This window comes from Bartonella vinsonii subsp. berkhoffii ATCC 51672 (assembly GCF_902825225.1).
GTDB lineage: Bacteria > Pseudomonadota > Alphaproteobacteria > Rhizobiales > Rhizobiaceae > Bartonella > Bartonella berkhoffii.
The window spans coordinates 1-115343 of record NZ_CADEAK010000001.1; the positions used below are offsets into that span (position 1 = coordinate 1).

Here is a 115343-nt window from a genome sequence, read left to right on the forward strand (position 1 = left end):
GATCCTTTTCGCTCCACAACAAGGCATCACCTTGAACAGTGGTAATTTCTTTTTCAATCTCTTTGGTAATTTCATTCTTAATATTCGCAAATGAATCTTTAACTTTCTCAAATGAATCTCCAACACCAGCAAAGGCAGCTGCAACAGTCTCATAACTCTGCTCTTCAACCGCACTACCATCTTCATTGACCGTCTTAACCGTAAACTTGGGAGCGGTCCATTTGCCACCTTCATATCCAGCGCCACCACCAAAAGTCTTTGCAACCTCACTGCCCAGTGAATAAAGTTGACTACCATTTACGGCATCCGTGGAGTTTTCAGAAATCCCCCCATTCTCAACTGCCTGGATCTTTTTACCACCAGCATCTATACCAGAAGTGGTTATTGTCGGACCATTGGCAATCACTAAGCCAGTTACGTCTAAGATATTGTCCCCTACTTGTATTTTATCGACTACAATGGACTGAGCTAGATCAAATTTTAACTTATTGTCTTTATCACCTTTTGTAATGCTGAAATTTTCACTTCCAGCAGAAAAATCTAATTTATCGCCTGAACTAATAGTTGTATTATCTGCACCATCAACAGAAAGCTCCCAACCCCCTCCTTGTTTTATCATTCCTCTTAATTCTTTTAACTGTGCAACATTCACCGCATCAGTATCCCCAGTCCCTGCTGCAACCCCTACAATCTGCCGTGTTCTCTGGAACTCATCATTACCAATACTAACTGCACCACTTGTAGATTGCCATGCTATACTTCTTGATGACGAGGCTTTTCCAGTCTTAGGATCATAGCCCGCAATGCCACCTTTAACGTTAGCAATAGACATACTACCCAAAGCGACACCTTCAGAAACCTTAACCTTTGCAGAATGACCTAAAGCGACACTGTCCTCTCTTTTCGCCTCTGCATAGTTACCAATAGCAACCGCAAACCGACCTTCCGCAGGAATAAAAATATAATGACCTATAGCAATTGAGTTCTCAGCACGTGTCTGTGGTGCTTCATATACTACACCTCCGCTCGATCCGGGACGACCATGCTGACCTATCGCTATGGCTCCATTAGCGCCTGCAAACGCACCGCCACCCACCGCCAAATTACCGTATAGTGCAGCACGGGTCAAACCTGCACTTCTCTGAAAAGCCACAGGTAATCTGTTTATTGCCTGTTCAACTTCAGATGCTAAAACATTAAAATTTCCTTCTTTCGCACGAAAATTATTGGCTTGTAAACCTTCAGCGCTTGCTGTCATATCATTCATCACGCCGGCACGCGATATCGTTAGATCATTATCCGATGTAGTTGCTTGCTCACTTACTGGTACAAATAATCCACTAAATTGAACTCTCTCATCAATATTATTGGCTTGTAAACCTTCAGCGCTTGCTGTCACATCCACATTCATCACACCAGCATCCATTGGATCAGATGCCGTTACTTGCTCATTTACAGATGTAGATGCAGAAACTTCAACAGACTGATCTCCCTCATTTGCAGTAACATTCTTGGGTTGCACATCTCCAGCATTTACAGAAAAAACATTCGATAAGAATGCAATCATTATAGCCAACAACAGCATCACTTTAACGAAAGAAAAACGAGAATTCTTTAAATTCCTCATTGTTGTTTGTATGGCATATAATTTTTTCATGAAAATTCTCCAACGAAAAAAATTAAGACATGAAAAAGACACATTTCTACGTTATTTTTTGAGAGAGAGTGAGATATTCGGTTTTTGTTCTTGTGGTAGGGTGTCATTTTAAGTCTCGAGTTGTGTATGTTTAAGAAGATCTAAGTAGAAAAATTGAGTTTAAATAAATATGCAATTGATCCGTTTAGAGTCTAATGCTAGTTTGGATGATAGGTTGTTTCTTTATCTTTCAAATACTGGAAACATTTCATTTTAGAATGATTAAGCTTTTAACAATATAAAAAGTGATTTTTACTCGTTAATGAATTAATTTTTTGTTAAAAAAGAGTATTTCTTTGTGATATTAAAGTAAGATACTCTGAAATCTAAGTAGAATTTGATTTCTTTAGCTCTAACTTCTTTCTACTAAAATGAATATTAAAGCTGCAGTGAAGCTTAGTGTTATTTTTTTCTTTAAATTCATTACCCCTGCCCCCCTTTTGATATCACTCACCCCATCAAGAGGTCTTTTAAACAAAATGAGTCTTACTAATATACTATTTGCGTAGTTATGAAATCTCAAATGAAATAGCAAGAAAAAAATGGCTTTGTTGTATAAATTCTATCATTATGGATTCTAGTGTGTTATTTTTTCAACAAAATCACATAAATATTTCTCTGAGACCTCAGAATTTCCATCCTCGTTAAATGTTGTACTTGTTTATGTGTAACTTAAATATTTTTTAACAAAAGTGATGCTGTGTAAGATTTTCTTAAAACCTTTGGCTTTTTAGCATCATCTCAATGCTATATGAAATCCATGCACATAAATCCCCAAAATTTCCTGACTTCCATAAATTAATTCTACCAAGAAAAATGCTCTTTTAGATGTATCATCCGCACCTAAAGAGTATGAGACTGGCAAAATATATTTGAACGCTCTTATCAGATATAAGGTTTATAATTTGTAAAGTTTAGAAGATTCATTTTGTGTATTTGAGAGATAAAAGATACTGATTTTGAAAAATGACTTGTTTTCTAAAAAGTTTTAAAGCGAAAAACGCGTGTATTAGTCGCTTTCTTATTTTGTAAAATTAATTGTAATCTTTTTGTAAAAATGGTTAATATTGTTTTAATTTAGCTTCTCATTTATAAGAATAAAATGACCTTAAATGGTTGTATGATCTCTTGGAAGATATTTGCTCCGTTTTTACAACGAATCTTATAAAGTGATAGACTCGCTACAGCACAATAGAAAAATAACTAGAAAATAAACTTCCCTAACTCTGCTCATAAAAAGCACACTCCAACAGATCTTGGAGTGTGCTTTTTATCAGTAAAATTATGAAATATTCTTCTGGGAAATTTTAACTTTAAGTACAATTGTCATTTATAAAATTTTCGCCCTTGCTTTATCAGACAAGAGCGAAAATTCTGTTATGCTCCTGTTTTCTTATTATTTTATTTTCAGAGTTATTGCACCACCTACTCCCCAATGACCGCCAGCACTTGTTGCAGAGAGATTAGAGCGGATTTTTCCATTTTCAGATGTGTAACCAGCACCAAAAGCAAAGGCAGATTGTCCACGCCATGCGCCGCTACCAAATGAAACACTCAAAGATCCTGGATCGTCGAAGTAACGTAAGTTAGATACTGCTAAACCAACCGCTGCTGCCTGCCGTGCCTCCTTGCGTACACTCTTAATGTCGTAACTCAAAATATTAAACTTCATATCTGTATATTGCTTAGCTTGGTCAACGGCATCATCAATGGCATCGACAACGATATTATTCACCCGTTGATCTGTGTAATGCTTCGATTCATCAAGAACAATTTTCATCTTCTGCTCAGTATAATCATGCAGTTGCCCACCATTAATTGCCTCTTTCGAGCCTTTCTCAATACGACCATCAGCAAGATTATCAATCAGAACAGGTTCACTGGCATCACCACCTTTTAGAGTGATCTTATTGGTTTTCTTTCCGTCTGCAGTTTTGTCATAGTTAACAGCCCCATCAGAAAGATTATTAACCGTGTTCTCAATATTATCAACTCTGTTTTCAATATTATCAACGTTTTTACCAAGATCGGTAATCGTATTGGAAATATTGTCAACCCTGTTTGTGATATGCTGAATATTTTTTTCAACGCCTGCGATACGTTCATTGGTCTTCCAAAGTTGTCCACCATTGACCGCATCTTTTGAACCTTCTAAAATTTTACCATCAGATACATTGATAATTTTACTTGGCTTACCATCATGTTTAGCATCATAAGCTTTCTGCAAATCATTCCACTTTAAGGCATCGGAATCTACCTTGTTGATGACATGATCAATACGATCATTTATGCTTACCATATTGCTATTAACACCACCAAGCGCATCCGCAACATTATTATAGCTTTTCTCAACAGTTGTACCATCAGCATTGAGTTGTGCAACTCTAAAATTAGGAGCCGTCCATTCCCCATTATTATAGCCAGCACCACCACCAAAATAGGCTGCAAGCTGGTTGCTCATGCGATAGAGTTGATTACCCGTAATGGCATCTGTTGAACCATCAGCAATTCTGCCATCTTTTACATTAAGCAAAGCTACTGGTCCAATGCTGTTCTTACCTCCTAAGGTCACACGATTATAATCAACAATACCATCTTCATTTTTATCGTAAAGAACCGCCGCTGCACTTGCTGTCTCAATATTTTTAGAAATCTTCTCTATGCTTTTATCAAGTTGAGCTTTGTTAACAGCTTCATCGCCTTTTTCTGCTTCTTTCACACCAGAAATCGTCCGCTGCGCGTTACCAACACCTGCAACACTGATTTCAGTCCCAGCTGTTGCCTTACCAATAGTGATAATCCCTGATGCCCCTCCTTCTTGTTGCACAAGATTGTCCTTTTTCATTTCAGAAATCTTACCATCAAGATTTGCAATAGAAATATTCACACCAGTGAAAGCATCCATAACATTATGATATATTTGATCCTTAATAAGGAAGGTTGGTTCGATACCAGCCACTACATCTGTACTGCCACCAAAATAATTCGATATATTTTTAGCAATTTTGAAAAGCTGTGAACCATTCACGGCATCGGTTGAATCGCTAGAAATGTCTCCATCCGCAAGAAACTTAATTTTGCTGTTTGTCTTTTCTCCATTTGGTCCATGAAGTGCAACAAATGCTTTTTCCTGTTCGCTCCACAATAAAGAATTTTTAGAGAAATTATTAAATTTCTGATCAAATTCATTGGTGACATATGTTACACGGCTGTTCACATTGTTGACATTCGCATCAACCTCTCTCAAAGCATCACCAACGTTTTCAGCGATTTTCTGTTTTACGGTACCATCCGCAGAAACAGTAGATAAATTATATCTTGGTCCTACAAATTGACCGTTCTCAAATGCAGCATCTCCACCAAAAGATTTTGCTATCTCTCCGGATATTTTATTAATTTGGCTCCCATTGATCGCATCAAGCGATTCTTCGGTAATTTCGCCATCTTTAACATTATGGAGAGCAACTGGTTCTTTGGTCTTATCGCCCCCTAAAGTGATACTATTATAATTAACAGATTCATCACCATTTTTATCGTAGAGAACCGCAAAGTTATTTGCTTCTTTAATGACCTCAATCCTGTCTGTTATATCCGCAATTTCACCATCGAGTTGTTGTTTATTAACAGCGTCATTCGCGTTTACTGCAGCCTTCACACCGGAAACTCTACGATCATCTCCATTCTTATTTGCAACATCGATTAAATCACCACCTGTTTGCTTCCCAATGGTGATAGTGCCTTCATTTTCTTCCTGTTTCACAAGGCTATTTTTTGTTGCATTGGTAATTTGATTAGTGATCTCCGTGATAGAATTACTCACACCCGTGAAAGCTTCATCCACACTATTATATTCATTATCCTGAATAATAAAAGTTGGTGGAATACCATTAATTACATCTGCGCCACCACCAAAAAAATCCGATATATTTTCAGTAAGATGGAAAAGCTGATGACCATTTATTGCTTCTGTTGAATCAATGCTAACTTTCCCAGGTTGAATGCCGGAAATAACGCGCACTCTGCCTTTATCGTTCGCAACATTGACTTCGACACCACCCTTTTCAGCACCAATAGTGATCCGCTCTTGCTTTTCATCCCATTTCACAAGAATATTTTCTGCTACTTGGCTTTTTATTTCTTTCAGCTGTGCAAAATTGACCGCATCAGTATCTTCAGTCCCCTCTGCAACTCCTGTAATCTTTTTATTGCCAGCATCAATACCATCAAAAGTTACTGCTGGACCTCCATTTGTAAATAGAAAGCCATCATCACTCAAAACGCTTCTTCCTGCAGTGACACTTGTCACTGTAATATTTTCGGCTAAATCAAATTTTACATTATTGTCTTCAGCACCTTTTATAACTTTATCACTTGCAGCCGACAAATCTATTACACTCGTTGCACCAACTGTCGTGGCATTTTTACCTCCAAGAGACAACTGCCAATCTTGGCTTATGTATGATTGTAATTCTTTTAGCTGCGCAACATTAACGGCATCAGTATCATTACTACCAGCTGCCACCCCTGTAATCTGACGCGTTAGTCCTTCTTTAGGATTACCAACACTCACTGCTGCTAGTGTACTTTTCCACCCGTAGTCCTCATTCTCTGATGGGCCGTGCTTCAAAGGACTATAACCGATAAGACCAGCAGACGCATCAGCTACAGATTTTCTCCCAAGAGCAACCCCCTCTTGCACAAACACTCTTGCATCAGAACCAATCGCGACAAACTGCTTTCCTTGAGCTTGAGCACCATACCCCATAGCAATCGCATTTTGTTCATCTGCACGTGATTTGTTACCAAATGCAATACTATCAGTGCCTGTTGCTTTTGCAAGCCCACCAACAGCAACCGCACCTCCTGCTACTGTTTTTGACCCAACTCCTATAGCAAGACTTGCTGATCCTCCCGCAAGTGCAAAAAGACCTAAAGCTTGTGCACCACCCGCCTTTGTGGTCGCACCCGCTCCAAATACTGTTGAATAATTCCCCTTTGCGGAAGATCCACACCCAGTTGCAAAAGAATAAATGCCAAAAGCTTCAGGCATAACATTTGTAAAACCACCGGTTGCTCCTCCCATATACCCCCCATTCTCGGCGCTATTGGTTAGACCATCACCAGTCCAAACAATTTGATGATCTGCCCAGTTAAAAGGACGATGGCCAGAAATATGTTTGTTCAGAGAAACGCTTTCATATAGTTCTTCTGCAATAATTTGATTATTAGCGCCTTGATTCTTGCCACCATGGCCAATAACATTAAACACACCATAGTAATTATCATCGCCAGCTAATACAACACTACCATGACTACCCTTTGAATAAGATACGCTGGTACCATTTGTGCTTTGAACAGATTGTCCTGTTATCGCAAGATTAGAAGCAACCACAGGAGAAACACTCGCCCAAAGTGTGGCTATAACAGTCCCCAATGAAACAGCTTTAATCAAATTTGGTGTTGAATATTTTTTCATAATTCCCCTCTTTATAATAACATATTTAAGACACAAAAAAGATGCCCCCTCGTGTTGTAAGGCCTTCTTATTTTTTATGTCCCCGTGCTTTTGCACTAAAAATAAAACAAGATATAAGCTGTTATTGCTACAGCACCTTTAAAAGGGAAGTAGAGGGCAGCTTGTGAAAGTCAAGCTGGGCAACATCAAAAAACATATCTCATGGCGAAAATAACGTTGGCTTTTTTCTCTTAAAAAGAGTGCATAGCTTTTCGCTTTAAGCTCTTTGGAATTGGTATAATTTTTGCGTCTCTTGATTTTAGGAGAGCGCTTATTTCCTTCAGGTAAGACTTACTTAAAGCTTTAAAAAAAATGCCCCTGCTTCATCAAAGCAAGGGCAAAAACGTATTTAGGAAAACTGTTCCCATATCAATTCAGTGTCATGTTAAGTCCTGCACTGACACCCCAATGCCCACAGGAACTCGTAACCGATAAATTAGAACGAATGTTTCCTTTTTCAGATGTATAACCAGCACCAAAAGCAAAAGCAGATTGGCTACGCCATAAACCGCTTCCAAATGCAATACTTAATTTTCCAGGTGTATCATTGTATCGTAAGTTAGAGACTGCCAACCCAATAGCTGCTGCTCGTCTTGCCTCTTTACGCACATTTTCAATGTCATAATTTAAAGCTTCAAACCTCATATCGGTGTAGTGGTTTGCCTGATTTACAGCATCATCAATCACATCGACAACAATATTGTTCACCCGTTGATCCGTGTAGTGCTTCGATTCATCAAGAATGATCTTCATCTGCTGCTTAGTATAATCATGGAGCTGCCCACCATTTACAGCTTCTTTCGAGCCTTTTTCAATTTTACCATCAGCTACATTATCAATCAGAATAGGTTCACTGGCATCACCACCTTTTAGAGTGACTTTATTGGCTTTCTTACCATTTTCATTTTTGTCATAAAAAACAACCCCATCTGCAATTTCACCAACCGTATTTTCAATATTATCAACTTTGTTTTCGATATGTTGAATATTTTTTTCAACACCCGTGATACGTTCATTAGCCTGCAAAAGTTGTTCACCATTGACTGCATCTTTTGAACTTTTTCAACTTACCATCAGCTACATTGATAATTTTACTTGGCTTACCATCATGACTAGCGTCATAAACTCCCTTATTTTTATTCCACTTTAAAGCATCGGAATCTACCTTATTGATAACATCATCAATACGATTGTTTATATTGACCATACCGCTATTAACACCACCAAGTGCTTCAGCAACATTATTGTAGCTTTTCTTTTCACCTACACTTCCATCAGCATTGAATTGTGAAATTAGGAGCGGTCCACTTTCCATCCTTATAGCCCCGCACCACCGCCGAAATATGCAGCCAACTGGGTACTCATGAGATAGAGTTGATTACCTGTGATAGCATCCGTTGAGTTAGCGGCAATCTCTCCATCCAAAAGGAATTTAAGCTTGCTGTTTGTCTTCTCTCCGTCTTGTTCGTGACGTGGCAACAAATGCTTTATCCTCTTCACTCCAAAGTAAAACATTTTTAGAGAGACCATCTATTTTCTGACTAAAGTCATTAGCTACATTTGTTATGCGCGTATTCACACTGTTGAAATTTGCATCAAGTCCATTCAAAGCTGTGCCAACATCATAACAGTTAATCTTTCCTACCGTCCCATCTTCAAACACAACAGATAAACTATATTTTGGTCCTACAAAAGCGCCATTTTCAAATTTAGCTCCTTCACCAAAGTATTTTGCTATATTCCTAGATATTGTATTAATTTGACTACCATTAATGGCTTCAGTTGAATTGGCAGAAATTGTACCAGCTTCGACACCAGCGATAGTCCGATCTCCTTCACTACCTTTAATATCAATTTTCGTACCACCTTTTTCCTTACCAATAGTAATAAGTTTTTTCCCTTCGTCCCATTTAACAAGACTATTTTCTTTTATATGAGAAATTTGATTGTGAATGTTGGTGAAAGAAGTGTTCACACCTTCAAAAGCTTCAGCAACATTATAATAAGACTGCTTCGAAGAAGTTCCATTAGCATCAATTTGATAAACCTTGAAAGTAGGAGCATGCCATTCTTTATTTTCATCATATCCCGCGCCACCACCAAAATAGGTAGCAATATCCTTCATTGCATGGACTAAATGTTGATTAACATCCCTGATATTCATATCAAGCCCACTCAAAGCTCAACCAACATCATTATATTCCTGCTGAGAAACTACACCATCTTCATCAATAGTAGTTAAATTATATTTTGGTCCTGTAAAAACACCAACATCGAACGAAACTTTACCACCAAAAATTTTTGCAATTTCGTTGCCAATAGAATGAATTTGCTCACCATTTATGACATCTGTTGAGACATTAGAAATATTTCCCTTCGCAACGCCGGTAATTGCACGAGCAACATCCAATTTGTTTGCAACATCAATTATAGTACCATCTTTTTCAGCACCAATAGTGATAAGCTTTCCCCCTTCGTCCCATTTAACAAGGCCACCGCCTGCTATTTTATTTCCTATTTCTTTCAACTGGGCATAATTCACTGCATCGGTATCATCAGTTCCTTCTGCTACTCCTTTGATCGTTTTATCACCAGCATGAATGCCATTAACAGTTATGCTCGGCCCATCATCACCAATAAACCTAAAGCCAGAAGCATCCATAATGCTTTCTCCTGTAGTGACACTCGTCAAATTAAGTTCATCACTCAAAGTAAATTTGATATTGTTTCCATTGTCTTTGGTAATCTTTAAGTTGTCTTTTACTGCTTGATTGTCATTTTTCACTGAAAAATCTACAATATTGCCTGCATTGATAGCTGTAGAATCGCCATCGTTAACAGAAAGTTTCCAAACTCCTGCTATGACATCTCTCATGGCTTTGAGCTGGGCAACATTGACAGCATCAGTATCTTGAGTACCAGCTGCAACATTTGTAATCTGCCGTGTTAAATTCTGGTTAGTATTACCGATGCTAAAATCACCTCCAGTGCTTTTCCATGCAAGATCGCCCTTTTTTGTTGTAGCATTTGTTGCAGGATCATAACCAAAAGTATCTTTATTAACACGAGAAACAGATCCTCCACCCACAGCAACACCATCTGTAACAAGTACTTGTGCATTTATACCAACAGCAACTGAATGAGCCTCATTAGCATAAGTATGGGAACCTATAGCAATTGAATTTTTGCCTTTCGCTATTACTTTTCTTTCTTGCCCGTTGTCTGCAGGTTCCCCACCACCTATTGCAATAGAACCAAGAGCTTGCGCTTCAGCTTTCGAACCAATAGCAACCATATACTCCTTACTTGCCTTGGTTTTGAGCCCTATTGCAACACTATTGTAACCAGATGCAGATGCTATATTACCAATAGCAACACTATTTGCTTCGTTCCCTTCTGTATGTGAACCAATCGCAATCGCATCATTCTGCGTAGCTTTAGAACTCTCACCTATGGCAATGCTCTTTTTACCAGAGGCTTTTGCATTTTTACCAATAGCAATTGCTGATTCTCCCGATGCTACCGATCCCTCGCCCATAGTAACACCTGCTGCTCTAGTGGAAAGTGCGGAAACCCTAAGGGCTTGTGCTATACCAGCCTTTGTGGTTGCTCCTGCACTCAATGCTGCCGAATAATTCCCTGTTGCAGAAGCTCCACAACCCGTCGCAAAAGAATACACACCATAAGCTTCAGGCATAACATTAGAGTTACCATCAGTCAGCTCCCCCATATAACCATCGCTTGAGAAAGCTTGATCATTGATCAATCTACTATACTGCGCCTCTACAGTGATTTGCTTATCAGTACCTTGAGCACTACCATCACGTCCAACAGCATTATCCACACCACAGGAATCATCATCACCAGCGAAGACCATACTACCATGGCTTCCCTTTAAATAAGATACGCCAGTTTCATTTGTGCTTTCAACTTTACTCCCTGTTATTGCAAAATTTGCAGCTAAAATAGGAGAAACACTTGATAAAAGTGTCGCGATAACAGCTCCCAACGAAACCGCTTTAACCAAATTTTGTGTTGAATATTTTTTCATGATAAATCCCTCAATATAGAAAATACTGGAAGCCAAAACGCAGTTCAGCTTCGCCACAACAGGCAATAAAAGACAAAATAAAACCCCTTCGACGCTCCAGAGTTTTCTCAGCATCGTCCTAAAATTTCTGAAAAGACATTGGATGTTAAAAAATCCCCCGTTAATAAAGGGAATTAAATAAAAAATAAGCAATCTACTTGCAAATTATGTTGCAAATTATGCTATAATCTCCATTACGAACAGTATAATCCGCTTCTTATAAAATGATCTCTCATTCTCAGATAAAGCGCACAAACAAAATGGCAAGAGTACAGGTAAATAATTTTTCATTGATTTGCGAAAATACACCGCTATAAATTGTAAAATATATTTTGATATAAATGATATTTTATAGTATAGTTACATGAAATATATGGATACTATAGAGAAGTTTGTATTGTTCAATCTTCTTTAGCAGATAAAATGCGTGATAGTGTTTTCAAAAACTCAAAAACATGTAAAATACTGCTCTTTTTAAAATTGGGTTTTTATAGCAAAAAATCAAAAAAATCATGTCAGAGAACTGTTAATCTTTTGTAGTTTCCGGTTGTGTTTTCTCAGCTTCGATTTGACGTTTTAAATGCAATTTCAAAAGTGGTACAGTTGCTTCAATTTCTTCCTTATCATTGATATTCTGAACAAGCTCTTGCAACTTTCCATAAAGCTCCGCCGCTAATTCTGCTATATCTTCAGCAGGAAGTGTTATCTTTGCATCATGATAGGTTGTATAAACCAAACGCCCAAGCTTTTTCATCAATCCAGCAGGAATAGCCTGCGGTTTAAAACCCGCCGCTTTCGCCTTTGCCATGTCTGTAAACATTTCACCTTCACCTGTAATTAGCCAAGCTAAGTTAACCTTTAGTTTCTGTGATAAAGCAGCCAAGAATTCCACATTGGGAAAGGTAGTACCTCTTTCAGCGTGATCATAAATTGCTTTATTAATACCTAAACGGGCCGCTATCTGATCCCGATGAAGCTGTAAACTTTTTCGTATCAAATGTAACCGTTTCGCTTGTTCTGTTTTTGGTTCGATTTCTTTTTTTGCTAAATTACACAATAATGCAAATATTGATTTGACATACTATAATATTTGCATTATACCTCTTATTACCGCCCGTTAAGATGAGCGGTTATTACACACATAACCCCACAAAATGGATGTTGCCGCATCCATTTAAGTAGGAGCGAAAATTATGACAACCACACAAAGATGGTAGCGCCATAGCATTATTTCGAGTTACGCCGCAAAACATGATCCGTGGCAAAACTCACGAAAGCTTACCAAATACTGTTATCCAATGTCAAAAACATTTGGATAGAGTTTTAAAATTACATAAGGAAAAAGGTTTCTCAATGTCTCAAAATTAATACGAAATGGGTAAAATAAATTGGTGTTTTACAAAAAATGAAAGCGGATCGGAAATGATAGACACCTCATTGTTGATGAAGTTCAAAATCTAATCGATAAAGCAATTTATCAATTACGCCAAGTTATGGATATCAATAACTCTGATTTGAATTTCGTTGGCAATGATGAGATTTCAGAGCATTTTTATCAAAATGATACATCTTCTGCGTAAATGAAAAGCTACTTGCCAATCATGTCTTCTCAATACTATAAGTCCTATAATAAAGATATTGCAATATGCATGCACAAGTGGGAAACTGAAATTCTTGGAACAAGAAAATTTCTGACAGATAGTGACTTAAAAGTTGATGTTTTGCGCCAAATGGGCAAAACTATGATATCTATATGCATGAAAGCTTTTGGCGATCATAATGAAATGACGTTTAAAATATATTAAAACTGCACTGAAAAAACCGTGATGTGGAGACATGAATATGACCTCTTTACGCGATAAAGAATTATCCGATACGCTTGTTGGTCTTTATGACGATTATCAACGCGGTTTTGATATTGGAGAACAGCTTAAATCATGTGTGGATTTGGCTTTATCTCTTGAATTAGAATTAAGTATTTGTCGTTTAAGCGAAGCAGATATGGTTTTTAAAAAAGAAATTGTAGAAACCCTGCGCCGTCGTAGAATGCCTCTTGCCAATGAAGAAGAAACTGTTACTCATATGGATTTTGAAGAACACAAATAACGCAACACAATCCATATATGGTGAGATTGTCTGATTGCTTTCCATCCCTCTTTACTTAAATAGAAATGAAAAATTTTTAAGAAATTGCAAAATGTTGTATACTGTGTCCCTCGCCTCTCACGAAAGTGAGATTAAGCAAAAAGGCATCTCAAGATTTTTTAGTGATTCATCAAAAAACCAATGAGCATTTTATAGCATCCATAAGGTTTATACTTTATTCATTAAAAACACCAACCTTAGCATTCACTCTTCTACCCTTAAAATAACATCTTCAATGTAAGGCATCAATCTCATAGAAGGAAAAAGAGAAGGAAACAAACAGCCATTCCTCTTTAGCTCTCCTTAGGAATTTATGCTTAACATACCGGAACAAAGGAGAGCATCTTAATTATTTATGTCAGCAATTGTAAGGTGGAATCCGATGACACAAAATATTCAATCATAAAGCAAAAAGTTTGATGGATTGGCTGATGATTATGATCGCTATCGTCCACGCTACCCTCTCACCTTATTGAAAACCATGCTACTGCCTTTGAAGGACAAAAAACATTTATCCATCGTGGATGTAGGAGCTGGAACCGGCATCGCATTAGAGGGAATTGTAGAGCTTCTGAGGAACAAACACCAATATCATGCCATCGATATATCGTCAGACATGATTAAGCAGGGGCGGAGAAAATTTCCTACTGTGCAGTGGTATCAAGGACAAGCCGAAAGTCTATCGCCCAAAATTGGCAAGCTTGATCTTGTCATTATGGCGCAGGCGTTTCAGTGGGTGGATCGCCCCTCGATTGCTTTGCACTGTCTCGAAACAACTTCAAACCAATGGTGTCATGGCGGTTATTCAAAACAATCGCAATTTTAAGCAGAGCGAATTTCTAGCCGCTTATGAGACATTATTAGAAGAAATGAGCCCTAACTATTCGCGTTATTATTGTCATTTTGATTTTTTACAGGAAATGAGCGATGGCTTTAGGGTCAATCCAGAAAAGATTGCTTTATATACACAGGATTGGTCGATGACGATCTCATCTGAAGCCTTTATTGGAATGAGCCGCTCCTCAACGCAAGTACAACGCGCCATTGCTATCTATCAAGAAAAATATTTGCAGAAATTGAGTACATTGATAAAGCAATATGAAGTACAAGGAAATTTGGAGATTTTATATCGAAGTGAACTCTAACTCTACATGTATACAAGATAATCTCACATCTATGGCTGTCACTGCTGCCTCTCAACGCACAAAAGTAAGCGATGTGCGGGAAATCCACGCATCATATTAAGATGAAAATTTGAGAGACATTTGTACCGCCTTTCTCCTTTGGCGCCCAATTCACGCCTTATTGCATCAATCTTTATTGTCCGTGTCCATGAACCTTGTGCAAGTAAAGAGAAGGCGCGTCTTTTGTCTCTCAATGATGCGCTAGAGATACGAAAAAACTTCCGTTAATTTACACTTTGGGTGGACCACAGATAAAATGGCATCCCTTTATATCAAAACAGCAGATAAAAAACAGCTAGCAATAGACACAATAAAAAAAGCTTCAAAAAGATACGGGATAGACAGGAAAATAAGTTAAAAGAATCAAAGAACACAAGATTCCCGAACTTTTATAGAACCCATTGATTCTTAAAATGGCGGAGAGAGAGGGATTCGAACCCTCGATATGGTTTCCCATATACACGCGTTCCAGGCGTGCGCCTTCAACCACTCGGCCACCTCTCCAGAGGTTCGCACTATACCCAGAAAGAAATAACGTGCAAGCTTAAACTCATATTCAAAACTCAAAAAATAACTTTAGTTATCAAAATAAGAGGAGATCCTTATTAAGGATAAATACATTTTCTCTTTTTCAACAAGCAACTTTTTTCCCTGGATAGACAGTACTCCTCCTATTATCACTACCTATATCCAGAAAACAGCAAAATAAGCATCTTCATGAATCGTTACCAACATGAAAACGTGCTTCGTGAGAATAATAAAATTTATTCTAATAACAACGCTTGATGATGTGCTTTTGCTTTACCGAATTGCAAGATTAATGAATTCTCCGTCCCCTTAACTTCCCTGTATCACTTTATATCATTGCTAAGAGCACATACATCCCGCACAGTTTCACATTGTAATGCTTTTCTTGCTAAAATTTTCATGTCTTCAAAACTATGGGTCTGCAAACATGCTTTTACTGAAGAAATATCATTGGATATCATAGACAGTTCATTAATCCCCAATCCAGTCAAAATCATCGCTGCAAAAGGATTTCCTGCCATACCACCACACACACTAACCCAACAATTATGTTTTTCTGCACCTTGTACAGTTTGATGTATCATACGCAAAACCGCTGGATCAAGACTATCAGCTTCAGACACAAGGTAAGGATTCTGTCTATCAACCGCCATTGTGTACTGCGTTAAATCATTCGTTCCAATGGAGAAAAAATCTACATAGGCACTCAAAACATCTGCCATAATGGCTGCCGCTGGAACTTCGATCATAATACCAATCTTTACTTTTGGTGCACCAATATCATGACGTATTTCTTCTGTGATCTTTTTTATAGCAAAAACCTCTGAAACGGACATAACCATCGGAAATAGAAGCCATAAATCTCCCCCCTCTTTTGCCACTCGATACAAAGCACGCAACTGAGGAACTAAAAGATCACGTCGACGCAATAAAAGCCGCGTCCCCCGAATTCCTAAAAAAGGATTGTCCTCTTTAGATAAATGTAAATGTGCAACCTGTTTATCCCCACCAATATCGAGTGCACGAATAATCAATGGCTTATCCCCCACCGCTGTCATCATCGCTCGGTACACATCAAATTGCGCTTCTTCATCTGGAACATAGGGACTTTCTAAAAACAAAAATTCTGTACGCATAAGGCCAATACCTTCAGCCCCTAAGTCCAACGCAACAGAAACCTGATTTGTATAGCTGACATTAGCCATGATACGAATCTTTTGACCATCCGTCGTTTGCACCGGTAATCTACATACGCGTATCTCACTCTCATGCTTTTGCGCAAAAATGCTGATCTGCCTTTCAGCATCTTCAACATCTTCAGGAGAAGGATTAAAATAAATGAACCCATTATCACCATCAATAATAGCTTGAACATCACTCTCTATTGCCAAAACATCAGCACCTGCAGCAACAACCATTGGGATATCCAGAGTACGTGCTAAAATTGCCGTATGAGACAGTGGACCTCCCCATGCCGTTACTAAACCTTGCACTTTTGTACAATCAAGCTGAGCTATATCAGAAGGAGATAGATCATCTGTAACAAGAATAATACCGCGCGGGAAGTCATTTAAAAAGAATGGTCTATATGATGGATTTATTTCGCCTAAAACACGACGACCAACATCAACTAAATTAACAGCACGCGCCGCTAACAAAGGATTATCTACCTGAGAAAACATATCCACAAATTGCTGAATCGCTCTATCCCAAGACCAAGCGATACCATGACCTTCTGCTATAAAACGACAAGCTTGAGCTATCAGATTTTCATCTTCAAGCAAAACCATTTGTGCAGAAAAAATCGCAGCAGAATCTGCTCCCATACGCGCTGTGATATCAGAAATAACTGATGCCATTTTATATTTTGTTTTTGTAAGAGCATTTTCAAGATATGCCGTCCCAATTGCAAAATCAACGGGCTGATCCGTTATGGAAATATTATTTTGCTTTAACACAAAAATCTTTCCCAGAGCTAACCCTGAACTTGCACCAACACCAGAAATACCTTTTTGTCCAGAACGTGGAGACCAACCATGAAAAGTCTTGGTTTGAGACTCTATTTCTCTCATCATGCATTTTTCACTTATGCCCACTTTCTTCGCAACAGAAATTGCATCTTTAAGCAGTTGCACACCTTCTACAGCATCCGTCGAAAAAATAAGAACATCACCGTTTTTTGCTCCTAACTGCAATAAACCAACCAAATTTTTCATTTCAACAGCATACTGACCATGACGGATTCTGATAGAGCTCTGAGCCTTTTTTGCAAAATCAACCCAAAGAGAAGCTGGGCGCGCATGAAGACCACTTGGATAATCTAAAGTCCATTCTTGGCAAACGGAAAGATCACCAATAGAAGTCTTTCCCATCTTCATATCCTGACCAAATAAAGTTGTAACAATCTGTTGTTTATCCCTAGTCGTTGAGAGTTCTTCAAGCCGTTCCTTATCATATAAAAGAGGCGCCAATTGTCTGCAAATCTCTCTATAACGATCTGGACAAGCCGCAATGGCAATAACCAACGCACTTTCTTTCCATCCCTCCACTCAATACCTGCGGGAATCTGTATAACGGTAACAGCATCTCTGATAATCAAATTATGGCTTTCAACCATTCCCTGGGGAATGGCTATACCATTCCCAAGCCAAGTATTTGTGATTGCTTCACGTTGAAGCATACTTGCTAGATAACATTTATCAACTGCACCGACCTGCACAAGCAATTCACTAGCAGCACGAATCACATCATTTTTATGATCAAAAGCAGCTGCAAGTTGTACAGATCTTATAGATAAGATTTCACTCTCGTTAAACTCTGTATTCATTGCTTCTACTTCTTCACATCTCATGATGAATTTAAGCTCCCTCACGTTTGAGCATGAATATTTCTGATAGATTTTATTTCAAAGCCGCATTTTCCAACATACAACGTATCAATAACATCGCAACTTCCCTTTTTGTTGTATGGAATATAATGAACTAAGACATTTCCCCCAACGGGATCCATCAAACGATTGGATATCATCGTCTACTAAATTACGAAAAGTTATCATAGATAAATCAGACTCCCACTCTTTATTTTACAAAGATCAATGCCCCGATCCTTGCACCCTCAACAAATTGAAAAGCTCTTTTAAAAACGCTCTCACTTCCTCAAGTTATTTGGCATAACCTGTCATGACTCCTCATAAAAGAAAGCAGCCCCCATTACCTGCAATTTCTGCTAATTTTTAATTCCCCAAAAACTGAGCAACCTGCCCTTCCCTCTCTAACACATTACATAATCACAAATTGCTAAATATAGCCTTCCCCTTAAGATTCCATATAACTAAATATTTCACAACATAGAATCCTCACGAAACAACTTTGACTACATTATTAAATGTCCTGTCTCGAATAAACATCGCAACCGCAAAACATTTTCTGTGCGCTTACACACCTCAATATATACAATTAAAAACAATATTATTCTCGATTACTAAAATCAAACAAATCCCCATATATAACTTTAATTTCTCAATATTTATTCCGAAAAATAAGATTCATAAAACTATAAAATGAAAAGTGTTTTTAACTTAAATAAATCTCGCTCTTATCCTGACAAGGCTTATGTTCATAATCCCCCAATAACAGATAGGTCAAAAAATACTCTTGATATCGCTGATTGCATGGCTGTCATTTTTATTTCTTCAAAATGAGTTCCCTAAACAACATCATTTTACTCTCGACATTGAAACTCTCTCACCACTTACCACTTGCAAAGTGGCTGTGATCAATACTTTTATAATTCCTCTTACATATTCCTGCTCTTTTTAACGGATCACCTTCCTATAACAGTTTAAAGAACATCAATAGCCTCATCATCCCCCTCAAATTTCTCTTAAAATTCTATGAAAATAAATTGCCTTTTTAAAAGAAATGGTTTGGTATTTTTTCGTGCGTAAAAAAACCTTCTGCATTATTATCATACACTGATTATTGGTAAGCTCCCTCCTCATATCAATCTCTTCAGTACAAGCGAAACATAACAGCAATCTTTCAGCTCTTTAAGAAAAACATTTTCCTAGATTCTGTCTTTTAGTTTTTTGCATCCCCTCGATTTTATATTATAACATAGAGCAAAAAAGGAAAGATAGCATCCTACCCTTCCTTTTTTGTGCTCAAATTTAAAATTGAACTCTAATGAAGTTCTAAGCTTATTACAACCTACTTTGTCGCCTCTGTCACGGGAATAACCGAAACATACGAACGGTTACTCGCTTTCTTACAAAAAGAAACCGTTCCATTTGATAGCGCAAAAAGAGTATGGTCTTTTCCAATACCAACATTGTCACCAGGATGCCAACGCGTACCACGTTGGCGAACAATAATATTCCCAGGAATGACGGCTTCACCACCAAATTTTTTAACGCCAAGTCGTTTCGATTCTGAATCGCGACCATTCCGCGAGGAACCACCAGCTTTTTTATGTGCCATGGACGTTCTCCTTTAATCTTCTTTACTCTCTGATGCTACAGCCGCTTTTTTTTGCGCTGTGGTCTTCTTTTCAGCAGGCTTCTTAGCTGCCTTCTTGACAGAAGCAGGTGCTTTTGTCTCCTTCGTTGTTTCTTTTAATGCCGTGGCTTCTTCTTTACTTGGTTTTGCAACTGCTTTTTTAGGTTTTGAACCACCCATTAAAATTTCTAAAATACGAAGTGTTGTCAGTTCTTGACGATGCCCACGCGTACGTTTCGAATTTTGACGACGACGCTTCTTAAATGCAATAACCTTACGCCCACGTACTTGCTCTACAATCTCAGCAGTAACCAAAGCACCAGCAACAACAGGTACACCAACAACCGTATTACCCTCTTGCTCAACCATCAATATATCATTGAATTCAACAACATCACCCGCATTGCCAATAATTTTTTCAACTTTTACCACTTGGTTAGCAACAACGCGGTATTGCTTGCCACCAGTTTTAATGACTGCGAACATTTTTTATCCTTCCGTTCATTCCAGCTCTTATTTGATTTCTGCCTTGTTAATAAGGGAAAATAAGCTGCTTTTTATCAGTCGCAATAGATCTTCCAAGAAGGATAAATATCCTCCTCTATAAAATACACGCAGACTTCTCTGCGCTTGTCTCTCGCGTATATGACGGAATTTCTATTTTTTGTCAATAAAGTCCCATAAAAAAGGGTTGTACTAAAAGCAATTGAAGGTTATCTACCCGCCATACACTCAAATAATGTGAAATTCCATCACACTTTTATATGGAGAGATGGCTGAGTGGTTGAAAGCACCGCACTCGAAATGCGGCATAGGGGCAACTCTATCGGGGGTTCAAATCCCTCTCTCTCCGCCAGAGTATTCGTCGCTCAATGATATTTGTGAAAACAATTGTAACTTGCCACTAAATTTTGCCTCAATTTATTTTTTCAGAGGCTTTTAAAAAGATCTTCAAAGCATTTTTCCTTTTTTGCCCTTAGCGTTGCGATTTAAGTAGTTTTTCTCACTTTTTTCAATTTCTTTTGATATCAGAAGGCTCCTTTAATTGCATAAAAACAATGAATTATCACGTATTTTTTTCCTCATACTCTCTTTTGCTACCTAAGTACAAAAGCTTCTGTCAAACTACAACAGTTTATTCTACACGCTTGGCTCTCATATGTGCTAATAAACCTAATGTCGAACTATCGTGGTTATCCGCTTTTTTTTCTCCACGAAGTATCGGTAACAATTCATTGGCTAATTCTTTGCCAAGCTCAACGCCCCATTGATCAAATGAATTAATATTCATCAAAACACCTTCAACAAAAACACGATGTTCATAAAGTGCAATAAGACGACCAAGTGAAAAGGGAGTCAATAAATCCTGAACTAACATTATACTGGGACGGTTTCCTGCAAAACTTTTATGACGTGCCAAATGATCTGCTTCACGCTCATCCATTCCATTTTTTACAAGAATGCGCCAAGCATCTTCGACATGACGTCCCTCCATTAAGGCCTTTGATTGCGCTAAGCAATTTGCTACCAACATATCATGCATATGACGTAAATTATGTTCATGCCCTTTTGCAAATAAAATAAATTCCACGGGAACAACATCTGTTCCTTGGTGCAAAAGCTGGAAAAAGGCATGTTGCCCATTCGTCCCAGCATCTCCCCAAACAACTGGACCGCTTGAAAAAGTCATCGGTTTTCCATCCAAAGAAACCTGCTTACCATTTGACTCCATATCAAGTTGTTGCAGATAAGCTGGAAAACGTACCAAACGCTGTTCATAAGGAATAACAGCACGCGATAAATAACCACAAATGACGCGATGCCAAAACCCTAAAAGCGCAAATCGAATAGGAATATTTTTATGTAAAGGTGCCGTCTTAAAATGTTGGTCCATTTGTTGCGCACCTTTAAGAAACTGGCGAAAATTCTGCCCCCCGATTGCCAACATAACAACAAGACCAATAGAAGACCAAATCGAATAACGCCCTCCAACCCAATTCCAAAATCCAAAAACTCTTGAAAAATCGATGCCAAATTCTGCTACTTTATCAAGCGTACTGGAAACAGCAACAAAATGGGTGCAAACAGCCTCTTCCCCTAAATGCGAACAAATCCATTGATGTGCAACTTGCGCATTCATCATCGTTTCCGTGGTCGTAAAAGTTTTAGAGGCAACAATAAACAGCGTTGTTGCAGGATTCAAAACAGAGAGAGTATCAAAAATATGTGCACTGTCAGCATTAGAAACAAAATGACAACGCGGACCATCATGATAAGGTTTTAAAGCATGTGTGACCATTGCAGGTCCAAGATCAGACCCACCAATACCAATATTCACAATATCGGTTATCCTCTCGCCATTTTTACCTTTATAGCTACCATCACGCACTCTTTCAGAAAATCTTTCCATAACATGAAGAACAGCCTGAATATCTCCAATAACATCATGGCCATCCAACATAAAAACTTCGTCGGCAGGCAAACGTAATGCAATATGAAGAACTGAGCGCTTTTCCGTTGTATTAATAGCCTGACCTAAAAACATTGCCTCACGCCTGCCCAACACATTTGCAGCAAGAGCCAAATTATCCAGAAGTTGCAACGTTTTAAATGTTACGCCACATTTTGAAAAATCAAAAAGAAGATCATCAAGCTTTAAAGAAAAATGGGAAAACCGCTTTTCATCCTCTTCGAAATGCCGACGAATATCATGGACTCTCTCTTTTGTGGCATGCTTTCTTAAAGCTTTCAAAGCTTCTTCAAAATCTTTTTTTCGAAGCAAAAAGCTATCTTCCATAGACTTATCTCGCACAGTTATTGACAATGAAATTTATGCACAAAAATAATAAAACAGAGAGCTTCCTTTTTTGTTCGGCATTTTTACTGTTCACTTACAAAATAAAGGAATACAAAAGTGGAAAGGTAGGACCTGAAAATGGCATTTTTAAAACGAAAGTAAGAAACTTCCAAATCTTTCTTACCAAGTACATCATTCAACTTGGCTGAGTTCTTTTGTTAAACGTAAAGCTTCTTCTGCTTTTGGCTTTACAAAATGTCCGAAAAAAAGATAAACAACCGGTGTAACATAAAGTGTAAAAACAGTTGCTAAACCCAAACCACCAACAATAACCCAACCTAAAGATACACGTGCTTCTGCACCAGCACCTTTGGCTAAAACCAAAGGAATACCCCCTAAAATAGCACAAATCATCGTCATACAAACTGGACGAAGACGAATATTTGCCGCTTCTTCTACAGCTTCACGCACGCTTTTACCTTGATCACGCAATTGATCTGCAAACTCAACAATCAGAATCCCATTTTTGGCCATAACCCCAACTAACAAAATCAAACCAATTTGACTGTAAATATTAAGACTAACACCACTTAAAAGCATAGCAATTACAGCACAACCAATCCCTAATGGCACAGTAGCCATAATAATAAATCCTGAAACAAAACTTTCAAACTGTGCAGCTAAAACCAATAAAATAATGACAAAGGCGATTCCAAAAACAATCATAAAATTGGAAGATGTTTCATCAAGTGTAGCAGCTTCCCCCAATGGAACAATATAATTTCCCTCTACCAACAAAGGAGCTGCGATTTTTTGTACTGTCTGATAAGCATCCCCTAAAACAACACCTGGTGCAAGATTTGCGCTTAAGATAACAGCACTCATGCGTTTCTCTCGTTTTAATTGAGGTGCTATGGCTTTTTCATGCAAGCGCGCAACAACCGATAGAGGAACATATTTATTGCCTTTGGTTTTCAAAAAAATATTTTCTAAATCACGAGGATTATTAAGTGGATTCTTACGCGAAGTGAGTTTCACATCATAAGAATGGTCATCAACATAAACGGAACCTATTTTTTTCCCATCCAGCATTGCTTGTAGTGTATTCCCCAAATTGGTGATATCAATCCCTAATTCAGAGGCTTTTTCTCGATTAATTTCAATAAAAAATTGTGCTTGCGTTGCGTCAACAGTAAGTCTTGGACGAATAAAATGTGGATCAGCTTGCAAAGCACTCACAAGCTTATCAGCAATTGGCTGTAATTTTGTATAATCATTGCCAAGAATTGCAAATTGTAATCCTTGCCCCGTTCCTCTAATACCTAGAGAATTTCCCTGTGCAGCAAACACAAAAACTGCGGGAAACTGTCTAACCTTTACATTAACATCTTCTACGATCTCTTGTTGAGAGCGCAAACGTTTGTCCCAAGAAGAAAGCAACAAAATTAAAAAAGCAGTATTTGATGAACCCCCAATGCCAGCGATAGAATAACTGTTAGCAATCTCTCCAGCATCACGTAACGGTTGTAAACTTGTTTCAATCTTCTCTACCTGTTCATTGAGATATTGTGTTGAAATACCTTGTGGTCCATTAATAACCAAAAAGATCAAAGCCCTATCTTCTGCTGGTGTTAATTCCTGTTGTAATTTCGTATAGCCTCCAACACAAAGACCCACAAAAATAAGTGAAGCAAAAATAACAGTCCAAGGTCTTCCCAAACATTTATGCAGAGTATAAGCATATCCTTTGCTAAAAAAAGAACCCAATTTATATAAAAAAGCAAGATAATGCGTCTCATTCCTCTCGCTTTCAACATGTCCCTTGAGAAGACGTGAAGCCAACATAGGGCAAAGTGTTAAAGCAACAATCGAAGAAAGTAGAATAGAAATTGCCAACACAAAACCAAATTCTCTAAAAAGTCCTCCTACTTGACCAGGAAGAAAAGAAATAGGTACAAATACGGCGACTAAAGTCAATGTTGTTGCTAAAACAGCAAAAAATACTTCCCGTGTCCCTATTACCGCTGCTGCTCGAGGACCGAACCCCATATTGCGCCACCGAACAATATTCTCCAAAACGACAATTGCATCATCAACCACAAGCCCCGTTGCCAAAACAAGTCCTAAAAATGTGAGAATATTTAAGGAAAATCCTACAAGATAAATGGCAGAAATTGTACCAATCAAAGCAACAGGAATAGACAAGGCGGGAATAAGCGTTACACGAATATCTCTAAGAAAGAGAAAAATAACCAAGATAACGCTGAGAACAGCAATGACCAATGCAACCTCAACCTCATGAAGTGCGCTCTTAATAAAAAGAGCATCATCACTAATCACGTCCATGTGCACAGAAGACGGAACAACATTTTTAAGATGCTTGAGAACCGCTCGAACCCCTTGAGAAATATTAAGGGTATTGGATTGTGCTTCACGCACAATCCCCAACCCAATTCCTGTCTTTCCGTTGACACGAAGAATAACCGTTTCTACATCAGGTGACAAAGTCACATGTGCAACATCTCCAAGATGCACACGCGGTTTTAAGACAACTTGTTCAAAAGCTTCTGATGTTGTTAAACGCGCAGTAGCACGTACAATTAAAGTTTGCTTAGAATTGCGTAATGATCCCACCGGTACATCCGTTGTCATATCAGCAAGAACACGTGAAATATCTGCTACGGTCAATCCATAGCTCGCAAGCTTTGCTTGATCGACATCAATCTGAAAAATCTTCGTGCGTGCGCTATCAACTTGCACATCACCAACACCATCAACAGCAGAAAGCGCATCAACGATTTGATCATTTACGACTGCTGTTAAATCATCAATACTCATTGTTGGTGAAGTTACAACCAAATACATCATCGCAGCAGCGTTTGAATCTGCCTTAATAATCAAAGGTGTGTCAGCATTTTTGGGTAAAGAATAAGCAATGCGAGAGAGCGCATCGCGAATATCAGATGCTGCAACATTCAAATCAACACCGACATTAAAGTTAATCTCTACACGGGAACGGCCAAAAGAAGAGCTTGAAGAAATCGTTTTAACACCTGAAACACGAGAAACAGCATCTTCTATAATTCTTGTAACTTCACGATCAATGGTTTCTGCTGATGCTCCAGCAAAAGCTGTCATAATCGTCGTTACGGGAGTATCAACATCAGGAAGTTCACGTACATCCACATTCAACCATGCAGCAATCCCTGCAATGACAATCAGAGCATTCAAAACAAAAGTGAAAACCGGTCTGCGAATAAATAATGCAATCAAACCGCCTTGTTCAGCCTGTGCTATAGGCTGTTTCGCGCTAAATTCCTGTTTCATTGTACACTCTGCCCATGAAGCGCTGATAATTGCTGTTGATCGGACTTTCGATTATCAAGAGTAACTCTGCTTCCTGGATGAAGAGCCTGTACTCCCTGAATAACAACTTGATCACCATTTGTGAGGGGAGCTTTCACAAATACTTGATCTGCTTTATGCTGTATAATCGATAATGGAATAGGCTCTACTTTTCCCTTTCTCACACGCCAAACGAATGATCCCTTACTGTTCCATTGAACGGCAAGAGGATTAACAACAGGAAAAGCACCACCATAAAATTGCAATGCAATAGAAAAAGACATACCAGACATAAGCGTATCTTTTTCATTCTTGATTTCAACCTGAACATGAAGTGTACGACTTTCTGGATCAACAACATTATCAATTGCATAAATATGACCAACAAAAGCTTTATCCGGCTGTGCCGTTAATGTTGCTGTTACCTCATCTCCTTTATGAATATATGATGTGTACCGCTCAGGAATCCATATATCGACTAAAATACGCTCTCTATCCTCAATACGTCCTATTATAGTATTAGGAGTAACAGCATTGCCCACATCAATGGGGAAAATACCAACAATACCGCTAATAGGCGCACGAATTGTTCGCCGTTCAAGCGCTAAATCAGCATCACGTAAAACCAAATTTGCATTATCCAACTCTAAGCGTGCAGTAATTTCCTGAACCTCTGTTGCTGTATTGCTGGCACGTAATTTAAGAATACGCGATAGCGTTAATGCACTGTTATCACGTTGTACTTTTGCTTTTGTAGCCGCTATTTCTTCCTTTTTAGAATCAAGCTTTGCAAGCGCATCACCCTCTTGCACTTTTGCACCAGCTGACACAAAAAACTTATCAACAACACCTGATGACCAAGGGGTTAACTCCACTGTAGCAAATGCTCGTCCACTCCCAAGCACATTCAACTGTTCATAAAAATCTTGAACTTTGACAACATCAACAACAACATGTGTCAGAGGGCTTCCCATGGGCGCCCTTAACATTTCATCTGATGCATTTTTTGTATTATCTGTTATAGGAATAAGCCGTTCTGAGCTTTGTTTCCCCTCCCAATAAGCAACCATCAGAACAACAATGAAAAACACCAGTGGAAAGATCTTTTTTAACAACCCCATACATCTATCCTTGCTTCGCTATTTAATATGAAAATTTGTTCGAAACAGTTTTCAACAGGAACATCCAAGCTTCACACAAAAACCGAACTGCAGGCAATGTATCTTACCCCCACCGAAAAAAACATATCTCATTTGTCACTTGATTATCTTGCACGGCTTAAAGGGTCAAGTTAACTATCGTTCATATTACACTTACCTTTCAAACAATAGAAAAGAAGACACCACACAAAAATCCAACTTAAACCGAAAATATTGTCGTCTTTTTAAAATGTATTAAAGAACGAAAAGACAAAATTTTCATTTTTACCAAGTTTCACTTGCAATTCTTCAATGAAACGATTAGGAAACGCTTGTTTCAATGATGTAAACTTGAAAACGTGTGCACCCGTAGCTCAGCTGGATAGAGCACCAGACTACGAATCTGGGGGTCAGGAGTTCGAATCTCTTCGGGTGCGCCATCATATAAGATTTCATTCCCCTTCGGCGCATACTTGAGATGAGTAAACCGTCCCTTATATGATCCCCTTTCATCAGGCATTTATAACCTTATCAGATCGCACACACCTACTTTTTTGAGTGTGAATCAAGTTTTCTTGTTAAGATGTCTTTAAACACCCCCATCATCTAACATATTTTGCTACTCAAAAATGAAATTTTTTGAAAATCTCTTTTATCTCTTAAAATTCAAAATAAAATGTTTTGTTCTTGTTTAAAGAATCTTCACTATTTTAACAAAATTCTCCTTCACAAAATTTTTAAGGTGGTAGCATTCTCTTTTAATAAGATAAAAATTCTGAAGAACATGAACTGTTGCGAAAATCGGAAAGTGCAACAAAGTGTTCTTATGAAAAATTTAAGAGATTGATATCAATGGGCTGTTTCTGAATCCCGCATTTCTTCTAAAAACTTATCAAAATTAAAAACATAGCGATTTTTTAAAAATTCTTTCTGTTGCCCTTTAGTTTTCTCTCTTGCGCAGTATATCATCTATCTCATCGACCTTTATTATGTTTATCTTAATCTCTCTATGCTATCGATTCCCTTGTCCGATTGTAGTATCCGCTCTCACTGTCAACAAAAACCAAATTTAAAGAATTTTTCCATGCCTAAAATAGATATTGAAATTGCTCGCACTGCTCAAAAGCAGCCCATCATTGAAATTGCACAAAAAATTGGTATTGCGCATGAAAATCTTATTCCTTATGGACATGATAAAGCTAAAATTTCTTCTGAATACATAAAATCGCTCAATAAAAATCCAGATGGTAAACTTATCCTGGTCACGGCTATCAATCCAACCCCTGCTGGAGAAGGAAAAACAACAACAACGGTTGGCCTCAATGATGCTCTCAATCTCATTGGAAAAAAAACTATAGCCGCCTTAAGAGAACCATCTTTAGGTCCGTGTTTTGGTATAAAAGGTGGTGCTGCTGGAGGTGGTTATGCTCAAGTCGTTCCGATGGATGACCTTAATTTGCATTTTACCGGTGATTTTCATGCCATTACAGCTGCCCATAATCTTCTTTCCGCAATGATAGATAATCATATCTACTGGGGAAACAGTCTGAACATTGATCCACGCCGCATTTTTTGGAAGCGAGTCCTTGATATGAATGACCGTGCATTGCGTGATATTGTTATTTCATTGGGTGGAATAACCAATGGCTTTCCACGTCAAACAGGTTTTGATATTACTGTTGCATCCGAAATTATGGCTGTTTTTTGTCTTGCTGAAAATTTGGAAGATCTTTCACAAAGACTCAAAAGAATTATTATTGCTTATCGTTATGATAAAACACCCGTGACAGTTGCTGATCTCAATGCGGAAGGTGCAATGATAGTTCTTCTCAAAGATGCCATGCAGCCTAATCTCGTACAAACACTTGAAAATAATCCTGTGTTTGTTCACGGAGGACCTTTCGCCAACATTGCTCATGGCTGTAATTCAGTTATAGCTACAAAAACCGCTTTAAAACTCGCGGATTATGTTGTCACCGAAGCAGGATTTGGAGCCGATCTCGGAGCAGAAAAATTCTTCAACATTAAATGTCGACAAGCAGGTATTGTTCCCGATGCTACAGTGATTGTCGCAACAATTCGCGCATTAAAAATGAATGGTGGTGTGGAGAAAAATCATCTGTCAGAAGAGAATATCCCTGCTTTACAAAAGGGAGCCGCTAATCTTTTACGGCATATCAAAAATATGCAACATTACGGAATCCCTTGTGTTGTCGCTCTTAATCATTTTGATAGCGATAGCGATGCTGAAATAAATACATTACAAAAAATCGTTGCAACAACCGGACATAAAGCTGTTGTCTGCACACATTGGAAACAGGGAGGAAAAGGTGCCCTAGAACTTGCACAGGAACTTGTTACTTTGATCGAAGAAAAAAATACCCATTTTAAAGTCCTGTATCAAGATGACCTTCCACTCGTTCAGAAAATTAATTGTATTATAACAAACTTATATGGTGGGCGTGGAGCCATCATCCCCGCCCCTATTCTCAAGCAACTTGAATGTTGGGAAAAAGAGGGTTTTGGCACATACCCTATTTGTATGGCAAAAACGCCCTATTCTTTTTCTTCTGATCCTACCCAATACGGTGCCCCTGTTGATTTTGAAATTCCTGTACGAGAAGTTCGCCTCTTGGCGGGTGCGGGCTTTATTGTCGTTATTTGCGGAGATATCATGACCATGCCCGGCTTACCACATTATCCCGCTGCTGAAAAAATTCATCTTGACAGAAATGATCAGATACAGGGACTTTCGTAAACGCAAAGCCCATAAACTCAACCATTCATGATAAAAAGCATCTTATAACGAAAGAATAGAATTTTAAAAAGCAATATAGACAAATACCTTATTTATGTGATATGTGTTGCGTAGTATATGCCCTTTCAAATATAATTTAAAGAGGGCTAGGTTTTTACCTAATATTTATGAAACTTGAAACAAAGCAGGATAGATTGTGCAAGTACTCGTTCGTGATAACAATGTTGATCAAGCGCTACGTGCGCTAAAGAAAAAGATGCAGCGTGAAGGCATTTTTCGGGAGATGAAGATGCGTGGATACTATGAGAAGCCATCTGAAAAGCGTGCCCGTGAAAAGGCTGAAGCTGTTCGTCGTACACGTAAGCTTGCCCGTAAACGTGCGCAAAGAGAAGGTCTTGTTACGAACGGCCGAGCTGCTGCAGTAAGATAATGCGCTTTTGTTGATGTATTCTTAGAATCGCAGTGACAATGATATCCAAAAATATTTGGTATATCGTGTGGGTCTTTTTTTCACTTGTGGTTTGTTGTGTCTCTCTGTCTGCTGTGTCTGTTCTCCAAGTGGTTAGCTCTAAGAGTCTCTATAAGTGTTTTTTTGTAATCTTTTTGTGGACTTTACATAGCACTTACTTATTTGAGATAAGGAAATAATAAACCATCACTTGGATTATTGAAGGGATCTGTTGTTACACAAGATGTGCATCAGTGGGGAGTGTTGTCTCAATGTAATCCTTATCTGCATATAAATCTCACGATGATCTTCTCATCTGGATTGTACATTGAGAATGCTTGCACATCTTTTAAATCAAGTTAAACAGCAAAATACAAATTACTATCACAGTGTATCATTGCGTGTGTAAAGAATAAATACAAGTAATTTTCCCCCCTCACTTTATTCAATGAGGTGGTAAAACTCTATAACTTTTGAGCTTTTTATTTCCTTTTCATTCTCAAAGACAAATATTCTGGACCACTCTCAATCTGTAATCAGATTGGTGTCTCTCGAGATACATTCTACTTTCTCACAGCTTATATAATTCACTTCATCGATTCTACGTGCAAGCTCTGCTCTCAATTTTCTGTTCAATTTTATACTGCTCTTCTTGGTTGGTAAAAAAACTGAAATCAAGCATAAACAACTCTTGTATTTTAATACATGAACATATCCTCTATGTCCTGCAAAATAATATTTTCCAGCACTCCTAAGACCTGAAATTGATATATTCTCACCTCGCTCTCTCTATTTGTCTAGCATAGTACAGCATGACCAATTAAGTAGATTGTAATTTAATATCCTATAACCAAGCCGTAAAATTTGTAAGATTTGTTAACCACTGACAAACGCTATCTTTACGATCTACAAAATAACAAGCCAACTTATCATAGCTTGTTCTGCCCTCAATATTGCTTATCTTGCATTAAAGAAAATTCATGCACGGCATATTTCATTTTATGCTAGAATCGCTTTTCAAATTGTATAGCTATCCTGTTATTGAACATTTTTTTGATCGTAATTCGCATAGAGTGGTATTCCTTTTCAGAAATAAACCACACAGATAGATACACTATTTTTATAATCCTATCTGTTGTAAAAAACTGACACAGCTTTTAAGATATTCAATCATCTCAACACCCAACTATTTATCTTAAACCTACAAAATGTATGAGAATCGAACATTAATTTAAGGCACACTTTAACGAACAAAATAAGCATTAGAAAACTCAAACCTTTGTTCTGCTTATTTCACTATTCTTATAAACAATTTCCTCATTGTTTAGATCTCTTTAACTAGAGTGTGCCATAGCTTTAATCCAACTCTCAATCCTATCTTCCAGATCTTAGATTGCCAATATATAACAACGAAGAGATAAAAGGTTTAAGTGTGCAAAATTCTAGTTGGTTTCAGTTCTTGGTATGCGTATCATGTATCCTCATAGCAGGAGTCTTTTTATTGAGTTTCCCTCGTTTTTTGCACGCACAAACATTCAATAAAAATTTAGGACCAAGTGGTTTGCCACTTCCGCGCTTTGCTTCGATTAAACCTACCCGTGTAAATATGCGCATCGGACCAGGAAGCAATTATTCTATTCTTTTTACCTACAAAAAACAGGGATTGCCTATTGAAATCATTCAAGAATATGATCAATGGCGCAAAATCCGTGATGCCGAAGGTGATGAGGGGTGGGTCTATCAATCTCTTTTATCAGGAAAACGAACTGCTATAACTATCCCATGGCAAAAAGATAAAACAAAAAGACTCATGCTCCGCAAAACCCCAGCAGACAACGCAGAACTCGTAGCAGAAGTGGAGCCTAATGTCATTGGTAATATTCGCCAATGCGATGGACACTGGTGCGAACTAAGTATTAATAATAATATCCGAGGATGGCTCCATCAATCCCAGTTATGGGGAATCTATCCTGATGAAAAAATTAAAAGTTGGTGACTTTTAAATCAAAACACGTTTAAATTTTACCACTTGTTGAACTTTCTCTGTTCTATAATCAAATCAGCTTTTTGGCTTTAACCGAATTATTAAATCAACATGCGAAATTTCCATACCTTCTGGCGGTTGAGGCAAATTTCCAATGATGGGAGTTTCTTTCAAGTCATAAGGAATATCAAGAATACGATTTTCGCCTTCTATATAAAAATGATAGTGGTCAGATGTATTGGTATCAAACCAAGTTTTCGAACCTTCTACAGCAATAATCCGTAATAATCCCGCTTCCGTAAATTGATGAAGCGTATTATAAACCGTTGCTAAAGACACAGGCACACCCGATGCAATTGCCTCTTCATAGAGCTCTTCAGCAGCAATATGACGATTTCCTTGAGAAAAAATCATATGAGCAAGTTCTAATCTTTGGCGTGTTGGCCGCAAACCATTTTGACGTAAACGTTTTTCTAACATAGGGACGGAATAATAATGCAAAACCCTCCCACAGTCTTTCGTGGACTGTTGCTTTTCATTTAAACCTAAATTGTCTGCGTTCATTGACATATCAAAACCATAATGCATTCTTGCTCAAAGAAGGTTAAAATAGAAACAATATGTATAATCTATATTCCAATTTTAAATAACCCACCATCCAGGATACATAAAAAAAGGCCTTTGTCATTAAAAATGATATAAAATCATTTCCCTCTCCTTAAAATTTGCTCTAAAAGTAGGTTTGGGAAAAGCGCAGAAGTAAAAATATATGCAAATAAATGGAGTAACAATGGCTGAACAAAAGTCTCGCTACACTTATGAAGAGCTTCTAAGCTGCGCTCGCGGCGAAATGTTTGGTAAGGGCAATGCGCAATTACCTGCCCCCCCTATGTTGATGATTCATCGAATCACCCAAATTAGTGAAACTGGCGGTGAATACAATAAAGGTATGGTCCGTGCTGAATTTGACATTACTTCAGACCTATGGTTCTTTGACTGTCACTTTATGGGTGATCCGGTCATGCCAGGATGCCTCGGTTTAGATGGTATGTGGCAATTAACAGGTTTTTTTCTTGGTTGGTTAGGTGAACCAGGAAAAGGAAGGGCTATCTCAACCGGTGAAGTAAAGTTATCAGGTATGGTCACTCCACAAACCAAACTGCTTGAATATGGAATAGATTTTAAACGTATCCGGCGTGGGAATTTGGTCTTAGGAATAGCAGATGGATGGGTAAAAGCAGACGGCGAAGCCATCTATAAAGCGAATGATTTACGTGTTGCTTTATTTAAAGAAGACTGAAATTATTTGCATAAACAAGGAGGTATGAATGCGTCGAGTTGTTGTAACCGGAATGGGAATTGTCTCCGCGATTGGAAATAACCCTGGAGATGTTTTAACCAGTTTGTATGAAGCAAAATCTGGGATTTCCTATGCCCCCCAATATGCCGAATTAGGCTTTCGTAGCAGAGTTTATGGAAAACCTGATATTGATATAGAAGAATTGGTGGACCGACGTGCTTTGCGTTTTCATGGAGGCGGAACTGCTTGGAATCATATCGCCATGGATCAAGCAATTGTTGATGCGGGTTTAGAGCTTCATGAAATATCAAATGAACGCACAGGTATCATTATGGGCTCGGGGGGCCCTTCAACGCAATCAATCGTTGAAGCTGCTGACATTACACGCCAAAAAGGTCCAAAGCGCGTTGGTCCTTTTGTTGTACCTAAAGCAATGAGTTCTACAGCATCCGCAACGCTTGCGACTTTTTTTAAAATTAAAGGTGTGAACTATTCGATCTCTTCGGCTTGTGCTACTTCTAATCATTGTATTGGCAATGCTTATGAATTGATACAGTACGGCAGACAAGATCGTATCTTTGCTGGTGGTTGCGAAGATTTGGACTGGACATTATCTGTTTTATTCGACGCTATGGGCGCTATGTCTAGCAAATATAATGACGTACCAGAAAAAGCTTCACGTGCCTATGATATCAATCGTGATGGATTTGTTATTGCTGGTGGAGCGGGTGTTCTAGTTCTTGAAGAGCTGGAGCTTGCCAAAGCACGTGGTGCAAAAATCTACGGAGAAATTGTCGGATATGGCGCCACATCCGATGGACATGACATGGTTGCTCCATCTGGTGAAGGAGCAGAACGATGCATGCGCATGGCACTTGCAACGGTCAATAATAAAATTGATTATATCAACCCCCATGCAACAGCAACACCTGTTGGAGACCCCCCCGAAATAGAAGCAATCCGCCGTGTCTTTGGAGAAGGTGATCAATGTCCACCAATTTCTGCCACAAAATCTCTGACTGGTCATTCCTTAGGAGCCGCAGGTGTTCAAGAAGCGATCTATACACTGTTAATGATGAATCACAATTTTATTTGTGAGAGCGCCCATATTGAAGAGCTTGATCCAGCTTTTATCAATATGCCAATTGTTCGTGAACGTCTTGATCATCAACAACTTAATACTGTATTATCAAATACATTTGGCTTTGGTGGTACCAATGCAACGCTCGTTTTCCAACGCTATGTGTAAATTAAGAGTTTTTAGCGGATTGAAAAAAAGCATAGTTTTATGGAGAATAGTATGAAAGGTTTGATGGAGGGCAAACGTGGCCTTATTATGGGGGTTGCAAATGATCACTCAATTGCTTGGGGCATTGCCTGTCAACTTGCAAAAGCAGGAGCTGAATTAGCATTTACCTATCAAGGAGAGGCCTTCGGAAAACGGGTGCAACCACTTGCAGAAAAACTTGGTTGCAAATTGTTGCTTGAATGTGATGTTGAAAAAATTGAAAATCTTGATCATGTCTTTGAACATCTTGAAAAAGAATGGAAAACAATTGATTTTATTGTTCATGCCATTGGCTTTTCAGATAAAAATCAGCTCAAAGAACGTTACGTTGATGTTACAACACGCGAAAATTTTAAGCGTACGATGGTTATTTCAGCTTACTCCTTTACTGAAATTGCCCAGCGTGCCGGTAAGCTTATGCCCAATGGAGGTGCTCTCTTAACGCTCACTTATGGAGCTTCACAGCAAGTTGTCCCTAATTACAACATCATGGGTGTTGCTAAAGCTGCTTTAGAAGCTATGGTACGCTATTTAGCAGCAGATTTTGGCCCGCAAAATATTCGTGTCAACGCAATTTCAGCGGGACCTGTTAGGACATTAGCAGGGAATGGTATTGCATCTGCGCGTGCAATCTTCTCATATCAACGCCGTAATGCTCCACTACGTCGCACTGTAAACATTCATGAAATCGGAAAATCTGCTCTTTACCTACTTTCTGATTTATCATCAGGCGTCACCGGAGAAATTCATTATGTTGATTCAGGCTATAACATTATGTCTATGCCAACACTCGAAGAGCTAAAACAGAGTGAAGAAACTCAAGGAGAATGATTTTTCATAAAACTTTTAAAAGTGGAAAAGTTATCATATGTGTCATATTTTAAAAATATTGCCTAATTTTTCTAACGTAAATGCTATGGATCATGAGAAGAGACTTCTTATTTTAGAAGATATAACTTCAATAACAGCTCCAGTTAGATTGTGCAAAAATCTAATTCATAGAAATCTGCAATCCATTAAAGGATTGCTGTTTTGTTAATAATCAGCGCAATCCGTTGTCAGATTCCTGTCGTAACTACATCATATCTCTTATTTCCTTGAATCATTTAAAAGCCTACTGTGTCATCCACCTCATTTTTGAGTGACCGGCTTAATAATGTATTAGCTGCTTCGACTACGCTTTTGCCACAAAAGAGCACCTGATAAATTTGCTCTGTAATTGGCATTTCTACCCCGACGCGTTGTGCTAATGTACGCACTTCTTTCGTGTTTAAGTAACCTTCAACAACTTGACCAATCTGTTTTTCCGCTTTTTCTCTCTCCATTCCTTGGCCAAGCAGCATTCCAAAACGGCGATTGCGCGATTGGTTGTCAGTACATGTCAAAACGAGATCACCTAAGCCTGTCATACCCATGAATGTAGAAAGCTCAGCACCCATTGCAACGCCTAAACGACTCATTTCAGCTATCCCTCGTGTGATAAGAGCTATTCGGGCGTTTGCTCCAAATCCCATACCATCTGATATTCCTGCACCAATAGCAATGACATTTTTGGTTGCACCACCCAATTGAACACCAATCATATCTGGATTTTTATATACTCTAAAGTTTTTGCTACAATGAAAAAGTTGCTGTAGCTGTTCACCAAATTCAGCATCAGAAGCTGCTAGCGTAATTGCTGTCGGCAAGCCGATAGCAAGTTCTTTAGCAAAAGTTGGTCCAGACAAGACAGCTAAAGGGATTTTATCACCTAAAACCTCACGAGCAACTTCTTGTAAGAGGCGTCCCGTACCTTGTTCTAAGCCCTTCGTTGCCCAAATAACACGTGAATTTTGATGCAAATAAGGCTGAATATTACACAATACCTGACGAAATACATGGCTTGGAACGACAATCAATATATTAGAGCTTGTCGTTATCGCCGTTTCAAGAGAAGTTTCAAGCAATAGATTTTTAGGAAATTGAATATCGGGTAAAAATGCCGGATTACAGCGATGTTTTTGTAATTTTCTGATATGTTGAGGATCATATCCCCAAAGTAAAACATGATGGCCGTTACGGGCAAGAGTAACCGCTAATGCAGTGCCAAAGGAACCGGCACCGATAACTGTTGTCGAAATGGCTTTCATTAAGCTTTCTGATTATTTTCCAAATTTCCTGTTTGCATTATACACTATATTATATTTATTAAAGAATACTTTCATATAAATTCACTGAATTTGAAAATATTCTTTCTTCTTAGCTTTACCTCAGACATCATGAAATCTTTTAAAATTTCTTATGTTCTATACTGAATTATATAAACACAACTTCTTGTACATTCTATAAAGAGCGCTTTGTCTCAAATAAAATTAAGGTTACGCTAAACTATCCGTATTTTTTTGTTTTAGAATAAAAGTACATTCCAAATTGTAATGATCCCTTAAACAATTACTCGACTGATACTCTATACTTAATATCCTATCTTATGTCCCACAAGATTTTCGCGACTCGTGCATACAAAAAGAGCCAATGCACTTGGCATTGGCTTCATGGATATTTGATATTTTGATTCTCAGTAACTACTTTACGGAATTTTGTGTATTTGGCGCTTGCCCTACAGGCATCTCCACACCTGATGCTTGCTCTCCAGAAGCCTGCGTTGACTGTCCTACAGGCATTTCCACACCTGGTGCTTGCTCTATAGGAGCCTGCGTTGACTGTCCTACAGGCATTTCCACACCTGGTGCTTGCTCTATAGGAGCCTGCGTTGACTGTCCTACAGGCATTTCCACACCTGGTGCTTGCTCTATAGGAGCCTGCGTTGACTGCCCTACAGGCATTTCCACACCTGGTGCTTGCTCTATAGGAGCCTGCGTTGACTGTCCTACAGGCATTTCCATACCTGGTGTTTGCTCTACAGGAGCCTGTATTGACTGCCCTACAGGCATTTCCACATTTGGTGCCTGCTCTACAGGAGCCTGTGTTGACTGTCCTACAGGTATTTCCACACCTGGTGCTTGCTCTACAGGAGCCTGTGTTGACAACTGCTCCACTGATTTTTCTGTATTCGGTAATTGCTTAGGTGCCGATACAGAACTCCCTAATACTTCTGGCTCAATAACACGTCCTGAACCACCCATCATATTGTAATTCAAATGAGAAATAGCCCACCACGTACCCCCAATAATAATAAAAACGCAGATAGCTGCAAACCATAATGCGCTTAAATTCCACTTAGCATCTGGACCAGAATTCAAGTGCAAGAAGAAAACAATTTGCACTATAATTTGAATAATTGCCATTCCAATGAGATATGCAACCTTTGTGCTAATTGCCCAACTGTCCATCATTCCATACATCACAGGAATAAAAGACCCCATCGTGAAAAATACGGCCAAAATAAAACCAATTAAATAGGAACCCGTACTGGAACCATGTGCTTCGTTATGCCTGCTCATTATAATGCTCCTAATAGATAAACCATCGTGAAAACACCAACCCATACGATATCAAGCAAATGCCAGAAAATTGAAAGGCATGTCAAACGTGTTTTATTATCCTGATCCAAACCATTACGACGAAGATGAAAAAACATTACGATCATCCAGAGAAGACCAACACTTACATGAAGACCATGGGTACCCACCAAAGTAAAAAATGCTGACCAATAAGCTGATAGAACCTCTCGTCCAAAAAGCTGTAAACCTGTTGCAGGATCAATACCAGCATAAGCATTAGGATCGTAATAAAATACCTCGCCCAGAAGCTCATGAAACTCATAAACTTCCATTCCGATAAAGCAACATCCAAGGACAAAGGTAACTGCCATCCATAACCGCACACCACTAAGATTACTTTTATGCGCTTGTACCATTGCAAACCCATAAGTAATGGATGACAGTAATAAAATAGCAGTTTCAACCAAAACAAATTTTAAATCAATGAATTCATTGCCTGCTTTTCCTCCACCATAAGAAGCAGAAAAAACAGCAAAACTTGAAAAAAGTGTCGAGAACAGAATCAAATCCGAAAGAATGTAAACCCAAAAACCAAATGTCATTATCGAGCTACTATCGTGATGATGTTCATCGCCGTGAGCATTATTCATTGTCATCGCATTCATACTGTTGCTCCTTGTTTTTTAAGAACAGCTGTAAAAACATCCTCAGTTTTTTGCACTTCTTCAGCTGGAATATAGTAACCATGGTGGTCACCTGTTAATGAATGACGCACAATCGTTGCAATAAAACCAATCAATCCAATCGCAACAAGCCACCAAATATGCCAAACAAGTGCAAAACCAACAACTAACGAGAAGAATCCTGCAATAATCCCTGCCGATGTATTTGAAGGCATGTGAATTTTTGAAAATCCACTTGTTGGACGCTGATAACCATTCTTCTTCATATGCCAATAAGCATCATCATTCTGCACTTCTGGAATTATTGCAAAATTATAAGCAGGAGGAGGAGAAGAAATAGACCATTCAAGCGTCCGACCATCACCCCAAGAATCATTTAATGTTACGGGCAAGCGCCCTTTATGTTTGATACCGTACCAAATTGCTAAAATAACTTGTAGAACAAAACAAAGGATACCAAGCAAAATAATAAAAGCTCCCAGTGCAGCAATGATAAACATTGGCTGCCAACTAGGCTCCATATAATGTTGAAGACGACGCGTTGCCCCCATCAAACCAAGCGCATAAACTGGGAAAAAAGCGAGATAAAAACCTACGAACCAGCACCAGAACGATGCAATCCCCAGAAACCGATTGGGTTTATAACCAAAAACTTTTGGAAACCAAAAAGAAAGCCCAGCTAGATAAGCAAAAACAACACCACCAATAATTGTATGATGGAAATGTGCCACCAAAAAGAGCGAATTATGAAACTGCCAATCTGCAGGCACGATAGACATCAAAACGCCTGTTAATCCGCCACCAACGAATGTAAAGATCATTCCCATACACCAAAGCATTGGAGGCTCGAAACGAATGCGACCTTTATACATAGTTAGTAACCAATTAAAGACTTTCACACCTGTAGGAACCGCAATGATCATCGTTGCAATACCAAAGAAAGTATTTACAGCCTCACCTCCACCCATCGTAAAGAAATGGTGTCCCCAAACAACAAGCGAAAGAATTAAAATAACCAACATTGCCCATACCATTGAAGTATAACCAAAAAGGCGTTTTGAAGAAAAAGTCGACACAACCTCAGAAACAATCCCAAAAGCAGGAACAACCAAAACATAAACTTCAGGATGACCAAAAATCCAGACATAGTTAATCCATACCATCGGATTTCCACCACCAACATTGGTAAAGAAATTCATGCCCAAATAACGATCACATGCCAAGAGTGCGAATGCTACAGTTAAAACAGGATAAATCACCAAAATAAGTACATTGCTAACGAAGGCACTCCAACAAAAAACTGGCATTTTCATCATTGTCATCCCAGGAGCACGCATTTTAATAATGGTCGCAACAAAATTGATTGCCCCCATTGTCGTCGCGATACCGGAAAGCTGAAGCGACCATAAATAATAATCTACCCCTGTATCTGGACTCCCTTGCAATTCAGAAAAAGGGGGATACATCAACCAACCACCACGACCAAAATTACCAACACCTAGCGATATGTTAATCAGTATTGCCGCTGCAGCTGTAATCCAAAACCCTAAATTATTTGCAAAGGGGAAGGCAACATCACGCGCACCAATTTGTAGCGGTATGAGATAATTAAAAAGACCAAATAAAATCGGTGTAGCCATGAAGAAAATCATAATGGTACCATGCGCCGAAAAAATCTGATCAAAATGCTCAGGCGGCAAATACCCTGCCGTTTCACTGCCAAGCGCCATAGCCTGATGTGTTCGCATCATAATTGCATCAGCAAAACCACGAACAAGCATGATAATACCGAGAACAATGTACATAATACCGATGCGTTTATGATCAACTGTTGTGATCCAATTTCGCCATAAAACTCCCCACCATCCAAGTACTGTTAAAGCAATAACAGCAATTAAACCTCCCAAAACAATCGCAATACATGTGTATAAAACGATTGGCTCATGTGCAAGTGCATGAAAAGCACCAGCTGTAGGATCTGTAAGTCTTCCAAACATTTCTCAACCCATATCAAATGAATTTCAGTTAAAAGAAACCTTCTTTTAAAAAGGTCCTTTCTCGATTGATGCCCTAAATAACACCAGGATCAAAAACAGAACAAAGGGCACCCCAAAGTGACTGAGCCGCAGCACGCTTCATTAAGTCTTCATTACATACGGTATTTTCATCAACACATCGATTGACAATCCGGTAATAAAGCCGGCTCTCAACGGAAGAAAAATAACGTACTTCAGCATCCTTTTCCTTCGCAGCAACATCACCCATACGCGGCGCAATAGAAAGCTGACGATAAGATGCGCGATCAAGAATTTGACCACCAGACCGAGCTTTAGCAACCCAATTCTCAAAATCTTGCGGAGATACAGAATGCCATTTAAAGCGCATCTTTGCAAAACCATCACCACTGTAATTTGCTGAGGTTCCTTTAAACACCCCTTGCTCATCCGCTATCAAATGTAATTTGGAATTCATCTGCGGCATAGCGTAAAGAACTGTGCCCAATTTGGGTACCCAAAAAGCATTTACAGAACTTTCTGACGTCAATTGCAATAAAACTTGACGCCCTTTAGGTGCATAAATCTCATTGACCGATGCAATATTATATTCAGGGTAAATAAAAAGCCATTTCCAATCAAGAGCAACAACATCTACTTGCAACGGTTTCCCTTCGCCAACGACTTCCACTGGAAGCGGATTTTCTGGCTCAAGCTTATAGGTGTAATAGGCTGTCAACGCACCTAAAACAGTTACAATAACAATTGGAATACCCCACATAAATGCTTCAATTTTATTTGAATGCCCCCAATCAGGTAAATATTCTTCTGCAGTATTCGACGCCCGATATTTAATGGCCAAAAATACAACACTCACCATCACTGGGATTACAACGCAAAGCATAACAGCAACACAAATAACGATCAAAATAAGCTGTTGTCGCGCAACATACCCTGCCGGATGAATAACATCAAATTTACAACCAGATAAAAGAAACGCCATCCCTAAAATCACGAGCATCTTTATTTGTTTAACAAAGTTTCTCATTTCACCTGCCCCATCATACATATCAGAAGTTGTTATCAAAAAACGATAAAACCTCAATAACATGCTTACCTATTTAAAAAGAATTATCAAGTAAATTCAAATGCTCTCATCAATATTATACATATTATACAACTTTTGATCCTCTTATGGCCAATTTAAGCCTCTTAGAAAGATATTCAAGCGCAAACCAATAACCATCACTCCCACAACCAGCAATAACCGCATCCACACCTGTAGCGCTATAAGAATGGTGACGAAAAGCTTCACGTTGATAAATATTAGACAAATGAACTTCTACTTTTGGCCCTGAAAATATTTTTAATGTGTCAAGAAGTGCAACAGATGTATGACTATAAGCCGCTGGATTGATGATCAATCCAGCACTCACTCCAATGGCTCTCTGTATCCATTCTACCAATTGACCTTCACAGTTACTTTGATGAAAATGCACTATTACACCAGCATTTTTTGCCCATTCGCTGCAAAATTTTTTAATATCTTCTAGAGTCTCAGTTCCGTAAATTTCTGGCTCTCGTTGACCCAGAAAATTTAAATTAGGACCATTTAAAACTGTTATAATTGTAGACATAGTAAGCCTCTTCTTCTCGACCATCACCCTATTTAAAAAATGAACATATTTTCTACTGCAATAAAGCTCCATCCTTAATCTCAAAAAATTCTGCTCGTCCTTTTAAGGCATCAAATAAAATGCGATCCGTTCCTGTCATAAATGTTTGTCCGCCTAAGTCATCGAGAATATCAAATAAAGCAGCACGCCGATGAGGATCAAGATGTGCAGCCATTTCATCAAGAAGAAGAATGGGAATCTTATCTGACATCATGCCTGTTAAACGCGCATGACACAAAACCAAACCCGTTAGAAGAGCTTTTTGTTCACCTGTTGAACAAGATGCTGCAGCCATATTTTTATCAGCATAAAAAACCTGCAAATCTGTACGATGTGGTCCTTCCAATGTCCGCCCAGCAGCACGATCTCTTGCACGGTTATGCCGCAGCCGCCCATAAAATTGCTCTTCAACCTCAACCGCTGATATCTTATCAAGAGCCATTTCTAAAAAACCATCAATTTGCAAAAAAGCCCGTGGAAAAGGTATTTGAGAAGGCGTTTGTGCAAACATATCATTTAAAAGGCGAATAACATCGATACGTGCTGCAGCAATAGCCGCTGCCAGCTCTGCCATTTGCTTTTCTAAAGCATCAAACCAAGCAAAATCTTCATTTCCATCCAAAAACAAACGATTACGTGCACGCATAGCCTTATCATAATCTGCTATGCGGCAACTATGCAAAGGATCAATCGCCAAAACCATACGATCCAAAAAACGACGGCGCTCAAGCGAAGGACCTGTAAAAAGCCCATCCATAGAAGGAGTCAAAATGCTAATATGACAATAATCCGTCAGGCAATCACTTGTCTCATTCACACCATTAATATGGACTTTTCGACCGTTGCCACCAACTTCTAAAGCTGTACCAATATTCACTTCGCCATAAAGAGCACATTCAAGACGTGCAAATACAACAAATCCTTCACCCCCACCGTCTGCAAAGCTCACATCAGAATAAGCCGCACGCCGCAAACCACGACCAGGAGAGAGAAAAGATAACGCTTCTAAAAGGTTCGTCTTACCAGCACCATTATGGCCAGTAAAAATCACATGTTGACCTGAAAAATGAATATTAAAAGAAGGATAATTGCGATAACGCACAAGCTTTAGCTGTCTCACTGCCACTTTGTGCACATGACCAGCTATGCATTGCAAAACAATCGTCCCTAAACGCGAATGGGCATCAGCACATAAAGCGCAGCTTCATCATCCTTATCGCGAATCAGAGCAGGAGCTACAGCATCGGCCAACATAAAAACCATCTCATCACTCGAAAGTTGTCCAGCAATGTCCAAAAGATAACGTGAATTAAACCCTATCTCAAGCGGATCAGATGTATAAGTTGCTGCTAACTGATCTTCTGCACTTCCCGAATCAGGATTATTAACAACAAGCCTCAATTGTCCCTGCTCAATCGTTAACTTTACTGCACGTCCACGATCACTTGAAATTGTTGAAACACGATCAACCGCAGAAGAAAAATCCTGCCTGTTAACAACCAATTTTTTATCATTCCCAAGAGGGATAACACGTTGATAATCCGGAAATGTTCCATCAATTAACTTTGATGTCAAAACTACAGAACCTACAGAAAAACGAATCTTTGTCTCTGAGAGCTCTACACAGACCTCACCCTCGATTTCTTCTGAGAGCAGCTTTTGCAACTCTCCTACAGTTTTACGAGGAATAATGACACCCGGCATACCATCAATACTCGAAGGTGCCTCCATATCAACTTGTGCCAAACGATGTCCATCAGTCGCAACTAAACGTAGCTTCAAAACACCATCATTAACAATATGAAAATAAATGCCATTAAGATAATAACGGGTTTCTTCAGTAGAAATAGCAAATTGCGTACAATCCAGTAAATGTTTTAAGCCTGATGCTGATAGGAAAAAACGATAACCAAATTGACCCGGAAGTGACTCTGGAAAATCTATCTTTGGAAGACACTGAAGCTGAAAATGTGCACAACCCGAAACAACGGACATCGTGCTTGCTTGATTCTCATTAACGGATAAAACAATTTCACTACTGTAAGAAAATTTTCGAACGATATCATACAACAAATGTGCTGGAACAGTTATTGCTCCAGCCTCTTCCACATTGACTATAAAAGATTCTGTAATCTCTAAATCAAGATCGGTTGCTTTTAACTGCACAGTACCATTATCTACATCAATTAATACATTCGATAGAATAGGAACAGTATTACGACGCTCCACCACACGGTGAATACGACCTAGAGATTTGAGAAATTGACTGCGATCCACTGTAATACGCATAAAATCCCCGTTACAATTTACAAAAAACCATAGAAATTCTCTAGATTAGAAATAACCTATCCCCTTAAGAATCACCTATCGAATTCTATTCAACCTCTCTTAAAATAGCAAGTAACGACTGTATAAACAAAAAATAGCACTTCTTTATAAGTCCTCTACGCGCACTTTAAAAAGGAAAGACTGTTATGCAGCTTGCTCTCCAATCAACCGCTTAAGCAATTCAAGTTCTTTAGCTAATGTCTGATCTCCACAAACCAAATCTTCAATTTTACGTACAGCATGTAAAACTGTTGTATGATCACGCCCACCAAAACGACGCCCAATTTCTGGTAAGGAGCGAGGCGTCAACATTTTTGCTAAATACATCGCAACTTGTCGCGGTTTTACGACTGTACGTGTCCGACGATTGGATAATAAATCCTGTTTAGAAACATTATAATGCCGCGCAACTGTACGTTGAATCTCTTCGATCCGGATACGCTTAGGTTCACCAGAACGTGTCAAGTGGCCTAATAATTCACCAATCCGTTCTAAAGATAAATCAGATTCGAAAGACTGACGGAACAATAACTGATTAAATGCTCCTTCAATATCACGTCCCGACCCTGAAACCGTTTTCGCTATATACTCTAGAATATCATCAGAAATTGAGATCATATGATCATCTTGTTGCGCCAATTGTAACCGCTGGTACAACATTTTCAAACGCATTTCATAATCGGGCGCTTCAATTTCAAGGGCAACCCCTCCCTGAAGACGAGAGCGGACTCGAAGATCAAGCGATTCTAATTCTGCTGGTGGACGATCTGCTGCCACAACAACTTGTTTTGCACTGTCAAGCAACATATTAAGCAAATGGCAAAATTCATGCTGAATCGACTTTCCCTGCAAAAACTGCATATCATCAATAATAAGAAGATCGATATCACGAAGCTGCTCTTTAAAAGAAAGAGCATCATTATCACGAATAGCTGTCGCAAAACGCCACATAAAATATTCAGCGGTCAAATAAATAACCCGCGCAGATGTTAAACGCTTCAACGCTGCAGATGCAATAGCTTGAAGCAAATGTGTTTTCCCTAAACCAACCGATGCGTGAATAAAAAGAGGATTAAATCGTAACGCACTTTTATGACCTTCCGCAATCGAACGTGCTGCTGCTAAAGCAACACGATTAGAAGAACCCTCTACAAAACTCTCAAAAGTATAGCGTGAATCAAGTGGTGAACCTAAAACTCCCGCTTGAGCATTCTTTACTGAATACTCTGTATACCCCTCAACGAAAGACGCCGTTGCCTGCTCTTCCAGAACAACAGGAGCTGCATTTGTTCTACAGACCACACCTGTTGAAACACGTTTCATACCCCGAACGATAATCTCGACGCGAAGAATCGCCGAATTCTCTTGTTTCCATAAATTGGTCAAAAGAGAACCATAATGATTACTAATCCATGAACGCAAAAATGCTGTCGGAACAGAAAGTTTTACAAGATTACGGCTATATTCAGCAAGCTTCACACGTCCAAACCAGCTCGTATAAGCTTCCATACCAACCTGCGCCTTTAATTGCGCCATCACGCGCGCGAAAGCTGCCGCCCCTTCCTCCTCTGAAATAATAGAAGGCTCTACACAAACACTTCTACAAACTTCCCCATCACTCCCCGTTATCTTACTCTTTATTATTTTTTCTGCCGACAGGATATTCACCGAAACCCCCTTTTAAAGGAACTAGCTTTAGAGTTCAATTTATCCACCATCTTTCATCCTGATAAAAATAAAAATTTGTCCTACCAAACAGCTAAAAATTAACTTAGCGAAAGCAAAACGCCCGACCCCAAATAAGACTACTCATCCTCCCCTAGGACAGCTTTATACAACTCCACCAAAAAAGATGACCAATTAAGATTTACTTGTATTCACGATATGACCCACTCTTCTTAAATAGCAAACATACCAATCAAGAAAACTAATAAACCCGTCAGAAAGCCTCTCCAACATGAGAGCTCACAATAGCCTAAACCAAAGCATTTTATACTCAACGCAACATAGGATAATAAGCTGATGTAACCCCTATATGCTTTTAGTCTCCGTAAGAACCATACAAAACAGCAGAGGTAAAATGCAAGAGGTCAAAATCAAATCAAAAGCTTCTAAAAAGCCGACATAAACCTGCTTCTATAAACGAGAAATGGGGAAAATAATTGATTCAATTCATTTTTTTTCTTTTAATTTACCAATAATTAAAGAATCTTTTCAGATTAAAAAAAAAAAATAAAAATGCTTGACAAAAAAGACTCTGCAAAAATCCACAAAGCTTGTGGATAACCATATAAAGTCTCTAAATCTTCTCTTCTTTTTTAGGAGAGGAATCGTTTTTGATTCCTTTCCTTAAAAGAGAGTCTTTTCAGAAAACAAACAAAAACCAGCATCCAAATAAATGCTGGTTTCATTTCTCAATAAAATGGAAAAAGCTTAAACGCTGAGAGCCTTCAAACGTTTCGCTAAACGCGATACTTTTCGTGCAGCAGTATTTTTGTGAAAAATCCCTTTGGAAACCGCACGCATAATTTCAGGTTCAAAATTCTTAAATGCTCTTTCTGCAGAAGCCTTATCGCCCCCAGCTAAAGCATCATCAAACTTACGCATAAAAGTACGAACGCGTGAACGGCGGGCCTTGTTAACCTGTGTGCGTGCTGCAACTTTGCGCACTGCCTTTCGAGCGGAAGGTGTATTCGCCATAAATATCTCTCTCTTTCAACGCATCAGATAGAAACAATCTCAATGACATCTCTACCAATCAAAATAAATCTCATCTCAGCAATATCATAAATCTGCTGATAACTGCACGGCTTATAACGCAATCTTCAAACAAACGTCAATCAAATTTTCAAAGAGTGGCATAAAAAACAAAGCCAAACTCTCTGACATCCATCTTCATATTTAAGGACGCTTCTCAATGAACAAATATGGTTCAAACTGCTAGATTACGCAAAACATATTGCAAAATTCCGCCATGATGCAAATAATCCAACTCATCTTCAGTATCAACACGGCATAATAATGGCACTGTTTTTACCGTTCCATCAGAAAAAGTGATTGTCGCTACAGTTTTTTGCCGAGGTTTCAAATTATGAACCCCTTCAATCGTTACCTTTTCATCTCCTTTTAAACCCAAAGATTGCCAACTTGTACCTGCTTCAAACACAAAGGGAACAATTCCCATCCCAACAAGATTAGAACGATGAATCCGCTCAAAAGATTGAGCAATCACTGCTTTTACACCAAGAAGATTGGTGCCCTTCGCTGCCCAATCACGAGATGACCCATTACCATATTCAACACCAGCAAAGACAACGAGCAGAACACCCTCCCGTTTATATGCCATTGCTGCATCATAAATTGCCTGCTCTTCTCTTGAAGGGTAATGAATTGTATAGCCCCCTTCACGACCATTTTTTCCTAGCATAAAGTTACGAATGCGAATATTGGCAAAGGTTCCACGCATCATGACTTCATGATTCCCACGACGTGTTCCATACTGATTAAAATCAGCCACTTTCACTCCGTGATCTATCAAATATTTTCCTGCAGGAGAATCAATCTTAATGGAACCAGCAGGAGAAATATGATCCGTCGTAATTTTATCACCAAACAAACCTAAAATCCGTGCATCTTTAATGTCTGGTAAGACATCAGGAGTCTTTTGCATATTATAAAAATATGGCGGATTACGCACATATGTCGATTGTTCATCCCAAGCATAAGTAGCTCCCGTTGGAACCTGAACTTTTTGCCAATTTTCATCGCCCTTAAACACATCCGCATATTTTTCGGCAAAAATCTTACGCGTGACATTCTTTTCTATAAATTCTTGTATTTCTTGAGAAGTGGGCCAAATATCTTTCAAATAAACTGGTTGACCATCTGAACCTTCTCCAAGAGGCTCCTTCGTTAAATCTTTACGCACCGTCCCTGCCAAAGCGTGCGCAACAACTAACGGTGGTGAAGCGAGATAATTTGCTTGCACATCAGGTGAAACACGTCCTTCAAAATTACGATTTCCTGAAAGAACCGCAGCTGCAATTAAACCATTTTTATTAATCGTTTTAGAAATAGCTGGATACAAAGGACCAGAATTCCCAATACATGTTGTGCATCCAAATCCCACTAAGTTAAACCCTAACGCATCCAAATCTTTTTGGAGACCTGAATTGAGAAGATAAGCTTCAACAACTTGTGAACCAGGAGCAAGAGAAGTCTTAACCCATGGCTTGCTCTTGAGACCTTTCGCCACAGCATTGCGTGCTAAAAGACCGGCAGCAATAAGAACACTTGGATTTGACGTATTCGTACAAGAGGTAATTGCGGCAATCACCACATCTCCGTGGCCAAGATCATATTCCGCACCCTCAACTTGATATCGGTCATTTTGTCCAACAATCCTCTTATAATCGCTAGATAATGCTCCCTCAAAACCCCGTCCAACACTTTCCAATGCAATACGCCCCTCAGGACGCTTAGGACCGGCCATGGAAGGTACAACACTTTCCATATCTAATTCAATTGTATCCGTGAAAACGGGATTGGCTACGGCTTCATCATGCCACATCCCTTGTGCTTTGGAATAAGCTTCTACTAAAGTGATCCGATTCTCATCACGCCCTGTCATATTGAGATAACGCACTGTTTCCTTATCAATGGGAAAAAAACCACAGGTCGCTCCATATTCAGGAGCCATATTTGCAATTGTTGCCCGATCAGCAAGCGTCATGTGTTCTAGACCGGGTCCAAAAAACTCAACAAATTTACCAACAACGCCTTTTTTGCGTAGAATTTGTGTCACCATCAATACTAAATCGGTAGCAGTCACACCTTCTTTAAGTCTCCCTGTTAAACGGAAACCAATCACTTCAGGTAACAACATAGAAACGGGCTGACCTAGCATTGCCGCTTCTGCTTCAATACCCCCAACACCCCAACCCAATACCCCCAAACCATTCACCATAGTCGTATGCGAATCAGTTCCCACACAAGTATCAGGATAAACCGTCTGCTCTTTTTCCTCATTCTTTATCCACACGCATTGTGCTAAATATTCTAGGTTAACCTGATGACAAATCCCCGTTCCTGGAGGAACAACACGAAAATTCTGAAAAGCTTGCTGCCCCCATTTCAGAAAACGATAACGTTCACCATTGCGTTCATATTCATGATCAACATTTTCCTTAAAAGCCATAGGATTGCCAAAATCATCAACGATAATTGAATGGTCGATAACGAGATCAACGGGGATGAGAGGATTGATTTTTTCGGCATTTCCTCCAAGTTTCACCATAGCATCGCGCATTGCAGAAAAATCAACAACTGCAGGAACACCTGTGAAATCTTGCATGAGAACACGCGCGGGACGGTAAGCAATTTCTGCATCAGCACTGCCTTTGTCATTTAACCATTTAGCAACGTTTAAAATATCCTCCTTCTTAACCGTGCGTCCGTCTTCAAATCGTAATAAATTTTCAAGAATAACCTTCATCGAAAACGGCAAACGAGAAACACCCTCGAGCCCATTTTTTTCCGCTTCGATCAAACTATAATAAGTGTATTTCTGGCCACAAACATCTAAAATTCTGCGACAATTAAAACTATCAATTTGAGACATGACTGCCTACCCTCATACTACAAACCACCCAATTTCCTGGAATGAACAACCAAACTACGAATCAAGGCCGCAGCTTGAGCGCAGACATAACTACCTCCGCCATCCATTTCCCCCTTCACCTTTCTATTCTCTCGGTAAATTCGGAAATCAGCGTCAAAAAAACATTCTACACCAGATATTGATGTAACACATCGCTTATAGAATTATTTCTAGAACTATTCTAGATACAATTGCATAAAAAACATGTTTTTTATCCTATAATGCAATAAAGGTTATAGAAACAAAATAAAAACAGGCAATTACATGGTGTTATCGGGTGAAAATTTAGCAGCTCACAGAAATGAAGAAGTTCTGTTTCAAGAACTTTCTTTTTGTTTACTCCCACACCAACTTATGACAATCACAGGTCCAAACGGAATTGGAAAATCCACATTACTACGAATCATCGCTGGTCTTCTTGAAGCCGCTAAAGGCCAAGTAATCCTTAAAGACCATGAACAAACATATCCGGTAGCAACTGCGTGTCATTATCTTGGTCCTCAAAATGCCATGAAACCTTCCTTATCCGTCATCGATAATTTGCAATTTTGGGCAACATTTTATGGGCAACATTTACGCTATCCACATGAAGCCCTTGCTGACATTCATTTTTCTGATCTTGAACACTTACCCTTCCATATTCTGTCAACGGGGCAAAAAAGGCGTGTAGCTATTGCTCGCCTTTTGCTTTCTTATCGTCCTATTTGGATTTTAGATGAACCAATATCGGGAGTTGATGGCCATTCTCAAATTCTGCTTGCCAATATTTTTCAACGCCATCTCAATCAAGGCGGTATGATTATCGCTGCAACCCATCATCCCCTCGGCATTTCAGAAAACTATAAGATCTCTTTGGAAAAATTCTCATCTCCACAGGAAAAAAGAGCATGAAAGCACTGTTTTTGCGTGATCTTAAACTCGCTTTAACACCACAAGCTTCTTCGTTAACAGGACTTTTGTTTTTTATCGCTATTATTATGGTCACCCCCTTCGCCATTGGACCAGATTCTCAAGTTCTCACACAAATAGGCCCAGGCATATTATGGTTTGGAGCCCTTTTCGCAGGACTTCTCAATCTGAACAAACTTTTTCAAACCGATCACGATGATGGAAATCTCGACCAATTCATCCTTGCTGGACAAAGACAAAGCTTCACACTGATTGTCTTTATCAAATGCCTTGCCCATTGGGTAGGAACAATGCTCCCCCTTATTTTTGCGACTCCTGTTTTAGCATTCATGCTCCATTTGGATGCCACGATAACTTTTACAACAATACTCACCCTCTTATGCGGAACACCTGCCATTATTTTTATTGGTGCTATAGGAGCTGCCCTTGCAACGTCATTGTTACACAGCACTCTCCTCATTTTTATTATCATCTTACCGTGGATCATTCCAATCATGATCTTTGGTGTTTCTGCTGCTACAGCTCCAACAAACCAAAATGTCTCTTTTTTGACCTCTTTGACTCTTCTTATTGCTTTTTCACTGCTTTTGAGTCTTTTTAGCTCTTTTGTTGCAGCGATAACACTCAAACTTTTATCAGAATAATAAAAGATGATTGCCGCATAGCGAAACTCTGCCTATTATAAAACTCATGAATGAAGCAGCTCACACACATAAAATAGGGGTACTTCCTAAAAGTTTAGTCCGTTTTATGAAAATAAGCAGTACCGTTTTACCTTGGTTAACTGGTATAACATTGTGTCTTCTTATCTTAGGACTTATTCTGATTATGCATTCACCTGATGATTATCAGCAGGGGATTACAGTCAAGATTATGTATATTCATGTCCCATTCGCGTGGCTCTCTACATTTTGTTATCTCATAATAAGTGCTGCTGCTTTGGGAAGTTTGATGTGGAGGCTTCATCTTGCTGATGTGGCACTCAAATGTGGTGCACCCATTGGAGCAATTTTTACAGCCCTATCCCTTATGACAGGTGCACTTTGGGGGCGCCCTACATGGGGGACATGGTGGGTGTGGGATGCACGGCTCACATCAGTTCTAATCCTACTTTTTATCTACCTTGCCATTGTTATGCTTGCGCGCGCTTTTGATAACCAAGCAAAAGCTACACGTGCTACAGCAATTCTCACACTCGTTGGACTTGTGAATATCCCCATTATCAAATTTTCCGTTAATTGGTGGAACACACTCCATCAATCCGCATCGCTTTTGCGTTCAGGAGGACCAACAATCGAGCGTGCTATGTTATGGCCCCTGATAACAATGATATTTTGTTTCGGCTTTATGTTTATTCTGCTCTATTTGATGGCTATGCGCAACGAAATCAATCGCCGTTATATTCAAATACTTCAGATCAAAAAAGCCCGTCGTGCACAATATCAGGACTCTTCATCATGCGCGCCCTAAATAACATGCACAATGAACTTTTAGGAAATCTCTCTCAGAAAATTGATTTTTTCCTTGGTACCTTTCACCACCAACAAATTGTTGTTCTAAGCTATATGCTCTCTGCAATCTCTCTCTTGTGTTTTATTGGCTATATCCTTTATAAAGCTATATACCAAAAAAAAATCCTACAGCAGCTGAATAAAAAAGAACTCTTTAAGAAAAAACAATATCATGAAAACCATTCCTCAAAAAACTAGAAAAAGCATATCATCATCCGTTTCACTTGGTTTTTTAGGACCGTTCGTGTTTTTTTTTCTTCTTCTTATGCTTTTCTTCCACTTTATGAGTAGCAACCATCCCAATGGTGTTTCTCTGCTCCCAAACACATTGGCTGAAAAACCCGCACCTAAAATCCGTCTTCCTCTCCTTGGAAACGAAGAGCATCTTCTCAATTCAGAACACTTTAAAGGCCGCATAACATTAGTTAATTTCTGGGGATCGTGGTGTTCATCCTGCCGCGAGGAGCATTCGCTTCTTATGAAAATTGCACAAGACCAACGTTTTGATCTTATTGGCATTAATTATAAGGATAATAAAGAGAACGCCCAACGTTTTCTGAGAAATTTTGGCAATCCTTTTAAAGTTATTGGCTTTGATGCCTCAGGACATACAGCTATTAATTGGGGGGTTTCTGGACCACCAGAGATTTTTCTTTTGAACAAAGAAAGCATTATTATTGCTAAATATATTGGCCCTTTAACATGGCAAATTTATCAGAAAAAAATCCTGCCAAAAATCGAAAAGGCTATAATGACAGAAAATCTATCAGACAGCAATGTGTTGATTCATAAAGATAATCTGTCTTTTTTCCATATTGAATGAGAACACAATTGGATTTTCTTATTTCAACTCCCCCTATGCAGAATCCTCAAAAAGGCTTACTTACATGTCATGATAAGAAGCAATATGTAAAAAACTGTCTGAAAAAAGAAAGACATCTCTTTAAAACAAGCACGTCAATAAACAAATGATACTGTTCTTTATAGAGGCAGAATTTCATTCAAAAACACACAAAACAAAACACGAATATTTTCTGATGAAAAAATTCCTTGGTTTACTAAAAGTTTTATCTTCTAAAATATCTCTCTTAGCAGATTATCTCTTAAAGATGAAACTTAAGAGCGCAAATACTACACTCTTATCCGTCGTCTTTCAGAAACTGGTTGAAATGCTATCTTTGCATGAAAAGCACAATAAGGACCATTTTCACCAGAGTCGGCCCCACAAAAATGAAAATCTGATGACAAAGGATCTCCAACTGGCCATCTACATGTATTTTCACTCAATTGTAAAAGATTAAGTTGACGTGATATAGGCACAACGACATTTGATTGTGCAGACAGATCAATTTCTCTCACATCCTCTGCTACAAATTCCACCTTTAAAGCGGTCTCTTCAATACTACAAGATGCAGGATTTGTTGGTAATACAGTCGATGGTGTGCGACGCGTACGCGGAGACGATGAACTAGCAGGTGTCTTTTGGGCACGCGTTACACCTTGTGCTGTCTTACCACGTCCTGGTAACTTTAACCGGTGCACTTTACCGATCACAGCATTCCTGCTGACACCCCCTAATTGGGTTGCAATCTGACTTGCACTTAATCCCTCACTCCACAACTTTTTAAGAAGTTCAACGCGTTCATATGTCCAACCCATATCAGCACTCCATTCTGATCACCTCATTAAGATGCATTCCTTTGCATCTTTAAATGTTTGAATAATGTGTTCAATGGGCTGAATGAAAAAACTATACCTCACTTAAGCACAAATACTCATTCAACCTATGGAACTTAAAACTAAAACAACAGCTTATTTACAGATTCAAATTACAATATGCACTGACTCTCTGACAAGAGCCTTTGCCCTCTTGAAGAGCTTATTTCGCATGTTTTCCCCAACTTGCGAATCAAATATAGGTCAAACGCTCATATTTGCTTAAGACTTTTCCCTCTAAATGTTTCTTGCAAAACCTTCATTGTTTTTTGCCAAAATGAAAAGCTGATTACACTCTATCCAAAACTGTAACACTGCTTTATTTGCTGATTTGTTTTGTTTATTGTATGGCACAATTTAAAAGATAAAGGAAACAATGATGGGCACTACGACTATCCAGCCACTTTACAAATGCTTTGCTCGACGTAATTTACATTTCAAAAAAGGTAATGGTATATGGCTGACTTCCGATAAAGGAGAGCTTTATCTTGATATGACATCTGGCATTGGTGTCAATGCATTAGGGTACGCACATCCAAAGTTGGTCGAGACCCTCAAAATACAAGCTGAAAAACTTTGGCATATTTCCAATCTTTTTCAATCTCCTGAACAAGAAGCTCTTGCCGCACGACTTTGTGCAAACAGTTTTGCTGATAAGGTCTTTTTCTGCAATTCTGGTGCTGAAGCACTTGAATGTGCATTCAAAACTGCTCGTCATGCGCATTATGCATCTGGTCATCCAACACGCGTTGAAATTATTGCTTTTGAAGGCGCCTTTCATGGACGCACACTTGCAACGCTTGCTGCTACAGGACAAGAAAAATATCTTGAAGGCTTTGGCCCCAAAACTAGTGGATTTATTCAAATTCCTTTTTGTGATAAAAGTGCTTTGCGTAACGTTATTAATAAAAATACCGCAGCCATTCTTATTGAACCCATTCAAGGAGAAGGAGGAATCCGAATAGTTTCTCCTGAATATTTAAAATTTTTGCGCAAAATATGTGATGAGAATAATCTGTTCTTAATTTTGGATGAAGTCCAAACAGGTATTGGACGAACAGGAAAGTTTTTTGCTTATGCGTGGAGTGAGATCAAACCTGATATTCTTACCCTCGCAAAAGGGCTGGGTGGTGGTTTTCCATTAGGTGCTTGTCTTGCAACAAATGAAGCAGCAAAAAGTATGACACCAGGAACTCATGGATCAACCTTTGGAGGAAATCTTCTTGGGATGGCTGTAAGCAACAGTGTTCTCGATATTATATTAGAACCAAGCTTTCTCCACCATGTCCAACAGATGGGGGATAAGCTAAAAAGTGGACTTTCGGACATTCTTAATATCTATCCTGATATTATCTGCTCAATTCAGAGTGTTGGCCTTATGATAGGTATTCAGTGTGTTGTTCCCTCCAATGCTGTCGTCAATGCCTTGGAAAAAGAATATGTTCTCAGCGTTGGTGCCAACAACAATGTAGTGCGCTTATTGCCTCCCCTTATCATAAAAGAAGAAGAAGTAGAGGAAAGCTTGTATCGTATTGAAAAAGCAATTGCGTCTCTTTCACGAACAAATAAAAAAAGGCAAGGATTATAAACATAACAAATGTTTTTCGCCATTTCACCGATTTATCCGTTTTAACCACGCTATTATTGACTATACAAAAGCTCTCAAAGCATTTCCTGCAAAGCAGAAATAAAGTTTAAAACCTTTTGTGAGTAAAACACTAATGATGGCTTTTGAAAAACCGTCCACACAACCCCATATCTCATTCGATATAAGCACACACCAGCTTTGGTGAAAACACGTTCATGCTAACAAGTTCAGAGGTAAAAACTTGATTATAATAAAACCATAGCCGATACAGCATGCGTTTTAACGCGTTTTGTGAATATCTTCACTTTACAGGCAACAAGACACATAAATTCCTGTCATCAATACCCTTATAGATGATACATAGCGTGCCAAGTTTTAGTAAATATCCTACTTACAAAGAACATCATGGACTGCTGTAAGCAAAAATATTCGCTTGGATGAAAAATGACAATCATATACTTCATTCCCTGATTAAAGCAGCTGCTCTTTTTGACTTTTATCTACATATTGCCCCCCCACAAGAAAAACTTATACACTGGACAGGTAAACAACGGGCTCATTTATTTTGACCTATAATCTCCCCAAAGCTGCTAAAGATATTGATTAGATTATGATCAATACATGGGTTTCAAGGAGACAAGAATTTTGTGCCCGCAGTCATTCTATTTTGCAGCCTTATAAATAAAGGACGCTTTAGTGAAATGATCCGAACTCTATGCTCTTTTCGCGCATTGTTTTCCCACTCATCCTAGTAAAGAAGTTGTTGATCCTGTAATAAATGGATCATATTCTGTTGTTTTGATGAAGCTGAAAACCGTCTTTATATCCCAAAAGCAATTCTTGCCTAGTATTTACAAGATGCATTTTTCTCTCCACAATAACCTGCAAAAGCAAATCATATAAAAGGCAAAAATATGAGCGAACGAGCCTCAGATGAAACCTCTCTCACCAACATTTATTTAAGTGAAGATGATACTGTTATTCCCTTTCAAGTTGAAGAACTTGATATCCGCGGACGTATTGTACAACTTGGGGAAACTTTAAATTCTATTCTCACAAGGCATCAATATCCTGAACCGGTTTCTTACCTTTTAGCAGAGGCATTAGTTTTGACCGTTCTTCTTGGAACTTCCCTGAAGCTTAAGGACAAATTTATTTTACAAACCCATTCTAATGGGCCCGTTAACATGCTGGTGTGCGACTTCTCTCCTCCTTCCAGCCTCCGTGGTTATGCTCGTTTTGATAAAGAAAAGTTAAATCAAGCAATGGTCAATGATCAAATATCTTCAGAAACACTTCTTGGAAAAGGCACTTTAGCCTTCACTATCTATCAAGGTCCCCACACGCAGCCCTATCAGGGGATAGTACCACTAGATGGGTCAAATTTACAGGAAGCTTCCCATATGTATTTTGATCAATCAGAACAAATTCCCACCAACATCTGTTTAGCCGTCGCTATATTAATTAATCGTGACCAACAAGGAAAACCCCAAAAAAGGTGGCGAGCAGGAGGTATTTTGACTCAATTTTTGCCCAAAGCATCCTCTCATCATAAAATAGATGAACCTGACAAAAAAACAGAAGAAACAAAAACTCGTGCGCAATTGGAAAATCAATGGCAAGAAGCGAAGGCATTGACGGCAACCATTGAAGGTACAGAATTGACAGATCCCCAAGTCGGTAGTAAGCAACTTTTGTTCCGTCTTTTTCACGAACACGGTGTTAGGGTTTTTCATCCCTTTTCTTGTGTGGATCGATGTTCTTGTTCGCGCGAAAAAATTAAAGGAATTCTGGACGACTTTCCTACTGATGAACAGAACAAAATGGTTAAAAACGAATATATTTCAGTAACATGTGAATTTTGTTCAACAACCTATAGCTTTAAACCGCAAGAATTTTTTGAAAATAAAACGGGTAATAAAGATAACCCTTAGGAAACACCTTTATGCAAGAAGAGAGACAATGTGCTGGTTATGGTTTATTATTTTATAAACCCCAATAATGGTGACAAACCTTTATTACTGTGCACGCCTCAAAGGAAAAACAAAGCCAGAGAATAAAAATTTAATTACTTAAAATTAGAATCTCTTACAATTTCTATAGTGCTTTAAGCAGAATCACTGTCTGTAAAAATTGGAAGCAATAGCGTCAATATCATGACAAAACCTTTCGCTCTTACATCCTTTCTAAAAAATATAGCTTGCAAAATACTAACCTGATAAACCAATATTAAATCTGAAATAATTCAAACAATATCATCCCTCTTTCCTCATCACAAAGCGGCGCAACCAAATATAAAGTGCTCCTCTACCACCATGATGGCGGGCCGCATACTCAAATGCGTGAACATAATATCGAAAAGCTGGTGTTGATAACCAATGAGGAACCAACCTATATAAAACACCATCACTTCCAGGAATTCTGCCTTTTCCTGTAATCACAAGGACATAACGCAATCTACTTCGTTGAGATGATTGTAGAAATTTTTTTAAGAAAAAATAAGCTTCTTCTTGCATATAACCGTGAAGATCAAGACGCGCTTCAAGTGGGTAATGACCTTTGGCAAGTTTATGGTGTACAACACGATCAAAGAAATGAACTTTATGTGCTTGTGTAACTGTCGCCTTTTCTCTTTCCACCATTGTTGGTTTCTGTTGATTTCCTTGAGAAAACAAAACCAATGGCGTTCCCTGCTGTTTTTTATTATCGATATTTTCAGTCTCTTTTGTAAGAAAAGAATAAGGCTTATTATTATTATGCAGTGGTATTGTGGTACGACACACCATCTCCCATAAAAAACGATCTTTTGAAGCCAATAAATCCCTTTTTTGTCTCCGTTGATTCGTGGACATTTCAATCTTCAATCTCTTATAAATCTGATTTATATGATTTCATAGAAAAAGGAGATCTTAATTTTCATCTTCTGTTGCAAAAAGCTTCCAATTTGGATCAGATGAAAGGCTATTGCGTACAAACGTCCAAATATCCTTAATTTCTACAATAGCATCAGGATCACCGTCTATAGACTCTCCCTTCTCATTATAGGTCATAGAAATCATTTCACTCACAATTCGCACAGTCAAAAATTGTTCCTTTTCTTGTATTTCTGCTGCGATAAACTCGATCTTATTAATTCCAACAAAAGTAAACTGGATTTTTTCATTGTTTTTTTCGCGTTGCTCAATAGCTGCACAAAACCTCTCAAAAACATCCTGAGAAAGCAACTTTTTAAGTTGATCACGATCACCTTTGGCAAAAGCTGTTACAATCATCTCATAAGCAACTTGAGCACCCTTTATAAAAAAATGAGGAGAAAAATGAGGATCATTCTGATAGAGTGCCCGTAAACCTTTATTCAGTGCACTGCCCTCTGGTGAAATCGCATCAATTTCATCAAAAACACTCTTTTGTGAATTGCCCTGATGAGGGAACGAAACAGCATTATCAGCCGTTTCTTTTTCAAGCTGTTTTTTAGAATTTCGAGAATAAGGATCAAAGGGAGGCTTTTCAAAACCAATCCGTTTTCCTAATACATTACGGAGTTGCACAAAAACGACAACCATAATAACAAGAGCGACGACAAGTATAATGTCAAATTCCATGGGCGTTGTTAATCTCCAAATCTAAGATGATCTGTAATAAACATTGCAGTCAATATCATTTATAAATAAATAAGTAAAATAGGGAATTTACTCTTCAAATATTTTTGTAACCCTTAATTCATTCATATTTTAAAAAATAGCTCTATAGTTTTCTATCCCAAACATCGAGAAGGGAATTTTCATGTGATAAAGTTTTATTCTATCAATCCTCGCTTTTTTATCCTCCTTCTCATCAGTGCTTTCTTGATCGAAATCGCCGGTTTTATTTTTGTTGGGAAAGAAATTGGAATTTTAGCAACTTTAAGTTTGGTTATTCTCACAACAATAATAGGAATTACTTTGTTGCGAATTCAAGGGCTTAATCTTTTTAAAAATATACAACGTGAATTTACCCAAGGACATACACTAAAAAATCATATAATGGATGATGCCTTCATCACTCTTGGTGCGTTTTTGCTTATTCTTCCAGGTTTTGTAAGCGATGTCTTAGGAATATTACTCCTTATTAAACCAGTCCGTACTGTCGTCTGGCATTTGTTTTCATCACTTAGTAATAAAATAAACACTCACACTAAAAACAATACCACCGCCCAAAATGATTCTGAAAAAATAATTGATCTTAAAGCAGAAGACTACAAAATTCATGATGCCATGGAATCTCCATGGCGTAAAAATGACGATAATCCTTGAAATGCCAAAAAATCTGTAACTGACTTTAAAAATAATCCAAGATAAGAAGGCGATTTCTTGCAACCTTTTGCGAAGCGTGATAACCAGCTTGATCTTTAGATCAAAAATAGAAATACACACAATGATGATGAGAGGTTCCTAATATGGCCGAAAGTGAAATGAATAACAACGGTGGAGAGCCAATTTTTTCTGTATTAACCCAATATTTAAAAGATTTTTCATTTGAAAATCCACGTGCTCCTCACTCACTGCGTCCACGTGAAAAGGCACCGCAAATCGATATTAACATTAATGTTAACGCTAATCCAATTGGTGATGATAATTATGATGTCGTCCTGTCGCTCTCAGTCAAAGCGAATGATGACGCTGAAACGTTGTTTCATGTAGAACTCATTTACGGTGGGGTTTTCCATATTAAAAATATTCCACAAGAACACGTAATGCCTCTCGTTTTTATCGAATGTCCCCGTCTTTTATTTCCATTTGCGCGGCAAATCATCTCTGACGCCACCCAAAATGGTGGTTTTCCACCTTTGTGGATTGATCCGATTGATTTTGCTGCTCTGTTTCAAAAGCGACTTGCTGAAGAACAAAAAGATACTCAGAGTCAGATACAACCATCCTAAAAGATTGTTTCTTTATTTTCAAAAAAAACCTGAAATATCATGGGCCTTTGTTTTTTTACAGTTTTCTCGCATGATAAGCAGCAAGCATTGCGATATTGACAACATCCGTATCATTTCCACTAAACGGTACAATCTGGACAGATTTTTCTAATCCAATCAAAATAGGGCCAATAATTGTTGCTTCACCAAGCTCTTGTAACATTTTGCTCGCAATAGAAGACGCATGATATCCAGGCATCACTAAAATGTTAGCAGGCTCCTTTAATCCCATAAAAGGATATTGCTGCATCAATTTCGAATTGAGTGCCACATCAGCACTCATTTCTCCATCAAATTCAAAGCTAACCTTACGTTCTTGCAAAATATGAACAGCATCTTGAATATGATGTGCAACCGGTCCTTTCATATAGCCAAAAGTAGAGAATGCTACAAAAGCTACCCGCGGTTGATATCCCAATCCACAAACAAAAGAAGCTGTCTGTTCTGCTATATCAGCAAGTTCCTCAGCATTGGGACTCTCATAAATAGCTGTATCTGCAATAAATACAGTGCGCCCACGACAAATGGCCATGGAGATACCAATCAACCGCTCCTTTGGTTTTTCACCAATCACGCGGCGTATATCAATCAATGCTGTTTCATAATTGCGTGTTACTCCTGTAACCATTGCATCAGCATCCCCCAATGCCACCATACAAGCAGCAAAATAATTGCGATCATTATTGATGCGACGATGACAATCACGTAACAACCAGCCTTGGCGTTGCATTTTTTGGTAAAGATAATTCGTATAAGCATCTGTGCGACAGGAGAGTTTGGCATTCATAACAGAAATACCTTCACGTTCAAGATCAATACCAGCAACAGAAGCTGTTTCCTTGACTTGCTCTTCACGACCAATTAAAATTGCTTTTCCTAGTTTTTGATGAACATAGGAAACAGCAGCCCGCATAACTTGCTCTTCTTCACCCTCTGCAAAAACAATTTGTTTCGGTGCTTGACGAACATGATTGTAAACACCACGCATTATAGAGGAAATAGGATCACGTCTCGCATTCAAATCACGTTCATAAGCTTCTAAGTCATCAATGTGCTTTTGTGCTACACCGCTTTCCATTGCTGCTTTTGCCACCGCCATAGAAACAACAGTAAACAAACGCGGATCAAAAGGAACAGGAATGATATAATTTCGACCAAATTTTAATCGCTTTCCACGATAAGCTTCTGCAACACTATCAGGTACTTCCTCATGAGCCAAATCTGCAAGAGCCCTTGCTCCAGCAATTTTCATATCTTCGTTAATGACCGTCGCACGTACATCAAGCGCACCACGAAATATATAAGGAAAGCAAAGAACATTATTAATCTGATTTGGATAATCCGAACGACCTGTTGCTACAATGGCATCATCACGCACTTGCATAACCTCTTCCGGTGTAATTTCTGGATCGGGATTGGCCATAGCAAAAATGATTGGTTGAGGCGCCATCGATTTTACCATCTCAGGAGTAAGTGCACCTTTAGCAGAAACCCCGAAAAACACATCAGCACCTTCCATTGCTTCAGCAAGAGTGCGTTTATCCGTTCGCACAGCATGCGCAGATTTCCACTGATTCATCCCCTCCTCACGACCTTCATAGACAACACCCTTCGTATCACATAATATGATATTCTCAGATCGAAAACCCATCGCTTTGATTAATTCAATACAAGCAATTCCCGCAGAACCAGCGCCATTACAGACCAGTCGCGTATTTTGCATATCGCGCCCTGTTAAAGTCAAAGCATTGAGAACACCCGCAGCAACAATGATCGCTGTACCGTGTTGATCATCATGAAAAACAGGAATCTTCATGATCTCACGTAAGCGACTTTCAATTATAAAACACTCCGGTGCTTTAAGGTCTTCAAGATTAATGCCACCAAAAGAAGGCTCCAAATGACGCACCAGATTGATAAAACTTTCCGTGTCATTCGTATCAATTTCCAGATCGATTGAATCAATATCTGCAAAGCGCTTAAAAAGTACTGCTTTGCCTTCCATAACTGGCTTGGATGCAAGTGCACCCAAATTACCCAAACCTAAAATAGCTGTTCCATTTGATATAACAGCAACAAGATTGCCCTTTGCTGTATAATCATAAGCTAACGCTGGATTTTGAGCAATCGCTTTAACGGGAATAGCAACACCTGGTGAATATGCAAGTGCTAAATCATGCTGCGTTGCCATAGATTTCGTTGCAACAATTTCAAGCTTTCCAGGCCGTCCACGACTATGAAAATCAAGCGCTTCTCGTTCACTCGCACTATAAATTGTTTGAGGCGTTTTCTGATCTTGTTCACTTTTTTTCATCTCACTTAGCTTTCCAAAAACAGTGTAAATTCCGCTTGATAATGCGTGTCATTATCCAATTTTAAAATTTGATTCATATATCAGAAATCGTTATGCTTGCTTTAACGGACCTGATCATACCTTTCAATTAAGAGATAATGAAGATAAACATTGAAGTAAACAAAAAAGGGCACTAAAGCCTCACATGAAGAAAACAGGCGCGTAAAAATGGATAATAAAGCCACCCATAAAAATAATTTAATCCCACAGGCCCCCCCTTCATCTGCTCCTCATCAACAGCGCCTCACACCTATGATGGAGCAATATATAGAAATCAAAGCAGTGAATAATGACTCCCTTCTCTTTTATAGAATGGGTGATTTCTATGAATTATTTTTTAATGACGCAATTGAAGCCGCTCAAGCTTTAGGAATCACACTCACAACACGCGGAAAACATTTGGGTGAAGATATTCCTATGTGTGGTGTTCCCGTGCATGCTGCGGATGATTATTTGCAAAAACTTATTGCCTGTGGTTATCGCGTTGCTGTTTGTGAACAAACAGAAGATCCTGCAGAAGCTAAAAAACGTGGATCAAAATCGGTTGTTCGACGCGATGTCGTTCGTCTTGTCACTCCTGGAACCATAACAGAAGAAAAGCTTCTTGATCCAGCGCGCGCAAATTATCTCATGACACTTGCTCGCATCAAAACCAGCGATGGAGAGGAATTTGCGCTTTCTTGGATTGATATCTCAACAGGCATATTTCGTGTAACAGAAAGCCGCAATGAAAAGCTTTTGGCAGATATTATGCGCGTGGATCCAAAAGAAATCATTGTCGCTGACTCTTTTTTTCATGATAAATCGCACAAATCACTTTTTGAAGTTCTCGGGCGTATCATTTCGCCTCAACCTGCAAATCTCTTTGATGCAATCACTGCTGAACGCGATATTTGCAATTATTTCAAACTCTCAACCCTTGAAGGTGTTGCCGATTATTCACGCCCCGAACTCTGTGCAATCGTCGCAGCCATTCGTTATATCGAAAAAACGCAAATCACGCATCGCCCTCCTCTCATGCGTCCTGAACGTCAAAATGAAAGTGCTACTCTTTTCATAGATGCCGCTACCAGACTGAGTCTGGAGCTTATTCGAACAACATCAGGTCAACGAGATGGAAGTTTACTCAAAGCTATTGATCGTACTGTCACAGGAGGAGGATCACGCCTTCTCGTTGATCGCCTCATTGCTCCTCTTACCTCACCTTCAGCTATTGATAAGCGTCTGGATTCAATAGATTTTTTTCTACACAATCCGTCCCTTGCAGAAGCCATACAATTGATTTTAAAAGGGGGACCAGATATGCCACGCGCAGTCTCACGGTTGGCCCTTGGACGAGGAGGACCTCGTGATATGGCTACAATCCAGCGCGGTTTTGAAATCGTTCGTGAACTTCATCAGCTCCTTAACAATGAATTGCTTCCTCAAGAAATAAGTGACGTACAACAAACTTTCTCATACCTCCCTACTGCTTTGCATTTTCATTTACAACAAGCATTAGCGGATGATCTTCCACTCCTTAAACGTGATGGCGGTTTTATTCGCCCACAATATCATAAAGAGCTCGATGAAATGCGCGCTCTACGCGATGAATCTCGCCGCGTTATTGCTGAACTACAAGCACAATATGCTCAAGAAACAGATATAAAAACTCTCAAAATAAAGCATAACAATATTTTAGGTTATTTCATTGAAGTCACTAATGTACAAGCGTCTGCTCTCACAAACAACCCACAAGCTAAAGCGCGTTTTATCCATAGGCAAACAATGGCAAATGCTATGCGCTTTACGACAACAGAGCTTGCCGATCTTGAAAGTCGTATTGCTCATGCTGCCAACCACGCACTGACACTTGAACTGGAAATCTTTGATACTCTTGTCCATGAAATTACCGAACAAGTTGATTTCATCCGTAAAGCCGCTGAAGCACTTGCCATTTTGGATGTCACCGTTGCGTTAGCACATCTTGCTGAGGAACAAGGATATTGTCGTCCTAAAATTGATCAGTCACTTACCTTTCACATTACGGCAGGGCGCCATCCCGTCGTGGAGCAAGCACTCCGAAAGCAAGCAGCAGAACCATTTGTTGCCAATAATTGTGATCTTTCTGTACAAGAAAATCATCAATATGCAGCAATTTGGCTTTTGACTGGTCCCAATATGGGAGGAAAATCAACTTTTTTGCGGCAAAACGCTCTCATTGCTATTATGGCACAAATGGGTTCCTTTGTTCCGGCTACTGCAGCGCATATTGGCGTTGTTGATCGTTTGTTTAGTCGTGTTGGTGCTTCTGATGATCTGGCACGGGGACGATCAACCTTTATGATGGAAATGGTCGAAACAGCAACGATTCTTAATCATGCAAGTCACCATTCCCTTGTTATTCTTGACGAAATTGGACGGGGCACATCAACTTTTGATGGACTTTCTATTGCTTGGGCTGCTGTTGAATATCTTCATGAAGTTAATCATTGTCGTGCTATTCTCGCTACGCATTTTCATGAAATGACAGCACTCACGCAAAAACTTGATCGCCTCCATAATGTAACAATGAAAGTCAAAAATTGGGATGGCGATGTCGTATTTCTTCATGAAGTTACAAAAGGAGCTGCTGATCGATCCTATGGTGTACAAGTTGCAAAACTTGCGGGACTTCCCGAAGCAGTTATTACACGTGCTACAGATGTTCTCTACCAGTTAGAAAAAGGCGAAATGGCCGGAAAAGGACATAAATTAATTGATGATCTCCCGCTCTTTTCTCTTAAAACGGACTCTCCTATCAATGAAAAAACAAACAAACATTGTGCACTTCATAAAGCTTTGGAAAATATCCATCCTGACGAACTCTCTCCTAAGCAGGCTTTAGAAGCACTCTATCACCTCAAACAACTTGAAAAAAATAATCCCCTATAGAAACATTAAATGAAGTGCTTTTTCATGATCGTTTTAAAGCAGTGTAACCATTCATTTCATTATCATTGCTTTTCTGTCTCAATCTCTCTTGATCAGCATAATGCATAGAGAGGAAAAGCCTGCACAGCATATTTTGGGGAACTTCATACGAACCAAATGAAATTCGCGGCAATGCGAAAATCATATTTACAATGACTTGAAGTATTCTGTTAAGTTCATTTAAATATTACGCAAGAGATGCAAAATCTCTAAACTTCCCTGTCTTTCATAAGATGAATTCTTTAACATCAAATCAAATACTACGAACTGCTCCTCTAGCAGCAGAAGTTGTCATTGCTGCATATGCTTTGAGAGCTTTGGAAATCTTGCGTTCACGCTCTTCAATTGGTTGCCAAGCTGTTTTTCCTTTTGCTTCCATTTTGGTACGACGATGCCTCATCTCAACGTCATCCACCACCAGATGAATAGTACGGTTAGGAATATCTATTTCTATGATATCCCCCTCTTCCACCAAAGCAATTTCCCCTCCTTCAGCAGCTTCTGGTGAAATATGCCCGATAGAAAGCCCTGAAGATCCCCCTGAAAAACGCCCATCGGTTATAAGCGCACAAACTTCTCCTAATCCTTTGGATTTGAGATAGCTTGTTGGATAGAGCATTTCTTGCATTCCAGGTCCACCACGCGGACCTTCATAACGAATTAAAACAATATCACCTGATTCAATTTTATCGTTCAAGATTGCTGCAACAGCGGAATCTTGGCTTTCAAAAATTCTTGCTGTACCTTTAAAAGTTAAAATCGACGGATCCACACCTGCTGTTTTCACAATACAGCCATCTTTGGCAAGATTTCCATAAAGAACTGCCAATCCCCCATCTTGCGAATAAGCATGCTCTCTATCGCGAATCACACCCTTTTTACGATCGAGATCAAGAGTATTATAGCGACAAAATTGACTAAAAGCTGTTTGTGTTGGAACACCACCTGGAGCTGCACGGTAAAATTCATGAACCGTTGATTCACGTGTCTGTTTTACATCCCAATGACAAAGAGCTTCCTTCATCGTTTTCGCATGAACCGTATAAACAGATGTGTCAATAAGTCCAGCAGCATCCAATTCCCCTAAAAGCCCCATAATACCACCAGCACGGTGAACATCCTCCATATGCACATTGGCAACAGCAGGCGCAACCTTGCACAAAACAGGAACACGCCGCGAAAGATTATCAATATCCGTCATGGTAAAATTGATCTCACCCTCTTGCGCCGCAGCTAAAAGATGCAAAACCGTATTGGTTGATCCTCCCATGGAAATATCTACGGTCATTGCATTTTTAAAAGCCCTGCGTGAAGCAATAGAACGCGGCAAAACTGTCTCATCATCTTCTTCATAGTAACGCTTGACCAATACAACAATCTGTCGTCCAGCTTCTTCAAAAAGCATTCGCCGATCTGCATGCGTTGCTAACACTGATCCGTTTCCAGGGAGAGAAAGTCCTAATGCTTCGGTCAAACAATTCATAGAATTCGCTGTGAACATTCCTGAACAGGAACCACATGTAGGACAAGCAGCACGTTCTATTTCCACAACTTCTTGTTCTGAATTATATTCTGAAGCAGCAGCAATCATTGCATCCACTAAATCAACAGTGCGATCTTGGCCTTTCCATCTAATCTTACCTGCTTCCATCGGTCCGCCTGAGACAAAAATGGTTGGAATATTCAACCGCAAAGAAGCCATTAACATACCAGGTGTAATTTTGTCACAATTGGAAATACAGATAAGCGCATCCGCACAATGTGCATTGACCATGTATTCAACAGAATCAGCAATGATTTCACGTGAAGGCAAAGAATAAAGCATCCCATCATGCCCCATAGCGATTCCATCATCTACAGCAATTGTATTAAACTCTTTTGCTACACCACCAGCAAGAGCTATCTCCTGTGCCACCAGTTGCCCAAGATCTTTTAAATGGACATGCCCTGGTACAAATTGTGTAAAAGAATTCGCAATAGCAATAATGGGTTTACCAAAATCAGTATCTTTCATCCCTGTTGCACGCCAAAGACCACGGGCTCCTGCCATATTGCGCCCATGGGTTGATATTCTTGAACGGTAAGAAGGCATTATTTTTTCCCCTCAAATAATTCCATTTTTTCTGTTGTGCTGTAAGTTAACCTTAAAAACAAGAGCGCGCTTATGAGAAAGAGAAAAATATCTTTCTTGAAACATTTAAATCACAAAATCCAAAGCTTACGCATAAGCTCCATTCGGCTGCTATTTTTCATAACCCCTTAAAGCTTTTTAATAGTTTTTACCGATATTACTTTTACGCATAATGCCATAAGTGGTAAATAACTCGCTTTTTTATACACATCCGGTAAATATTACTCATTTGCTTTTCGCTTTTATTATAATAAAGTTTCATGAAAAACAAAAAGAACATAGTCAGCAGTTGCAAAAAAGCATTATTTAAAAATCGTTTAAAAATACTGAGAAAAAACAACTACAGAATAGCATTTCTTAAAATGCATAAATTCCCGTTATAAATGGCAATGCCTTATGAGCAAAAATCTGTACCTTTTTGGTGGAGCTAAGCGGGATCGAACCGCTGACCTCTTGCATGCCATGCAAGCGCTCTCCCAGCTGAGCTATAGCCCCAAATAAAGGCGGATTCTTTTCCCAAAAGATGGTAAACAATCTCAGGGAGTTTCTAAAACGAGAGAAAGCGAAGATCAAGAAGAATTTGCATTCAATAAAAAGAAGACCTTCTTCCTTCTCTTAAATATCGTCATCGTTAGAAACACCACCTCCGATAATACCAGTAACATCATCATCGTCATCGTCTTCATCGTCAGACAAAAACGTGTCATCATCATCACCAAGATCCACATCACTATCTTCCAAATCAGGAAGATCATCATCTTTAGAATCGTCACCATCCTCCTCAAGAAGCATAAAGGCAGACTTTTCAAGTGCTGTATCAAGTTCTTCTGCATCCACTTCTTCTTCACTACTCGCTTCTGCTGCCGCAACCTCAAAATAAGAGCGTGGATAAGAAATCCCTGTATAAGGTGATACGATAGGGTCGCGATTAAGATCATAAAACTTCTTTCCCGTTTCTGGATCGATACGCTTCGTTCCAAGTTCTTGTTTTGCCATGAACCGTCCCTCTTTGATTAACTTAAATTCCATTAAAAGATAAATTTCATGGTGCTTAATCAAAAAACAATGTCTTTGTCAAAGAAAATACATCATTCCACAATGGATTTTCTCATGACGCTTTTCAAAGCATGTGCTAAAAGGTGCTTCTTCAATAAAATTCAGTTAAAAATAGATAGAACTTCTATGCAAAAAGCAATCCCCATAACCGCCTATAAATCTACCAATCTTTCTGGAAAAATTAGAATACCAGGAGATAAATCGATCTCCCATAGATCTCTTATATTGGGAGGATTAGCGAGTGGTGAAACACATATCCACGGACTGCTTGAAAGCGATGACGTTCTCAATACAGCTGCTGCTATGCAAGCTATGGGTGCTTGTCTACAAAAGAAAAACGATTTCTGGATCATTCGGGGAACTGGAAATGGTTGCCTTTTAGCCGCACAAAACCCTTTAGATTTTGGTAATGCTGGAACAGGTGTTCGCTTGGTTATGGGAATGGTTGGTCCTTATCATATGAAAACAACTTTCATTGGTGATGCCTCTCTCTCTAAACGCCCAATGAGACGTATTCTCGATCCCCTCCGTTTAATGGGTGTTGAAATTGATGCGCCCCATGGCGACTACCTCCCTTTAACGCTTTATGGACCCAAAACGGCTAACCCGATTCGCTACCGTATTCCAATGGCTTCTGCCCAAGTGAAATCAGCAGTCCTTCTTGCTGGACTTAATACTGCTGGCATCACAACTGTTATTGAACCCATTCCCACACGTGATCATACCGAAAAAATGTTAAAAGTATTTGGTGCTGAAATTGAGATAGAAACAGATATAGAAGGCACGCGTTTTATTCATCTCAATGGCCAACCACACCTTACCGGACAAACTATTGATATCCCAGGAGACCCTTCTTCTGCTGCTTTTCCACTTATCGCCGCCCTTCTTGTAGAAGATTCTGATATCACCATTGAAAATGTTCTTATCAATCCTTCCCGAATGGGATTTATTGAAACATTATGGGAAATGGGTGCGCAAATTGAGTTTTTAAACCAACGCCAAACAGGTGGAGAAGATGTTGCCGATTTGCGGGTCAAATCCTCAACGCTAAAAGGTGTAACGACCCCCAAAGAACGCGCTCCATCAATGATTGATGAATACCCCGCTTTAGCCGTGGCGGCAGCCTTTGCTGAAGGCAAAACCGTTATGCTCGGAATTGAAGAATTGCGTGTTAAAGAATCAGATCGACTTTCTGCACTTGCTCAAGGATTAAAAATGAATCATGTAGAGTGTGATGAAGGTCAAGATTTTCTCATAGTTCATGGAAAAGGTTCCAAAAAAGGATTGGGAGGAGGAAATGTTACCACATATCTTGATCATCGAATTGCCATGTGCTTTCTTGTTTTCGGGCTTGCATCAGAAAAGCCTGTTACTATTGATGATAAACGAATGATTGCTACGAGCTTTCCAGAATTTATCCCTTTTATAACACAACTTGGGGGAAAAATCTCTTGAAACCTTTTGTTATTGCAATTGATGGACCAGCAGCCTCAGGGAAAGGGACATTAGCACGAAAAATTGCTGCTCATTATCATTTTCAACATCTCGACACTGGTCTTACTTATCGCGGTGTTGCTCATGCACTTTTACAACAAAACTTAGCTCTTGATGATGAAAAAAGTGCTCTTGCCTGTGCCATGGAGCTTGATGTTCATACCTTAAATCCGGCTCTCCTTTCTTCTCATGAACTGGGTGAAGCCGCTTCAAAAATAGCACTCAACCCTGCTGTACGCGAGATTCTTGTCGCTAAACAACGTGATTTTGCTAAAATTTTGCCCGGTAGCGTGCTTGATGGACGTGATATTGGTACTGTCGTTTGCCCTGATGCCGATGTTAAGCTTTATATTCTAGCCAATGTTCAAACACGCGCAAAACGTCGCTATCAGGAGATTTTAAAAAAAGGAGCCCAAGCAGATTATTACGAAATCATGGCTCAACTTGAACAACGTGACAGCCGCGATACAACACGTAAACAAAGCCCGCTTAAGCCAGCGAAAGACGCCCACTTGCTTGATACATCAGAATTGAGTATAGAAGCAACATTTGCAGTTGCATGCACTTTTATTGATCCAATCATAAAAGTGCATAATTGAATGAAATCGTTAAGGTAATTTTCGGCCTAGCGCTAATTTTTCTTCCTATTTAAGAAAAAAGGCATGAAGTTACCCAGTGTTAACACTAACCTAGCGCTTATGCCTTTTTATTAAGGTATGTATCAGGAGTTCTTATGTCACAATACAATCCCACAACAGCGGATTTTGAAGCTCTTTTAACAGAATCTTTTCAAACCAATGATCTTAATGAAGGATCCGTTGTTAAAGGTCGTGTCATCGCAATCGAAAAAGACATGGCTATTATTGATGCTGGACTAAAAGTCGAAGGACGTATTCCACTCAAAGAATTTGGAGCTAAAGGAAAAGACGGTTCCTTGCAAGTTGGCGATGAAGTTGAAGTTTACATTGAGCGCATTGAAAATGCGATGGGTGAAGCTGTTCTATCGCGTGAAAAAGCACGGCGCGAAGAAAGCTGGATCCGTTTAGAAGAAAAATTCAATGCTGGAGCACGCGTTGATGGCGTTATCTTTAGCCAAGTAAAAGGCGGGTTTACAGTCGATCTCGATGGTGCTGTTGCTTTCTTGCCTCGTAGCCAAGTCGATATTCGCCCCATTCGTGATGTTTCACCTCTCATGCACAATTCGCAATCCTTTGAGATTTTAAAAATGGATCGTCGTCGTGGTAATATTGTTGTTTCACGTCGTACTGTCTTAGAGGAAAGCCGTGCCGAACAGCGTTCAGAAATCGTACAAAATCTTGAAGAAAACCAAATCGTTGAAGGTGTTGTTAAAAATATCACTGATTATGGTGCCTTTGTTGATCTTGGTGGAATTGACGGACTCCTCCACGTTACAGATATGGCTTGGCGGCGTGTTAACCCCCCATCTGAGGTTCTCACAATTGGACAAACTATTAAAGTTCAAATCATTCGTATCAATCAAGATACACACCGTATCTCTCTTGGTATGAAACAGCTTGAAAGTGATCCTTGGGAAAGCATCAGCGCTCGATATCCTGTTGGTAAAAAAATTACTGGTGCTGTTACCAATATCACAGATTACGGTGGTTTTGTTGAAATAGAACCCGGAATCGAAGGGTTGATCCACGTTTCCGAAATGAGTTGGACAAAGAAAAATGTTCATCCAGGAAAACTTCTTTCCACATCACAAGAAGTAGAAGTTGTTGTTTTGGAAATTGATCCTTCTAAACGGCGTATTTCTCTTGGCTTAAAACAAACATTTGAAAATCCATGGATTGCTTTTGCCAATAAATTTCCTGTTAATTCACAAATCGAAGGAGAGGTCAAAAACAAAACAAAATTTGGTCTCTTCATTGGGCTTGAAGGTGATGTCGACGGCATGGTTCATCTCTCTGATCTTGATTGGAATCGCCCTGGTGAACAAGTCATTGATACTTACAATAAAGGTGATATCGTTAAGGCTGTTGTCTTGGATGTTGACATTGAAAAAGAACGTATCTCTCTTGGAATTAAGCAACTTTCCAATGACAAAGTTGGGGAAGCTGCTGCGGCTGGTGAACTTCGCAAAGGTGCTGTAGTAACATGTGAAGTGATTGCAGTTAATGACAATGACATTGGTGTGAAATTGATTGACCACAATCTTGAAACAACCATCCGTCGCGCTGACTTGGCTCGTGATCGTGATGAACAGCGCCCTGAACGTTTTTCAATTGGTCAAAGAATTGATGCCCGCATCACTGCATTTGATAAAAAAACACGTAAACTTTCAGTGTCTATCAAAGCTTTAGAAATTGCAGAGGAAAAAGAAGCTGTTGCACAATATGGTTCTACGGATTCAGGTGCTTCTCTTGGTGATATTCTCGGCGCAGCTTTGAAAAAACAAGAACAAGATTAATGTTCAATTGCTAACACAATAATTAAAACTAAGGTCGCTTATCTTTCTAGCGACCTTTTTTATTCTTAAAAGAAGTTTTCCGCTGATTTCTTCAATGATCGCGTCAAAAATTATAAAGACTCTTACAAGAAAAATAAAAAGTTTATTTTTTTCTATGAACTGCTCATGAGTAAGATAAAGTGCTCACAGCTCCTTAAACATAAAGAAACCATGTAATTGAATAGCAATAGAAAATTATGGCACTTACAATATCTTTCATGAAATGGTTTTGTTCTCAACAAACTAAAACCCATTCTCTTACTCAAACCAATTTTCCCCTTCACTCAACTTATAAATCACAGGATGAACTTTATAAATTAGACTATGATATAGCCTCCCAAAAAGAAATCATACTTCCTGAATATAAAGGAGAAAATCATTTTCATAAAAGATTGAATAAAAATGCCAAACTTATTCTCCATGCCTTTCAAACCAGCGATATTGCCGCTTGGAATGATGAAACCATTGCACCAGCTGCTCAATGGCTGATTGATAATCATTATACTATTGACAAAACTATACAACAACTCCGTCGTAATTTATCCAAGTCCTTTATCAAGCAACTTCCCGTTTATAAACAAAAGGAAAGCATCCCACGTATCTTTGCTTTAGCTTGGCTTTATATTGCTCATACAGATAGCGGATTTTCACAAAAAACACTCACGGCTATGATCAATGGATTTCAAGAAATCCATGCCCTTAAAATTGCTGAATTATGGGCGCTTCCTTCTGTCATACAAATGCTTTTAATTGAAAATGTTGGTCGTCTTTCATTGCGTATTGAACAAACACAGTTTATGCACCATCTTGCGCATAAAGTCGCTGATAAAATTTCTCTTGCAGACAATGAAATAAAATTACACACTCTTTTTACGCGCTATGAACCGTTCATTGTTAATCCAACCTTTTCAACGCATTTATTCTACCGTCTGCGTGGTGCATCTGTCGATACAACAACCGCATTAACTTGGCTTGAAAAGCAATTACAAAGCCGAGGCAGTAATTTAGAAATTGTGACAGCGGATGAACATACCCGCCAAGCAGCAGATGGTGTAACTATGGGCAATATTATTCGTGCCCTTAAAACCATTGATGATGTTGATTGGACAGTATGGTTTGAAACTGTCAGTTCAGTCGATTCTATTTTGCGTGAAAAGAGCGATTTTTCCGAAATTGATCCCCATTCCCGTAATATTTATCGACAAGTCATTGAAAAAATTGCATGTCTTTCGCCTCTTAGTGAACTGCAAGTTGCACGTAAAGCTGTAGAAATGGCACACTCTTCCTCTCAAGAGTCTTCTTATCGTAGTCATTCCTCTGTTGGCTGGCTGGTATCTGGTTGACGGTGGGCGTTACGCTTTTGAAAAAGCTTGTGGGTACACTCCACCTCTTTTCATAAAATGGATACGTGCTTTCTTTGATTCAAAAATTAAAACTATTGCCATTCCTGTCTCTGTTTTAACGCTCACTCTTTTACTTGCAATTTATTTTCTGTTACAGACATCTCGCATGGCTCCATGGATGTCCATTCTTTTTACCGCATTAGCGCTTTTCCTGCTATGGATGTGGCTTTTGCCTTCTTCAATACCGTTGTTTCATGATTTATCCCATCAAAACAGCTTATTGGTTATCAATATAAAGCGGGTATTCCTCAACACGCCCGCACAATGGTCGTTGTGCCAACTCCCATCACTTCACGTGATGGTATTGATGAACAAGTGCGCAATCTTGAAGTACATTATCTTTCCAATCCCAAAGGCGCCATTCATTTTGCCCTCATAACGGATTGGGGGGATGCGCCCTTGGAAGAAACACAAGCTGATCTTGATCTGCTGCATTATGCGCAGAGAAATATTGATGAACTTAATCGCCGTTATCATCATGACATCCCCCTCTTTTTTCTTTTACACCATCGACGTCTTTATAATAACAGCGAAAAATGCTGGATGGGTTGGGAAAGAAAACGTGGCAAACTTCATGAACTCAATCTGTTATTAAGAGGCCACAAAAACACAAGTTTTTATCCCCCAAATCCACATCTTCCCATGGATTGCCGTTTTGTGATGACTTTGGATTCAGATACACGTCTTACCCCTGAAAGTGTTACAAAACTCGTTGGAAAACTTAACCATCCACTCAATCTTCCCACTTTTGATCCACATAATGAAAAAGTTGTAAAAGGCTATAGCATTTTACAACCTCGTATTACACCTTCTCTTACAACAGGAAAAACAACATCAATTCTGCAACGTATTTTTTCTACCAATCGTGGAATTGACCCTTATGTCTTTGTGGTTTCTGACACGTATCAAGATCTTTTGGGAGAAGGAACTTTCGTTGGTAAAGGTCTTTATAATATTGATGCATTTCAACAAGCCCTTAATGGTAAAATTAAGGAAAATACTGTTCTTAGTCACGACCTCTTGGAGGGAGGATATGCATGCACTGCATTGGTGAGTACCATAGAAGTCATTGAAGATTATCCAACAGCCTATAATATTGATGTTATGCGTCATCACCGTTGGGTTCGTGGTGACTGGCAACTCTTGCCTTATCTCTTCGCCCCTCATCAAATTAGTTCCGCTACACGTTGGAAAATGCAAGATAACCTGCGCTGTTCTCTCACACCACTTATGTGGTTGATTGCAGCAATCACAGGATGGTCTCTTTTACCGTTTCAAAGTGCAATCATCTAGCAAACATTCTTGCTCCTTAGCCTCTTCGTTTCACCCATTTTAGACATATTACAAACTCTTATTCCCTCAAATATTGCTCATTCTCTGCATGATGACTCTCTACAGGGACACCTTCAATCAATTTTAAGCAAAATTGCTCTCACAGCAGCAGAGATATTTCTTAAAACCGCGTTGATTGCTTACTCAGCTTATTTTATGACTGATGCGATTATCCGCTCACTCTATCGCATGATGATTTCAAAACAACATCTGCTGGAATGGAAAACCTCCGCTGCAACAAAATCGATTCCTAATAGTTTAGATTTCTATATCCTCACAATGTGGCCAGCATCACTTATTGGGATTATTTGCTGTAACATTGCCTCTACTTTCACATTCTCCAGCAAGTTTTATCGCTTTGCCCTTCGGACTAGCATGGTTTGTCAGTCAACCTGCAACATTTCAAGATACCCTTGATATATCGTCTGAAGATAAAAAAATACTTCGAAATATCGCACGACGGACATGGCTCTATTATGCAACTTTTGTTAACGCAGAAAACAACCATTTACCGCCCGATAATTTCCAAGAAGACCCCAAACCTCTCATTGCCCAACGCACCTCCCCCACTAATATTGGAATTTATCTTCTTTCTACTATTGCTGCATGTGATTTTGGTTGGATTAGTTTTGAAGAAACTCTTACCCGCGTTGAATGTACATTGAGCACTCTTGCAAAAATGGAAAAATTCCGTGGACACCTCTATAATTGGTATGCAACTGACACACTCGCTCCTCTTTTGCCAACCTATATATCAACTGTTGATTCAGGAAACCTTGCCGGCCATTTGCTGACACTTTCTTCAGCCTCAAGTGAATGGGCTAAAACATCTCCTGTTTTTTTGCAAAGTGATCGAGCAGGCTTATTTGATGTCAATAATATTTTTGAAGAAACTGTCAAAGAAATTCCAGATAATCACCCCATTTTACATCCTTTACGTCAACAAATCGAAGAACACATCGCCCATTTTTATCGCTCTATTCGTGCTTTCACAGAAAAATCAGATTCGACCACTTCCCACATCACCAACCTTTTACTTAAAGCCCGTGAAATTGCGCGCTTAATAAATGAACTCGATCAAAAAATTTAAACGGCAGAATCTGCCCATGCATGTTGCTGGGCTCAATGCCTCATAGAAACCTGTAAGGTCCATCATTGTGATGCTATCGGTAGCCATGATATCGAAAAAATACGACAAAAATTAAATATTTTATCTGCAAATGCGCGACAAATAGTCTTTAATATGGAATTTGACTTTTTAGAACAGCCTGAACGGCAACTCTTGTCTATTGGCTATCGTGTTCAGGAAAACAAGCTTGATGAAGGCTGTTATGACCTTTTGGCTTCAGAAGCCCGTCTCTCAAGCCTTTTTGCCATTGCAAAAGGCGATATTAAATTCAAACATTGGTTTCATCTCGGTCGATTACTCATCCCAATTGGTTGGAAAGGTACCTTATTGTCATGGTCTGGCTCCATGTTCGAATATCTGATGCCATCTCTCATTATGCACGAACCGCTAGGATCAATATTGGATCAAACGAATAGATTAATTATTCGTCAGCAAATACAATATGGTCATGAACAACGACTACCATGGGGTATTTCAGAATCCGCATTTAATGCTCGCGATCACTTAATGAATTACCAATATGTCAGCTTTGGTGACCCAATCCTTGGATTCAAACGTGGTCTCTCACGCAATGCCGTTATTGCTCCTTACGCAAGCCTTTTAGCAGCGCAATATATGCCCTCTCACGCCGTAAAAAATTTAAAAAGACTCCGTAATCTTGGAGCTTTCGGACCATACGGTTATTACGACTCTGTCGATTTTACTCCTTCATGTGTACCGACAGGAGAAAAATATGCCGTTGTACGTAATTATTATGCACACCATCATGGCATGTCAATTCTTGCTATCAACAATGTTATTTTTGAAGGGCGCATGCGTAATCGTTTTCATCGTGATCCAGTCATTGAAGCAACACATTTGTTATTACAGGAAAGAGCTCCACATCAAATTCCTATCATTGATACAAAAATTGTCAATTCCATGTGCAATAATTCTCAAGGATGTGATGATGCTCCTGCACGCATTATCACGAACCCACTTCTCAAACCCCGTGTAACTTTACTGTTATCCAATGGTGCTTATTCTACAATGTTGACAGCCAATGGTACCGGTTATAGCCGTTGGCATGATTACGCGATTACGCGCTTTATTCCTGATGCAACAGAAGATCAACAGGGTATTTTATTCTTTCTCCATGACACACAAAGTGGTCGATGGAGATCTGTTACCAGTGAACCAACACGCGTTATTGAGGAAGAAGCTGTTAGCATTTTTACAGATGAAAAAGCTGATTATATGAAAATGGTTGACGGTATAAAATCAACGCTTTAATGTCTCGTTACATCCGAAAATGATGGTGAAAGTCGACGTCTCCAACTTGTGAATACAACCAATAAAGATCGCTTCATTGAGGTGACTTCTTATGGTGAATTGGCGCTCGCCACAATGGAAACAGACTTCGCTCATCCTATTTTTTCACGTATGTTTATAGAAACCGAGATTGCTGAAGAAGGAAGGACAATTTTTGCCAAAAGGCGTAAACGCTCGCCTAGTGACCCTGAGATTCAAGTGACCCATTTTGTTACCGATATAACAAAGAGTATCCAAGAAACAGAAGCTGAAACGGATCGTTCTCTCTTTATTGGTCGCGGGCGTTCTCTTCATCGACCTGCTGCATTTGATCAAAATGCTCGTTTTAGCAACAGCCAAGGCTGCGTGCTTGATCCAATCATCTCACTTCGCTGCCGTGTAAAAATCCCTGCACATGAAAAAGCAGAACTCATTTTTTGGACTTTTGCTGCTCATTCAAAAGAAACACTACAAAATCATATTAAACATTATCGACAACCCAATATGTTTCAACGAGAATTTTCGATGGCGTAGACACGCTCGCAAGTCTCACTATATCGAAACGATATTCATCCTAGAGAGGCAATGACTTATCAAAAATATGCAACACCACTTATTTATCCAGAACAGATATGGCGTCTCCCTCCCGAAATATTAGCAAAAACTCTTGGCAAACAATCTGATCTCTGGACAATGTCTATTTCAGGAGACATTACTATCTGACTTTTAAGATTAGATAATGAAATGGATATAACCGCACTGCGTGAACTCCTTAAAGCACATGAATATTGGCGTATACGTGACCTCATTGTTGATCTTGTTATTTTGAATGAACAGGCATTTTCTTATATACAGGATACGCAACGCGCTATTGAATGGGTATGCGAATCTTATCGATACCACTCCACTGAATCCGATAAACGCCAACATATTGTTACCCTTCGACGCGATCAAATGAATGAACAAAGTTTCAAGACACTTCTCGCATCAGCCCGTATTATCCTTCATGCGCAAAATGGATCTTTATCTGAACAACTCAAACATATGGAAAATATTGATTCTGATTTAGCACCATGCAATAACAATCAAGACTTTCATAATCAATTCAACCATAGAAAGTATGACAAAAGAAAGCAAGTCCCAACACCAACTGAACCCAATCTCTCTACTTCGATTGGTCTTATCGGCAAACAAAAAGCCTCATTCCTTCCTACGAATGGTAAAGATCTACAATATTGGAATGGTTATGGTGGTTTTAACCACTCTCATCATTATGTCATCCGTCTTCACGGACAGACAACTACGCCACATCCATGGATTAATGTCATTGCTAACCACGCCTTTGGTTTCCATGTCTCTGCTGAAGGTGCACTCTTTACTTGGGTCGACAATAGCCGCGATTATCAATTAACTCCTTGGGCAAATGATCCTGTTTCTAACCGCCCAGGAGAGGCGCTTTATCTTGCCGATCGCCTATCCTTAAAACGTTTTTCACCAATTTCTGCCGTTGAATGCGATAAAAATGTGGTTTATGAGGTTTGCCATGGTTTTAGATTCTCTACATTTAAATCCACACATTCAGAGATTGCACTAGAACTCACTCACACGCTTGATCAAAAACAACCTGTTCGTTTTTCACGTCTCATCCTCAAAAATGAAGGAAAAAAATCACGCAGTTTACGCCTTTATAATTATGTTGAATGGGTTTTGGGTAATGTTCGCACAAAACATGCACCTTTTATCCTTCCTTCTTATGATGCCAAACGTGGTGCACATTTTATTCAAAATCCTTATCACATTGAAAAATCTCAACAAGTAGCATTTTTATCAGCATCCGAAATGCCAACCAGCACCACCACCAATCGTCGTGAATTTATCGGTCCAACAGGAACTGTTACACATCCACATGCTATCCGAAAAGCTGGTGCCCTTTCAAATAGGATTGAAGCAGGAGGTGATCCTTTCTCTGCATTTGCCTATGAGCCTATGATATGGATCTGTTACCAGGAGAAACAAAAGAAATAATCTTTTATCTTGGCAGTGCAGAAAACAGGCAAGAAGCTGAAAAATTATTAGATCACGTGCGGACAAGCGAGTCTGCAACCCTCTTAACACAGCAAAAACAACAATGGAGTGATTTTGTTTCTCCTTTCCAAGTAAAAACACCTGATCCTTCTTTTGATATTATGGTCAATCATTGGCTTCCTTACCAGACCTATGTCTGCCGTATGTTAGCGCGGGCGGCTTTTTATCAAGTCAGTGGTGCATTTGGCTTCCGCAATCAATTGCAAGACAGTTTATTTTTATTATTGCTAAAACCACAACTCGCATGTCAACAATTGTTAAACGCCGCCGCGCATTAATTTCCCGAAGGCGATGTACAACATTGGTGGTTGCCTCACACCAATGCTGGTGTTCGTACACGCATTTCCGATGATATTGTTTGGCTTGCCTATGAAACAGCTCTTTATGTCCATACGACTGGTGACTACGAATTGCTTGATACCCCCATTGCTTTTATTGAAGGCGATTCTATGAACATTGGACAACATGATGCTTATTTTCAGCCCTTACAATCTTCAAAAACAGCAACACTTTATGAACATTGTGCTTTAGCTTTAGATTTTGCCATCAAACGCTGCGGAAAGCATGGACTTCCCCTTATTTTAGACGGTGATTGGAATGATGGTATGAATTTAGTGGGCATTAGAAGAAATGGGGAAAGCACTTGGTTGGGGTGGTTTCTTGGCACCACATTACAAGCATTCATCACCATTGCCAAAAACCGTGGTGACAGCAGCCATATATAAACATGGAGTGCATATCTTAAACGTTTAAAAAAATCCCTAGAAAAAAACGGTTGGGATGGTGCTTGGTATCAACGTGGTTACTTTGATGATGGAACTCCTCTTGGTTCCCAAATAAATGATGAATGCCAAATTGATACGATTGCTCAATCTTGGGCTGTCATTTCTCAAATGGCACCACTTAAGCGCCAAAAACAAGCAATGGCATCAATGCTTGAATATCTATGGGATGAAAAAGGCGGTCTTATACGCCCTTTCTGGCCACCTTTTGATAAAAGCACTCTCGAACCCGGTTATATAAAAGCTTATCCACCAGGAATTCGGGAAAATGGTGATCAATACAAGCATGGTGCCATTTGGAGCATCTTAGCGCTTACGCAAATGGGGGAAAGCGATAAAGCTTATAGTTTATTTTCTATGATAAACCCCATCACTCATGGGACAAATCCTGATATTTATCGTGTTGAACCTTATGTTATGGCTGCAGATATTTACGCTGTTGAACCACGTCGTGGACAAGGCGGTTGGACATGGTATACAGGCTCATCTGGTTGGTTTTATCGCGCCGCAACACACGCCATTCTTGGCATTAATCGTCAAGGCAATTTATTGTTCTTAAAACCAAATTTACCCTCCTTTTGGCCTGAATATGAAGTAAAAATGACATTTCATGATGCTGTTTATAACATTAAAGTAAAATGGGGATCTGAAAATAAACTTAGTGTTAATGGTAAAAAATATACCAAAGTTCATGCAGGAATACAGTTACAAAAAACGGGAAAACACGAAATTATACGTACCGTTAAATGTTAACACCAAAAAATAAAAGTTTTTTTATTCTTGCCCAAAATCTTAGAGTTGTTATAGTTTCTGCCGTCCCTATATTGATTACGTTGGTGCACAGTAATTTTGCATTCACAAAACTGAAAGAAAAAGGGTTATGAATCACCCAGATATTGCGAGACGTGTTTATAACAATACTTGGAAACTTGATCCTATTATTCGTTCACTTCTGGATACGGATTTTTATAAACTTCTCATGGTACAGATGATTTGGGGGCTTTATCCCAATGTAAATGTTACCTTCTCCCTTATAAACCGAACCAATACAATCCGTTTTGCTGATGATATTGATGAGGGTGAATTGCGTGCTCAACTTGATCATGCTCTTAGTTTACGTTTTACGAAAAAAGAAATGATTTGGCTTGCTGGTAATACATTTTATGGACGTAAACAAATTTTCACACCAGATTTTCTTCATTGGCTTGAGAATTTTCAACTGCCAGAATATGAGTTAACCCGTAAAGATGGTCAATATATCCTCCATTTTCATGGTCTATGGACCCATAGTTCCATGTGGGAAATCCCTGCTCTTGCTATTATCAGTGAATTGCGTTCACGGGCTGCTATGAAAAATTTGGATCGTTTTGCTCTTGATGTACTTTATGCACGTGCCAAAGCAAAAATGTGGAGTAAAGTTGAACGTCTTAAAAAATTTCCTGATATTAAAATATCTGACTTTGGAACAAGACGTCGCCATTCTTTTTTATGGCAACGTTGGTGTGTTGAAGCACTAAAAGAAGGAATTGGCAATTCTTTTACAGGGACTTCCAATGTTCTTCTCGCTATGGATACAGATTTAGAAGCTCTTGGCACCAATGCACATGAATTGCCCATGGTTATTGCTGCTCTTGCCAATAATGATAACGAGTTGCGTCAAGCTCCTTATAAAGTTCTCCAAGATTGGAACCGTTATTATGGTGGAAATCTTCTCATTGTTTTGCCTGATACCTTTGGTACAGAAGCATTTTTACGCAATGCACCAGATTGGGTAGCTGATTGGACAGGTTTCAGACCAGACAGTGCTCCACCCATTGAAGGAGGCGAACGTATTATCCAATGGTGGAAAGAAAAAGGGAAAGATCCACGTGAAAAATTACTGATTTTTTCTGATGCACTTGATGTCAATACAATTGAAAAAACCTACCATCATTTCCATGGAAAAGTTCGTATGAGTTTTGGATGGGGAACAGACCTTACTAATGATTTTGTAGGCTGTGCACCCCAAAAAATTGCCAACTTTGATGCTCTTTCCCTTGTTTGTAAAGTTACGAATGCCAATGGACAGCCAGCCGTAAAACTCTCCGATAATCCTGAAAAAACCATCGGTGATCCGCAAGAAATACAGCGTTATCTCAATTTCTTTGGGAATGAAAAACGTGTTGCTAGACCTGTAAAGATTTAATCACAAACCTATTTGTATGAAATAAAAGATAAACAACTAAAAAATCAATTACCGATTGATTAAGAGGGTGCAGCTTCTCACAAATTAACAAAAAAGTATATCCGTCTAGAAATATCATCCACCCTTGCTTATTAAAGTGGCTTTATGAACATTGGGATGAAAATACATTGTTTTCTCTGCTCATAAACTTGTTTTCACGAATATATTATTCTCTCTCATGAACTGTTTGAAAAAGCTTATTATTTTATATCCTTCTTGATATAAAGACGTTACGCTATCAATTTTAAGGAACAAAATCTTTATCAAGAAACTCTCATAAATTCGTCAAAGATAGACTCCTAAAGCCTTTTTTTACCCACTATGAAGATGGACGTGTCACAATATACACAGCAATAAACAGTAAAATAGCAGCAATTAACAAAGCAAGCCACAAAGCAGGGTGCGCTATTACTAAAAAAGATAAAAAACCTCCCGCCATACTTACCACCGCAATAACTTTAACAAATTTGGAAATAGCCCCCTTTTCTTCCCATTGTTTAATAGGCGGACCCAAAACATGGTGATTATGCAACCAACAATGAAAACGTGGTGATGAACGAGCAAAACACCATGAAGCAACTAATAAAAAAGGCACCGTTGGCATAATAGGTAATACTATCCCGATAACACCTAATATAACCATGGCCCACCCTGCTATATAATAGCAGATACGCAAAGGGTGCGATATCTTAAAATCTTTTTTCATTTTTTAGCACCATTGTCCTCTAGAAAGACCCTTGTATATCTTTTCTTGTTTTTCACATGCTTTAGCGCACAACAGCTATAGCGTTTACTAGCCATACACCTTTATTCGTAAGGGTATTTTCTGTGATAACCTCTTTTAAAGCATAAAATAGCCTACGCAATACTATATTCATTTCAAATTTTTCAAGCAATAAGAATAAATTTTCAGAAAAGCTCAAAATAAAAAAGGCTGCAGAATAAATCAATGCAGCCTTTTAATTACAAATGGAGCACTTAGGGAGGAGAATATATACTGCACTCATCTGCTAGATATTAGGATGAAAATGACCTAGTACCTCGGCTTCTAATTAAAACAAGCATGAGAAACAACATACAAAAATGCATGACTGCTATGAACACATTTTATTGCCCTTAAATTTCCTGAATCGCACTTTTACGAAAGAAAAGTGACATAAAAATAGCGATAAAAATGAGTGTTAAAATCAACACAATTGTGGAAGCAGAATCAGAGCCGATAAATAAGCTTAGATAAATTCCTAAAAAACCAGAAAAAGCTGCAACAAGTATAGCAATCACCAACATAAAAGAAAATCGCTTCGTGATAAGATAGGCAATTGCTCCTGGTGCTATCAATAAAGAAATAACGAGAACAATACCAACAGCTTTCAAAGCCGCAACAATGGTGAGAGAAATCATTGTTAAAAGAGTATAATGGAGTACCGATATCCGCAACCCCATTGCACGACCTTGAACTGAATCAAAAATATACAGCATAAAATCGCGCCATTTTGCTCCTAGAATGAAGGTGACAATAGTAGAAATTATCGCTGTCTGTGTAATATCAAGCCAGTTAACACCCAAGAGATTACCAAATAGAATATGATTCAAATCTAAGCTGCTATAAATAGCCGTTGCTAAGACAAGCCCCAAACCAAACATCGAGGAAAAAACAACACCCATCACCGTATCCTGTTTGATGCGACTATTGCTCCCTAAAAAACCCGTCAAAATAGAGCAAATCATACCCGCGACAAAAGCACCGCACGTAATCAAAGTCATTGTAACATTCTCTGGACGTACATGCTGAAACCAAGGAAATGGCAAAGAAGAAAAAAATGCTATCACCCACGGCGTTGTCATATAACCAATCACAACACCTGGAAAAACGGCATGCGAAATTGCATCTCCCAAAAGAGCCCACCCTTTTAAAATAAGAAAACAAGATAGCATTGCCATAGGAATAGAAAGAATCGTGACAATAATCATGCCCTTAAGCATAAAAGAAAATTGAAAAGGAAGTAGTAATTGATCAATCATGATAACATCACACCTTTTTTTGCCGCTTTTATACGTAAGCGCGCAGCAATATACCCATGTTTAGGGGCAAAAATAAAAGCCATCATAAACAAAAATGCTTGGAACAGAACAACAACACCACCTGTTTGTGCATTCAAAAAATAACTCACATAAACACCCAATATGCTTGTGAATGTCCCAATCAGCACTGCAATAATCAAAACGTTCACAAAACGATCACTTAAGAGATAAGCTGTTGCCCCAGGCGTCACAACAAGACAAATGACCAAGAATGCACCAACTGTTTGCATGGCAGCAACGGTACAAGCGGCAAGGAGTGTGAAAAAAAGAATCTTTAACAACTTTACATTTAATCCAATAGCACGCGCATGTGTTTCATCGAATAAAGAAACGAGGAGATCTTTCCATTTCAAAAGCAATATAAACAAAGAAAAAAAACCAATAAAAGCCAATTGCACAATATCTGATGAACTGACGGCTAAAATATTTCCCAAAACAATTGTATCAATATTAACTGCCATTGGTTTTAATGATTTGAGAAATAACCCAAAAGCAAAAAAGGAAGAAAAAATGAGACCAATAATGGTATCTTCTTTCAGTTTTGTCCGGTGATTAAAAAAAAGCATAGCTGCAGCCGCAAGCCCACCAGAAAAAAAAGCTCCAAGCGAAAAAGGTAACCCTAAAAGATAAGCTCCTGCTACACCAGGAACAATGGAATGGGAAAGTGCATCGCCAATCAACGACCAACCTTTTAACATCAGAAAAGCAGAAAGAAAGGCGCAAACACACCCAACTAACCCCGAAACCCACATCGCATTAACCATATATTGGTAGCTCAGTGGTTCAAGCAACCAAGAAATCATGCAACATGCTCCATATTTTGCGTATTCTCAGAAAAGGGAAATTGTTTGCTCCCTGCAAAGACATCATTTTTTTTTGTGCTTTGAAGATCAAAAATATGATGGTGTAAAGCACCACCAAAAGTTTTCTCAAGATTTTCTTTTGTAAAGACAGTTTCCGTGAGCCCTGAAGCCAAAACCGTTCCCTTTATTAAAATTGTGTGATCACAAAATTCACGAACAGAGCCCAAATTGTGGGTAGAAACTAATATCACAGCCCCTTCTTTACGTAGGTCTTGTAACAAAGCAATAATTTTATCTTCTGTTGTGACATCAACCCCTGTAAATGGCTCATCTAACAAAATAGCTTTTGCCTGCTGTGCAAGAGCGCGTGCTAGAAAAACACGCTTCTTCTGTCCACCAGAAAGTTCGCCAATTTGACGCTTGGCAAATGCCAACATATCGACGCGTTCTAATGCAACACGGACAGCTTCATAATCTCGCGCCCGTGCATAACGAAAGAAATTCATGTGACCATATCGTCCCATCAAAACAACATCTTCAACGAGAACAGGAAAATTCCAATCAACATCCTCACTCTGGGGAACATAAGCAATAAGATTTTTCTTCAAAGCCATATCAACAGGCAAACCAAACATGCGAATTTTTCCTTTTGATGGTCGCACAAAACCCATAATAGCTTTAAATAATGTTGACTTACCTGATCCATTAACGCCAACCAGTGCTGTAATAGAACTTGTTGGGCTCTTAAAATTCACTTCGCGCAATGCTGTGTGCCCATTCCGATAAGTTACTGTTACCCCTTGAGCAAATATTCCAGATCCGGTCATTGGCTTTTTACTCCATCTAATAAGGCATTGCTAATCCGCCCGCTTGTGACACGTAATAAATCAATATAGGTTGGAACCTCACCGTTTTTCTCACTCAAAGAATCTACATAAAGGACACCTCCGTATTTCGCTCCTGTTTCTCTCGCAACCTGTTTAGCAGGAGCAGGGGAAATAGTGCTTTCAGAAAAAACTGCATGGATATTGTATTTGCGAACCATATCAATAACATGCTTAACTTGCTGCGGTGTCCCTTGCTGATCAGCATTAATTGGCCACAAATAAAGTTCTTTCAGATCAAAATCACGCGCCAAATAGCTAAATGCACCTTCACTCGTAACAAGCCAACGCTTATCTTCTGGTACAGCTTCCAATTCCGCCCTGATTGGATCAATTGTTGCACGAATCTTCTGCTTATAAATTTCGGCATTTTCTTTATAAAGAGCAGCATGCTCAGGATCATATTTCACGAAAGCATCACGAATATTATCAACGTAAATCAAAGCTGAAGTTGGCGACATCCATGCATGCGGATTGGGCTTACCACTAAAAGGCCCCTCACCAATTTTAATCGGCACAATGCCCTCTGAAACAACAACACTTGGAACATCTTTAATATTTTGAAAAAACTTTTCAAACCAAAGCTCTAAATCCAAGCCATTCCACAATATAAGATTGGCTCCTTGCGCACGCATAAGATCGCGAGGTGTAGGTTGATATTCATGAATTTCAGCACCTGGTTTCGTAATTGATTCAACATCAGCGGCATCACCTGCTACATTTCTTGCCATATCAGCAATAATGGTGAATGTCGTAACAGCTTTAAATTTATCAGAACACAAAGCTAAATTGGGTGTGAAAAAAATAATACTTCCCCAAATTATAGTAAAAAACGTCTTTACGTTCATTTCTCCTCTCTTTCGTGCATAGTTTTTTCCTTATTGCTAATGATTTGCATTATTATTAACAATAACAGTTATTTTTCACATTTGCAATGAAAGATTCTGACAAAATAACTTTTAAAGATGTCTAAAAACATCCTTTCTTGCCTTTAAAAAAGACTGATGATTTAAAGAGAAACTTTTGCTACGGAAAACTTGTCTTTTAAAATAAAAAGCTCTCGAGATCTTGAATACGCAAAAAATAAAGGAGCACTCAAAAGTGCTCCTGCTTTATAAAGTGATAAAAAACAGATTCAACAACGTAGACTCGCGCCCGTCGCTTTGGTGACATTTTCCACCACTTTCAAAGTCAGCTCTTCTATATCTTCATCCGTTAAAGTTCGTTCAATAGGTTGAAGAACTATTTCAATGGCAATAGATTTTTTATCTTCACCAAGGCTTGAATCCTCAAAAACATCAAAAACCTGCACTGAATGAATCAGTTTTTTATCCGTTCCACTTGCAGCACGTACAATAAGAGAGGAAGCAACTGTTTTATCAACCACAAACGCAAAATCACGTCGTACCATTTGAAAAGGCGATAATTTTAAAGGAGAACGGCTTTTTGTTGCCTTTTTCTTTGGCTCTGGAATTCGATCAAGAAAAACTTCAAAACCACATAAAGGACCACTGACATCTAATGTTTCCAATGTAGCAGGATGGAAAACGCCAAAAAAGCCAAGAACAATCTTTGATCCAAGTTTTATAACCCCTGAACGACCAGGATGATACCAATCGGGTGCTCCAACTTTAATTTGAACCTTGCTAATATCTATACCGCATGCTTCTAAAACAGCCAATGCATCCGCTTTTGCATCAAAAACATCAACGGCTTTTGCATTACCATTCCAAAAGCGCCCTGCCCCTTCAAATCGTTCTGTTCCACGGCGAATTCCACCAGCAACACGTTGTTGTTTATCAGCTGTATCATCTTCGTAGATGCTGGAAACTTCAAAAAAAGCAAGATCAGGGAAACCACGATCAGCATTTCGTTGTGCCGCCACCAGCAAACCAGGTAAAAGAGAAGGACGCATTACGGACATATCAGCAGAAATAGGATTGACTAATTTAAGCTGTGCTTGACCACCTCCAAAAGCAAGTGCCTGTTTTTCGGAAATAAAGGACCAAGTTACAGCCTCTTTCATGCCACGATGTGCTAGAGCAAACCGTGCAACACGGGAAAGAAACTGCGAATTGGTTAAATTTTGACTTTTTTCCTTTGCAAAACTTTCCAATGGAATAGGCTTAATTTTATCTAGCCCATAAATCCTCATTACCTCTTCTACTAAATCCGCTTTACCAGAAATATCGAGGCGCCATGTTGGTACTTTAACTTTTACCACATCTCCTTCCCCTTCGATGCCAAATCCAAGCTGTGTCAAAATAGTGATGGCTTGTGCACGATCTATTTGCAAATGTGTCAAGCGTTTAATTTCAGAAAAAGGAAAGGCGATCTGTTTGATTTCTGGCTGCTGATAACCAATAATCTTTGTCTTTGAAACTTCACCACCACAAAGACGTAAGACCAGTTCTGTTGCAATCTCAAGTCCTTTTTCCATAAAAGCTGGATCAACACCACGCTCAAACCGATAGCGTGCATCACTGATAAGTCCTAATGCACGACCTGTCTGTGCAATACTCTTTGAATCCCAAAGCGCTGATTCAATAATAACGCGCTGTGTTGTCTCATCACAGCTTGTTCTTTCACCACCCATGATACCAGCAATAGAAACAACACCCTCTTCATCTGCAATGACACAATCATGAATCCCCAAATGATAGATTTTTCCGTTAAGCGCCTGAAGCTGCTCACCTTCACGACCACGCCGTACACTTAAATTGCCTTTAATCTTATCCGCATCAAAAACATGAAGCGGACGACCAAGATCAAAACTTATATAATTGGTCACATCAACCAGCGCATTAATTGGTCTCAAACCGATTGCATTCAAACGCCGCTGCATCCATTGCGGTGATGCACCATTTTGCACATTGCGTACTTCACGCCAAGCAAAGCCTAAAGATAACGCTGAATCTTGCGAAAAATCTAAAGAAACATCAAACGCTGTTTCAAAAGAAGCATCGAATTGTGGCAAGGATAACTCTTTTAACTGCCCAATTCCAGCAGCAGCAAGATCACGCGCAATGCCGCGAACACCTGTGCAATCAGAACGATTAGGTGTCAAACCAATATCAATGATCGGATCATTTAAACCTGCATAAACCGCAAATGACTCTCCAATCGGTGCATCTTCTGGAAGTTCGATAATGCCATCATACTCACTTGATAATTCAAGCTCTGCTTGTGAACACATCATCCCAAAACTTTCAATCCCGCGGATTTTCCCCACAGATAATGTTATATCAAGCCCAGGCACATAAGTACCTGGCAATGCAAGCACCCCAACAAGACCAGCGCGTGCATTGGGTGCCCCGCAAATAACTTGTACAGGTGTGCCAGACCCTATATCTACAGACAAAACTTGGAGTTTATCGGCGCCAGGATGTTTTATTGCCGTTAAAACTTCTGCAATTACAAAACCTTTTAAAGAAGAGCGGTCATCAACATGATCAACTTCAAGGCCTATAGCCGTTAGTTTATCACAAATTTCATCCAAAGACGCATCTGTTTCTAAGTGATCTTTCACCCACGACAATGTAAATTTCATTTTAAAACCTCACATCCAAACTATGATAAAATCACACTTTGCTTAAGCTTGGAAAAAAGCAGGCATATCAAAGCAGCGAAAGCCATAATGCTCTAACCAACGCAGATCAGCATCAAAAAAAGCCCGCAAATCGGGCATACCGTATTTTAACATAGCAATGCGATCAATACCCATTCCCCAAGCAAAACCTTGATACTCATCGGGATCTAAACCAACATTTTTCAATACCTGAGGATGTACCATTCCACATCCTAAAATTTCTAACCAATCCTCTCCTTCCCCAAAGCGTACTTCCGAACCAGAACGATCACACTGAATATCCACTTCCATAGACGGCTCGGTAAAAGGAAAAAAAGAAGGGCGAAAACGCATTTTGACAGAAGGAACCTCAAAAAAGGCTTTACAAAAGGTTTCATGAAGCCACATCATATGTGCAATGGTCGAGGTTTTATCAATCACAAGACCTTCTACCTGATGAAACATTGGTGAATGCGTTGCATCCGAATCCATACGGTACGTTTTTCCAGGAATAATAATCCGTATTGGTGCTTTTTGTTTTTCCATCGTACGAATTTGTACAGGAGATGTATGGGTCCGTAATAATTTCCGCTCTCCCGTTTTATCAGCATCAAAAAAGAAGGTATCATGCATTTCGCGCGCTGGATGACCCTCAGGAAAATTCAATGCCGTAAAATTATAATAATCTGTTTCAATATCTGGTCCCTCTGCAAGTGAAAAACCCATCTTCTTATAAATGGCTATAATTTCTTCAATCACCCGCGAAATAGGATGAATACGTCCCCGTTCTATAGGCGAAGAACGTACAGGCAAAGTAACATCAACCGTTTCACTAAAAAGGCGCGCATCCATTGCTTGGCGCCTCAGAAGATCACGTTTTTGCGTCCATAATTCTAAAACACGATTCTTTAATCCATTAAGAACTGGTCCAACTTTATGGCGCTCGCTAACATCCATCTTTCCTAATGCTTTTAATCTTTCTGAGATACTGCCTTTTTTGCCTAATGCTGCAATACGCACTGTCTCAAGTGCCTGTTCATCATTAGCGGCTTCTAAAGCTAAACAAATTTCTTGTTCCAGACGCTCAATATCGCTCATAGTCTTTGCCTATTTTTGTGAATAGAAAAAAACCCGCACCAGTAACAACCAGTACGGGATCCCGAATAAATGAATCCTTTAAGAGAACACGACTGGCTTATTTGACAGCGCCCTCAAAAGCATTAGGTGTTGTGTCCTTTAAATATTCCAAAGCCTTTTTTGCAGAAGCAACTAGAGCAGAAAATGCTGCTGCTTCGTGAACTGCTATATCTGAAAGAACCTTACGATCAATTTCTATACCCGCTTTCGATAAACCATCAATAAAGCGCCCATAAGTTAAGCCTTCTGCGCGAACAGCTGCATTAATTCTCTGAATCCACAAAGCACGGAAAGTCCGTTTTCTATTTTTGCGATCACGATACGCGTACTGCTTGGAACGATCAACTGCTGCCTTAGCCGCACGAATGGTATTTTTACGACGACCGTAAAAACCTTCAGCCTGTTTAAGAACTTTTTTGTGTTTCGCGTGCGCTGTCACACCTCTTTTTACACGTGCCATGTAATACTCTCCTAAAAATCAAAAGCGTAAGGTTTATAAACTATTCGGCAAATAACACTGAACAACTTTTTTAGCATCTTGTTCGCATAAAACCATCGTTCCACGCGCATCACGAATAAACTTATTCGAACGTTTAATCATGCCGTGGCGCTTACCCGCTGCTGCTACTTTAACTTTACCTGACGCAGTGATTTTAAACCGCTTCTTAGCGGATGATTTGGTCTTCATCTTGGGCATTTTGCTACTCCATACATTTTATTCATTATACATTCTATCCATTTTAGTGGATCTATTCACTCAGAATTTATTTACTCAAGCGGACCAACGCTTGAACAAGCATTTAAACAGCCACGGCATGCCCTGCCGGGCGGCTCCAACAGCGTTTTCATAAGCTAGTATACACAAAATAGCAAGAGCATATCAAAAAAAAATGGGAGCACCATTTCCTTGAACTTCAACCAAAGGTGCTGGAATTGCGTTTGTTTTGATTGCTGCTTTACACAGATCAGCAATAATGCATTGTGTACATTGTACTTTACGCGCTTGACAAATATAACGCCCATGTAAAATAAGCCAATGATGCGCATGATGCAGATAACGTATAGGGATAATCTTTAATAATTTTTCTTCAACAATCTCTGGTGTTTTGCCAGGTGCTAAACCAAGACGGTTTCCAAGACGCAGAATATGCGTATCTACCGCTAATGTTGGATGACCAAAAGCAACATTCAAAACAACATTCGCCGTTTTTCGCCCCACTCCAGGGAGGGACATAAGATCTTCACGTTTTTCAGGCACTTTACCGCCATATTGGTCAATTAAAAAATTGCAAAGTGCATAAACATTACGCGCTTTTGCGCGCCAAAGACCAATTGTACGAATATGGCATGCAATTTCTTCTTCTCCTAATGCAACCATTTTTTCCGGCTGATCAGCAAGGCGAAATAATTCTTTAGTTGCTTTATTAACACTCGTATCTGTCGCTTGAGCCGAAAGAATAACCGCAACCAAAAGAGTAAAAACATTGGTATAGATAAGATCACTCTTAGGAACTGGGCGTTGAACAGAAAAACGGCGAAAGATTTCTTCAATTTCGTCTTCGCTATATAATATTTCAGAAGATTTTTGCATCTTTGACAATTTACTTGTTCTCTGAGCCATTGCACTCTCCCATCTTCTCTCTTGAATTTATCACCTACGCTCGCCATATGAGAGGGATGCAGCAAACACTTTTTATAAAGTTTAGTCAAGTAAAGCCGCTTTGAAGAGGACATTCACAATGACACATGTGACGCCTTTCTCCAATCCCTTTCTTTTAGGATTTGAAACGATAGAAAAAACCTTGCAACGTATTGGTAAAACTGATGAAGCTTATCCGGCCTATAATATTGAGCGTTTACACAAAAATGATGACGCAAATCACATACGCATCACTTTGGCTGTTGCTGGATTTAAAGTCGACAATCTTAATATTTTACTTGATGACAATCAATTAATCATTCATGGTAAGCAAACAGACAATCAAAACCATCAATATTTATATCATGGTATAGCGGCACGTCAATTCCAACGTACTTTTGTACTTGCAGAGGGAATGCACGTTGCAAATGCCGAGTTGAAAAATGGTCTCTTATCAATTAATCTACATCAACCAAAAGCAAAAAAACAAACAAAACAGATTCCAATCAAAGTCAGTAGTATAGTAATGAGTCGTAAAAACTAAGGTATAAAGGAATAATAAAATGGGAGAACACAAACAAAACTTGTCGTTGCAAAGTACCGCCCATTTTGATGTGGGGCAGATTGCTTATTTAAAAAAGGTTTGCACAGATGATCTGGCTAAAAATTTTCCAGATCTTCCACCCATGACACCCGGCATTACAATATGGGCGCTCTTTGGTGAAACAGGTTATCCAATCATTTTGTCTGATGAGCGCTCTATCGCTCTTGCAGGCGCCAATGAACATGAACTCCAAATTGTAACTCTACACTAATCTATTTTACGAAAAATAATTAAAGTATCTTTACAGACTGTCTTATTCCTCCTTTGTAAGGTAGGGTGGGCAGTCTTTTTATGAAAATCATTTCAGTTTTAAAATAGCTTACTCTTTTCAATCAGAAAATATGGGCGTTCTTGACTTTATACTATTCCAAGACCATCATTTTTAAAGAAATGGTCACTGTTTCTTTATTCTTCACAAAAGTACAATTCTGAAGATCTTTATTAATCGATACCCTTTGAGATATTCAATTCTCTGGCTTTTATAGTAAAGTTTTTACTTCTTGATTCCGCATCTTCTTTTTAACAAAGATCTTAAAGATCTTTATAAAATATCCTATACATGATGTTCTCAAATGCATTACAAAAAATTTCTTGGGATTTTTTGTCGGCTCGATACCTTAAATATAGCTCTTCCCAAAATCATACCCTCTGAGTAAGAAATTCTGTATTCCTATCCATTTTAAAACCAATTCAGTCTTTTGAGTTAGAATACCTCTTTCTTAACGCCATCCACATGTTTTCAATTGCTGTTCATACTTTCTGGACAAGTTTTCCATACGCTGTGCTGCCTGTGCAAGTGCTGTAGAGACATAACCTCCACTGCGTGCATAAGCCCCATGCCCCATATGGTAATTTAAGTAAAGGCTATAGGCGTCATTAACTCTTACACCATTGCGTTGAACAGTCCGGCGATGATACCAAGCAACAAAATCAGCAGCATCTGCAAAATTTGTACGCCGCGCATAAGGTCTTCCTGCGGAACGGAGATACATTGCCCATGTACTATCAAGTGCTTGAGAATAGCCATACGCCGTCGATCGGCGCTTCCATGGAATAAAACCAAGAAGTTTTGTGCGCCCAGGACGTGCATTGTGACGAAAATTCGATTCCATATTAATAGTTGCAAGAATAATAGACATAGGAATTCCGTAACGCATTTCAGCACGTTTAGAAGCCCTTCCCCAATTATCAAAAAAACCATCTTTCTGCGCTAAAATAGCACAAGCATTGTTGGTATATCTCGGAGGTGTTGTTGCACATCCCTCCAGCAAAAACACCAATGCTCCTAAAAACAAAAGGTGTCGCATATCTTTATTCCTCTCACTAGGAAATGTAACGAGATATGGATACTAAAAAATTATTACTAATCAATAAAGAACTCTCGTTGTGCTGGAAAGATTCACTTCACTCCTCATCAACCAAAGGCAATGTTTTGGGCTGAACAGGAGCGGCCATTTGCGTTGGCAAAGAGTCCTTTTCTTTTAATTCAAAAGTTTCAATACGATTAGCCCGTTTCATAATTTTGGAGGATGATATTAAAATCGCGTCTATATCTTCACCCACTTTGTAAAAATGTTTCTGTAAGGTGCGGACACGTGTATCCATTCGTCCAAAATCTTCCATTAATTTTGCTACTTCTGATTGAATCAAATGGGCTTGTTCACGCATTCGCGCATCTTTCATAATAGTTTGTACAACCTGAATAGATAGCATCAACAAAGACGGTGAGACAATAATCACATGCGATCGATTGGCTTTTTGTACCAATGGTTCAAAATCTTCATAGATTGTTGCAAAAATCGATTCTGATGGCACAAAGAGAAAGGCGGTATCATGTGTTTCTCCAGGAATTAAATATTTCTGCGCAATATGGCGAATATGAACTTCCATGTCGGTGCGAAATTGGCGTTCTGCTTCCTGACCCTCTTGCGGCGTTGCTGCTTTACGCATGGCATTCCAAGCTTCCAGAGGAAACTTAGCATCAATAACAAGAGAAGGGGCCTTATTCGGCATGTGAATGAGACAATCTGGTCGTTTTCCATTTGAAAGAACTGCCTGAAAAACATAAGTATTAGCCGGCAAAGCATCGGCAATAATTGCTTCCATCCTCCCCTGACCAAAAGTACCACGCGTCTGCTTATTGCTTAAAATAGCCTGCAACTGAACAACTTGTCCCGTAAGCGATTGAATATTATTTTGTGCCGCATCAATGACCGCTAAACGCTCTTGTAAACGATTCAAATTTTCATAAGTAGATTTGGTTTGCACCTGAAGTGTTTGTCCCAAATTGGTTGTCATTCCATTGAGTTGCTCACTTATAGACTTATTTAATTCAGCTTGCCTTTGACCAAAAATTTCTGCCATAGTTTGTATTCGGCCTTGCATTTCAGCTTGTGTTTTCAACAATGTCTCCATCTGTATTTGCGCTTCACGAGTGCGTTCAGCAATTTCACTTTCCAAAAGTCCCTTTTTTCGATGAGAATGCATCAACATAAAAAAGGTTAAGCAAACCATTATAAATAAAAACAAAATCACCAATTGAACTAAAGATCCATCAATAAGTAGCAAAGAAGAAAACGAATCAAACATGAGAAGTAATATAACGCTCTTATCGTCAAAAAGCGCGCAAGAATCTGTTATTTAATCAGTGTAAGAATCTGTTATTTAAATATTGACCCATAACACACCATTATTTAATCTACGCTTATGCCACTTAAATCTTTAGTTACCTTACCTGATCCGATTTTACGGGAAATATCCAAACCTGTTGAGCATATTGATTCAGCTCTCCAGCAGCTTGCTGATGACATGCTGGAGACTATGTATCATGCTAAAGGTGTTGGTCTTGCTGCTATTCAGATCGGCATACCACTACGTATGTTGGTCATTGATGTCTCTGGAAACGATGACGCGAAAAATCCACTTGTTATTATAAATCCTGAAATTTTATGGCTTTCAGAAGAACGGAGTATTTACAAAGAAGGCTGCCTTTCCATTCCTGAATATTATGCAGAAGTTGAACGTCCAAAACGCCTTTGTGTTCGCTATCAAGATCATGAAGGAAAACAAACAGAAATTGAAGCAGACAATCTCTTAGCTACTTGTTTACAACACGAAATTGACCATTTAAATGGCTGTCTTTTTATTGACCATATTTCGAAACTCAAACGTGATATGGTGATACGAAAATTTAAAAAACGCGCAAAAGAAAAAAAGACAGAGGAAGCACTTTTGTAATGGCATTACGATTAAGTTTTATGGGAACGCCTGATTTTTCTGTTCCCATTTTACATGCTTTGTTGGATGCTGGTCATGAGATTGTAGCTGTTTACAGTCAACCCCCTCGTCCAGCGGGACGTCGTGGTCTTAAGCTCATCCCCTCACCTGTGCAAAATGCAGCACAAGAAAAATCCATTCCTGTATTCACACCTCAAACACTTAAAACAGCTGAACAGCAAGCCCAATTTGCGGCACTTTGTGTTGATGCTGCTGTTGTTGTTGCCTATGGACTTCTCTTACCGAAAGCCATTCTTGAAATACCCCGTTTTGGTTGTTTTAATGCCCATGCTTCACTTTTACCACGTTGGCGCGGCGCTGCACCTATTCAACGTGCAATTATGGCTGGTGATAAAGAAACGGGAATGATGATTATGAAAATGGATGAAGGACTGGATACGGGGCCTATCGCGCTTTCCCATTCTATCCCGATCACCGATAACATGACAACCTTTGAACTTTCAAATAAACTCTCACAGATAGGGGCAAAACTTATGATAGAAGCTCTATCGGCTCTTGAAAAAGGACAGCTTAAACTGACCCCACAATCAGGAAAAGATATAACCTATGCCTCCAAAATCAAAAAGGAAGAGACCCGCATTGATTGGACAAAGCCTGCCGAACTTATTCATAGGCATATCCGCGCACTTTCCCCCTCTCCTGGTTGCTGGTGTAACATGCATATTGGTGATAGAGAAGAACGTGTGAAAATTCTTGGAAGTCGTTTAACGACAGGCCCTTCTCTTGAAATTGGTCGGAGAGAACCAAATTCTTTGATTATCCATTGCGGACAAGGACGTCTTGAAATAACATCTCTGCAAAGATCTGGTAGTAAAACCCTTGATAGCGCAACATTCTTGCGAGGCGCTCATATTTCTGCTGTTTTTTAATATGCCCCGTTTTAAACTCACTCTTGAATATGATGGCTCAAACTATGCTGGTTGGCAGCGCCAAGCAGAGTTGCACACCGTACAAGGGACTCTCGAACAAGCCATTTTTTGCTTCTGTGGACAACAATTGACCATCACGACAGCGGGTCGAACTGATGCAGGTGTACACGCTACGGGACAAGTTGCGCATGTTGATTTTGAAAAAAACTGGGGCTCCCATACTGTTCGCGATGCACTCAATGCGCATTTACAAAAACAGGGGGAGAGTACTTCGATTTTGGAAGTAGAAAACGTTCCGGATAGCTTTGATGCACGATTTTCCGCAATCAAACGCCATTACCTTTTTAAAATTCTCAATCGTCGCTCTCCCCCCGCTCTAAATGCTAAACGTGTATGGTGGTTGCCAAAACCCCTTAATGCTGAAGCCATGCATGAAGCTGCCCAAAAACTTGTAGGGCAACACGATTTTACCACTTTTCGCTCTGCACATTGCCAAGCCAAAAGCCCTATTCGCACTTTAGAGCGTCTTGATGTTCAAAGAGAAGGAGAAGAGATCTTTCTCTATGCACAAGCCCGCTCTTTTCTTCATCATCAAATTCGTTCCTTTGCAGGAAGCCTCATGGAAGTAGGTGTCGGACGCTGGACAGCAAACGATCTTGAAGCAGCTCTTCACGCTAAAGATCGCACACGTTGTGGTGTTGTCGCACCGCCTTCAGGACTTTATTTGACTAAAGTGGAATATTAGCTTTCCTGCAAAGTGGCTTCTTCAACAACGATTTAAGAAAGCTTATAAAAGACACGGATTTCTTCAAAAGCTTCTGCTGCTGTATTGACAAATGTGATCAGTGTAAGATCTGAAGGAGAGATCGTCCCTTGCGCTGATAAATAACCAAAATTAATCGCGTTATCCCAAAATTCTTTTCCAAATAACAAAATCGGAACCCGTTTCATCCGTCCCGTTTGTATTAAAGTTAACGTCTCAAACAACTCATCCAGAGTACCAAATCCTCCAGGGAAAACAGCTAATGCTTTTGCGCGCATTAAAAAATGCATTTTACGTATCCCTAAATAATGAAAATTAAAACATAAATGCGGAGATACATAAGAATTAGGCGATTGTTCATGGGGTAAAACAACATTCAAACCAATCGTTGGTGCACCCACATCAGAAGCACCACGATTTCCTGCTTCCATGACTCCTGGTCCTCCCCCTGTGACAACCACAAATTCACGATACTCAGTTGTAGCAGAATAGCATGAGCACAAACGTGCAAACTCCCTAGCCTCATTGTAATAATGCGAAAGAGCATGCAAATTTTTCTTTTGTGTTTCATTTTTTGCCGCCCACGCTTCTTGTCCAGGTCGAGGAATACGCGCACCACCAAATAAAACAACAGTTGATTGAATATCATATTCTTGAAGCGTTATTTCTGGTTTTAAAAATTCAAGACAAAGACGTTGTGAACGTAGTTCAGAACGCATCATAAACTCTTGATCAATATAAGCCAAACGATAAGTAGGCGAACGCATTTGTGCTGAATCAGAGACCTCACATCCCTGTTGTAAAGCATCCTTCACATGGAGAAGTGGTGCCCAATTTTTTTGTTCTTCTTCTCTTTTTTCTTTATAGCCTTTTTTCATATACCTACCCTATTTCTTTATTATTTTATTTGACTGAAAACATTTCTTCGCGTAGGTCATAAAGAGTAAATCTTGAAGCTTTCAACTTATTTAACGGAACTCTAGTCATGACTCATCTCGCACAACTTGAAATGGTTATTGAAAAAGCATTTGACGACCGTAATTCTATCGATACCACCACAAAGGGTGAAATTCGCGAGAGTGTTGAGGATGCATTAAACCTTCTTGATAAAGGTGAGATCCGTGTTGCAGAACGTCAAAAAAATGGACAATGGCATGTTCATCAATGGTTGAAAAAAGCCGTCCTTCTCTCTTTTCGGCTTAATCCTATGCAAATTATTTCTGGTGGAACAAATGGAACATCTTGGTGGGATAAAGTCCCTTCGAAATTTTCTGGTTGGCAAGAAGCGGACTTTAAAAAAGCTGATTTTCGTTCCGTCCCTGGAGCAATTGTACGCCATTCTGCCTACATTTCTCCCAATGTCATCTTGATGCCCTCCTTTGTAAATCTTGGTGCCTTTATCGGTGAGAGAACAATGGTTGATACATGGACTACCGTTGGCTCTTGCGCACAAATTGGTAAACATGTTCATCTTTCTGGTGGCGTTGGAATTGGAGGTGTTTTAGAACCACTACAAGCAAATCCAACGATTATTGAAGATCATTGTTTTATCGGCGCACGATCTGAAATCGTTGAAGGCTGTATTATCCGTGAAGGCGCTGTTTTAGGAATGGGAGTCTTTATTGGAAAATCTACAAAGATCATTGATCGTACAACAGGTGAAATTTTTATAGGCGAAGTCCCTGCCTACTCTGTCGTTGTTCCAGGTTCTCTTCCCAGCAAACCATTACCAAACGGTGAAGCAGGTCCAAATCTTTATTGCGCTGTTATAGTCAAACGCGTTGATCAAAAAACACGAGAAAAAACATCCATTAATGATCTTTTGCGTGATTAAAAATTACGCCTCAAAATTCTTTGTTCTTTAAAAAGCGTAATCAATAAGGGAGAAAGCTCACTTATTGATTATTTATTCATTTTAAGCGCTTGAATAAAAGCTGATTGCGGAATTTCTACTTTTCCGAATTGGCGCATCCGCTTTTTGCCTTCTTTTTGCTTTTCCAAAAGTTTGCGCTTACGCGTCACATCACCCCCGTAACATTTAGCCGTTACATCTTTACGCAACGCACGAATTGTCTCGCGTGCAATGATTTTACCGCCAATTGCTGCTTGAACCGGAATCTGAAACATATGCTGAGGAATAAGATCTTTTAGTTTTTCACACATTGAACGTCCGCGTTTTTCTGCAATCGTGCGGTGCACAAGCATCGACAATGCATCAATAGACTCTCCATTTACCAAAATAGACATTTTAACCAAATCGCCCTCTGCATAATCTGTCATTTGATAATCGAAGGAAGCATATCCCTTCGAGATTGACTTTAAACGATCATAAAAATCAAAAACAACTTCATTCAGCGGCAAATCGTATGTAACCATAGCGCGCGTTCCTACATAGGACAAACTCACTTGGACCCCCCGTCGTTCTTGGCAAAGCTCTAAAATTGCACCAAGATAGTTATCAGGAGTCATGATTGTTGCCCGAATCCATGGTTCTTCAATGGAAGAAATTTTAACAACATCAGACATATCGGCTGGATTATGCAATTCTTTGACAGAACCATCATTCATATTCATGCGATATACAACCGAAGGCGCTGTCGCAATGAGATCTAAATTAAATTCACGTTCTAATCGCTCTTGAATAATTTCGAGATGAAGAAGCCCTAAAAATCCACAACGAAAGCCAAACCCTAAAGCTGCCGATGTTTCTATTTCAAAGGAAAAACTCGCATCATTTAAACGCAACTTTCCCATGGCTGCACGCAAATCTTCAAAATCAGCAGCATCAATGGGAAAAAGTCCACAAAAGACAACCGGTTGTGCAGGTTTAAAACCAGACAGTGCCTCTTCACAAGGGCGCCGTTCTTCCGTAATGGTATCACCAACCCGCGTATCAGCAACTTCTTTAATAGAGGCTGTTATAAAACCAATTTCCCCTGGTCCTAATTCATCAACATGAACCATTTTGGGAGTAAAGACTCCAACCCGTTCAACGGGATATTTTGCTCCTGTTCCCATCATGCGAATGGTTTGTCCCTTTTTTAACACACCATCAATCACACGCACCAAAACAATGACACCAAGGTAACTATCGTACCAACTATCAACCAACATTGCTTTTAAAGGCTTGTTAACATCACCAGTACGTGGAGATGGCAACTGTGTAACAATCGCTTCCAAAACATCAGGAACACCTATACCTGTTTTTGCTGATATTTCGACGGCTTCAGAGGTATCAATGCCAATCACATCTTCAACTTGCTCTTTAACACGTTCAGGTTCTGCTGCTGGAAGGTCAACCTTATTGAGTACAACAACCAATTCATGAGAATTATCAATCGCTTGATAAACATTCGCCAATGTTTGTGCTTCTACACCTTGGCTCGCATCTACAACCAAAAGTGAACCTTCACAAGCTGCCAATGAACGCGATACTTCATAAGCAAAATCAACGTGACCAGGTGTATCAATAAGATTTAAAATATAGGTCTCACCATCCTTTGCTTTATAGTGTAAACGCACTGTTTGTGCTTTAATAGTAATTCCACGTTCACGTTCAATATCCATGGAATCGAGCACTTGCTCTTTCATTTCTCGTGTCTCAAGCCCACCTGTCATTTGAATCAGACGATCAGCTAAAGTCGACTTTCCATGGTCAATATGCGCCACAATGGAAAAATTACGGATAAACTTACGATCTATTGTCATACGAGGCGATTTAGCAAAGAATGATACAAAACGCAAAGTCCAATTATGTTTCTTTGAAAAGCTTTCGAAAAATACGAAGGAAAAGAGCCTCTAGGAACACAATTTCTCATAATCTAAAAATGAAACCTTTGTAAAATGAATACCAATGATTCATAAAAACGCAATACTCTCAACTTTCTTATATCCATTAAACCTTCTCTCTCTTATGCGTAGATAATACTCGAAATGCATATAGAGCTTAGACTTATGATAAAATATGCAAAAATTATTGCTATTTGTACATAATAACCCACTTTTTTCATTTTACACAAAATAAAAAAGCTTCATATCTGAGCAGTTCATCTTCTTATCTGTTAAAACTTCAAAAATACGCTCTCTTGCATAAGCTCGCTTTAAACAAGCATATTTCCTAAAAGATTTCTTCTTCTTTTATCTAAAAGTGAAAAGCATAAAGAATCTGCTTAGTTTTGTTGAAAAAACAACAAAAATAAAATCTCTTTAAGTAAAAAGATCATGAAACAAACGCATGACAAGAGAGAGGCAAAGTTAATCAATTTTTCTCAATCACTTTATCTTTTTACGCCATTGTGAAGGTTGTAATTCAGCCACGACGATCCCAATCAGGATAAGCGCTCCCCCCAATAAAGCTAAAGGGGACAAACGTTCACCAGCTAAACGCCCAACAATACCAGCCCATATAGGTTCACCTGCGTAAATAAGTGTTGCACGCGTAGGCGAAATAGACTTTTGTGCCCAATTCATTGCTAATTGAATGATGGCACTCATCAATGCCAATCCTATACCGATACTTACCCATATCCATGAAAATTCAGGAATGCTTTCACCCATAAAAGGCATAGAGAAAAATGAAAAAAGACCACCAATAAATAACTGTATAATCGTTACACGTCGACTATCAACTTTGTTGGCAAACATTCCAATAAGTATAACTTCTCCAGCAATTGCCAAAGCACCTAACAAAGTCAGAATTTCACCTTTTGAAAAATCAAAACTTCCCGGTTTTTGTCCAGAAATAAGTATAAGCCCAATAAAAGCAAAAACAATACCGATCCAACACGCTAAACGGGGAGGTTTTTTAAAAACAATCCATTGTAATATTGGAACTATCGGAACATAAAGTGCCGTGATAAAAGCCGATTGACTGCTAATAATTGTTTGAAGCCCCATAGCTTGCAAAGCGTAACCAAAAAACATCCCTAAACCAATAGCCATACCAGCAAAAATTTCATAAGCTGTTACGCCTTTCATAGAGCGCCAAAAAATCGTCCCACATAGCAGTGATGCAACGATAAAGCGGAATCCAACAAAAAAGAGAGGACCGCTATAGCGTACCGCTATGTGAATCACTAAAAAAGTAATGCCCCACAATACTGTCGCAGCAAATAACGCCAATTCTTGTTTACTTAATAACGGACGATTCAATTCTTTTATATCAACCATGAAAGGCTTCTTTCTCCAATTTTCTGGACACTTTATGAAACAATAAGCGTTCCAACACCTTTTTCAGTAAACAGTTCTAGCAAGACAGAATGGGGAGTTTTACCATTTAAAATCACAACACCCTCTACACCATTTTGAAGAGCCTTTATACAGGTTTCTACTTTTGGAATCATACCTCCTGAAATTGTTCCATCTCTGATAAACCTTTCAGCTTCAGAAATTGTTAATTCTTTTAAAAGTTTACCCTGTTTATCTAAAACACCAGGAACATCGGTGAGAAATAAAAGACGTTTTGCCTCTAATGCACCGGCAATGGCTCCAGCAAAAATATCAGCATTAATATTATAGGTTTTGCCATCACGACCTGGAGCTACAGGAGCAAGAACTGGAATCATTTCAGAGCATGCCAAAAGATCCAACAATGTGCGATCAACTTCAACAGGTTCGCCAACAAATCCTAAATCTAAAACACGTTCAATATGCGAATCGGGGTCAATGACAGTTTTATATACCTTTTCGGCAAAAACCATATTGCCATCCTTGCCGCACAACCCTATTGCCCATTCACCTTCAGCATTGATAAGAGCAACAATTTCTTTGTTTATGGAACCTGCCAAAACCATTTCAACCACTTCAACGATTCGCTCATCAGTCACGCGTAAACCGTTTTCAAATCGTGATTCAATCCCCATTTTCATTAAAATTTCAGCAATTTGAGGTCCACCACCATGAACAACAACAGGATTAATTCCTGATTGCTTCAATAGAGCAATATCACGTGCAAATGCCTGCCCTAAAGCAGCATCCCCCATAGCATGACCGCCATATTTTACAACCACTGTTTCATTTTCATATTTCTGCATATAGGGTAAAGCAGACGATAAAAATGCTGCTTGTTTTTCAAAAACATCTGCAGCACTGTTTTCAACATCATCCATAAAAAGAGCCTCCTCATCACTTTTTACCTTCTCTTAATGGCATTTAGAAAAAGTGAAAACGAATTTAAAACAAGTTTTACTCTGTCCATCCCTCCTGAAAATTGTCCATCTCTCTTTGAATTATGATAAATCTAAGACAGTTTCTCTAAAAAATGGCATAAAAAATTGAACAAAACAGGTGTACAAAATGTCATTGTTCTACAATTTATTTATAAAAATTTGGAAAAACTTTTAAGCCACACTGTATACTTAACGCAATGATTTCATCCTATACTGAGATCTTTAACAATCAACATATACAATTATACGATTTATAAAGATAATTAATCATTTTGCAGTTTAAATAAATGCCCTGAATACCGCAATCTTCTCTCCATTTCTCATTCTCTTATGATCTGCGTCAAATAAGAGAAATTGCTATATTAATAGCTCGCAAATCAATATAAGTGCGGATTGTTGATAACACCAAATTTAGAAAAACCTTTAGCATCAACTTCTATTGTACATTGCCATATAAACTCCCTTAAAGAGCCCCATAAAGAGCAACAAAAGCATTACGAAAAAACCAAAATATCCCTTCACAAAATGAAGGTAATTTTTTTAAGCAAAGATAAAATTGAATCTCCCTCTTCTCTCTATGAAAAATTATTTTTTTTATTTCTACAGGAATATATATCATCCATTCATGAATGCGTATTCATGAATTTTGTCCCGAAATATTTTCAAAAAATTCCTTCATACGTGAAAAAAAACCATGCGATTGTGGTGAATTCTCATGATTTGAAAGCTTCTCAAATTTTTGCAACAATTCGCGTTGCTCCTGCGTTAATTTCTGAGGTGTTTCAATCGTGATATGAATATAAAGATCGCCTCTTACTTGCTGACGACGCAACATTGGCATTCCTTTACCTTTAAGACGGAATTGACGTCCATTTTGTGTACCTTCTGGAACCTTAACACGTGCTTTAACACCATCAAGGTCGGAAACTTCAAATTCACCTCCTAAAGCAGCTGTTACCATCGAAATAGGTACACGACAATGAAGATCAGCTCCTTCTCGCTGAAAAAACTCATGCGGTTTAATAGAAAGAAAAATATAAAGATCACCGCTAGGACCACCACGAATTCCTGCATCTCCCTCACCAGAAAGACGAATACGCGTACCATCTTCAATACCAGCTGGAACATTCACGCTCAATGAACGTTTTTTCTCCACCCGTCTCGTCCCCTGACATTTTGGACATGGATCCGTAATAGTTTCACCCCGTCCATGACATGCAGGACATGTTCGTTCAATAGAAAAAAAACCTTGTGCAGCACGCACACGACCAGCTCCATGACACGTTCCACAAACTTGTGGCTTAGAGTCTTTTTTCGCGCCTGATCCTTCACAAACATCACACGTAACGGAACTCGGAATATTAATTTGCGCGGTTTTTCCTGAAAATGCCTCTTCCAAGGTCACTTCCATATTATAACTCAGATCAGCACCACGCTCGCGCCCATCATTGCGTTTACGGTGCATCCCTCCCATAATTTCACCAAAAAAATCTTCAAAAATATCAGCAAATCCACCACCCGCAGCAAAACCACCAAAGGGATTTGCTCCCTCGTGCCCATTATTTTCAAAAGCCGCATGACCAAAGCGATCATAAGCTGCACGCTTTTGAGGATCTTTGAGAACTTCATAAGCTTCGCCAATTTCTTTAAATTTCCGCTCTGCTTCTTTATCCCCTGCGTTGCGATCAGGATGATATTGCATTGCTAACTTACGAAAAGCAGATTTCAACTTTTTATCATCACATTCACGAGTCACGCCAAGAATTTCATAATAATCTACTTTCATCATGTATTCCTGATAATTTTTTTGTCATCCATCTTTACGGATAAGATTTGTCTTTAATTTATATTTTTAGCAAAAAAGTTGCAACTTATCCCAAATAATAAAGCCCAGCCTTCTCTTTCGAAGACCGGGTTTATTAAGTAATCAATGCATTTGCTTACACTATTTCTTCTTATCATTAATTTCTTCAAAATCAGCATCAACAACATCATCATCCTTTGTATCTGTTTCAGTGTTGTCTGTTGCTGTTTGTGAAGCTTCATACATAGCCTGTCCAAGCTTCATACTGACTTCTGCTAACTTCTGCATTTTTGTTGTTACTTCTTCAGTGTCCGTGCCATCAAGTGCAGATTTCAAATCAGATATCGCAGTTTCAATTTGTTCTTTATCTGCAGATGACACCTTATCACCATATTCAGTCAATGACTTCTCAGTTGAATGTATAAGGGCTTCCGCTTGATTTCTAGCTTCAACACCTTCACGGCGTTTTTTGTCTTCAGCCGCATGTTCTTCTGCATCCTTTACCATCTTTTCAATGTCAGCGTCACTTAAACCACCTGATGCTTGAATACGAATTTGATGTTCTTTACCTGTTCCTTTATCTTTAGCAGATACATTGACAATACCATTCGCATCAATATCAAAAGTAACCTCAATCTGAGGCATACCACGCGGTGCTGGTGGAATACCAACAAGATCAAATTGAGCCAATAACTTGTTATCACTAGCCATTTCGCGTTCACCTTGGAAAACACGAATAGTCACGGCACTCTGATTATCATCAGCTGTTGAAAAAACTTGCGATTTTTTCGTTGGAATAGTGGTATTGCGTTCAATCAGACGTGTGAAAACTCCACCCAACGTTTCAATCCCCAAAGACAAAGGTGTCACATCCAAGAGCAACACATCTTTCACATCGCCCTGCAAGACCCCTCCTTGAATAGCTGCACCCATTGCTACAACTTCATCGGGATTAACACCTTTGTGTGGATCCTTGCCAAAAAAGTTTTGCACAACTTCTTGGATCTTGGGCATACGTGTCATACCGCCCACTAAAACAACTTCGTCAATCTCACCAGCTTTTAGCCCTGCATCTTTTAATGCTGCTTTACAAGGCTCTATAGTACGTTGAACCAAATCATCAACGAGAGACTCAAATTTTGCCCGCGTTAACTTCATTGTCAAATGCTTGGGACCAGATTGATCTGCTGTAATAAATGGCAAATTGATTTCTGTTTGTTGCGAAGAAGAAAGTTCAATCTTTGCTTTTTCTGCTGCTTCTTTTAAGCGCTGCAATGCCAATTTATCATTTTTTAGATCAATCCCTTGTTCTTTCTTGAATTCATCAGCAAAGTAACCAACCAAGCGCATGTCAAAATCTTCACCACCTAAAAAAGTATCTCCATTGGTTGACTTAACTTCAAAAACACCATCTCCAATTTCAAGCACAGAAATATCAAATGTACCACCACCAAGGTCGTAAACAGCAATGGTTTTTCCGTCTTTTTTATCCAAACCATATGCTAAAGCAGCAGCTGTTGGCTCATTGATAATCCGCAAAACCTCAAGTCCAGCAATTTTACCTGCATCTTTGGTCGCTTGACGTTGTGCATCATTGAAATAGGCAGGAACAGTAATAACCGCTTGTTCAACTTTTTCACCAAGATAAGACTCCGCAGTTTCTTTCATCTTTTGCAAAATCATAGCTGAAATTTGTGACGGAGAATATTTCTTACCTGCTTCTTCTACCCATGCGTCACCATTATCGCCTTTAACAATCTTATAAGGCACAAGCGCTTTATCTTTTTCAACCATGGGATCATCAAAACGGCGACCAATCAAGCGCTTAACTGCAAAAACCGTCCCTTCAGGGTTCGTAACCGCTTGCCGTTTAGCAGGTTGTCCAACAAGCCGTTCTCCTCCATCAGTAAAAGCAACAACCGAAGGTGTTGTTCGTGCCCCTTCTGAATTTTCTATAACCTTTGCATTTTTGCCATCCATAACAGCGACACAAGAGTTAGTTGTCCCCAAATCAATACCTATTACTTTTGCCATATTATAATCTCCATTCAGCAAGCTACCTCAACCTTCATCAAGCATCTTTTTAAGACAGCTCCTCATAACACTTAAAAGCCTGCACCTTACTTCAAAGTTACACAAACAATAAATTGCAAGTCCCAACAAGCCTTTTCTGCTCCGTATATAAGAACAGGCTCTTATTGCTACAAGAGAAGAATAAGAGAAACATCCACAAAATAAAATTTTCTTTGCAAATAAGCATTCTGCTTATACATAAACGCTCTCTTTTAATGAAGCGAACATCATAACATCTCTTTAATTTATGATGCTCATAAAGATACCAACCTATAACAATCAAAAAATCAAAGATGAAGAATGGTTAACTTTTGTTGATCTCTCATAACCGCAGGAAATACTCACAGATTTTTTTAATTATTGCTAAGACACAAATGATTTATGACATAAATACCATAAACCTTCGTTAGTCAAACCGTTCATAATCCCCATATACTCATGTAATTAAGAGATGAGATGTTCCTTACACCCCTATCTATAGCGCCAAAGCTCAACTTGTTCAATAAAAGGAGAAGGGCTGTGAAAATATTGTCTATCAATTTACTCTCAAAAGCTCTGCCTCTGTCCATTAATTGTTCACTTTTCTTTGAATATCATGCTTTGAATATACCCAATATAACCTTCTTTTTACCTAAATATTCATTCGCAAACATACGAGGTAGCCCCTTAGCCTTTTGGCTTTAAGGACACTGTTATTGCAAACCTTATTGCCTTCTTTTAAAAAAAGACGTCCCCCTCTCACAGGTAAATTCGTATAACTTTGGCAATTCTTTCTTTTATTTTGAACAAAAATTCTGCTAAAAATAGAGTGAAGTGAATCTCACGAAGGAGGGTAAATCAATGATAATATTTATTGTTGAAAGAATAAAGAATTTCATGTCCAGAAATCTAGCTCTCGCACAATATTCACTCAAAAAGGTTATCAAAAATATCGTGTGGCCTCTTCTCTTTACTTTCATGGCCATGCCCGCAACTGCTCAGCGATATAAAATTGGCGACATAGAAATTCTTCATCCTTGGACACGTGCAACACCCAGAGGTGTAAAAGTAAGCAGCGGTTATCTCTACATCATTAATCACAGCAATACCCCAGATCGTTTGATTTCTGTTTCAACAAACGGAGTACAAACAACAGAAATCCACTCTATGGTAGTCGTTAACGATATTATGAACATGGAAAAAATGCACAATGGCATTGAAATTCCAGGCAATGGTGAAATCTCCCTTAAACCGGGTGGTAATCATATTATGTTCATGGGACTTTTACAACCATTCAAGGTAGGTGAAAAAATTGGCGCAAAATTAACTTTTGAGAAAGCGGGAACAATTAGCATTGATTTCTCTGTAAATGCACTAGGAGATAAATCACCTCCTAAATCAGATTCTACGCACTAAGCTCTTTCATCACTCTTTAATGTACCGTTCAATATAATAAGGAGTGCAAAAATTTTCTTCGTACTCCTTATCATTTGTTTAGCAATATAAAATAACTAAAAACTTAATTATCTCTCTGAATTAAACACGATCAACTTCAGGAATACGCAAAACTTGCCCAGGATAACTTTTATCAGGAGAGTTTAGCATTGGTTTATTGGCCTCAAAAATCAATGTGTTTTTATCACCTTGCCCTTTTCCATAAACTTCTTTAGCAATTTTCCAAAGGTTATCACCAGATTCAACCTCATAAAAGCTAGAAACTTTTGTGGAAACACTCTCTGCAATCTTCAATTGGTTAATATCAACAGAAGAGATGCCCTGAGAATTTCCCACAACCAAAAGTACTTTTTTAAGAGTTTCTCTATCTGAAACCTCCCCATTTAAAATAGCTTTACCATTTTCAACTCGAATATTCACTTTTTCTGCTCTGAGTCGAAAATCATCAAATGCAGCCTTAAAATCTTTCTCTTCTGGCTCACGATCACCAATACCAAGTTTTTCTCCAACCGTCTTAATAAAATGAAACAATCCCATTTTATCCTTCTTTCGTGTAGTGCAAGCAATTTTTTGTGCATATGTCACCACACTTCATTTATCTTTGCTCGTAAATAAAACAGATAGGCATGTTTTATAAACTTCAACAATCAAAACAAATTTGTATAATTATGGGACAGAGAAAACAACAAACTTTGATAAAATTGGATAAAGACAACAATAAATTTTGATAAAAAATGCCTCAATAAAAATTTTCTCTCAAGGAAAGGGATCTTAACGCACACAAAAGCATTATAAAATTGCAAAGATAAAACAAGCTTTTACCGTAAAAATAAAAGGATTTTTGCTCTGCTGTAATTTGTACCATATTTGTTTTGCAAAAAAAATGTGAACTCCCATATAAATAGCGTGGGTTGTTTGCTATTATAGCAATAGAAAGGTCTAAGAAGCCATGAAAGATACACCAACAGTCACGCAAACGATTGTACTTGTTGATGATGACCGCAATATTTTGACATCTTTATCTTTTGCGCTTGAGACAGAAGGCTATCGGGTTGAAAGCTATACAGATGGAGCATCTGCACTTAAAGGTCTCACACTCCATCCTCCACATTTAGCTATTTTTGATATTAAAATGCCTCGAATGGATGGAATGGAACTTTTGCGTCGTTTGCGTCAAAAATCTGATATTCCTGTTATTTGTCTTACCTCTAAAGATGATGAAATTGATGAACTCTTTGGTCTCAAAATGGGAGCTGATGATTTTATTACCAAACCTTTCTCTCAACGTCTTCTCATTGAGCGCGTGAAAGCGATTTTACGTCGTTCCAATGCACGTAATCAACCGCTTACAACAGGTACCTCTCCTACCTCTTCTCTCAAACGCGGAGACCTTGTGATGGATCAAGAACGACACACCTGTACATGGAAAGATAAACCTGTTATTCTGACCGTTACGGAATTTTTGATTCTACAAACTTTAGCACAAAGACCAGGAGTTGTGAAAAGCCGTGATGCTTTGATGGGTGCCGCCTATAGTGATCAAGTCTATGTAGATGACCGTACCATTGATAGTCACATTAAACGTCTGCGTAAAAAGTTTAAACAAGTGGATGATGATTTTGCAATGATTGAAACACTTTATGGTGTAGGCTATCGTTTCCACGAAGTATGAAACTGTTTTGTTGCAAAAACGTGAACGACAACCAAATCGATGACAAAAAATACTCAACTGGAAACTCTACAAAAAACGATATCAAGTAGTACCCCTTTAGCACCATTTTCTATGTTTGCACATTTGCATTTTCGAATACAACGTCTCCTCAGACAATTGCTGTTTTCTAGTCTTACACGTCGTATTGTTATCTTAAATATTGCTGCTCTTGCCGTTCTGGTGACAGGCATTTTATACTTTAATCAATTTCGCGATGGTTTGATTGAAGCGACAATGAAAAGTCTATGCATCCAAGGAAAAATTATTGCTGGAGCCATTGCTGCTTCGGCAACGGTAGATCCAAATTCTATTCTCATTGATCCTCAAAAACTTCTAGAATTACACGCTGGAGAAAGCATTACACCCGCGCCTCAATCAATTGACTCGTGGGACTTTCCTATTAATCCGGAGCAAGTTGCTCCTCTTTTACGACGCCTTATTAAACCTAAAACAACAAGGGCACGTATCTATGATCGTGATGCTACTTTACTTCTTGATTCGCGCGTTCTTTATTCTAGTGGTGAAGTTTTTAGCTATGATTTACCCCCACTTAAAACGAAAAAAAATATGTGGGAACGCCTCACTTCGTGGCTATCAAACAAATTTTATGGCAATGGTATTGCTCTTGACAGAGAGCAAATGAAAAACCGTGGTATTGCCTATCCAGAAGTATACCGAGCATTAAATGGATCTGTTGCAACTGCCAAACGACGTAATAGACAAGGTCAATTAATCGTTTCGGTTGCCGTTCCTGTTCAACGTTATCGTGCAGTTGTGGGGGCGCTTCTTCTTTCAACGACCGGTTCAGATATTGATAACATTGTAAAGGGCGAAAGATTAGTGATTTTTAAAGTCTTTGCCGTTGTAAGCAGCGTGCTTTTGGTACTTTCTCTCTTTTTAGCTCATACAATTGCCCATCCACTCAGCAAATTATCTGCTTCTGCCAACCGTGTGCGCAATGGCAATAATAAGCGCGTAGAAATTCCTGATTTTTCAATGCGTGAAGATGAAATTGGTCACCTTTCGACCTCTATTCGTGATATGACAAATGCTCTTTACATGCGTATTGAAGCTATTGAACGTTTTGCTGCTGACGTAAGCCATGAATTAAAAAATCCACTTAGCTCACTACGAAGTGCTGTTGAAACACTGCCACTGGCTAAAAATGAAGAAGCACAGGAAAAATTGTTAGAAATTATTCAACATGATGTGCGTCGGCTTGATCGCTTGATTACTGATATTTCTGATGCCTCGCGGCTAGATGCAGAGCTTGCTCGTGAAACCGCACAGATTGTTGATATGACATCACTTTTAGAAAGTCTTGTTCATGCTGTCCAAGAAGTATACCGAAATACACAAACCCTTGATGTAAGCCTTAATATTGTCCCACGTCCTCATGGAAAAGCCTATCTTGTTTTAGGTCACGAACTCCGCTTGGGACAAGTCATTTCCAATCTCATTGAAAACGCACGTTCCTTTATTCCCCATGATAGCGGTAAAATTTGTATAACAATGAAAAGTCAGGCTTCAACCCTCATTTTAACCATTGAAGATAATGGCCCTGGTATTCGTTCAGAGAATATTGAACGCATTTTTGAACGTTTCTATACCGATCGACCAAATGAAGATGCTTTTGGTCAAAATTCAGGACTTGGTCTTTCTATTAGTCGGCAAATCATAGAAGCTCATAATGGGACAATTACAGCTGAAAATATTGTTGACCATGAATTTGAAAAGAGTAAAACTGGTGCACGCTTTATCATTATGCTTCCCTTCGCTAAATAAATCTTTTATCCAAAGCAAAAGGCATGAAAACAAAAAATGAACTACTGCACGCCAATTGCCTTCAACTGGGAGGAAAGGGACTGTTAATTATAGGCCCTTCGGGATCAGGAAAATCAACCCTTACTCTTTCTTTGCTCGACCGTGCCGAATGGTCAAAACGTGATGCAAAACTTATCAGTGATGATTATACAATTCTCCGTGCAGAAAACGGAAAACTTTATGGATATACTCCAGAAGGTTTGCAAGGTGGTATTGAGATTCGCGGTGTTGGTCTTTATACAATAGAGTTTGAAAAACAAACGGTTATCGATTGTGTTATTCGTCTTAGTCCTGAATATGAACGCTTTTCCACAAATCAAACTTTTCAATTTGCAGATCTCCATATTCCTCTTTTAAAACTCCCTAGCCTTCATGAAGCCGATTGTACAGCCATTTGCCAAGCTATTGAAGCATTCTTTTTTAGAAAAATATGGTGTAAATCTGTCTAATTTTTTTCTAAAAATAAAAAATATTATTTTTGCCTTTTTTTTGCAAATTTTTCTTGGCAGCAGGATAAAGCCTTGTAAAATACCTTTTCCAACAATATGGTTGGGCTTTTAGTTAACGGGAGTTTGTATAAATGATTGGACTCGTGCTTGTAACGCACGGTGAGCTGGCTGTTGAATTTCTACATGCCGTGGAACATGTTGTTGGAACGCAAGAGAAATTCGCAACAATATGCGTTTATCCTGATGATGACATAGATCAGCGCCGAGGTGATATTATAGCCGCAGTTTCCTCTACAAATGCAAACCATGGTGTTATTATATTAACAGATGTGTTCGGTGGAACACCTTCAAATATGG

At 39.0% G+C, this 115343-nt stretch carries 78 protein-coding genes, 4 tRNA genes and 6 pseudogenes (1 of these 88 running past the window's edge); 38 read left to right on the plus strand and 50 right to left on the minus strand.

The window, feature by feature from the left end; translation table 11 throughout:
- From J7R10_RS00005 to J7R10_RS00025, 5 genes and pseudogenes are all read right to left on the minus strand, one after another.
- Window positions 1–1657: pseudogene (locus J7R10_RS00005) on the minus strand (hypothetical protein); the annotation flags it as partial.
- Window positions 1658–3092: 1435 nt separating this feature from the next.
- Entirely contained in the window at window positions 3093–7172 is a 4080-nt protein-coding gene (locus tag J7R10_RS00010; RefSeq protein ID WP_010704629.1) for an adhesin, read from the minus strand.
- 408 nt (window positions 7173–7580) lie between these two features.
- Window positions 7581–9192: pseudogene (locus J7R10_RS10300) on the minus strand (Vomp family autotransporter); the annotation flags it as partial.
- Window positions 9193–9393: 201 nt separating this feature from the next.
- Window positions 9394–11262 carry a hypothetical protein gene (locus J7R10_RS10305; RefSeq protein ID WP_010704628.1) on the minus strand — a complete coding sequence of 623 codons (1869 nt, stop codon included), beginning with the start codon at window positions 11260–11262 and terminating at the stop codon, window positions 9394–9396.
- Between the two features lie 565 nt (window positions 11263–11827).
- Window positions 11828–12298, minus strand: a complete 471-nt coding sequence (locus tag J7R10_RS00025; RefSeq protein WP_246787405.1) for a helix-turn-helix domain-containing protein — start codon at window positions 12296–12298, stop codon at window positions 11828–11830.
- 845 nt (window positions 12299–13143) lie between these two features.
- On the opposite strand from J7R10_RS00025, the gene J7R10_RS00030 reads away from it, so the two are divergent.
- The 4 genes and pseudogenes from J7R10_RS00030 to J7R10_RS09720 form a co-directional block, all read left to right on the plus strand.
- Complete coding sequence (locus J7R10_RS00030) at window positions 13144–13407, plus strand: hypothetical protein (RefSeq protein ID WP_010704626.1); 264 nt, start codon at window positions 13144–13146, stop codon at window positions 13405–13407.
- Window positions 13408–13870: 463 nt separating this feature from the next.
- Window positions 13871–14591: pseudogene (locus tag J7R10_RS00035) on the plus strand (class I SAM-dependent methyltransferase).
- 120 nt (window positions 14592–14711) lie between these two features.
- On the plus strand, window positions 14712–14858 hold the full coding sequence (locus J7R10_RS00040) for a hypothetical protein (protein WP_208436361.1): 147 nt from the start codon (window positions 14712–14714) through the stop codon (window positions 14856–14858).
- A gap of 7 nt (window positions 14859–14865) precedes the next feature.
- Window positions 14866–14988 (plus strand): annotated as a pseudogene (locus J7R10_RS09720) (tyrosine-type recombinase/integrase); the annotation flags it as partial.
- 56 nt (window positions 14989–15044) lie between these two features.
- Here J7R10_RS09720 and J7R10_RS00045 read toward each other — a convergent pair.
- The 4 genes and pseudogenes from J7R10_RS00045 to rplU all read right to left on the minus strand — a co-directional run bounded on the left by J7R10_RS00045 (window position 15045) and on the right by rplU (window position 20140).
- Window positions 15045–15134: transfer RNA gene (locus J7R10_RS00045), tRNA-Ser, on the minus strand.
- 347 nt (window positions 15135–15481) lie between these two features.
- Window positions 15482–17985, minus strand: a pseudogene (gene ptsP / locus J7R10_RS00050) (phosphoenolpyruvate--protein phosphotransferase).
- Window positions 17986–19366: 1381 nt separating this feature from the next.
- Window positions 19367–19636, minus strand: coding sequence for a 50S ribosomal protein L27 (gene rpmA / locus J7R10_RS00055; protein ID WP_010704624.1), 270 nt, complete (start codon window positions 19634–19636; stop codon window positions 19367–19369).
- 12 nt (window positions 19637–19648) lie between these two features.
- On the minus strand, window positions 19649–20140 hold the full coding sequence (gene rplU / locus J7R10_RS00060) for a 50S ribosomal protein L21 (protein ID WP_010704623.1): 492 nt from the start codon (window positions 20138–20140) through the stop codon (window positions 19649–19651).
- Between the two features lie 280 nt (window positions 20141–20420).
- On the opposite strand from rplU, the gene J7R10_RS00065 reads away from it, so the two are divergent.
- Window positions 20421–20510: transfer RNA gene (locus tag J7R10_RS00065), tRNA-Ser, on the plus strand.
- A gap of 279 nt (window positions 20511–20789) precedes the next feature.
- Here J7R10_RS00065 and pgi read toward each other — a convergent pair.
- The 3 genes from pgi to J7R10_RS00080 form a co-directional block, all read right to left on the minus strand.
- Complete coding sequence (pgi, locus tag J7R10_RS00070; protein WP_010704622.1) at window positions 20790–22451, minus strand: glucose-6-phosphate isomerase; 1662 nt, start codon at window positions 22449–22451, stop codon at window positions 20790–20792.
- Window positions 22452–22643: 192 nt separating this feature from the next.
- Complete coding sequence (locus J7R10_RS00075) at window positions 22644–25778, minus strand: efflux RND transporter permease subunit (protein WP_010704621.1); 3135 nt, start codon at window positions 25776–25778, stop codon at window positions 22644–22646.
- Window positions 25775–26917 (minus strand): efflux RND transporter periplasmic adaptor subunit, encoded by a 1143-nt coding sequence (locus J7R10_RS00080; RefSeq protein ID WP_010704620.1) that lies wholly within the window; start codon window positions 26915–26917, stop codon window positions 25775–25777. The genes J7R10_RS00075 and J7R10_RS00080 overlap by 4 nt, the downstream gene beginning before the upstream one ends.
- A 381-nt stretch (window positions 26918–27298) precedes the next feature.
- Here J7R10_RS00080 and J7R10_RS00085 point away from each other — a divergent pair.
- The 4 genes from J7R10_RS00085 (at window position 27299) to J7R10_RS00100 (ending at window position 32137) form a co-directional block, all read left to right on the plus strand.
- Window positions 27299–27375: transfer RNA gene (locus J7R10_RS00085), tRNA-Arg, on the plus strand.
- A gap of 644 nt (window positions 27376–28019) precedes the next feature.
- Entirely contained in the window at window positions 28020–29693 is a 1674-nt protein-coding gene (locus tag J7R10_RS00090) for a formate--tetrahydrofolate ligase (RefSeq protein WP_010704619.1), read from the plus strand.
- 196 nt (window positions 29694–29889) lie between these two features.
- Window positions 29890–30123 (plus strand): 30S ribosomal protein S21, encoded by a 234-nt coding sequence (rpsU, locus tag J7R10_RS00095; protein WP_010704618.1) that lies wholly within the window; start codon window positions 29890–29892, stop codon window positions 30121–30123.
- Window positions 30124–31573: 1450 nt separating this feature from the next.
- Window positions 31574–32137 carry an SH3 domain-containing protein gene (locus J7R10_RS00100; protein WP_010704617.1) on the plus strand — a complete coding sequence of 188 codons (564 nt, stop codon included), beginning with the start codon at window positions 31574–31576 and terminating at the stop codon, window positions 32135–32137.
- A gap of 63 nt (window positions 32138–32200) precedes the next feature.
- Here the strand turns inward: J7R10_RS00100 and irrA are convergent, their stop codons facing one another.
- Window positions 32201–32695 carry an iron response transcriptional regulator IrrA gene (gene irrA / locus J7R10_RS00105; protein WP_015398714.1) on the minus strand — a complete coding sequence of 165 codons (495 nt, stop codon included), beginning with the start codon at window positions 32693–32695 and terminating at the stop codon, window positions 32201–32203.
- 220 nt (window positions 32696–32915) lie between these two features.
- On the opposite strand from irrA, the gene fabA reads away from it, so the two are divergent.
- Genes fabA through fabI form a run of 3 tightly spaced genes read left to right on the plus strand, consistent with a single transcriptional unit; the run spans window position 32916 to window position 35544 of the window.
- The gene (gene fabA, locus J7R10_RS00110) at window positions 32916–33425 is read left to right on the plus strand and encodes a 3-hydroxyacyl-[acyl-carrier-protein] dehydratase FabA (RefSeq protein WP_010704615.1); all 510 of its coding nucleotides are present in this window, start codon (window positions 32916–32918) and stop codon (window positions 33423–33425) included.
- A gap of 28 nt (window positions 33426–33453) precedes the next feature.
- Window positions 33454–34674: a beta-ketoacyl-ACP synthase I gene (fabB, locus tag J7R10_RS00115; RefSeq protein ID WP_010704614.1), complete on the plus strand. Its 1221-nt coding sequence runs from the start codon at window positions 33454–33456 to the stop codon at window positions 34672–34674.
- 51 nt (window positions 34675–34725) lie between these two features.
- Complete coding sequence (gene fabI, locus J7R10_RS00120; RefSeq protein WP_208436362.1) at window positions 34726–35544, plus strand: enoyl-ACP reductase FabI; 819 nt, start codon at window positions 34726–34728, stop codon at window positions 35542–35544.
- 275 nt (window positions 35545–35819) lie between these two features.
- Here fabI and gpsA read toward each other — a convergent pair whose 3' ends face one another.
- The 11 genes from gpsA to acnA form a co-directional block, all read right to left on the minus strand.
- Window positions 35820–36842, minus strand: coding sequence for an NAD(P)H-dependent glycerol-3-phosphate dehydrogenase (gene gpsA, locus J7R10_RS00125; RefSeq protein ID WP_010704612.1), 1023 nt, complete (start codon window positions 36840–36842; stop codon window positions 35820–35822).
- 432 nt (window positions 36843–37274) lie between these two features.
- On the minus strand, window positions 37275–38153 hold the full coding sequence (gene cyoD, locus J7R10_RS00130) for a cytochrome o ubiquinol oxidase subunit IV (protein WP_026501254.1): 879 nt from the start codon (window positions 38151–38153) through the stop codon (window positions 37275–37277).
- Window positions 38153–38818 carry a cytochrome (ubi)quinol oxidase subunit III gene (locus J7R10_RS00135; protein WP_010704610.1) on the minus strand — a complete coding sequence of 222 codons (666 nt, stop codon included), beginning with the start codon at window positions 38816–38818 and terminating at the stop codon, window positions 38153–38155. Before J7R10_RS00135 ends, cyoD begins: the two co-directional genes overlap by 1 nt.
- Window positions 38815–40833 (minus strand): cytochrome o ubiquinol oxidase subunit I, encoded by a 2019-nt coding sequence (gene cyoB / locus J7R10_RS00140; RefSeq protein ID WP_010704609.1) that lies wholly within the window; start codon window positions 40831–40833, stop codon window positions 38815–38817. The genes J7R10_RS00135 and cyoB overlap by 4 nt, the downstream gene beginning before the upstream one ends.
- A 73-nt stretch (window positions 40834–40906) precedes the next feature.
- The gene (gene cyoA / locus J7R10_RS00145) at window positions 40907–41878 is read right to left on the minus strand and encodes a ubiquinol oxidase subunit II (protein WP_010704608.1); all 972 of its coding nucleotides are present in this window, start codon (window positions 41876–41878) and stop codon (window positions 40907–40909) included.
- Between the two features lie 124 nt (window positions 41879–42002).
- On the minus strand, window positions 42003–42467 hold the full coding sequence (aroQ, locus tag J7R10_RS00150; protein ID WP_010704607.1) for a type II 3-dehydroquinate dehydratase: 465 nt from the start codon (window positions 42465–42467) through the stop codon (window positions 42003–42005).
- 52 nt (window positions 42468–42519) lie between these two features.
- Window positions 42520–43653 (minus strand): DNA replication/repair protein RecF, encoded by a 1134-nt coding sequence (gene recF, locus J7R10_RS00155; RefSeq protein WP_026501255.1) that lies wholly within the window; start codon window positions 43651–43653, stop codon window positions 42520–42522.
- Window positions 43654–43673: 20 nt separating this feature from the next.
- Entirely contained in the window at window positions 43674–44795 is a 1122-nt protein-coding gene (gene dnaN / locus J7R10_RS00160; RefSeq protein ID WP_010704605.1) for a DNA polymerase III subunit beta, read from the minus strand.
- Window positions 44796–44978: 183 nt separating this feature from the next.
- On the minus strand, window positions 44979–46463 hold the full coding sequence (dnaA, locus tag J7R10_RS00165; RefSeq protein ID WP_208436366.1) for a chromosomal replication initiator protein DnaA: 1485 nt from the start codon (window positions 46461–46463) through the stop codon (window positions 44979–44981).
- Window positions 46464–47267: 804 nt separating this feature from the next.
- On the minus strand, window positions 47268–47534 hold the full coding sequence (gene rpsT / locus J7R10_RS00170) for a 30S ribosomal protein S20 (RefSeq protein WP_010704603.1): 267 nt from the start codon (window positions 47532–47534) through the stop codon (window positions 47268–47270).
- A gap of 232 nt (window positions 47535–47766) precedes the next feature.
- Entirely contained in the window at window positions 47767–50454 is a 2688-nt protein-coding gene (gene acnA, locus J7R10_RS00175; RefSeq protein ID WP_010704602.1) for an aconitate hydratase AcnA, read from the minus strand.
- Window positions 50455–50757: 303 nt separating this feature from the next.
- On the opposite strand from acnA, the gene ccmA reads away from it, so the two are divergent.
- The 5 genes from ccmA to J7R10_RS00195 are packed head-to-tail and all read left to right on the plus strand — an operon-like array spanning window position 50758 to window position 53736.
- Entirely contained in the window at window positions 50758–51384 is a 627-nt protein-coding gene (ccmA, locus tag J7R10_RS00180) for a heme ABC exporter ATP-binding protein CcmA (protein ID WP_010704601.1), read from the plus strand.
- Window positions 51381–52046, plus strand: a complete 666-nt coding sequence (ccmB, locus tag J7R10_RS00185) for a heme exporter protein CcmB (RefSeq protein WP_010704600.1) — start codon at window positions 51381–51383, stop codon at window positions 52044–52046. Before ccmA ends, ccmB begins: the two co-directional genes overlap by 4 nt.
- 46 nt (window positions 52047–52092) lie before the next feature.
- On the plus strand, window positions 52093–52872 hold the full coding sequence (locus J7R10_RS00190) for a heme ABC transporter permease (protein WP_010704599.1): 780 nt from the start codon (window positions 52093–52095) through the stop codon (window positions 52870–52872).
- Window positions 52860–53111, plus strand: a complete 252-nt coding sequence (locus J7R10_RS09725) for a hypothetical protein (protein ID WP_010704598.1) — start codon at window positions 52860–52862, stop codon at window positions 53109–53111. Before J7R10_RS00190 ends, J7R10_RS09725 begins: the two co-directional genes overlap by 13 nt.
- Complete coding sequence (locus tag J7R10_RS00195; protein ID WP_035000599.1) at window positions 53086–53736, plus strand: DsbE family thiol:disulfide interchange protein; 651 nt, start codon at window positions 53086–53088, stop codon at window positions 53734–53736. Before J7R10_RS09725 ends, J7R10_RS00195 begins: the two co-directional genes overlap by 26 nt.
- 308 nt (window positions 53737–54044) lie before the next feature.
- On the opposite strand, the gene J7R10_RS00200 is transcribed toward J7R10_RS00195, so the two are convergent.
- Window positions 54045–54572, minus strand: a complete 528-nt coding sequence (locus J7R10_RS00200; protein WP_010704596.1) for a GcrA family cell cycle regulator — start codon at window positions 54570–54572, stop codon at window positions 54045–54047.
- A 436-nt stretch (window positions 54573–55008) separates the two neighbouring features.
- Between J7R10_RS00200 and J7R10_RS00205 the strand changes: the two genes are divergently transcribed.
- Together J7R10_RS00205 and J7R10_RS00210 are read left to right on the plus strand one after the other, a co-directional pair.
- Entirely contained in the window at window positions 55009–56217 is a 1209-nt protein-coding gene (locus J7R10_RS00205; RefSeq protein ID WP_010704595.1) for an aspartate aminotransferase family protein, read from the plus strand.
- Window positions 56218–57131: 914 nt separating this feature from the next.
- On the plus strand, window positions 57132–58151 hold the full coding sequence (locus tag J7R10_RS00210) for an Hsp33 family molecular chaperone (protein WP_010704594.1): 1020 nt from the start codon (window positions 57132–57134) through the stop codon (window positions 58149–58151).
- A gap of 321 nt (window positions 58152–58472) precedes the next feature.
- Here J7R10_RS00210 and J7R10_RS00215 read toward each other — a convergent pair whose 3' ends face one another.
- Both J7R10_RS00215 and J7R10_RS00220 read right to left on the minus strand, forming a co-directional pair.
- Window positions 58473–59069 (minus strand): Smr/MutS family protein, encoded by a 597-nt coding sequence (locus tag J7R10_RS00215; protein ID WP_010704593.1) that lies wholly within the window; start codon window positions 59067–59069, stop codon window positions 58473–58475.
- Between the two features lie 57 nt (window positions 59070–59126).
- A complete protein-coding gene (locus J7R10_RS00220) occupies window positions 59127–59819 on the minus strand; it encodes a Tim44/TimA family putative adaptor protein (protein WP_010704592.1) in 693 nt (230 codons plus the stop codon).
- Between the two features lie 183 nt (window positions 59820–60002).
- On the opposite strand from J7R10_RS00220, the gene J7R10_RS00225 reads away from it, so the two are divergent.
- Entirely contained in the window at window positions 60003–60509 is a 507-nt protein-coding gene (locus J7R10_RS00225) for an FxsA family protein (RefSeq protein ID WP_010704591.1), read from the plus strand.
- A 143-nt stretch (window positions 60510–60652) separates the two neighbouring features.
- Complete coding sequence (gene secB / locus J7R10_RS00230; RefSeq protein WP_010704590.1) at window positions 60653–61135, plus strand: protein-export chaperone SecB; 483 nt, start codon at window positions 60653–60655, stop codon at window positions 61133–61135.
- Between the two features lie 55 nt (window positions 61136–61190).
- Here secB and J7R10_RS00235 read toward each other — a convergent pair whose 3' ends face one another.
- On the minus strand, window positions 61191–63488 hold the full coding sequence (locus tag J7R10_RS00235) for an NADP-dependent malic enzyme (RefSeq protein WP_208436363.1): 2298 nt from the start codon (window positions 63486–63488) through the stop codon (window positions 61191–61193).
- A gap of 207 nt (window positions 63489–63695) precedes the next feature.
- Between J7R10_RS00235 and mutS the strand changes: the two genes are divergently transcribed.
- Window positions 63696–66440, plus strand: coding sequence for a DNA mismatch repair protein MutS (mutS, locus tag J7R10_RS00240; protein ID WP_010704588.1), 2745 nt, complete (start codon window positions 63696–63698; stop codon window positions 66438–66440).
- 292 nt (window positions 66441–66732) lie between these two features.
- On the opposite strand, the gene ilvD is transcribed toward mutS, so the two are convergent.
- The 3 genes from ilvD to J7R10_RS00255 all read right to left on the minus strand — a co-directional run bounded on the left by ilvD (window position 66733) and on the right by J7R10_RS00255 (window position 69606).
- Window positions 66733–68571, minus strand: a complete 1839-nt coding sequence (gene ilvD, locus J7R10_RS00245) for a dihydroxy-acid dehydratase (RefSeq protein WP_010704587.1) — start codon at window positions 68569–68571, stop codon at window positions 66733–66735.
- Between the two features lie 458 nt (window positions 68572–69029).
- Window positions 69030–69105, minus strand: a tRNA-Ala gene (locus tag J7R10_RS00250).
- 120 nt (window positions 69106–69225) lie between these two features.
- A complete protein-coding gene (locus J7R10_RS00255; protein WP_010704586.1) occupies window positions 69226–69606 on the minus strand; it encodes a TIGR02300 family protein in 381 nt (126 codons plus the stop codon).
- A 186-nt stretch (window positions 69607–69792) separates the two neighbouring features.
- On the opposite strand from J7R10_RS00255, the gene aroA reads away from it, so the two are divergent.
- The 5 genes and pseudogenes from aroA (at window position 69793) to pncB (ending at window position 83839) form a co-directional block, all read left to right on the plus strand.
- Window positions 69793–71121, plus strand: coding sequence for a 3-phosphoshikimate 1-carboxyvinyltransferase (aroA, locus tag J7R10_RS00260; protein WP_010704585.1), 1329 nt, complete (start codon window positions 69793–69795; stop codon window positions 71119–71121).
- Window positions 71118–71759 carry a (d)CMP kinase gene (gene cmk / locus J7R10_RS00265; protein ID WP_010704584.1) on the plus strand — a complete coding sequence of 214 codons (642 nt, stop codon included), beginning with the start codon at window positions 71118–71120 and terminating at the stop codon, window positions 71757–71759. Before aroA ends, cmk begins: the two co-directional genes overlap by 4 nt.
- A gap of 134 nt (window positions 71760–71893) precedes the next feature.
- Window positions 71894–73594: a 30S ribosomal protein S1 gene (gene rpsA, locus J7R10_RS00270; protein WP_208436364.1), complete on the plus strand. Its 1701-nt coding sequence runs from the start codon at window positions 71894–71896 to the stop codon at window positions 73592–73594.
- A 236-nt stretch (window positions 73595–73830) separates the two neighbouring features.
- Window positions 73831–82407 (plus strand): annotated as a pseudogene (locus tag J7R10_RS00275) (glycoside hydrolase family 94 protein).
- A gap of 127 nt (window positions 82408–82534) precedes the next feature.
- A complete protein-coding gene (gene pncB, locus J7R10_RS00280; RefSeq protein ID WP_010704582.1) occupies window positions 82535–83839 on the plus strand; it encodes a nicotinate phosphoribosyltransferase in 1305 nt (434 codons plus the stop codon).
- Window positions 83840–84197: 358 nt separating this feature from the next.
- Here the strand turns inward: pncB and J7R10_RS00285 are convergent, their stop codons facing one another.
- From J7R10_RS00285 to nth, 10 genes are all read right to left on the minus strand, one after another.
- Window positions 84198–84584 (minus strand): YbaN family protein, encoded by a 387-nt coding sequence (locus J7R10_RS00285; RefSeq protein WP_010704581.1) that lies wholly within the window; start codon window positions 84582–84584, stop codon window positions 84198–84200.
- Between the two features lie 410 nt (window positions 84585–84994).
- Window positions 84995–85900, minus strand: a complete 906-nt coding sequence (locus tag J7R10_RS00290) for a metal ABC transporter permease (RefSeq protein ID WP_010704580.1) — start codon at window positions 85898–85900, stop codon at window positions 84995–84997.
- Entirely contained in the window at window positions 85897–86763 is an 867-nt protein-coding gene (locus tag J7R10_RS00295) for a metal ABC transporter permease (protein WP_010704579.1), read from the minus strand. The genes J7R10_RS00290 and J7R10_RS00295 overlap by 4 nt, the downstream gene beginning before the upstream one ends.
- Window positions 86760–87590: a manganese/iron ABC transporter ATP-binding protein gene (locus tag J7R10_RS00300; RefSeq protein ID WP_010704578.1), complete on the minus strand. Its 831-nt coding sequence runs from the start codon at window positions 87588–87590 to the stop codon at window positions 86760–86762. Before J7R10_RS00300 ends, J7R10_RS00295 begins: the two co-directional genes overlap by 4 nt.
- Window positions 87587–88495, minus strand: a complete 909-nt coding sequence (locus J7R10_RS00305; protein WP_010704577.1) for a metal ABC transporter substrate-binding protein — start codon at window positions 88493–88495, stop codon at window positions 87587–87589. The genes J7R10_RS00300 and J7R10_RS00305 overlap by 4 nt, the downstream gene beginning before the upstream one ends.
- 287 nt (window positions 88496–88782) lie before the next feature.
- Complete coding sequence (gene pheT, locus J7R10_RS00310; RefSeq protein ID WP_010704576.1) at window positions 88783–91197, minus strand: phenylalanine--tRNA ligase subunit beta; 2415 nt, start codon at window positions 91195–91197, stop codon at window positions 88783–88785.
- Between the two features lie 42 nt (window positions 91198–91239).
- Complete coding sequence (pheS, locus tag J7R10_RS00315) at window positions 91240–92313, minus strand: phenylalanine--tRNA ligase subunit alpha (protein WP_010704575.1); 1074 nt, start codon at window positions 92311–92313, stop codon at window positions 91240–91242.
- Window positions 92314–92410: 97 nt separating this feature from the next.
- Entirely contained in the window at window positions 92411–92812 is a 402-nt protein-coding gene (gene rplT, locus J7R10_RS00320; RefSeq protein ID WP_004862306.1) for a 50S ribosomal protein L20, read from the minus strand.
- A gap of 33 nt (window positions 92813–92845) precedes the next feature.
- Window positions 92846–93049, minus strand: coding sequence for a 50S ribosomal protein L35 (rpmI, locus tag J7R10_RS00325; protein WP_004862308.1), 204 nt, complete (start codon window positions 93047–93049; stop codon window positions 92846–92848).
- 183 nt (window positions 93050–93232) lie between these two features.
- Window positions 93233–93973 carry an endonuclease III gene (gene nth, locus J7R10_RS00330; RefSeq protein ID WP_010704574.1) on the minus strand — a complete coding sequence of 247 codons (741 nt, stop codon included), beginning with the start codon at window positions 93971–93973 and terminating at the stop codon, window positions 93233–93235.
- Window positions 93974–94091: 118 nt separating this feature from the next.
- On the opposite strand from nth, the gene J7R10_RS00335 reads away from it, so the two are divergent.
- A complete protein-coding gene (locus tag J7R10_RS00335; RefSeq protein WP_010704573.1) occupies window positions 94092–94535 on the plus strand; it encodes an Hsp20 family protein in 444 nt (147 codons plus the stop codon).
- Window positions 94536–94554: 19 nt separating this feature from the next.
- On the plus strand, window positions 94555–94806 hold the full coding sequence (locus tag J7R10_RS00340) for a BQ00720 family protein (protein WP_010704572.1): 252 nt from the start codon (window positions 94555–94557) through the stop codon (window positions 94804–94806).
- A 508-nt stretch (window positions 94807–95314) separates the two neighbouring features.
- Here J7R10_RS00340 and J7R10_RS00345 read toward each other — a convergent pair.
- Together J7R10_RS00345 and J7R10_RS00350 are read right to left on the minus strand one after the other, a co-directional pair.
- On the minus strand, window positions 95315–95902 hold the full coding sequence (locus J7R10_RS00345; RefSeq protein ID WP_010704571.1) for a transglycosylase SLT domain-containing protein: 588 nt from the start codon (window positions 95900–95902) through the stop codon (window positions 95315–95317).
- Between the two features lie 97 nt (window positions 95903–95999).
- Window positions 96000–97184: a DNA recombination protein RmuC gene (locus tag J7R10_RS00350; RefSeq protein WP_010704570.1), complete on the minus strand. Its 1185-nt coding sequence runs from the start codon at window positions 97182–97184 to the stop codon at window positions 96000–96002.
- Window positions 97185–97301: 117 nt separating this feature from the next.
- Here J7R10_RS00350 and def point away from each other — a divergent pair, with 117 nt between their 5' ends.
- From def to truA, 3 genes are read left to right on the plus strand one after another with little or no spacing between them, the layout of a single operon-like run.
- Window positions 97302–97832, plus strand: coding sequence for a peptide deformylase (gene def, locus J7R10_RS00355; protein ID WP_010704569.1), 531 nt, complete (start codon window positions 97302–97304; stop codon window positions 97830–97832).
- Window positions 97832–98761: a methionyl-tRNA formyltransferase gene (fmt, locus tag J7R10_RS00360; RefSeq protein WP_010704568.1), complete on the plus strand. Its 930-nt coding sequence runs from the start codon at window positions 97832–97834 to the stop codon at window positions 98759–98761. Before def ends, fmt begins: the two co-directional genes overlap by 1 nt.
- A gap of 1 nt (window position 98762) precedes the next feature.
- Window positions 98763–99506, plus strand: coding sequence for a tRNA pseudouridine(38-40) synthase TruA (truA, locus tag J7R10_RS00365; protein WP_010704567.1), 744 nt, complete (start codon window positions 98763–98765; stop codon window positions 99504–99506).
- 32 nt (window positions 99507–99538) lie between these two features.
- Here the strand turns inward: truA and J7R10_RS00370 are convergent, their stop codons facing one another.
- Complete coding sequence (locus tag J7R10_RS00370) at window positions 99539–100402, minus strand: LOG family protein (protein ID WP_010704566.1); 864 nt, start codon at window positions 100400–100402, stop codon at window positions 99539–99541.
- A gap of 107 nt (window positions 100403–100509) precedes the next feature.
- Here J7R10_RS00370 and dapD point away from each other — a divergent pair, with 107 nt between their 5' ends.
- Window positions 100510–101358, plus strand: coding sequence for a 2,3,4,5-tetrahydropyridine-2,6-dicarboxylate N-succinyltransferase (dapD, locus tag J7R10_RS00375; protein WP_010704565.1), 849 nt, complete (start codon window positions 100510–100512; stop codon window positions 101356–101358).
- A 68-nt stretch (window positions 101359–101426) separates the two neighbouring features.
- Here the strand turns inward: dapD and lepA are convergent, their stop codons facing one another.
- The 5 genes from lepA to dnaK all read right to left on the minus strand — a co-directional run bounded on the left by lepA (window position 101427) and on the right by dnaK (window position 109529).
- A complete protein-coding gene (gene lepA / locus J7R10_RS00380; protein ID WP_010704564.1) occupies window positions 101427–103232 on the minus strand; it encodes a translation elongation factor 4 in 1806 nt (601 codons plus the stop codon).
- A gap of 564 nt (window positions 103233–103796) precedes the next feature.
- The gene (locus tag J7R10_RS00385) at window positions 103797–104693 is read right to left on the minus strand and encodes a DMT family transporter (RefSeq protein WP_010704563.1); all 897 of its coding nucleotides are present in this window, start codon (window positions 104691–104693) and stop codon (window positions 103797–103799) included.
- A 32-nt stretch (window positions 104694–104725) separates the two neighbouring features.
- On the minus strand, window positions 104726–105631 hold the full coding sequence (gene argB / locus J7R10_RS00390; RefSeq protein WP_010704562.1) for an acetylglutamate kinase: 906 nt from the start codon (window positions 105629–105631) through the stop codon (window positions 104726–104728).
- A gap of 697 nt (window positions 105632–106328) precedes the next feature.
- Window positions 106329–107477, minus strand: coding sequence for a molecular chaperone DnaJ (gene dnaJ / locus J7R10_RS00395; RefSeq protein ID WP_010704561.1), 1149 nt, complete (start codon window positions 107475–107477; stop codon window positions 106329–106331).
- Window positions 107478–107636: 159 nt separating this feature from the next.
- Window positions 107637–109529, minus strand: a complete 1893-nt coding sequence (gene dnaK / locus J7R10_RS00400) for a molecular chaperone DnaK (protein WP_010704560.1) — start codon at window positions 109527–109529, stop codon at window positions 107637–107639.
- A gap of 879 nt (window positions 109530–110408) precedes the next feature.
- Between dnaK and J7R10_RS00405 the strand changes: the two genes are divergently transcribed.
- A complete protein-coding gene (locus J7R10_RS00405) occupies window positions 110409–110963 on the plus strand; it encodes a copper chaperone PCu(A)C (protein WP_010704559.1) in 555 nt (184 codons plus the stop codon).
- Between the two features lie 120 nt (window positions 110964–111083).
- On the opposite strand, the gene lysM is transcribed toward J7R10_RS00405, so the two are convergent.
- Window positions 111084–111539, minus strand: coding sequence for a peptidoglycan-binding protein LysM (lysM, locus tag J7R10_RS00410; protein WP_010704558.1), 456 nt, complete (start codon window positions 111537–111539; stop codon window positions 111084–111086).
- A 412-nt stretch (window positions 111540–111951) separates the two neighbouring features.
- Between lysM and J7R10_RS00415 the strand changes: the two genes are divergently transcribed.
- The 4 genes from J7R10_RS00415 to J7R10_RS00430 all read left to right on the plus strand — a co-directional run.
- Complete coding sequence (locus J7R10_RS00415) at window positions 111952–112674, plus strand: response regulator transcription factor (RefSeq protein WP_208436365.1); 723 nt, start codon at window positions 111952–111954, stop codon at window positions 112672–112674.
- Between the two features lie 39 nt (window positions 112675–112713).
- On the plus strand, window positions 112714–114498 hold the full coding sequence (locus tag J7R10_RS00420; RefSeq protein WP_010704556.1) for a sensor histidine kinase: 1785 nt from the start codon (window positions 112714–112716) through the stop codon (window positions 114496–114498).
- 23 nt (window positions 114499–114521) lie between these two features.
- Window positions 114522–114986 (plus strand): HPr kinase/phosphatase C-terminal domain-containing protein, encoded by a 465-nt coding sequence (locus tag J7R10_RS00425; RefSeq protein ID WP_010704555.1) that lies wholly within the window; start codon window positions 114522–114524, stop codon window positions 114984–114986.
- Window positions 114987–115117: 131 nt separating this feature from the next.
- Window positions 115118–115343 carry the 5' portion of a PTS sugar transporter subunit IIA gene (locus J7R10_RS00430; protein ID WP_010704554.1) on the plus strand. Its footprint extends 164 nt past the window's final position, so 226 of the gene's 390 nt are visible here — the first part of the coding sequence; the start codon lies at window positions 115118–115120; its stop codon lies off the right edge, out of view.

Bases quoted from the DNA above. Each gene is read 5' to 3' on its own strand.
- rplT (WP_004862306.1), bottom strand. From the start codon at position 92,812: ATGGCACGTGTAAAAAGAGGTGTGACAGCGCACGCGAAACACAAAAAA.
- J7R10_RS00255 (WP_010704586.1), bottom strand. From the start codon at position 69,606: ATGGCAAAACAAGAACTTGGAACGAAGCGTATCGATCCAGAAACGGGA.
- J7R10_RS00090 (WP_010704619.1), top strand. From the start codon at position 28,020: ATGCCTAAAATAGATATTGAAATTGCTCGCACTGCTCAAAAGCAGCCC.
- secB (WP_010704590.1), top strand. From the start codon at position 60,653: ATGGCCGAAAGTGAAATGAATAACAACGGTGGAGAGCCAATTTTTTCT.
- J7R10_RS00200 (WP_010704596.1), bottom strand. From the start codon at position 54,572: ATGGGTTGGACATATGAACGCGTTGAACTTCTTAAAAAGTTGTGGAGT.
- J7R10_RS00010 (WP_010704629.1), bottom strand. From the start codon at position 7,172: ATGAAAAAATATTCAACACCAAATTTGATTAAAGCTGTTTCATTGGGG.
- pgi (WP_010704622.1), bottom strand. From the start codon at position 22,451: ATGGAAGATAGCTTTTTGCTTCGAAAAAAAGATTTTGAAGAAGCTTTG.
- J7R10_RS00290 (WP_010704580.1), bottom strand. From the start codon at position 85,900: ATGATTGATCAATTACTACTTCCTTTTCAATTTTCTTTTATGCTTAAG.
- rplU (WP_010704623.1), bottom strand. From the start codon at position 20,140: ATGTTCGCAGTCATTAAAACTGGTGGCAAGCAATACCGCGTTGTTGCT.
- def (WP_010704569.1), top strand. From the start codon at position 97,302: ATGCCACTTAAATCTTTAGTTACCTTACCTGATCCGATTTTACGGGAA.
- ccmA (WP_010704601.1), top strand. From the start codon at position 50,758: ATGGTGTTATCGGGTGAAAATTTAGCAGCTCACAGAAATGAAGAAGTT.
- J7R10_RS00030 (WP_010704626.1), top strand. From the start codon at position 13,144: ATGACCTCTTTACGCGATAAAGAATTATCCGATACGCTTGTTGGTCTT.
- cyoB (WP_010704609.1), bottom strand. From the start codon at position 40,833: ATGTTTGGAAGACTTACAGATCCTACAGCTGGTGCTTTTCATGCACTT.
- nth (WP_010704574.1), bottom strand. From the start codon at position 93,973: ATGGCTCAGAGAACAAGTAAATTGTCAAAGATGCAAAAATCTTCTGAA.
- J7R10_RS00370 (WP_010704566.1), bottom strand. From the start codon at position 100,402: ATGAAAAAAGGCTATAAAGAAAAAAGAGAAGAAGAACAAAAAAATTGG.
- pheT (WP_010704576.1), bottom strand. From the start codon at position 91,197: ATGAAATTTACATTGTCGTGGGTGAAAGATCACTTAGAAACAGATGCG.
- aroQ (WP_010704607.1), bottom strand. From the start codon at position 42,467: ATGTCTACAATTATAACAGTTTTAAATGGTCCTAATTTAAATTTTCTG.
- J7R10_RS09725 (WP_010704598.1), top strand. From the start codon at position 52,860: ATGCGCGCCCTAAATAACATGCACAATGAACTTTTAGGAAATCTCTCT.
- acnA (WP_010704602.1), bottom strand. From the start codon at position 50,454: ATGTCTCAAATTGATAGTTTTAATTGTCGCAGAATTTTAGATGTTTGT.
- dnaK (WP_010704560.1), bottom strand. From the start codon at position 109,529: ATGGCAAAAGTAATAGGTATTGATTTGGGGACAACTAACTCTTGTGTC.
- pncB (WP_010704582.1), top strand. From the start codon at position 82,535: ATGAATCACCCAGATATTGCGAGACGTGTTTATAACAATACTTGGAAA.
- J7R10_RS00345 (WP_010704571.1), bottom strand. From the start codon at position 95,902: ATGCGACACCTTTTGTTTTTAGGAGCATTGGTGTTTTTGCTGGAGGGA.
- rpsA (WP_208436364.1), top strand. From the start codon at position 71,894: ATGTCACAATACAATCCCACAACAGCGGATTTTGAAGCTCTTTTAACA.
- J7R10_RS00300 (WP_010704578.1), bottom strand. From the start codon at position 87,590: ATGACCGGATCTGGAATATTTGCTCAAGGGGTAACAGTAACTTATCGG.
- J7R10_RS00235 (WP_208436363.1), bottom strand. From the start codon at position 63,488: ATGAAAAAAAGTGAACAAGATCAGAAAACGCCTCAAACAATTTATAGT.
- J7R10_RS00295 (WP_010704579.1), bottom strand. From the start codon at position 86,763: ATGATTTCTTGGTTGCTTGAACCACTGAGCTACCAATATATGGTTAAT.
- J7R10_RS00195 (WP_035000599.1), top strand. From the start codon at position 53,086: ATGAAAACCATTCCTCAAAAAACTAGAAAAAGCATATCATCATCCGTT.
- J7R10_RS00335 (WP_010704573.1), top strand. From the start codon at position 94,092: ATGACACATGTGACGCCTTTCTCCAATCCCTTTCTTTTAGGATTTGAA.
- J7R10_RS00205 (WP_010704595.1), top strand. From the start codon at position 55,009: ATGGGCACTACGACTATCCAGCCACTTTACAAATGCTTTGCTCGACGT.
- dapD (WP_010704565.1), top strand. From the start codon at position 100,510: ATGACTCATCTCGCACAACTTGAAATGGTTATTGAAAAAGCATTTGAC.
- J7R10_RS00305 (WP_010704577.1), bottom strand. From the start codon at position 88,495: ATGAACGTAAAGACGTTTTTTACTATAATTTGGGGAAGTATTATTTTT.
- cyoA (WP_010704608.1), bottom strand. From the start codon at position 41,878: ATGAGAAACTTTGTTAAACAAATAAAGATGCTCGTGATTTTAGGGATG.
- J7R10_RS00340 (WP_010704572.1), top strand. From the start codon at position 94,555: ATGGGAGAACACAAACAAAACTTGTCGTTGCAAAGTACCGCCCATTTT.
- J7R10_RS00420 (WP_010704556.1), top strand. From the start codon at position 112,714: ATGACAAAAAATACTCAACTGGAAACTCTACAAAAAACGATATCAAGT.
- J7R10_RS00210 (WP_010704594.1), top strand. From the start codon at position 57,132: ATGAGCGAACGAGCCTCAGATGAAACCTCTCTCACCAACATTTATTTA.
- ilvD (WP_010704587.1), bottom strand. From the start codon at position 68,571: ATGCCTTCTTACCGTTCAAGAATATCAACCCATGGGCGCAATATGGCA.
- fabB (WP_010704614.1), top strand. From the start codon at position 33,454: ATGCGTCGAGTTGTTGTAACCGGAATGGGAATTGTCTCCGCGATTGGA.
- aroA (WP_010704585.1), top strand. From the start codon at position 69,793: ATGCAAAAAGCAATCCCCATAACCGCCTATAAATCTACCAATCTTTCT.
- fmt (WP_010704568.1), top strand. From the start codon at position 97,832: ATGGCATTACGATTAAGTTTTATGGGAACGCCTGATTTTTCTGTTCCC.
- irrA (WP_015398714.1), bottom strand. From the start codon at position 32,695: ATGTCAATGAACGCAGACAATTTAGGTTTAAATGAAAAGCAACAGTCC.
- J7R10_RS00220 (WP_010704592.1), bottom strand. From the start codon at position 59,819: ATGGAATTTGACATTATACTTGTCGTCGCTCTTGTTATTATGGTTGTC.
- rpsT (WP_010704603.1), bottom strand. From the start codon at position 47,534: ATGGCGAATACACCTTCCGCTCGAAAGGCAGTGCGCAAAGTTGCAGCA.
- mutS (WP_010704588.1), top strand. From the start codon at position 63,696: ATGGATAATAAAGCCACCCATAAAAATAATTTAATCCCACAGGCCCCC.
- fabI (WP_208436362.1), top strand. From the start codon at position 34,726: ATGAAAGGTTTGATGGAGGGCAAACGTGGCCTTATTATGGGGGTTGCA.
- dnaJ (WP_010704561.1), bottom strand. From the start codon at position 107,477: ATGAAAGTAGATTATTATGAAATTCTTGGCGTGACTCGTGAATGTGAT.
- rpmI (WP_004862308.1), bottom strand. From the start codon at position 93,049: ATGCCCAAGATGAAGACCAAATCATCCGCTAAGAAGCGGTTTAAAATC.
- J7R10_RS00405 (WP_010704559.1), top strand. From the start codon at position 110,409: ATGATAATATTTATTGTTGAAAGAATAAAGAATTTCATGTCCAGAAAT.
- J7R10_RS00190 (WP_010704599.1), top strand. From the start codon at position 52,093: ATGAATGAAGCAGCTCACACACATAAAATAGGGGTACTTCCTAAAAGT.
- J7R10_RS00075 (WP_010704621.1), bottom strand. From the start codon at position 25,778: ATGAAACAGGAATTTAGCGCGAAACAGCCTATAGCACAGGCTGAACAA.
- J7R10_RS00215 (WP_010704593.1), bottom strand. From the start codon at position 59,069: ATGTCCACGAATCAACGGAGACAAAAAAGGGATTTATTGGCTTCAAAA.
- gpsA (WP_010704612.1), bottom strand. From the start codon at position 36,842: ATGAAAGCCATTTCGACAACAGTTATCGGTGCCGGTTCCTTTGGCACT.
- J7R10_RS00285 (WP_010704581.1), bottom strand. From the start codon at position 84,584: ATGAAAAAAGATTTTAAGATATCGCACCCTTTGCGTATCTGCTATTAT.
- J7R10_RS00425 (WP_010704555.1), top strand. From the start codon at position 114,522: ATGAAAACAAAAAATGAACTACTGCACGCCAATTGCCTTCAACTGGGA.
- J7R10_RS10305 (WP_010704628.1), bottom strand. From the start codon at position 11,262: ATGAAAAAATATTCAACACAAAATTTGGTTAAAGCGGTTTCGTTGGGA.
- fabA (WP_010704615.1), top strand. From the start codon at position 32,916: ATGGCTGAACAAAAGTCTCGCTACACTTATGAAGAGCTTCTAAGCTGC.
- J7R10_RS00080 (WP_010704620.1), bottom strand. From the start codon at position 26,917: ATGGGGTTGTTAAAAAAGATCTTTCCACTGGTGTTTTTCATTGTTGTT.
- dnaN (WP_010704605.1), bottom strand. From the start codon at position 44,795: ATGCGTATTACAGTGGATCGCAGTCAATTTCTCAAATCTCTAGGTCGT.
- ccmB (WP_010704600.1), top strand. From the start codon at position 51,381: ATGAAAGCACTGTTTTTGCGTGATCTTAAACTCGCTTTAACACCACAA.
- J7R10_RS00385 (WP_010704563.1), bottom strand. From the start codon at position 104,693: ATGGTTGATATAAAAGAATTGAATCGTCCGTTATTAAGTAAACAAGAA.
- lysM (WP_010704558.1), bottom strand. From the start codon at position 111,539: ATGGGATTGTTTCATTTTATTAAGACGGTTGGAGAAAAACTTGGTATT.
- lepA (WP_010704564.1), bottom strand. From the start codon at position 103,232: ATGACAATAGATCGTAAGTTTATCCGTAATTTTTCCATTGTGGCGCAT.
- J7R10_RS00415 (WP_208436365.1), top strand. From the start codon at position 111,952: ATGAAAGATACACCAACAGTCACGCAAACGATTGTACTTGTTGATGAT.
- pheS (WP_010704575.1), bottom strand. From the start codon at position 92,313: ATGAGCGATATTGAGCGTCTGGAACAAGAAATTTGTTTAGCTTTAGAA.
- cyoD (WP_026501254.1), bottom strand. From the start codon at position 38,153: ATGAGCAGGCATAACGAAGCACATGGTTCCAGTACGGGTTCCTATTTA.
- argB (WP_010704562.1), bottom strand. From the start codon at position 105,631: ATGGATGATGTTGAAAACAGTGCTGCAGATGTTTTTGAAAAACAAGCA.
- J7R10_RS00135 (WP_010704610.1), bottom strand. From the start codon at position 38,818: ATGAATGCGATGACAATGAATAATGCTCACGGCGATGAACATCATCAC.
- rpmA (WP_010704624.1), bottom strand. From the start codon at position 19,636: ATGGCACATAAAAAAGCTGGTGGTTCCTCGCGGAATGGTCGCGATTCA.
- truA (WP_010704567.1), top strand. From the start codon at position 98,763: ATGCCCCGTTTTAAACTCACTCTTGAATATGATGGCTCAAACTATGCT.
- J7R10_RS00350 (WP_010704570.1), bottom strand. From the start codon at position 97,184: ATGTTTGATTCGTTTTCTTCTTTGCTACTTATTGATGGATCTTTAGTT.